Origin of the sequence: Halodurantibacterium flavum (assembly GCF_042681825.1) — a bacterium.
GTDB lineage: Bacteria > Pseudomonadota > Alphaproteobacteria > Rhodobacterales > Rhodobacteraceae > Halodurantibacterium > Halodurantibacterium flavum.
In genome coordinates this window covers 331,313-441,688 of record NZ_JBHUGH010000009.1, presented here as the reverse complement: position 1 = coordinate 441,688, position 110,376 = coordinate 331,313, and the positions used below count along the sequence as shown (strand labels likewise).

General features: G+C 66.6%; 108 protein-coding genes and 1 pseudogene (2 of these 109 only partly in view). 55 read left to right on the top strand and 54 right to left on the bottom strand.

The window, feature by feature from the left end; genetic code table 11:
- From ptsP to ACFSGJ_RS12780, 4 genes are all read right to left on the bottom strand, one after another.
- A protein-coding gene (gene ptsP, locus ACFSGJ_RS12795; protein WP_390262356.1) for a phosphoenolpyruvate--protein phosphotransferase crosses the window boundary here: on the bottom strand, positions 1-10 show its 5' end (the start). It extends 2,234 nt beyond the left edge of the window; the window shows 10 of its 2,244 coding nt (coding positions 1-10); the start codon lies at positions 8-10; its stop codon lies beyond the left edge, outside the window.
- Positions 11-22: 12 nt separating this feature from the next.
- Positions 23-1,282, bottom strand: coding sequence for an aspartate kinase (locus tag ACFSGJ_RS12790; RefSeq protein ID WP_390262353.1), 1,260 nt, complete (start codon positions 1,280-1,282; stop codon positions 23-25).
- A gap of 92 nt (positions 1,283-1,374) precedes the next feature.
- A complete protein-coding gene (locus ACFSGJ_RS12785; protein ID WP_390262350.1) occupies positions 1,375-2,028 on the bottom strand; it encodes an SDR family NAD(P)-dependent oxidoreductase in 654 nt (217 codons plus the stop codon).
- A gap of 11 nt (positions 2,029-2,039) precedes the next feature.
- The gene (locus tag ACFSGJ_RS12780; RefSeq protein WP_390262390.1) at positions 2,040-2,474 is read right to left on the bottom strand and encodes a DUF1178 family protein; all 435 of its coding nucleotides are present in this window, start codon (positions 2,472-2,474) and stop codon (positions 2,040-2,042) included.
- A gap of 96 nt (positions 2,475-2,570) precedes the next feature.
- Between ACFSGJ_RS12780 and thpR the strand changes: the two genes are divergently transcribed.
- Entirely contained in the window at positions 2,571-3,110 is a 540-nt protein-coding gene (thpR, locus tag ACFSGJ_RS12775; RefSeq protein WP_390262347.1) for an RNA 2',3'-cyclic phosphodiesterase, read from the top strand.
- Positions 3,111-3,288: 178 nt separating this feature from the next.
- On the opposite strand, the gene ACFSGJ_RS12770 is transcribed toward thpR, so the two are convergent.
- The 4 genes from ACFSGJ_RS12770 to ACFSGJ_RS12755 are packed head-to-tail and all read right to left on the bottom strand — an operon-like array spanning position 3,289 to position 5,503.
- Positions 3,289-3,609, bottom strand: a complete 321-nt coding sequence (locus ACFSGJ_RS12770; protein WP_390262344.1) for a YciI family protein — start codon at positions 3,607-3,609, stop codon at positions 3,289-3,291.
- Positions 3,609-4,448, bottom strand: coding sequence for a class III extradiol dioxygenase family protein (locus ACFSGJ_RS12765; RefSeq protein ID WP_390262341.1), 840 nt, complete (start codon positions 4,446-4,448; stop codon positions 3,609-3,611). Before ACFSGJ_RS12765 ends, ACFSGJ_RS12770 begins: the two co-directional genes overlap by 1 nt.
- Positions 4,449-4,451: 3 nt before the next feature.
- Complete coding sequence (locus ACFSGJ_RS12760; protein ID WP_390262338.1) at positions 4,452-4,802, bottom strand: extradiol ring-cleavage dioxygenase; 351 nt, start codon at positions 4,800-4,802, stop codon at positions 4,452-4,454.
- Positions 4,799-5,503 (bottom strand): alpha/beta fold hydrolase, encoded by a 705-nt coding sequence (locus ACFSGJ_RS12755; protein WP_390262335.1) that lies wholly within the window; start codon positions 5,501-5,503, stop codon positions 4,799-4,801. The genes ACFSGJ_RS12760 and ACFSGJ_RS12755 overlap by 4 nt, the downstream gene beginning before the upstream one ends.
- A gap of 258 nt (positions 5,504-5,761) precedes the next feature.
- On the opposite strand from ACFSGJ_RS12755, the gene ACFSGJ_RS12750 reads away from it, so the two are divergent.
- Positions 5,762-7,078, top strand: coding sequence for a hypothetical protein (locus ACFSGJ_RS12750; RefSeq protein ID WP_390262387.1), 1,317 nt, complete (start codon positions 5,762-5,764; stop codon positions 7,076-7,078).
- Positions 7,075-7,992 carry a COG3904 family protein gene (locus tag ACFSGJ_RS12745; RefSeq protein ID WP_390262332.1) on the top strand — a complete coding sequence of 306 codons (918 nt, stop codon included), beginning with the start codon at positions 7,075-7,077 and terminating at the stop codon, positions 7,990-7,992. The genes ACFSGJ_RS12750 and ACFSGJ_RS12745 overlap by 4 nt, the downstream gene beginning before the upstream one ends.
- Here ACFSGJ_RS12745 and ACFSGJ_RS12740 read toward each other — a convergent pair.
- Complete coding sequence (locus ACFSGJ_RS12740) at positions 7,989-8,609, bottom strand: hypothetical protein (protein WP_390262330.1); 621 nt, start codon at positions 8,607-8,609, stop codon at positions 7,989-7,991. The genes ACFSGJ_RS12745 and ACFSGJ_RS12740 overlap by 4 nt on opposite strands.
- A 40-nt stretch (positions 8,610-8,649) precedes the next feature.
- Positions 8,650-9,822 carry an OpgC family protein gene (locus ACFSGJ_RS12735; protein WP_390262327.1) on the bottom strand — a complete coding sequence of 391 codons (1,173 nt, stop codon included), beginning with the start codon at positions 9,820-9,822 and terminating at the stop codon, positions 8,650-8,652.
- A 239-nt stretch (positions 9,823-10,061) separates the two neighbouring features.
- Here ACFSGJ_RS12735 and ACFSGJ_RS12730 point away from each other — a divergent pair, with 239 nt between their 5' ends.
- On the top strand, positions 10,062-10,250 hold the full coding sequence (locus ACFSGJ_RS12730; RefSeq protein ID WP_390262325.1) for a DUF3008 family protein: 189 nt from the start codon (positions 10,062-10,064) through the stop codon (positions 10,248-10,250).
- A gap of 9 nt (positions 10,251-10,259) precedes the next feature.
- Here the strand turns inward: ACFSGJ_RS12730 and ACFSGJ_RS12725 are convergent, their stop codons facing one another.
- Entirely contained in the window at positions 10,260-11,108 is an 849-nt protein-coding gene (locus tag ACFSGJ_RS12725) for an alpha/beta fold hydrolase (RefSeq protein WP_390262323.1), read from the bottom strand.
- 89 nt (positions 11,109-11,197) lie between these two features.
- A complete protein-coding gene (locus ACFSGJ_RS12720) occupies positions 11,198-12,118 on the bottom strand; it encodes a calcium/sodium antiporter (protein WP_465262133.1) in 921 nt (306 codons plus the stop codon).
- Positions 12,119-12,557: 439 nt separating this feature from the next.
- On the opposite strand from ACFSGJ_RS12720, the gene ACFSGJ_RS12715 reads away from it, so the two are divergent.
- The 6 genes from ACFSGJ_RS12715 (at position 12,558) to ACFSGJ_RS12690 (ending at position 22,356) form a co-directional block, all read left to right on the top strand.
- Positions 12,558-14,207, top strand: a complete 1,650-nt coding sequence (locus tag ACFSGJ_RS12715; RefSeq protein WP_390262318.1) for a histidine kinase N-terminal 7TM domain-containing diguanylate cyclase — start codon at positions 12,558-12,560, stop codon at positions 14,205-14,207.
- A 386-nt stretch (positions 14,208-14,593) separates the two neighbouring features.
- A complete protein-coding gene (locus ACFSGJ_RS12710; RefSeq protein ID WP_390262316.1) occupies positions 14,594-15,274 on the top strand; it encodes a hypothetical protein in 681 nt (226 codons plus the stop codon).
- A gap of 26 nt (positions 15,275-15,300) precedes the next feature.
- Positions 15,301-17,661 carry a UDP-forming cellulose synthase catalytic subunit gene (gene bcsA / locus ACFSGJ_RS12705; RefSeq protein ID WP_390262314.1) on the top strand — a complete coding sequence of 787 codons (2,361 nt, stop codon included), beginning with the start codon at positions 15,301-15,303 and terminating at the stop codon, positions 17,659-17,661.
- Positions 17,658-19,814, top strand: a complete 2,157-nt coding sequence (locus ACFSGJ_RS12700) for a cellulose biosynthesis cyclic di-GMP-binding regulatory protein BcsB (RefSeq protein ID WP_390262311.1) — start codon at positions 17,658-17,660, stop codon at positions 19,812-19,814. The genes bcsA and ACFSGJ_RS12700 overlap by 4 nt, the downstream gene beginning before the upstream one ends.
- A complete protein-coding gene (locus ACFSGJ_RS12695) occupies positions 19,811-20,926 on the top strand; it encodes a glycosyl hydrolase family 8 (RefSeq protein WP_390262308.1) in 1,116 nt (371 codons plus the stop codon). The genes ACFSGJ_RS12700 and ACFSGJ_RS12695 overlap by 4 nt, the downstream gene beginning before the upstream one ends.
- Positions 20,911-22,356 carry a hypothetical protein gene (locus tag ACFSGJ_RS12690; RefSeq protein WP_390262306.1) on the top strand — a complete coding sequence of 482 codons (1,446 nt, stop codon included), beginning with the start codon at positions 20,911-20,913 and terminating at the stop codon, positions 22,354-22,356. The genes ACFSGJ_RS12695 and ACFSGJ_RS12690 overlap by 16 nt, the downstream gene beginning before the upstream one ends.
- Positions 22,357-22,368: 12 nt before the next feature.
- Here the strand turns inward: ACFSGJ_RS12690 and ACFSGJ_RS12685 are convergent, their stop codons facing one another.
- From ACFSGJ_RS12685 to ACFSGJ_RS12675, 3 genes are all read right to left on the bottom strand, one after another.
- Complete coding sequence (locus ACFSGJ_RS12685; RefSeq protein WP_390262303.1) at positions 22,369-23,343, bottom strand: GGDEF domain-containing protein; 975 nt, start codon at positions 23,341-23,343, stop codon at positions 22,369-22,371.
- 141 nt (positions 23,344-23,484) lie between these two features.
- Positions 23,485-24,555, bottom strand: a complete 1,071-nt coding sequence (locus tag ACFSGJ_RS12680; RefSeq protein WP_390262301.1) for a hypothetical protein — start codon at positions 24,553-24,555, stop codon at positions 23,485-23,487.
- 18 nt (positions 24,556-24,573) lie between these two features.
- Positions 24,574-25,434: a viral aspartic protease gene (locus ACFSGJ_RS12675; RefSeq protein WP_390262298.1), complete on the bottom strand. Its 861-nt coding sequence runs from the start codon at positions 25,432-25,434 to the stop codon at positions 24,574-24,576.
- 405 nt (positions 25,435-25,839) lie between these two features.
- On the opposite strand from ACFSGJ_RS12675, the gene ACFSGJ_RS12670 reads away from it, so the two are divergent.
- The gene (locus ACFSGJ_RS12670; protein ID WP_390262295.1) at positions 25,840-28,206 is read left to right on the top strand and encodes a putative bifunctional diguanylate cyclase/phosphodiesterase; all 2,367 of its coding nucleotides are present in this window, start codon (positions 25,840-25,842) and stop codon (positions 28,204-28,206) included.
- A 169-nt stretch (positions 28,207-28,375) separates the two neighbouring features.
- On the top strand, positions 28,376-29,407 hold the full coding sequence (locus tag ACFSGJ_RS12665) for a glycosyl hydrolase family 8 (protein ID WP_390262292.1): 1,032 nt from the start codon (positions 28,376-28,378) through the stop codon (positions 29,405-29,407).
- Between the two features lie 9 nt (positions 29,408-29,416).
- Here ACFSGJ_RS12665 and ACFSGJ_RS12660 read toward each other — a convergent pair whose 3' ends face one another.
- Positions 29,417-29,986 (bottom strand): hypothetical protein, encoded by a 570-nt coding sequence (locus tag ACFSGJ_RS12660; RefSeq protein WP_390262289.1) that lies wholly within the window; start codon positions 29,984-29,986, stop codon positions 29,417-29,419.
- A 231-nt stretch (positions 29,987-30,217) separates the two neighbouring features.
- Between ACFSGJ_RS12660 and ACFSGJ_RS12655 the strand changes: the two genes are divergently transcribed.
- Positions 30,218-31,663, top strand: coding sequence for a sensor domain-containing diguanylate cyclase (locus tag ACFSGJ_RS12655; RefSeq protein ID WP_390262285.1), 1,446 nt, complete (start codon positions 30,218-30,220; stop codon positions 31,661-31,663).
- 9 nt (positions 31,664-31,672) lie between these two features.
- Here the strand turns inward: ACFSGJ_RS12655 and ACFSGJ_RS12650 are convergent, their stop codons facing one another.
- The gene (locus ACFSGJ_RS12650) at positions 31,673-32,233 is read right to left on the bottom strand and encodes a TetR/AcrR family transcriptional regulator (RefSeq protein WP_390262283.1); all 561 of its coding nucleotides are present in this window, start codon (positions 32,231-32,233) and stop codon (positions 31,673-31,675) included.
- 97 nt (positions 32,234-32,330) lie between these two features.
- Between ACFSGJ_RS12650 and ACFSGJ_RS12645 the strand changes: the two genes are divergently transcribed.
- The 11 genes from ACFSGJ_RS12645 to ACFSGJ_RS12595 all read left to right on the top strand — a co-directional run bounded on the left by ACFSGJ_RS12645 (position 32,331) and on the right by ACFSGJ_RS12595 (position 44,549).
- Complete coding sequence (locus ACFSGJ_RS12645) at positions 32,331-33,449, top strand: efflux RND transporter periplasmic adaptor subunit (protein ID WP_390262281.1); 1,119 nt, start codon at positions 32,331-32,333, stop codon at positions 33,447-33,449.
- Complete coding sequence (locus tag ACFSGJ_RS12640; protein ID WP_390262278.1) at positions 33,446-36,556, top strand: efflux RND transporter permease subunit; 3,111 nt, start codon at positions 33,446-33,448, stop codon at positions 36,554-36,556. Before ACFSGJ_RS12645 ends, ACFSGJ_RS12640 begins: the two co-directional genes overlap by 4 nt.
- Positions 36,557-36,676: 120 nt before the next feature.
- Positions 36,677-37,162: a Na+/H+ antiporter subunit E gene (locus tag ACFSGJ_RS12635; protein WP_390262276.1), complete on the top strand. Its 486-nt coding sequence runs from the start codon at positions 36,677-36,679 to the stop codon at positions 37,160-37,162.
- On the top strand, positions 37,159-37,437 hold the full coding sequence (locus ACFSGJ_RS12630) for an MrpF/PhaF family protein (RefSeq protein WP_390262273.1): 279 nt from the start codon (positions 37,159-37,161) through the stop codon (positions 37,435-37,437). Before ACFSGJ_RS12635 ends, ACFSGJ_RS12630 begins: the two co-directional genes overlap by 4 nt.
- Positions 37,434-37,751, top strand: a complete 318-nt coding sequence (locus ACFSGJ_RS12625; RefSeq protein ID WP_390262270.1) for a monovalent cation/H(+) antiporter subunit G — start codon at positions 37,434-37,436, stop codon at positions 37,749-37,751. The genes ACFSGJ_RS12630 and ACFSGJ_RS12625 overlap by 4 nt, the downstream gene beginning before the upstream one ends.
- The gene (locus ACFSGJ_RS12620; RefSeq protein ID WP_390262268.1) at positions 37,748-38,680 is read left to right on the top strand and encodes a hydrogenase subunit MbhD domain-containing protein; all 933 of its coding nucleotides are present in this window, start codon (positions 37,748-37,750) and stop codon (positions 38,678-38,680) included. The genes ACFSGJ_RS12625 and ACFSGJ_RS12620 overlap by 4 nt, the downstream gene beginning before the upstream one ends.
- Positions 38,677-38,976 carry an NADH-quinone oxidoreductase subunit K gene (locus ACFSGJ_RS12615; protein ID WP_390262265.1) on the top strand — a complete coding sequence of 100 codons (300 nt, stop codon included), beginning with the start codon at positions 38,677-38,679 and terminating at the stop codon, positions 38,974-38,976. Before ACFSGJ_RS12620 ends, ACFSGJ_RS12615 begins: the two co-directional genes overlap by 4 nt.
- Positions 38,973-40,424 (top strand): complex I subunit 5 family protein, encoded by a 1,452-nt coding sequence (locus ACFSGJ_RS12610; RefSeq protein ID WP_390262262.1) that lies wholly within the window; start codon positions 38,973-38,975, stop codon positions 40,422-40,424. Before ACFSGJ_RS12615 ends, ACFSGJ_RS12610 begins: the two co-directional genes overlap by 4 nt.
- On the top strand, positions 40,421-41,884 hold the full coding sequence (locus ACFSGJ_RS12605; protein ID WP_390262260.1) for a complex I subunit 5 family protein: 1,464 nt from the start codon (positions 40,421-40,423) through the stop codon (positions 41,882-41,884). Before ACFSGJ_RS12610 ends, ACFSGJ_RS12605 begins: the two co-directional genes overlap by 4 nt.
- Positions 41,881-43,524: a complex I subunit 5 family protein gene (locus ACFSGJ_RS12600; protein ID WP_390262257.1), complete on the top strand. Its 1,644-nt coding sequence runs from the start codon at positions 41,881-41,883 to the stop codon at positions 43,522-43,524. Before ACFSGJ_RS12605 ends, ACFSGJ_RS12600 begins: the two co-directional genes overlap by 4 nt.
- A gap of 29 nt (positions 43,525-43,553) precedes the next feature.
- The gene (locus tag ACFSGJ_RS12595) at positions 43,554-44,549 is read left to right on the top strand and encodes a 1-phosphofructokinase family hexose kinase (RefSeq protein WP_390262255.1); all 996 of its coding nucleotides are present in this window, start codon (positions 43,554-43,556) and stop codon (positions 44,547-44,549) included.
- On the opposite strand, the gene ACFSGJ_RS12590 is transcribed toward ACFSGJ_RS12595, so the two are convergent.
- Positions 44,518-45,903 carry a sensor histidine kinase gene (locus ACFSGJ_RS12590; RefSeq protein WP_390262252.1) on the bottom strand — a complete coding sequence of 462 codons (1,386 nt, stop codon included), beginning with the start codon at positions 45,901-45,903 and terminating at the stop codon, positions 44,518-44,520. The genes ACFSGJ_RS12595 and ACFSGJ_RS12590 overlap by 32 nt on opposite strands.
- The gene (locus ACFSGJ_RS12585) at positions 45,893-46,564 is read right to left on the bottom strand and encodes a winged helix-turn-helix domain-containing protein (protein ID WP_390262250.1); all 672 of its coding nucleotides are present in this window, start codon (positions 46,562-46,564) and stop codon (positions 45,893-45,895) included. Before ACFSGJ_RS12585 ends, ACFSGJ_RS12590 begins: the two co-directional genes overlap by 11 nt.
- Before the next feature lie 231 nt (positions 46,565-46,795).
- Between ACFSGJ_RS12585 and ACFSGJ_RS12580 the strand changes: the two genes are divergently transcribed.
- Complete coding sequence (locus ACFSGJ_RS12580) at positions 46,796-47,980, top strand: Do family serine endopeptidase (RefSeq protein WP_390262247.1); 1,185 nt, start codon at positions 46,796-46,798, stop codon at positions 47,978-47,980.
- 68 nt (positions 47,981-48,048) lie between these two features.
- Here ACFSGJ_RS12580 and ACFSGJ_RS12575 read toward each other — a convergent pair whose 3' ends face one another.
- The 5 genes from ACFSGJ_RS12575 to ACFSGJ_RS12555 form a co-directional block, all read right to left on the bottom strand.
- Entirely contained in the window at positions 48,049-49,242 is a 1,194-nt protein-coding gene (locus tag ACFSGJ_RS12575; RefSeq protein WP_390262244.1) for a TadE/TadG family type IV pilus assembly protein, read from the bottom strand.
- Positions 49,239-50,174, bottom strand: a complete 936-nt coding sequence (locus ACFSGJ_RS12570) for a type II secretion system F family protein (protein WP_390262241.1) — start codon at positions 50,172-50,174, stop codon at positions 49,239-49,241. Before ACFSGJ_RS12570 ends, ACFSGJ_RS12575 begins: the two co-directional genes overlap by 4 nt.
- 9 nt (positions 50,175-50,183) lie before the next feature.
- Complete coding sequence (locus ACFSGJ_RS12565) at positions 50,184-51,182, bottom strand: type II secretion system F family protein (protein WP_390262239.1); 999 nt, start codon at positions 51,180-51,182, stop codon at positions 50,184-50,186.
- A gap of 1 nt (position 51,183) precedes the next feature.
- The gene (locus ACFSGJ_RS12560; RefSeq protein ID WP_390262236.1) at positions 51,184-52,581 is read right to left on the bottom strand and encodes a CpaF family protein; all 1,398 of its coding nucleotides are present in this window, start codon (positions 52,579-52,581) and stop codon (positions 51,184-51,186) included.
- A gap of 69 nt (positions 52,582-52,650) precedes the next feature.
- Positions 52,651-52,812 carry a Flp family type IVb pilin gene (locus tag ACFSGJ_RS12555; protein WP_390262234.1) on the bottom strand — a complete coding sequence of 54 codons (162 nt, stop codon included), beginning with the start codon at positions 52,810-52,812 and terminating at the stop codon, positions 52,651-52,653.
- Positions 52,813-53,052: 240 nt separating this feature from the next.
- Between ACFSGJ_RS12555 and ACFSGJ_RS12550 the strand changes: the two genes are divergently transcribed.
- Entirely contained in the window at positions 53,053-53,499 is a 447-nt protein-coding gene (locus ACFSGJ_RS12550) for a pilus assembly protein N-terminal domain-containing protein (RefSeq protein WP_390262231.1), read from the top strand.
- Positions 53,500-53,520: 21 nt separating this feature from the next.
- On the opposite strand, the gene ACFSGJ_RS12545 is transcribed toward ACFSGJ_RS12550, so the two are convergent.
- The 6 genes from ACFSGJ_RS12545 to ACFSGJ_RS12520 all read right to left on the bottom strand — a co-directional run bounded on the left by ACFSGJ_RS12545 (position 53,521) and on the right by ACFSGJ_RS12520 (position 57,427).
- Positions 53,521-53,898 carry a TadE/TadG family type IV pilus assembly protein gene (locus tag ACFSGJ_RS12545; RefSeq protein WP_390262228.1) on the bottom strand — a complete coding sequence of 126 codons (378 nt, stop codon included), beginning with the start codon at positions 53,896-53,898 and terminating at the stop codon, positions 53,521-53,523.
- Positions 53,895-54,302, bottom strand: a complete 408-nt coding sequence (locus ACFSGJ_RS12540) for a TadE/TadG family type IV pilus assembly protein (protein ID WP_390262226.1) — start codon at positions 54,300-54,302, stop codon at positions 53,895-53,897. The genes ACFSGJ_RS12545 and ACFSGJ_RS12540 overlap by 4 nt, the downstream gene beginning before the upstream one ends.
- A gap of 2 nt (positions 54,303-54,304) precedes the next feature.
- Positions 54,305-55,513, bottom strand: coding sequence for an AAA family ATPase (locus ACFSGJ_RS12535; protein WP_390262223.1), 1,209 nt, complete (start codon positions 55,511-55,513; stop codon positions 54,305-54,307).
- 2 nt (positions 55,514-55,515) lie between these two features.
- Positions 55,516-56,346, bottom strand: coding sequence for a Flp pilus assembly protein CpaB (gene cpaB / locus ACFSGJ_RS12530; RefSeq protein ID WP_390262220.1), 831 nt, complete (start codon positions 56,344-56,346; stop codon positions 55,516-55,518).
- A gap of 16 nt (positions 56,347-56,362) precedes the next feature.
- Positions 56,363-56,860, bottom strand: coding sequence for an A24 family peptidase (locus tag ACFSGJ_RS12525; protein WP_390262217.1), 498 nt, complete (start codon positions 56,858-56,860; stop codon positions 56,363-56,365).
- A gap of 81 nt (positions 56,861-56,941) precedes the next feature.
- Positions 56,942-57,427, bottom strand: coding sequence for a tetratricopeptide repeat protein (locus ACFSGJ_RS12520; protein ID WP_390262214.1), 486 nt, complete (start codon positions 57,425-57,427; stop codon positions 56,942-56,944).
- A gap of 246 nt (positions 57,428-57,673) precedes the next feature.
- Between ACFSGJ_RS12520 and ACFSGJ_RS12515 the strand changes: the two genes are divergently transcribed.
- Positions 57,674-58,999 (top strand): type II and III secretion system protein family protein, encoded by a 1,326-nt coding sequence (locus ACFSGJ_RS12515; protein ID WP_390262211.1) that lies wholly within the window; start codon positions 57,674-57,676, stop codon positions 58,997-58,999.
- Complete coding sequence (locus tag ACFSGJ_RS12510; RefSeq protein ID WP_390262208.1) at positions 58,996-59,226, top strand: hypothetical protein; 231 nt, start codon at positions 58,996-58,998, stop codon at positions 59,224-59,226. Before ACFSGJ_RS12515 ends, ACFSGJ_RS12510 begins: the two co-directional genes overlap by 4 nt.
- Before the next feature lie 3 nt (positions 59,227-59,229).
- Here ACFSGJ_RS12510 and ACFSGJ_RS12505 read toward each other — a convergent pair whose 3' ends face one another.
- Positions 59,230-59,955 carry a LuxR C-terminal-related transcriptional regulator gene (locus tag ACFSGJ_RS12505; protein ID WP_390262205.1) on the bottom strand — a complete coding sequence of 242 codons (726 nt, stop codon included), beginning with the start codon at positions 59,953-59,955 and terminating at the stop codon, positions 59,230-59,232.
- Positions 59,956-60,131: 176 nt separating this feature from the next.
- Here ACFSGJ_RS12505 and ACFSGJ_RS12500 point away from each other — a divergent pair, with 176 nt between their 5' ends.
- Together ACFSGJ_RS12500 and ACFSGJ_RS12495 are read left to right on the top strand one after the other, a co-directional pair.
- Positions 60,132-60,347 carry a hypothetical protein gene (locus ACFSGJ_RS12500; RefSeq protein WP_390262202.1) on the top strand — a complete coding sequence of 72 codons (216 nt, stop codon included), beginning with the start codon at positions 60,132-60,134 and terminating at the stop codon, positions 60,345-60,347.
- A 74-nt stretch (positions 60,348-60,421) separates the two neighbouring features.
- Entirely contained in the window at positions 60,422-60,685 is a 264-nt protein-coding gene (locus tag ACFSGJ_RS12495; RefSeq protein ID WP_390262200.1) for a hypothetical protein, read from the top strand.
- 9 nt (positions 60,686-60,694) lie between these two features.
- On the opposite strand, the gene ACFSGJ_RS12490 is transcribed toward ACFSGJ_RS12495, so the two are convergent.
- The 3 genes from ACFSGJ_RS12490 to ACFSGJ_RS12480 all read right to left on the bottom strand — a co-directional run bounded on the left by ACFSGJ_RS12490 (position 60,695) and on the right by ACFSGJ_RS12480 (position 63,591).
- The gene (locus tag ACFSGJ_RS12490) at positions 60,695-62,056 is read right to left on the bottom strand and encodes an MATE family efflux transporter (protein WP_390262197.1); all 1,362 of its coding nucleotides are present in this window, start codon (positions 62,054-62,056) and stop codon (positions 60,695-60,697) included.
- Positions 62,053-62,643 carry a TetR/AcrR family transcriptional regulator gene (locus ACFSGJ_RS12485; protein ID WP_390262194.1) on the bottom strand — a complete coding sequence of 197 codons (591 nt, stop codon included), beginning with the start codon at positions 62,641-62,643 and terminating at the stop codon, positions 62,053-62,055. Before ACFSGJ_RS12485 ends, ACFSGJ_RS12490 begins: the two co-directional genes overlap by 4 nt.
- Before the next feature lie 135 nt (positions 62,644-62,778).
- On the bottom strand, positions 62,779-63,591 hold the full coding sequence (locus ACFSGJ_RS12480; RefSeq protein ID WP_390262191.1) for a PRC-barrel domain-containing protein: 813 nt from the start codon (positions 63,589-63,591) through the stop codon (positions 62,779-62,781).
- 224 nt (positions 63,592-63,815) lie between these two features.
- On the opposite strand from ACFSGJ_RS12480, the gene ACFSGJ_RS12475 reads away from it, so the two are divergent.
- Positions 63,816-64,046, top strand: a complete 231-nt coding sequence (locus ACFSGJ_RS12475) for a hypothetical protein (RefSeq protein ID WP_390262188.1) — start codon at positions 63,816-63,818, stop codon at positions 64,044-64,046.
- Positions 64,047-64,116: 70 nt separating this feature from the next.
- Here ACFSGJ_RS12475 and ACFSGJ_RS12470 read toward each other — a convergent pair whose 3' ends face one another.
- Positions 64,117-64,623, bottom strand: a complete 507-nt coding sequence (locus ACFSGJ_RS12470; protein ID WP_390262185.1) for a ferritin-like domain-containing protein — start codon at positions 64,621-64,623, stop codon at positions 64,117-64,119.
- Between the two features lie 120 nt (positions 64,624-64,743).
- Here ACFSGJ_RS12470 and ACFSGJ_RS12465 point away from each other — a divergent pair, with 120 nt between their 5' ends.
- Positions 64,744-64,923 (top strand): hypothetical protein, encoded by a 180-nt coding sequence (locus ACFSGJ_RS12465; protein WP_390262182.1) that lies wholly within the window; start codon positions 64,744-64,746, stop codon positions 64,921-64,923.
- Here the strand turns inward: ACFSGJ_RS12465 and ACFSGJ_RS12460 are convergent.
- Positions 64,893-65,648: an IclR family transcriptional regulator domain-containing protein gene (locus tag ACFSGJ_RS12460; protein WP_390262179.1), complete on the bottom strand. Its 756-nt coding sequence runs from the start codon at positions 65,646-65,648 to the stop codon at positions 64,893-64,895. The genes ACFSGJ_RS12465 and ACFSGJ_RS12460 overlap by 31 nt on opposite strands.
- A 102-nt stretch (positions 65,649-65,750) precedes the next feature.
- On the opposite strand from ACFSGJ_RS12460, the gene ACFSGJ_RS12455 reads away from it, so the two are divergent.
- The 4 genes from ACFSGJ_RS12455 (at position 65,751) to ACFSGJ_RS12440 (ending at position 69,175) form a co-directional block, all read left to right on the top strand.
- On the top strand, positions 65,751-66,473 hold the full coding sequence (locus ACFSGJ_RS12455) for a 3-oxoacid CoA-transferase subunit A (RefSeq protein WP_390262176.1): 723 nt from the start codon (positions 65,751-65,753) through the stop codon (positions 66,471-66,473).
- Positions 66,470-67,144: a 3-oxoacid CoA-transferase subunit B gene (locus ACFSGJ_RS12450; RefSeq protein ID WP_390262173.1), complete on the top strand. Its 675-nt coding sequence runs from the start codon at positions 66,470-66,472 to the stop codon at positions 67,142-67,144. The genes ACFSGJ_RS12455 and ACFSGJ_RS12450 overlap by 4 nt, the downstream gene beginning before the upstream one ends.
- Positions 67,141-68,343: a 3-oxoadipyl-CoA thiolase gene (pcaF, locus tag ACFSGJ_RS12445; RefSeq protein WP_390262170.1), complete on the top strand. Its 1,203-nt coding sequence runs from the start codon at positions 67,141-67,143 to the stop codon at positions 68,341-68,343. Before ACFSGJ_RS12450 ends, pcaF begins: the two co-directional genes overlap by 4 nt.
- Before the next feature lie 172 nt (positions 68,344-68,515).
- Entirely contained in the window at positions 68,516-69,175 is a 660-nt protein-coding gene (locus ACFSGJ_RS12440) for an acyl-CoA synthetase family protein (protein WP_390262167.1), read from the top strand.
- On the opposite strand, the gene ACFSGJ_RS12435 is transcribed toward ACFSGJ_RS12440, so the two are convergent.
- A complete protein-coding gene (locus ACFSGJ_RS12435) occupies positions 69,163-69,471 on the bottom strand; it encodes a tryptophan synthase subunit beta (RefSeq protein ID WP_390262164.1) in 309 nt (102 codons plus the stop codon). The two genes, ACFSGJ_RS12440 and ACFSGJ_RS12435, sit on opposite strands and share 13 nt — an antisense overlap.
- A 198-nt stretch (positions 69,472-69,669) precedes the next feature.
- On the opposite strand from ACFSGJ_RS12435, the gene ACFSGJ_RS12430 reads away from it, so the two are divergent.
- From ACFSGJ_RS12430 to ACFSGJ_RS12415, 4 genes are all read left to right on the top strand, one after another.
- Positions 69,670-70,593: a diacylglycerol/lipid kinase family protein gene (locus tag ACFSGJ_RS12430; RefSeq protein WP_390262161.1), complete on the top strand. Its 924-nt coding sequence runs from the start codon at positions 69,670-69,672 to the stop codon at positions 70,591-70,593.
- 17 nt (positions 70,594-70,610) lie between these two features.
- Positions 70,611-71,399 carry a metallophosphoesterase family protein gene (locus tag ACFSGJ_RS12425; RefSeq protein WP_390262157.1) on the top strand — a complete coding sequence of 263 codons (789 nt, stop codon included), beginning with the start codon at positions 70,611-70,613 and terminating at the stop codon, positions 71,397-71,399.
- A 116-nt stretch (positions 71,400-71,515) separates the two neighbouring features.
- Complete coding sequence (locus tag ACFSGJ_RS12420) at positions 71,516-72,706, top strand: MFS transporter (protein WP_390262154.1); 1,191 nt, start codon at positions 71,516-71,518, stop codon at positions 72,704-72,706.
- Between the two features lie 147 nt (positions 72,707-72,853).
- Positions 72,854-75,025, top strand: a complete 2,172-nt coding sequence (locus ACFSGJ_RS12415) for a putative bifunctional diguanylate cyclase/phosphodiesterase (protein WP_390262152.1) — start codon at positions 72,854-72,856, stop codon at positions 75,023-75,025.
- Positions 75,026-75,029: 4 nt separating this feature from the next.
- Here the strand turns inward: ACFSGJ_RS12415 and choX are convergent, their stop codons facing one another.
- From choX to ACFSGJ_RS12390, 5 genes are all read right to left on the bottom strand, one after another.
- Positions 75,030-75,992 (bottom strand): choline ABC transporter substrate-binding protein, encoded by a 963-nt coding sequence (choX, locus tag ACFSGJ_RS12410; protein ID WP_390262149.1) that lies wholly within the window; start codon positions 75,990-75,992, stop codon positions 75,030-75,032.
- Between the two features lie 109 nt (positions 75,993-76,101).
- A complete protein-coding gene (locus tag ACFSGJ_RS12405) occupies positions 76,102-76,620 on the bottom strand; it encodes a superoxide dismutase family protein (RefSeq protein ID WP_390262146.1) in 519 nt (172 codons plus the stop codon).
- An 82-nt stretch (positions 76,621-76,702) separates the two neighbouring features.
- On the bottom strand, positions 76,703-77,119 hold the full coding sequence (locus tag ACFSGJ_RS12400; protein WP_390262143.1) for a hypothetical protein: 417 nt from the start codon (positions 77,117-77,119) through the stop codon (positions 76,703-76,705).
- 114 nt (positions 77,120-77,233) lie between these two features.
- Positions 77,234-77,617, bottom strand: a complete 384-nt coding sequence (locus tag ACFSGJ_RS12395) for a response regulator (RefSeq protein WP_390262140.1) — start codon at positions 77,615-77,617, stop codon at positions 77,234-77,236.
- Entirely contained in the window at positions 77,538-81,083 is a 3,546-nt protein-coding gene (locus ACFSGJ_RS12390; RefSeq protein WP_390262138.1) for a chemotaxis protein CheB, read from the bottom strand. Before ACFSGJ_RS12390 ends, ACFSGJ_RS12395 begins: the two co-directional genes overlap by 80 nt.
- A gap of 95 nt (positions 81,084-81,178) precedes the next feature.
- On the opposite strand from ACFSGJ_RS12390, the gene ACFSGJ_RS12385 reads away from it, so the two are divergent.
- Entirely contained in the window at positions 81,179-81,721 is a 543-nt protein-coding gene (locus ACFSGJ_RS12385) for a PAS domain-containing protein (RefSeq protein ID WP_390262135.1), read from the top strand.
- 8 nt (positions 81,722-81,729) lie between these two features.
- Here the strand turns inward: ACFSGJ_RS12385 and ACFSGJ_RS12380 are convergent, their stop codons facing one another.
- From ACFSGJ_RS12380 to ACFSGJ_RS12370, 3 genes are read right to left on the bottom strand one after another with little or no spacing between them, the layout of a single operon-like run.
- Entirely contained in the window at positions 81,730-82,779 is a 1,050-nt protein-coding gene (locus ACFSGJ_RS12380) for a histidine kinase dimerization/phosphoacceptor domain -containing protein (RefSeq protein WP_390262132.1), read from the bottom strand.
- Positions 82,776-83,213 carry a response regulator gene (locus ACFSGJ_RS12375; protein ID WP_390262130.1) on the bottom strand — a complete coding sequence of 146 codons (438 nt, stop codon included), beginning with the start codon at positions 83,211-83,213 and terminating at the stop codon, positions 82,776-82,778. The genes ACFSGJ_RS12380 and ACFSGJ_RS12375 overlap by 4 nt, the downstream gene beginning before the upstream one ends.
- The gene (locus tag ACFSGJ_RS12370; RefSeq protein ID WP_390262127.1) at positions 83,210-84,703 is read right to left on the bottom strand and encodes a sensor histidine kinase; all 1,494 of its coding nucleotides are present in this window, start codon (positions 84,701-84,703) and stop codon (positions 83,210-83,212) included. Before ACFSGJ_RS12370 ends, ACFSGJ_RS12375 begins: the two co-directional genes overlap by 4 nt.
- Before the next feature lie 257 nt (positions 84,704-84,960).
- Here ACFSGJ_RS12370 and ACFSGJ_RS12365 point away from each other — a divergent pair, with 257 nt between their 5' ends.
- Genes ACFSGJ_RS12365 through ACFSGJ_RS12355 form a run of 3 tightly spaced genes read left to right on the top strand, consistent with a single transcriptional unit; the run spans position 84,961 to position 88,963 of the window.
- A complete protein-coding gene (locus ACFSGJ_RS12365; protein ID WP_390262124.1) occupies positions 84,961-86,361 on the top strand; it encodes an NAD(P)/FAD-dependent oxidoreductase in 1,401 nt (466 codons plus the stop codon).
- On the top strand, positions 86,354-87,547 hold the full coding sequence (locus ACFSGJ_RS12360; protein WP_390262121.1) for an FAD-dependent oxidoreductase: 1,194 nt from the start codon (positions 86,354-86,356) through the stop codon (positions 87,545-87,547). Before ACFSGJ_RS12365 ends, ACFSGJ_RS12360 begins: the two co-directional genes overlap by 8 nt.
- Positions 87,548-88,963, top strand: coding sequence for an FGGY family carbohydrate kinase (locus ACFSGJ_RS12355; protein WP_390262118.1), 1,416 nt, complete (start codon positions 87,548-87,550; stop codon positions 88,961-88,963).
- A gap of 90 nt (positions 88,964-89,053) precedes the next feature.
- On the opposite strand, the pseudogene ACFSGJ_RS12350 reads toward ACFSGJ_RS12355, so the two are convergent.
- Together ACFSGJ_RS12350 and ACFSGJ_RS12345 are read right to left on the bottom strand one after the other, a co-directional pair.
- Positions 89,054-89,524: pseudogene (locus ACFSGJ_RS12350) on the bottom strand (sugar transferase); the annotation flags it as partial.
- 65 nt (positions 89,525-89,589) lie between these two features.
- Positions 89,590-90,438, bottom strand: a complete 849-nt coding sequence (locus ACFSGJ_RS12345; protein WP_390262115.1) for an NAD-dependent epimerase/dehydratase family protein — start codon at positions 90,436-90,438, stop codon at positions 89,590-89,592.
- Positions 90,439-90,547: 109 nt separating this feature from the next.
- Between ACFSGJ_RS12345 and rfbB the strand changes: the two genes are divergently transcribed.
- Genes rfbB through rfbA form a run of 3 tightly spaced genes read left to right on the top strand, consistent with a single transcriptional unit; the run spans position 90,548 to position 93,320 of the window.
- Positions 90,548-91,594 (top strand): dTDP-glucose 4,6-dehydratase, encoded by a 1,047-nt coding sequence (gene rfbB / locus ACFSGJ_RS12340; protein WP_390262113.1) that lies wholly within the window; start codon positions 90,548-90,550, stop codon positions 91,592-91,594.
- Positions 91,591-92,442, top strand: a complete 852-nt coding sequence (gene rfbD / locus ACFSGJ_RS12335) for a dTDP-4-dehydrorhamnose reductase (RefSeq protein ID WP_390262111.1) — start codon at positions 91,591-91,593, stop codon at positions 92,440-92,442. Before rfbB ends, rfbD begins: the two co-directional genes overlap by 4 nt.
- Positions 92,439-93,320, top strand: a complete 882-nt coding sequence (gene rfbA / locus ACFSGJ_RS12330; RefSeq protein WP_390262108.1) for a glucose-1-phosphate thymidylyltransferase RfbA — start codon at positions 92,439-92,441, stop codon at positions 93,318-93,320. Before rfbD ends, rfbA begins: the two co-directional genes overlap by 4 nt.
- Positions 93,321-93,324: 4 nt before the next feature.
- Here rfbA and ACFSGJ_RS12325 read toward each other — a convergent pair whose 3' ends face one another.
- Entirely contained in the window at positions 93,325-94,233 is a 909-nt protein-coding gene (locus ACFSGJ_RS12325; protein ID WP_390262105.1) for a glycosyltransferase, read from the bottom strand.
- A gap of 75 nt (positions 94,234-94,308) precedes the next feature.
- Positions 94,309-95,331: a YihY/virulence factor BrkB family protein gene (locus tag ACFSGJ_RS12320; RefSeq protein ID WP_390262102.1), complete on the bottom strand. Its 1,023-nt coding sequence runs from the start codon at positions 95,329-95,331 to the stop codon at positions 94,309-94,311.
- 225 nt (positions 95,332-95,556) lie between these two features.
- Between ACFSGJ_RS12320 and ACFSGJ_RS12315 the strand changes: the two genes are divergently transcribed.
- From ACFSGJ_RS12315 to ACFSGJ_RS12305, 3 genes are all read left to right on the top strand, one after another.
- A complete protein-coding gene (locus tag ACFSGJ_RS12315) occupies positions 95,557-96,741 on the top strand; it encodes a PQQ-dependent sugar dehydrogenase (protein WP_390262099.1) in 1,185 nt (394 codons plus the stop codon).
- Between the two features lie 102 nt (positions 96,742-96,843).
- Positions 96,844-97,236, top strand: a complete 393-nt coding sequence (locus ACFSGJ_RS12310; protein ID WP_390262097.1) for a fluoride efflux transporter FluC — start codon at positions 96,844-96,846, stop codon at positions 97,234-97,236.
- Positions 97,233-97,637, top strand: a complete 405-nt coding sequence (locus ACFSGJ_RS12305; protein ID WP_390262094.1) for a fluoride efflux transporter FluC — start codon at positions 97,233-97,235, stop codon at positions 97,635-97,637. Before ACFSGJ_RS12310 ends, ACFSGJ_RS12305 begins: the two co-directional genes overlap by 4 nt.
- Here ACFSGJ_RS12305 and ACFSGJ_RS12300 read toward each other — a convergent pair.
- Both ACFSGJ_RS12300 and betC read right to left on the bottom strand, forming a co-directional pair.
- Positions 97,608-99,239 carry a BCCT family transporter gene (locus ACFSGJ_RS12300; protein ID WP_390262092.1) on the bottom strand — a complete coding sequence of 544 codons (1,632 nt, stop codon included), beginning with the start codon at positions 99,237-99,239 and terminating at the stop codon, positions 97,608-97,610. The genes ACFSGJ_RS12305 and ACFSGJ_RS12300 overlap by 30 nt on opposite strands.
- Positions 99,240-99,337: 98 nt before the next feature.
- Entirely contained in the window at positions 99,338-100,846 is a 1,509-nt protein-coding gene (gene betC / locus ACFSGJ_RS12295; RefSeq protein ID WP_390262090.1) for a choline-sulfatase, read from the bottom strand.
- 159 nt (positions 100,847-101,005) lie between these two features.
- On the opposite strand from betC, the gene ACFSGJ_RS12290 reads away from it, so the two are divergent.
- On the top strand, positions 101,006-101,479 hold the full coding sequence (locus ACFSGJ_RS12290; protein WP_390262088.1) for an Rrf2 family transcriptional regulator: 474 nt from the start codon (positions 101,006-101,008) through the stop codon (positions 101,477-101,479).
- A gap of 7 nt (positions 101,480-101,486) precedes the next feature.
- Here the strand turns inward: ACFSGJ_RS12290 and ACFSGJ_RS12285 are convergent, their stop codons facing one another.
- From ACFSGJ_RS12285 to ACFSGJ_RS12275, 3 genes are all read right to left on the bottom strand, one after another.
- Positions 101,487-104,663, bottom strand: a complete 3,177-nt coding sequence (locus tag ACFSGJ_RS12285; RefSeq protein ID WP_390262085.1) for an EAL domain-containing protein — start codon at positions 104,661-104,663, stop codon at positions 101,487-101,489.
- Between the two features lie 302 nt (positions 104,664-104,965).
- A complete protein-coding gene (locus ACFSGJ_RS12280; RefSeq protein WP_390262083.1) occupies positions 104,966-105,325 on the bottom strand; it encodes a response regulator in 360 nt (119 codons plus the stop codon).
- 40 nt (positions 105,326-105,365) lie between these two features.
- Positions 105,366-106,790: an ATPase domain-containing protein gene (locus ACFSGJ_RS12275; RefSeq protein WP_390262080.1), complete on the bottom strand. Its 1,425-nt coding sequence runs from the start codon at positions 106,788-106,790 to the stop codon at positions 105,366-105,368.
- A 277-nt stretch (positions 106,791-107,067) separates the two neighbouring features.
- Between ACFSGJ_RS12275 and ACFSGJ_RS12270 the strand changes: the two genes are divergently transcribed.
- From ACFSGJ_RS12270 to ACFSGJ_RS12255, 4 genes are all read left to right on the top strand, one after another.
- Entirely contained in the window at positions 107,068-108,585 is a 1,518-nt protein-coding gene (locus ACFSGJ_RS12270) for a sensor histidine kinase (RefSeq protein ID WP_390262077.1), read from the top strand.
- A 145-nt stretch (positions 108,586-108,730) separates the two neighbouring features.
- The gene (locus ACFSGJ_RS12265) at positions 108,731-109,732 is read left to right on the top strand and encodes a TRAP transporter substrate-binding protein (protein ID WP_390262074.1); all 1,002 of its coding nucleotides are present in this window, start codon (positions 108,731-108,733) and stop codon (positions 109,730-109,732) included.
- 8 nt (positions 109,733-109,740) lie between these two features.
- On the top strand, positions 109,741-110,241 hold the full coding sequence (locus ACFSGJ_RS12260) for a TRAP transporter small permease (RefSeq protein ID WP_390262072.1): 501 nt from the start codon (positions 109,741-109,743) through the stop codon (positions 110,239-110,241).
- A protein-coding gene (locus ACFSGJ_RS12255) for a TRAP transporter large permease (RefSeq protein ID WP_390262069.1) crosses the window boundary here: on the top strand, positions 110,238-110,376 show its 5' portion. Its footprint extends 1,166 nt past the window's final position; only the first 139 of its 1,305 coding nucleotides appear in the window; its start codon is at positions 110,238-110,240; its stop codon lies off the right edge, out of view. Before ACFSGJ_RS12260 ends, ACFSGJ_RS12255 begins: the two co-directional genes overlap by 4 nt.

The window sequence follows — 110,376 nt, the reverse complement described above, 5'->3', positions numbered from 1 at the left end:
TTTCGGGCATTGCCCCCCGGCTTCAGCTTGCCTTGTCCAGTTCGAACGCATCATGGAGCGCCTGAACCGCAAGTTCCATATACTTCCTGTCGATCAGCACGGATATCTTGATTTCCGAGGTGGTGATCACCTTGATGTTGATCCCCTCGGAGGCGAGCGCCCGGAACATCCGCGCGGCGACGCCCGCATGGCTGCGCATCCCGATCCCCACGACCGATACCTTGGCGACATCGGTATCCACGACCAGTTCGTCATATTTGATGTCGCCGCGCGCCCGGGCATCGGCCATCGCCTTTTCGGCGCGTTTCACCTGATCCACCGGGCAGGAAAAGGTCATGTCGGTGACCCCGCCCTTGTGGTCGCGGAAATTCTCCTCGGAGATGTTCTGGACGATCATGTCCACGTTCACCCCGGCCTCCGCCAGCGGGCCGAAGATCGCGGCGGCGATACCGGGCCGGTCCTCGACGGTCACAAGGGTCATTTTCGCTTCATCGCGGGAAAAGGCGATGCCCGCCACGGCCTTCGATTCCATGATATCCTCCTCGTCGCAGACAAGCGTGCCGGATGTTTCGTCGCAATCCTCGAAGCTGGAGAGAACCCGCAGCTTGACCTTGTAGCGCATCGCCAGTTCGACCGAACGGGTCTGCAGCACCTTGGCGCCGAGGCTGGCAAGTTCCAGCATCTCCTCAAAGGCGATGCGGTCGAGCTTGCGGGCCTTCGAGGTGATGCGCGGGTCGGTGGTATAGACGCCGTCCACATCGGTATAGATGTCGCAGCGCTCGGCCCCGAAGGCGGCCGCAAAGGCCACGGCCGTGGTGTCCGACCCGCCGCGGCCCAGCGTGGTGATCCGCCCCTCGGGCGAGACGCCCTGAAAGCCCGCGACGACGGCAACCTTCATGCCTTCGGCGAATTTCTGGTCGATATTGGCGCGCGGGATGTCGAGGAACCGCGCCGCGCCGTGGGCGCTGGTGGTCAGGATCGGCACCTGCCAGCCCTGCCAGCTGCGCGCGGGGATGTCCATTTCCTGCAGCGTCAGCGCCATCAGGCCGGCGGTCACGTTCTCGCCCGAGGACACGACGGCATCGTATTCGCGCGCGTCGTAAAACGGCGAGGTCTCGTTCACCCAGCCCACGAGTTCATTGGTCTTGCCCGACATGGCCGAGACGATGACGATGACGTCATAGCCGCGTTCGACCTCGCGCCGGACCTTCAGGGCGGCATTCTTGATCCGCCCGAGATCGGCCACCGAGGTGCCGCCGAATTTCATCACGAGTACCGGCATGGGCATCCTCCGGGCAGCCAGCAGAACCGTGCGCTTCCTACGGTATGGGCGGGGCGCTTGCAAGGTGCCGCTTTTGGGGGCGGCGGGCCGTTTCAGAAGGGGACGGGCGTACCGTCATAGGCCAGAAAGCGGCCGGTCGTGTCGGGGGCAAGTTCCTCGAACCGGGCGATCAGGCCCGCCGTGGCCGTTTCCAGGTCGATCTCGGCCGCCGCGCCACCCATGTCGGTGCGCACCCAGCCGGGGTGATAGATGCCGACCGCGATCCCGTCGGGCTTCAGGTCGGTGGCAAGGTTCCGCCCGAGGTTCAGCGCCGCCGCCTTGCTGGCGCGATAGATGTAGGAGCCGCCGGGCGCCCGGGTATCGGACCCCATGGCCGAGGCGATGATGGCGATACGCCCCCGCGCCGCGCGGAGGTTCGGTAAAAGCGCCTGTACCGTCAGAAAGACGCCCGTGACGTTCACCGCAAAGGCATCGGCCCAGTCGGTGGCGGCGAACCCGTCCCCGAGCCGCTGGCCCTTGTCCGGGTAGATGCCCGCGTTGCAGACCAGAAGCGACAGGGGCTGCCCGCCAAGCGCCAGCGCCATTTCCCGATGCGCCGCCGGGTCGCGCACATCGAGCGAGAGCCAGGCGCCGTGATCGGGCGCGGGACCACGGCAGGTTCCGATGACCTCTTGCCCCTGTGCCAGATAGGCGTCGCGCAGGCCGCGCCCGATACCGCGGGCCGCCCCCGTGATGAGAATGGTCATCCTTGCGCCTTTCAGTTGAGCTTGCGTTGCGGCAGGAAGGGCAGGGGGGCGACGGGCACGCCCTCTTCCAGCAGGGCCTTGGCCTCTTCCAGCTTTGCCTCGCCATGGATGGGGCGGCTGGGGGCCTCGCCGGAGTGCATCGCCCGGGCCTCGGCGGCGAAGTTCATGCCGACGTAATCCGAGTTCGCCTCGATATGACGGCGGAGCGCGGCGAGCGCCTCCTGCCTCGGGTCCGGTGCGGGGACGGGCAAGGGTCCGGCTTCGGCCGGCGGCACCTTCTCCGAGGTGCTGACCGCCGGGGCCATCAGCGCCTTATCCACGCGGATGCTGCCGCAGGACGGGCAGGTCAGCTGCCCCTGCGAGCGCAGAGTGTCGAAGGCATTTCCTGACTGGAACCAGCTTTCGAACGCATGGTCGTTCGCGCATTTCAGGGTAAAGCGGATCATCTCTGGACCTTTGGGCTTTGTCATTCAAATATCTGTTTCGCGGCCGGGATCAAGTCCGCCTGTCCCTGCCATGTGACGCCGAGATGAGGAACCGCTGTGATACGCGCCTTTGTCGCCCTCGACCTGCCGCAGGTGCTTCGCAGCCGCCTCGCCATCCTGTCGCAGATGCTGCCCCTGCCGCGGCGCGAGCCGGAAGAGAACTATCACCTCACGCTCTGTTTCCTGGGCGAGGTGCCCGAACCCTTGCTGGAGGATGTGCATTATGCGCTGGAAGGGATGCGGGCGGGCGCCGTAGATCTGCGGCTGAGCGGGGTGGACAGCTTTGGCGATGATCGCCCGCGGCTGGTCTATGCCGGGGTCGCCCCGGATGACGCGCTGGCCGCGCTGCAAAAGAAGGTCGTGACGGCGGTCCGGCGCGCGGGCTGCGAGCTGGAGCGGCGCCGGTTCGTGCCGCATGTGACGCTGGGCCGCTTTGCCCCCGAGGCGGCGGATCTGCCGCGCCTGCGGGCGGCGATGGTGCAGATGGCGGGGTTCGGCACCGATCCGGTGCGGATCGAGGAACTGACCCTTTTCCAGTCGCATTTGGGACGGGGCGGTGCGCATTACGAACCGCTTGCTCGCTATCCGCTCCATTAGGCATCCGCTGACAGGATTGGCCCAGCGGATGCGCGGTCCCAAGGCGAAATCCGCAGATAGTGAACCGCTCCACCCGGCCCGCGCATCAGCATCTCCACAACTGCGGCGCGACGCATGTTCGCGTTCCAAGGCCCGCGCCCGAGGGGCAGCGTGTGGCAATCCCGGAGGGACTCGAAGCTTACAGCCGCGGGCTCATGGGGTTTGCGATACGGTCGGCCTGAAAGGTGTCGGGCAGGGGGGTGAGATCGATCTGGGCGACGATGCCCGCCTTGTGAAAGGGGTCGCCCTCGGCGAAGGCGCGGGCGGTGGCAAGGTCGGGGGCCTCCAGCACGCCGAAGTTTCCGACCGAGGCGCCATCGGGGCCCAGAAGCGCCGAGCCGATCAGGACCGAGACGCGCCCCTCGCCGCCCGAACCGACCCAGGCGCGATGCGCGGGCCGGTGGGTGTCGCGGGCGGCGTCTTGACCGGGGCGATGCAGACAACGCATGAGGACGAACATCAGGCGTTTTCCAGCACGACCATGCCGGCGCCGGTCATCGAGGCGGGGGCATGGTAATGTTTGTGCACGAGGTTCACGCGCGCATCCATCGCGCCGCGCATCACCAGCCACATGATGAGTTCCGCGCCTTCCGAACCGAATTGCTCCACATAGTCCTCGCGGGTCATGTTGCGGTAATGCTCGGGGTCGTTGGCGATCCCGTCGAGCCAGGCGAGATCGGCCTCGCGGTTGATGAAACCCGCGCGCGCGCCCTGAAGCTGATGCGAGAGGCCGCCGGTGCCGAGGATCACGACCCGCTCGTCGCCCGGCCAGCTTTCGATCGCCTCGCGCAGGACGCGGCCCATGTCCCAGCACCGCTGCGGGGTGGGGATCGGATACTGGATCGTGTTGACCCAGACGGGCACGACCTTGACCGGCCATGCCTCGGGGCGGCCGAAGAAAAGCTCCATCGGGACCTGAAGCCCGTGATCGACGTCGATTTCCCGACAGACGAGCGGGTCGAAATGGCGTTCCACCAGCTTGTCCACGAAATGCCACGAGAGATCCTGCGCGCCCTTGAATTCGGGGATCGCGCGGGGGCCCCAGCCTTCGTCAACGGGTTTGTAGGTTTCCGCGACGCCCACGGCAAAGGTCGGCACGCGGTCGAGGAAGAAGCTGTTGCCGTGATCGTTGAAGATCACCACCGCCACATCGGGTTTCGCCGCGCGCATCCAGTCCTTGCCCACCTCATAGCCATCGAAGAAGGGCTTCCAGTCCGCGCTGTCGCGTAACCCGCGATCAAGCGCCACGCCGATCGAGGGAACGTGGCTGGTGCCCAGCCCGCCGATGATTTGCGCCATGTGTCAGACCTTTCCCAGTCGCTGGGCGAGAAACGCCCCATGTTCCATGCCCGCCTGCGCCGCGCCGATCTGCGTGATCGGCACCGGATCGACGGCCGAGATTTTCAGGATGAAGAAGAGATTGCCGCCCAGGCGGACCATTTCATGCCAGTCACGGGCCATGACGGCGGCCTTTTCCTCGGTCGAGAGGCCGAAGCGGTCGAGATAGGCCTCTTCGTTGTCGCGGAAGGCGTCGCGATTGGCGGGTTCGCCAAGGGCCATCGCCATCTTGTTCATGCGATAGCCCCGGATCGAGGCGTCGCGGTCGAAAAGGGGCGTGTCGGGGATCGCCCCCTTGGGCGCAGGATGTGTCATGCGGGAACCTTTCGTGTGATCCAGTCCATGGCGGCGGCGACCACGGCTTCGGGCCGTTCGACGGGCGCGAAGTGGCCGGCATTGTCGATGAGGGCGAGTTCTGCATCGGGAATGCGGTCGGCCATTTCCTGATGCTGGGCGGCGGGGCTCCACCCGTCCTGCCGCCCGGTGAGCAGAAGGACAGGGCAAGGGATCGCGCCCAGATGCGGCATCGCGTCGGGCCGGTCCAGAAGGGCGCGGATCTGGCGTTCATGCTGGTCGGGGGTGGCCGCCAGCACCATCGCGCGCAGGTCCGCCACAAGGGCCGCATCATCGGTCCGGGCGGGGTCGAGCATCGGCGGCAGCCACTGGTCGGTCAGCCGGTCCATGCCGGAATGGCCAAGCTCGATCATCGCCTGACGTTTCGGCTCCTCACCCTCACGCCGGGAATTGTGGCCGGTATTGGCGAGGATGAGGCCGCGCATCCGGTCCGGGGCGATCCGGGCCATTTCCTGTGCGATCCGTCCGCCCATCGAATGGCCTGCAAGCAGAAGGTCGCCGTCGATGAGGGACAGGAGCCGTTCCGCCGCGCCGGTGATCGAGGTCATCGCCCGCAGGTCGGCATCGTGGAGCGCGACGGCATCGGGCAGGGCGCGCGCGAGCGGGCGCCAGACGCGGGCGTCCGAGACGAGGCCGGGGATGAGAACGGCGGTGAGCGGCATCGGACCTCCCTTCCGTGCATACATTGAAGCGGGCATATAGCGTTCAAATGGCGAAAACAAGGGATATTTTGCCACTGATGCATACATTGCTGCAGCGCGGGGCTGCCGCATAGTTGATTTGTGGCTTTTTCCGACCCACAGCATAGTCTTTCGCTGATGCCGGGCGGCCGGCGCGGGTGCGGGAACAGGGACGACAAGATGGCAGAAGCCTGGGACGGTGAGGGTCGCAAGGGGGACGGGGCGGAGCATTCCGCCGACATGCGCGCCAATGCGCGGGGGCTGCGCAACGCGCGCGAGCTTGAGGGGCATGTGGCCTGGCTCGACGCGATCACGGGGCCGGCGCTCGGGGTGCTCGCCGTCGCCTCGGGGATCTATACCTATCTGGGCGTCTCGTCGCTGCTGGTCGATAACGGCGGCTGGACGGTGCTGGCGGCGATGGCCTATTCGATTGCCGTTTCGGTCGCGATCTTTGTCTTCTGGTCCTATCTGCTGCGCATCCTGCCGGCGGTGCGGACGGGGGCGGCACGAGTCGGGCTGATGCTGTCGATGGGGCTCGGATCGCTGGCCATCATCGCGATGTCGTCCTGGCTGAACGCGGCGGCGCTGGCGGGGGCGGCGGCGGTCGAACAGCATCTGGCGCGCACCGTGCAGGACTATCAGTCGAGCCTGGAGCGGACCAATGCCATCGCGCTGGCGGCGCAGGGCCTGCAGCTCGATGTGGCGCGGGTGCGGCAATCGTTCGAGGATCTGTCGGAACAGGAGGCGAGCGGCGATCTGTCGGGGCTGGCCGGGCGGGGTGCGGTCTTTCGCGTGCTGCGGCAGAAATCGGCGGAACTGCTGGCGCTGGAAAACCAGATCGCGGAACAGGGGCCGCAGGTGGAGCGGGCTTTTGCGGAAGGCAACGCGATCCTGAGCCGGATGCGGGCGCTGACGGTGGAGCCGGGACCGGTCGAGGCACGCTCGGTCGAGTTTTCCGAAGAGGCGGTGCGGCTGGCGGGGCTGATCGCGCAGTTGCGGCAGTTGTCGGTCGCGCCCCTTGTGCAGCGGGCGGCGCAGGATCTGGCGGCCTCGGTCGTGCTGCCGGATCTGGACGGGCGGAGTGCGGCGGCGCGCAGCGATCAGGCGGCAACCATCGATTCCGTCATGGCCGTGCTGGGCCAGCGGGCCGCGACCCTGACCCGCGCCGCCGAAGAGGTGCTGGCGATGCAGGCCCCGGCCGAGACGGTCTATACACCGATCTCGACCGCGGATGCGGTGATCCTTTATGCTGGGAATTTCGTGCCGAGCTGGGCCGGCGCCATCGCCATCGACCTGTTGCCGGCGGTTCTGGTCCTGATCCTTGCGGTGACGCAGGGCGCGATCCGGGGGGCGCGGGGCGACAGCCGGACCGAGGACATGATGACCGTGGCCGAGATGCGCCGCGCGGTCGCCGCCTGGCGGGCGCTGGAACGCGACGAGGCCGAGGCCGCGGCGCCCCCGCGCGCCGCCAGGCCTGTCGCGCCTGAATTCCCGTCCGAGGCCGGGGGCCGGGTCGAGCCGCTGAAACCCGGAATGGGGCCGGGGATCGGGCGATGAGCGCCACGGAGACCGTGGAGGGGGCCGGAGGGATTGCGGGCTCCGGGGCTGCGGGTTCCGGTGCGGCGGAGGCTCCGCCCGCGCGGGCCGCCAAACCGCGTGCGCCGCGTCAGCGCAGGCCGATGACCGCCGCGCGGGGCATAAGGCTCATGTTGGGGGTGCAGATCGCGCTGGGGGCGGTCCTGTTGATGGGTGACGCGCTGCCGGGGCTGATGCGGGCGACGAGCCCGGCGCCCGCGCTCGACCAGCCGGTGGTGCCGGGGGACCAGACCCGCCGTTACCAGACCCCGCGCCGCCCTGGCCTGCCGTTTCAGGCGCCCGGCGCCGACCGGATGCCCACGCGCCTGCAATGGGAGGTTTCGGGCAGCCGTATGACGCTGGAAGGCGGGATCGCCCCGGGTGACGCGACCCGGCTGGCCGAGGCACTGGAGGCGATGGACCCCGCGCCCGAACTGGTCGCGCTGAACAGCCCCGGCGGGTCGGTTTTCGATGCGCTGGAAATCGGACGGCGGTTGCGTGCGATCGGAGCGGATACCGCGGTGGGCGATGGCGGGATCTGCCTGTCGGCCTGTCCCTATATGCTCGCCGGTGGGGTGGAACGGGCGGTGGACCCCGGCGCACGGGTGGGCGTGCATCAGCATTATTATGGCGAGAACACCTTTCTGCCGGTCTTCATGGCCGTCGAGGATATCCAGCGGGGGCAGGGCGAGGTGATGGCCTTTCTGGAGGAGATGGAGATCGACCTGAGGCTGATGCGCCCCTCGTTGCTGACGCCGCCGCAGGAGATCTATATTCTCATGCCCGAGGAACTGACCGATTACCGGCTGGCGACGCGGATCGGGGGTATCACGGCCGAAGGGGCGGCCGAGGGCACTCGTGAAGGTGAGGGCACTCGCGAAGGTACTGGCGGCTAGAGCCGTTCGGCCATCTCGCGCTGGAGCCTGCGGCGGACGAAGAACGACCGGATCTGATGCGTGCGCAGGTCGTTCGGGCGGACGCGCGGGGCGCCGTTGGGGGTGCTGGTGTCGGCCACGATGTCAAAGCTGCGTTCGGCGGCCACCAGCGTGGCGGTCGAGGCGGTCCAGCCGATCACGAGAACCCGAAGCTCGCGCAGGTCGGATTCCGCCAGCGGTGCGCCGGTCGCGTTGCGGGCGCGGGCGATCAGCGTGTCGAAGGCGCCGATATCATGCGATTGGGCGGCGCGCAGCGGGCCCTGATTGGTGGCAGAGGCGGGGGTGTTCAGATCCTCGCGCGGAACCTCGTTGCATTCGGTGACGGCGGCGCGGTGCTGCTGGTCGCCCGCCCCCACGGTCAGGAGGATGTCGGAGATGTAGATCGGCTCCATCCCCAGATTGGCTACGAAACAACGGGCGCCAAGGCCCCGCCCCGCGCCGATGCTGATCAGGATCTCGGTCCGGCGCTGGCGCAGATAGGTCATCAGGAAAAGCTGCAGGTAGACGACCCACACCAGAAGCGTGAGCACCGAGGCGAGCGGGCTGATCCAGCCCGCGTTATCGGCGATCCAGTTCATGGGGTCTGCTTCACGCTATTAACGTCATGCGGGTGCAGGGTCATGCGGGGCGCTGGCGGGCCAGACGGCCCTCGCGCCAGATCGCGGGCAGGGGCATCAGCATCAGGACCACAAGCGCGAGCATCGTGCGCTGTGCCACGGTCAGCGGCCCCATCTGCGCATCGAACCAGCGCGCGGCATAGACCAGCACGACATGCCATGCATAGATCTGGAGCGAGTGGCGCCCCACCATCCGCAGCGGCGCGAACATGAAGAGCGCCCGGAGCCAGCCGGCGATCTTCCGTATCCAGCCCTGCGCGGCGCGGGGGCCCGCGACCACCAGCCAAGTGAGCAGCGCGGCGACGCCCACGAAGTTCACCAGATAGACCAGACCGAAGGCCGATCGCACCTCCATCGGGCCGAAGCGGCGCGCGACCTCTTCCGGCATGAAGCCATGGGCGGTGGCGAGGCGCAGCGGCAGGAAGAAAAGCACGATCAGAAGCGCGCAGAGCGGCAGCACCGGGTCACGCGGGTCAAAGACCCGGTTCCAGTCGATCCGCCGCAGCACGGTCAGCGTGCCGAGGACGGTGCCGGTCACAAAGACGATCTGCCAGCCCATCGGGTTGAAGCTGACGCGCACCCCCTGATCGTCCGAGGCGCGCAGTGCCTCGCTGACCGCGGGGATGACCGCACGCGCGAGGCCAAGCTGCGCCGCGACCCATAAAAGAACCGAGACGGTCATCACCAGCGCCCATTTGCCGTCGATCACCAGCCGGATCACCAGGGGCGAGACGGCGAGGTAGATGATGTATTGCGGCAGGATGTCCATGAAGGTCGGCTGAAAGAACAGCGTCGCGATCGCGATCAGGCGTTCCGGTTCCATCGCGCCGGCCGTGCCGATCCAGTTGCGGAAGGCGATGACGCCGCCGGGCAGATAGTCGCGCGCAAGGATCGCGAGCGCGATCAGGCCCATGGCATAAAGGTAAAGCTCGAACACGCGCTTGTTGATGCTGGCGCGTACGGCGCTGGTGCCCTTGCGCTCCATCCGGCGGGCCTGGATGAGACCGATCAGGAAGCCCGAGAGAAAGACGAAGCCCTGCGCGTCCTCGACGAACATGAACTGGCGATGGTTAATCTCCACCAGCCACAGCCCGCCCTGAAGGACGAGATGGTTGAGGGTCATGAAGAGGAGAAAATACCCTCTCATGCCGTCCAGGATCTCCAGACGCTGCATCACGCGCTCCGTTCTTTTTGTCGGGCTTATGGTGCGGGAACGGAAAAAACGGCAATCCGGTTCCGTTGATGCTGCCGTTTGCGGCGGTTGGCCGCGCAAGGGGGCAGGCGGGCAGCCGGATTTCCGCCCATGGCCCCGTCCGGCGCGGTCACATTTGCCGGAGCCGGGCGGGGGTCTGGACCTTGCCGGGTGGGCGCGACGTTGAGGATCTGAGTTTTGGTCCGGAGAGGAGGACAATCATGCCGGCGAAATCCAAGGCACAGCAAAAGGCGGCGGGGGCGGCGCTGGCCGCCAAGCGCGGCGACGCGAAGAAGAGCGACCTGAAAGGCGCGTCAAAAAGCATGGAGAAATCCATGAGCGAAAGCGAGCTGCGCGACATGGCTTCGACCAGCCGCAAGGGCAAGCCGGAGCACAAGAGCAAGGGCTAGGGATGGCCCTCAGGGGTTGGCCTGTCGCGCGTGGTGGGCGATCCGCCCGGCGATCCGGGGAAGAAGGGGCGCGGGAAGTTCGTGCCCCGCGCCGGTCAGCACCTCGATCATGGCGCCGGGAATGTTGCCTGCAAGGGCCTGGCCGTTTTCTGAGGGAAGCACCGGGTCGTCCGAGCCATGGATCACCAGAACCGGGCAGCGGAAGTCGCGGAACCGGCCGGTCCAGTCCTTCTCGCCGCCAAGGCTCGCATGGTTGAACATGCTGGGCAGGCTGCTGGTGCGTGCGAGGATGCGGTCGATCCGATCCTCCTCGGCCGCCCTGTCGAACGGGTAGGCGCGACCGGCACAGAGTTCGCGTGTTCGGAGAAGGAAGGACCTGACCGCCGCGAGGTCGTCCCAGTCGAGCGTCGCGAGCCCGCCGAAATGGGCAAGGATGTCATCGGACATATGCGGCAGTGCCGGGCTGTCCCAGCCCAGCGGTTCCGAGGCGATGAGGGTCAGCGACAGAACCCGGGCCGGATCGGTGACCGCGAGCATCTGCGCCAGATAACCCCCCAGCGACATGCCCACGAGATGCGCCCGCGCCAACCCATGGCCATCGAGAACGGCGCGCGCGTCGGCGGCCAGATCCTCGACCGTGTAGCGCGCCGTGCCGGGGGGCAGGGTGGTCGAGCCGCCGGTGTCGCGGTGGTCGTAGCGGATGACGTGAAACCCGTGCCCGGCAAGCATCGTGCAGAAATCGTCGGGCCAGCCCAACATGGATTCCGTCGCGCCCATGATCAAAAGCATCGCCGGATCGCCGGGATGGCCGAAACTTTCCGTGGCCAGTCGCTGGCCGTTCGCCGCTACCACGCGCATCTGCGCCCCTACCGCGTTTGGGCTATGGTGCCGGACTTGCCCGTGGATGCCAAGCCTTGCTGGGCGAAAAGGTCAATCCCGGCCTCGCATCATCCCTGCGCGATCCAGATATAGGCGGCATAGGCCACCAGCATCGCGACGCCCATGCCCCGTCCGACCGAGGGCCGCAGCAGCAGGAGCGCCGTCAGCGCGCCCGACACGACGATCATCACCGGCAGGTCGAGCGTGAGGAAGCGCGGCTCGACCGGAACCGGGGCGATCACGGCCGTGAGCCCGAGGATGCCCAGCACGTTGAAGATGTTGGAGCCCACCACGTTGCCGATGGCGATTTCCGACTGGCGGCGCAGGGCGGCGATGAGCGAAGTCGCAAGTTCCGGAAGCGAGGTGCCCACGGCGACGATGGTGAGGCCGATGAACGCCTCGGACGCGCCGAGATCGCGCGCGATCGCGACCGCCCCGTCCACCAGAAACCGCGCGCCAAAAACCAGCGCCAAAAGCCCTGCACCCACCCAGAAAAGCGAGGCGGCTAGGCCGGGGGGCGGGGTATCGTCGGGGGCGGGGTCTTCGCCGGGGTGGCGATAGGCGTGGATCAGATAGGCCGCGAGACCCGCCAGCAGCAAGAGGCCCGCGGGCCGCGCGATCATGCCCATCGCGAAGACGGGGACCAGCACGATTGCCGCCGCCATCATCACGGCGGTATCGCGCCGCAGGGTCGAACCGGCGACGCGGATCGGCCAGATCAGCGCCGAAAGCCCGAGGATCAGCAGGATGTTCGCGATGTTCGAGCCGACGATATTGCCGATCGCGATGGCAGGAACGCCGCGCATCGCCGCATCGACGGACACCAGAAGCTCGGGGGTGGAGGTGCCGAAGCCCACCACGGTGAGCCCGATCAGCAGGGGCGGCAGTGCCATGCGCCGCGCGATTCCCACGGCGCCCCGCACGAGGAATTCGCCGCCTGCAAAGAGGCCGATCAGTCCGGCCAGCACGAGAATGTAGTCCAAGATCACGTCATCCGGGCCGGGGATACGACCGTCCGAGCAACTTGTGCTGTCGCGGTCGCCGCCGCAAGGGGGCAGGGGTGTGCGGGGCGAAAAGTTTCGCCGGAAAGTTCCACAGCGAAGGTTCACGGGCGCGGCTGTCCTGTTGCGGCAACGGCGTTTCCCGAGGGTCCACGCAGAGACCTCGGGCCCATAAGGAGAGGCCACCGCGCCCGGTCGCAGGCCCTCGGTTTTTCCGGCCGTTTCTGCCGAAGAATCCGGCAGACGCTCGGGCGGGCCCCGGACGATCCCGGGCGGCCGCGCAATAAAAGATCGGATTGACCGCTTCCGGGACAAAAATGGTTGAAAATTGCCGCTCGTCCCGGCAACAGCAACACGATGGCGGTATTTTCCAGCGAATGATTTTCCGGATGCGACGACGGGCGGGACGCCGACGCAGGAGTTGTGATTGATCGAGTGTTTCCTGCCAGCCCGGTTCGAGGCGCCCGCGGCCCTTGCCGCCACCATCATGCTCGGCATGGCGCTGCTGGCGCGCTGGATCGCGAACCAGCCCTTTTTCTACGGGCGCGCGGGCTTCCTGCTGACCATCGTCGCGGTGGTCTGGTGGCTGGCCACGCTGACGCTGGAGGTCGCGTCCGACACGCTCGACTGCAAGGTCTTCTGGTCCTCGGCAGCCTGGATCGCGATTGCGGTGATTCCCACAAGCTGGATGTTCTTCATCCTCGACTATGCCTTCAGCCGCAGGTCGGCCTATGGGCCGGGCCGAGTGCTGTTTCTGGTGGTGCCGCCGGTCCTTGCAACATTGGTCACCGCAACGAACCCGGTGCACCTGCTTTTCTACGGACCCGGGACGCATCTGGTCGAAACCGCGATCGGCCCCGCCGCCTATATGGATCACGGGCCGCTTTTTCATCTGGCGGCGATCTATCTCTATATCCCGCTGGTGGTCAGCGTCGGGGTCGTTCTCTACGCGGCCTTCCGGACGGTCAGCGCGTTCCGCAGCCATTTCCTGCTGCTCTTTTTCATCACCATCGGCCCGGTGATCGCGAATATCGCCTATATCGTCTTTGACGTGACGGTGATGCAGCTCGACCCGACGCCGTTCCTGTTCGCGCTGGTCCTTGTGCTGCTGACCTGGCTGATCTTTTCCAGCCGGATGTTCGACATCACCTCGGTCGCGCGGGCGGTGCTGTTCGACAAGATGCCGAACCCGGTGCTGATCCTCGACGAGAACGAGGTGGTGGTGGGCGCCAATCCGGCGGCGCTGGCGCTGCCGGGGGCGGCCTCGGGGCGGATCGGGGCACCGGTCGCGAAATGGCCGCTGATCGCCGCGGCGCTGCGTGATGCGCGCGACAGCGACCGGCCGGGCCGGCGCGGCGAGCTGCAGATCGGCGGCCGGTTCTATCAGTTGCAGCAGATGGCGATGGACCGGCCCTTGCAGACCACGGGGCAGGCCGGGCAGGTGCTGCTGCTGGTCGAGGTGACCGAGGCCCGCCGCCATACCCGCCGGCTGGAAGACACGCTGCAGGAAAACGAGCGCCGGCTGGCCGAGAACATGGCCCTGCGCGAAAGGCTGGAGCAGCTGGTGAACCGCGACCCGCTGACCGGGCTTTACAACCGCCGCGCGGTTCCGGGCTACTTCGACGCCTTCCGCGACGGGCCGGGCGGCGACGAGGGGGGCGGCTGTGTTACCGTGACGCTGGCGGTGATCGACCTTGACCATTTCAAGGCGTTCAACGACCGCCATGGCCATGCCGAGGGGGACAGGCTGCTGCGGTCCTTCGGGCAGATCCTGGCACGCGCCGTGGACAGCACCTGCCCGATCTTCCGCGTGGGCGGCGAGGAATTTCTGGTGATGTTCCCCGATTTCGCCCCCACCGTCGCCCGGGCGGCGCTGGAAAAGGCCCAGGTCAAGCTCTCGGCCGAACATCCCGGTGGCGGCCCGGACGGGCAGGGCGCCGTCACCTTCTCGGCCGGGATCGCAACCTGGCCCGAAGATGGCGAGGAATTCGAGGCGGTCTTTGCCGCCGCCGATGGCCGGCTTTATGCGGGCAAGGCGCAGGGGCGGAACCGAATCGTGCCCGCTGCGGGGGTGTGACCCCTGCCAAGCGCTGGGAATCCTGCGTAATTCGGATGCCACTGCAATGCGGAACTGTCATCCGCGCGCAACAGGTGGGCGGTCCTGTTGGAGAACCTTGTTACATAGACGTTAGAGTTCTTGACCGGAGGCGAATGCCGAAGTTAAGGACGAAATTAGGGGATTCCGCGCGTTTTTCATGCGCATCCGTCCCCCTGTGACCATCAGCCATCAAGGTTGGACCCAAAGCAATCCGAAGGACGGTGAGTCCTCCTCCGGAACCAGACGTGTTGACCAGTTTGACCGCGTGTTCCCGCAAACGGTCGTCAGAGTTGCCTGAGACGCCCCATGCTGGCAGGCTGGGGAAAAACGAGGTGAGGTGGGTTGTGAGCAAAGGACGGAACCGGATGGGAACAGCCTGGCTGCGCGGGTCCTGGGTCGTGGGCGCGATGGGCGTTCTGCTTGCGGGTTGCGGGGATTTCTCGGTCCGGCCGATGACGGTCCGGTCGCCCTTTCAGGCCATCCAGCAGACATCCGAGGAAACGCAGCAATATGTGGTCGTGCCCGAGGCGCGGTCCTGGGTGCGGGCGCCCGAGAGCCTGATCACCATCGAACGGGTGGTGGGCGCCGATGGCGAGCAGCGTATCGCGCTGGAAAACAACACCTCGCTGCGGGGCGACAACTTTCTGTGGCTGCGGGCGCGGGCGCCGGGACGGTCCACCGCTCCGCTGCGCCTGTCGGAGTTTCTGGAGCGCACGGGCGGCGCGCCCTATCCCTTCACCCAGATCCGGGACGGCGACCTGAGTTCGGGTGAGGACAGTCTTGGCCCCTATGTTTGGGCCGAGCAGCGGTCGGGCGTCAACACGATCTGCGTTCTGGGCCTGCGCCGGATCACGCAGGCCGGACGGGTGATGCCGCAGGGCACGACGGTGATCGACGTGATGATGCGCAACTGTGTCGAGGGCACGCCGGCGCAGGCGCTGGCTCCGCTGCGGGATGAACGGCTGGCCTATTTCCCGGCCACCTCGGGCAATCTGCGTGCCAGCGGCAACCGCAACCTGTCGCCGCTTGCAGCGCCGCTGCCCTGACCCCAACCGCCAGAGAGGCCCGGACCATGCCGACCAGCCAGACCAGACCCGCACCGGCGACCTATCTGATGCTGCTTTTGTGGCTGGTCATGCTGGTGCCGATCATGGTCATGGTGATGGCGCCGACCTCGACCTTCACCCAAGGGCTGCTGGGGGTGACGGCGGTGATCATCGTCGCCCTTCTCAAGCCCTTGTCCGAGCTGCGCCCGGTGCGGTTCCTGTTGATGGCGACGGCCAGCGTGATCGTGCTGCGCTACTGGTTCTGGCGGCTGACGACGACGCTGCCGCCGCCGGGGCTGACGCCGGATTTCATCTTTGCCGTCGCGCTGTTCGTGGTCGAGACCTATGCGATCATGGTTTTCTTTCTCAACGCGCTGCTGACGGCCGACCCGACCGAACGTCCCATGCCGCCGCAGGTCGCGCCCGACGATCTGCCGACGGTCGATGTGCTGGTCCCGTCTTATAACGAGCCGATCGAGATGCTGAGCGTCACGCTCTCGGCGGCGAAGAACATGATCTACCCCACGCACAAGCGCACGGTCGTGCTGTGCGACGATGGCGGCACGGACCAGCGCTGCATGTCCGACAACCCCGAACTGGCCAAGGCGGCGCAGGAACGCAGGCGCGACCTGCAGGCGCTTTGCGCGGAGCTGGGCGTGACCTATTCCACGCGCGAACGCAACGTCCATGCCAAGGCCGGCAACATGTCTGCGGCGCTGGAGCGGCTGAACGGCGATCTGGTCGTGGTCTTTGACGCCGATCACGTCCCGAGCCGGGATTTCCTGGCGCGGACGGTCGGCTATTTCGTCGATGACCCCAAGCTCTTTCTTGTGCAGACACCGCACTTCTTCATCAACAAGGACCCGATCCAGCGGAACCTCGACCTCAGCCCGCGCTGCCCGCCCGAGAACGAGATGTTCTACAGCTTCATCCACCGGGGGCTCGACCGCTGGGGGGGCGCGTTCTTTTGCGGCTCGGCGGCGGTTCTGCGGCGCGAGGCGCTGGACAGCGTCGGCGGCTTTTCCGGCGAGACGATCACCGAGGATGCGGAAACCGCGCTCGACATCCATTCGCGCGGCTGGAAGAGCCTATACATCAACCGCGCCATGATCGGCGGCCTGCAGCCCGAAACCTTTGCCTCCTTCATCCAGCAGCGGGGCCGCTGGGCCTCGGGGATGATGCAGATGCTGATGCTCAAGAACCCGCTTTTCCGGCGCGGGCTGGGGCTGACGCAGCGGCTTTGCTATCTCAACTCCATGAGCTTCTGGTTCTTCCCGCTTGTGCGGCTGACCTTTCTGCTCGCGCCGCTGATCTACCTGTTCTTCGGGATCGAGATCTTCGTTTCGACCTTCGACGAGGTCGCCGTCTATGTGTTCACCTATATGGCGATCAGCTTCATGGTGCAGAACGCCCTGTTCGCGCGCTACCGATGGCCGCTGATTTCCGAAATCTACGAGGTCGCGCAGGCGCCCTATCTCGCCACCGCGATCTTCCGCACGATCTGGAAGCCGCGGGCCGCGAAATTCGCCGTGACCGCCAAGGACGAGACGCTGGCCGAGAACTATATCTCGCCGATCTACTGGCCGCTGCTGACGCTGTTCCTGCTTACCTTTGCGGGGCTTGTCGCGCTTGGCATCCGCTGGGTGGCCTTTCCGGGCGACCGCGCGGTGCTGATGGTGGTGGGCGGATGGGCGATCTTCAACTTCCTTCTGGTGTCGCTCGCGCTGCGCTCGGTCGCGGAAAAGCAGCAGCGCCGCGCCGCGCCCCGGACGGACACCAACGTTCCCTCGACCGTCTGGCTGGATGGGGCCCCCGATGAGGTCTTCGACGGCACCGTGCTCGACGCCTCGACCAGCGGCGCGAAACTGCTGGTGGCGCGCCCGCGCCGGTTCGACAGCGCCGATCAGCAGCGCCGCTTTGCGCCGGGCGACGTCATCGTGTTCCGCCCGAAACTGCCCGAGGCGCCGCATATCGAACAGCCGGTGCGCGCGACGATCCGGTCCGCCGGGTCGAACCCCGAAGGGGCCGTGCTGGGGCTGAGCTTTCTGCCCAACCAGTCGGTCGCCGTGCAGGGGGCCGTGGCCTATCTGATCTTTGGCGACAGCGAAAACTGGGTGCGGGTGCGCCAGTTCTCGCAGCGGCGCAAGGGGATGCTGGCCGGGATGGGCTATGTCTTCTGGCTGGCGCTGCGGTCCATCCCCAAGACCTTCATGGATTTCGCCCGCGAGCCCGCACGGCGCAAGCGTGTGGCAACCGCCGGAACACGGCGGCGCGGCGCGCATCTTCTCGCCTTCGGGGCGGATTTCGTGGAAGAGGCGGCGCAAGCCCCCCGCCCCGTGCCCGCCGCGGTGGAGCAGGACGTCGGTTACATGGGAAAAGGCACATGACGCGGAAGGACCGTCTGCGGCGGACGTGCTGCGCCGTTTTCATGGCGCTGGGGCTTGCGGGGGCTTTCGCGCTGCCCGCCCCCGCGCAGGAGGGCGAGGAAGCGCCGCTGATCCAGATCGTGCCGGTGCCGCCCTCGGGCGGGGCCCTGCCCGAACCCGGGGCCGAGCCGGAACAGTATGCCCCCGCGCCGATCCAGCGGGATCTGGGCGGACGGGCGCCGCAGCCGCGGATGCCGGTCGTCATGCCGCTGCTGAGCACTGCTCCGAACGCCGCCGACCAGAACGGCATCCTGCGCGTGCAGGGAGAATATGCGAGCGAGGCGTTCCGCCTGTTCCTGCCGCCGATGACGCAGGCGGCGCAGCTGACGCTCAGCTATCGCTCCACCATCAACGTGCTGCCGGAACGGTCGCTGGTGCAGGTCTTTGTCAACGGGCGCGAGGCCGGAAGCTTTGCCCCGTCGAGCTTTGCGGGTTTTTCCCGGGTCAGCCTGCCGGGCACCGACCTGCGCCCCGGGGTGAACGATGTGCGCATCGTCTTTCGCCATCACCACCGGATATTCTGCGGCACGGATGTAAGCTTTTCGCTCTGGTCCGAGCTGGACCTGCGCCAGAGCGGCGTCCAGGTCGCCGATTTCGGCGATCTGCCGGATGCCGAGGCCTTTGTGGCGGGCATCGCGAGCCATGTGGCGCGCGGCCAGCCGCTGGAAATCCGCAGCCCCGCGCCGGGTCACGACACCCTTGCCCGTGACATCGCCGCGCGGCTCGGAAACCGGCTGGGCCTTTATCTGCCGGTGCGCGAGGTGTCGTCCTGGGCCCCGGCGACTGGGCCCGCGGCGGCGGCGCGGATCAGCATCCTGCCTGCGGGCAATGGCGGCACCGGGTTCCGGCGCGGCGGGGACGGCGCGATCGTGCTGGTGCTGGAAGAGGGCACGCCGCTGTCGGAAATCGACCGGCTGGTTCCCGACCTGCCGCCGCCGCCCCGGACCGCGCTGCTGCAGCCGGGGGTCACGACGCCGATTTCGGACCTCGGCTATGCGGATCACGGCACGACCGCGCATTACGACCGGTCGGATGTCATCTTCCGGATGCCCGACGACTGGCTGATCCTTGCCTCCCAAAAGGCCGAGCTGGGGTTCGACTACGGATTCTCGGACGGGCTGCCGGCAGGTGCGCTCCTGCTCGTCAAGGTGAACGGCGAGACGGTGCGGCTCCTGCCGCTCGATACGGGGGCCGAGGAGCGTCTGCCGCGGCTTCAGATCCGGTTCAACGCGCGGATGCTGCGCCCGGGCGTGAATGCGATCACCTTCGAGGCGATGATCCCCGGCGATCCGCCCGACCAACCCTGCCCGGTGCGTCATGGCCCGATGCTGACGATCTATGGCGATACGGACCTGACCGTGCCCGACAGCCCCGACATGGCGATGGCGGACATGGGCACGGCGCTGGCGCGGCTCGACGGGTCGCGCATCGCCACGCCCCCGGAGGCGCTGGCGCCCGAGCCCGGCCCCGCCGGCATCCTGCCGCTGGCGGGCATGATCCGCCCGCTGATCCCGGTTCAGGAGGGCGCGGAGCCGCCGCAACTGATGGTGATCGGTCCTGCGGATGCGCCGCTCATGCCGCTGGGGCTGACGGGTGTGACGGCGCAGGGGCTGGTCAACGTGATCTCTGCGCGTCCCGCCGGGACGGCCACAGGCGCGGATGAGGTCCCGCCGCTGGAACGGGCGCGCCTGTTCCTGCGCAACCTTGTCACCGACGATGCGGGCCGGGCCGAAGACTGGCTGGCCGCGCAATCGGGGGTCGCGGTACTGGTTCAGCCCGATCCCGCGCAGCCCCGGTCGCTGTGGCTGCTGGTTGCGCCCCGCACCGACCTGACCTGGCTTGCGGGCGAATTGTCGGCCGCGCGCGATCAGGCGGGCGGGCCTGCGGGCCAGATCGCCGTCCTGCGCGCTGATGGAAGCTGGTCGAACTGGCGCGACCCGGCGCAGCCGCCACGGATGCTCGAACCCTTGTCTGCCGCCAATCTGACTGTGGTTCTCGGGTCTTACGCCTCATGGGCGCCGCTCGGGTTCATGGGAATTCTGCTTGTGCTTGCCTGGCTATCCGGTCTTGTTGCGTTAACCTTTGTTCTGGCTACACGGGAGCGCCGGAGATGATCGACAGACGCAGGGCCCTTTCACTGGCGCTGGCCGCAGGGGCAAGCGCCAGCCTGGCCGGGTTCGGCGCCCGCAGGTCCGAGGCGCAGCAGGCGGGCGCACAGCAATCGGGGCTTGTGATGTCCGAACATCCCCTGCAGCAAAGCTGGCAGGCGTGGAAGGCGCGTTACATGACGCCCGAGGGCCGGGTGATCGACGACGCCCAGGACGACGCGAGCCATTCCGAAGGGCAGGGCTACGGCCTGACGCTCGCGGTGACATTCGGCGACCAGGACGCCTTTGCCCGGATCTATGAATGGACCGAAACGAACCTGACGCTGCGCCAGGACCCGCTGCTGGCCTGGCGCTGGCATCCGGATACCTATCCGCCCGTGCCCGATCGCAACAACGCAAGCGACGGCGATCTCTTTTACGCCTGGGCGCTGATGCGGGGCGGGCGGCTCTTCGGGAACCCGGCCCTCACCGCCCGCGCGAACGAGATCGCGACGACGCTTGCCAGCCATTGCATCGTCGAACATCCCGACGGGGGTGGGCGGCTCTTGTTCCTGCCGGCCGCGGCGGGGTTCGGCACGCCGGACGGGTTCATCATCAACCCCTCCTATTACATGGCGCGCGCGATGCGGGAACTGGCCTCGGCCTTCGGGATCGGGACGCTGGCCACCTGCGCGAATGACGGGCTCGCCCTGCTTGCGCAACTGGGGCAGGCGGCGCAGATGCCCGACTGGATCGAGGTGACGGCACAGGGGATGCGTCCGGCCGAGGCGTTTTCCGCCGACAGCGGCTATGAAGCGATGCGGGTGCCCTTGTTCCTGCTCTGGTCCGGAGCGCAGGAAAATGCGGCCCTGGCGACGTTCAGCCGGGCGCATGAGGCGGCGGCGGGCGACGAGGACGGCACGCCCACCCGTTTCGACCGGCTGAGCGGCGCCGTGCAGGAACGCAGCGCCCATGTGGGCTACGGCGCGCTGCCGGCGCTGGCGCGCTGTGCCGCAAGCGGGATGGCCGGGTCGTCGATGCCGCCCTTTACCGACAACCAGCCTTACTACCCCGCGACGTTGCAGCTGATGACGATGATTGCCCAAGTGGAGGTCTATCCGAGATGCGTCCCCATCTGAGCTTTGTGCCGGCGCTGGCGCTTTCGCTGGTCCTTGCCCTGCCCGCGCTGGGGCAGACGCCCGGCGATCAGGATCTGGAGGCCTTGCGCTTTTACCTTTCCCAGCAGGATCAGGCCTCGGCGCAGGCCGAGTTGCAGCGGCTGCAGGCGGCCTTTCCGAACTGGACCCCGCCCGCCGACATCAACACGCTGCGGGTGACGCAGCCCTCGGTCGAGATCGACGAGATCTATCGCCAGATCGCGCGGGGCGACGTGGCCGGGGCGCGCCGCACCATCGAGACCACGCAAGGCACCTATCCCGGCTGGTCACCGCCGGCCGAGATGACGAACCTGCTGAGACTGACCGAGGCGCAGCAGCAATTCGACCAGGCGGTGACGCAAGGGCGGGCGCAGGATGCGATTACCATCGCGCGCAACACGCCCACGCTCCTGCGCTGCGACCGGGTGAACAATGCCTGGCAGCTGGCCGAGATGCACCAGCAGTTGCAGGACACCGCGAATGCGCTTTCCACCCATCGGGGCGTTCTGAATTCCTGCACCAACTTTTCGGAAATCGTCGCCACGCTGGAAAAGGCGAGCGTGATCGCGAGCCCGGCGCAGCTTGATGAGCTTTTCGCGCTGGTGCGGCCCCGGTTCCCGGCGAATGCCACCACGCTCGACGAATTGCAGACCCGGCTGCGGGGTGGACAGCCTGCCGCGCCCGCCACTGCCCCCGCCACTGCGACGCCGGCAGCCCCTGCCGCCCAGCAACCGGCGCGCCCCGCCGCGACCCCCGCGCCGCAGGCGCAGCCGCAGCCGCAGGCCGCTCCGCCGGCACAGGCCGCCACGCCCGCCCCCTCGGCCGGGTCGCCCTTCGCCGGATTGCCCGCCCGGGGCGACGGCCGCATCGCGCAGGTGCGTGCGGCGGCAAGCGCCGGTGACTGGGCCTCCTGCCTTGCCCGGTCCGCCCGTCCGCGTTCCGCCGAGGTGCTTTATGAACGGGCCTGGTGTGCCTATAACGCCGACCGTTCGCTTGAGGCGCTGGCGGCGTTCCGGGTGGCGGAACGGGCGGGGCTGGGCGCGACCGTGACGCGCGATGCGCGGTTCGGCATGGCGCTGGCCTATCTCGCGAACAACATGACCGAAGAGGCCGCGCGCCTTGCCGCCGTCACCGACCTGACCGGGCAGCAGCGGCTGGAGGTGGAGACGATCATCCTCGACCAGCGGGGCGTGCGCGCCTATCAGCTGCGGGATTACGCGCAGGCGGTGAGCTATTTCAACGCGCTCGAACAGCTGCAGGGCCATCTGCGCCGCGATCTCGCGATGCTGCGGGGATATGCCTATCTGAACAGCGGCAACCGGATGCAGGCGCGGGCCGAGTTCGAGCGGCTGAACCAGCAGCTTTCGACCGCCGAAACCCGGCAAGCGCTGGCCGCGACGGCCGATTACTGACGGGATCTCCGCTCAGGCCGCTGCCGTCACGCAGCGGTCGCGCCCCCCGGCCTTGGCCTCGTAAAGCAGGGCATCGGCGCGCCTGATCCAGTCGTCGATATCCGCGATTCCTGGGGCAAGGGGCACGACGCCAAAGCTCGCCGTCACGCGCAGCGCCGGATAGTCTGGCAGCGTCATGGCGCCGATTGCCGCGCGCACCCGCTCGGCCACGGCAAGCGCCTCGGTCGGGGGGGCCTGACGCAAAAGAATCGCGAATTCCTCGCCGCCCATGCGGCCGATTACATCCTCGTCGCGCAGGACCGACCCCGCGGCAGCCACGGCGCCCGACAACACGGCGTCGCCTGCGGCATGGCCATGGGTGTCGTTGATCGCCTTGAACCGGTCGAGGTCGAACGCGATCAGCGCAACGGGCGCCCCTGATCCGCGGGCGCGGGTCAATTCGTCGGTCATCGCCTGCCGGAACCGCCGGCGCGTGACGGCCCCGGTCAGCGAGTCGCGGTTCGCGATCACCTGCAGTTCCAGTTGCGACACGATCAGCCGGGCGAAGTTCATGAGCACCGCCGCATCGGCGTCGCTGAAGCTGCGGGGCTTTGTGTCCACCACGCAGACGGCGCCGATATTATAGCCCGAGGGTGTGGTCAGCGGTGCGCCCATATAGGCGCGGATCACCCCCTCTGTTGTGATGGGATGGGCCTGATAGCGCAGGTCGCGGGCAAGATCCTCGATCCGCAGGACCGACGCGCCCCGGATCGTATAGTCGCACAGCGCCCGGCCGCGGGTTGTTTCGGTGTCGGGAATGCCGCGCCGCGTGAGGAACCACTGCCGGTCATGATCGATGAGGGTGATCGCCGCCTTGGGCACGCCAAAGATCGACTTGACCAGGTCGATCACGCCTTCGAATTCTGCGGCGGGCGCATGGTCGAGCACCTCATAGCGGTAAAGCGCATCAAGCCGTCCCTGTTCGTCGATGCGGATGGCAGCGGTCATTCGGTTTCTCCGTTCCCTGCGACTGACGGCTTTCGGGGCGGTATCGCGGTCAGCTTCCGGCTGCGAAAATAGGCGCAGGACGCGGGAAAGGCAAAGCGATGTGGCGCAGATATCCGAAAGAGAGCGCCGCGGCGCCGGTTTTCAGAACTCCAACGGGGCGAAATTCACCGAAAAGAGGATTTGCGAATAGCTGTAGAAATCGATGGTTGAGGCATTGCGCATCGCCCCCAGCGAGATCGACATCTGCGGCGTGACGGTCTGGGCAAGGGTGATTCCATAACTTTGGTCTTCCCGCATCTGGCCGAGGAACATGCCGCCCCGCGCGCCCTCGTGCCAGAGGCTGAGCGCGCTGCTGCGCCCCAGCATCCGCCAGCGGATCTCGCCGTTGAGCCTGTGGCGCATCGCGAAGGTTTCGCCCAGGGGCTCGCCCAGCGTCAGCGCGAGGTCGGTCGCGAACCCGTCCCAAAGGGCGGTCCAGCCGGCGGTGGCGATGGTCTGGTCGCGCTCCGACAGGAACCGCCGCCCCAGCCCGCCCCGGATTTCGTGATAGCTGCCGGGGTTCGGGCCGGGGGCCGCGAAAAGGTGGCCCAGTTCCGCCCCGACCTGCGAGGTCTCGGACCGTCCAAGCCTGCGGTCGGACCGGATCGCCTCGGCACAAAGATCGAGGAACGTCCAGCCGGTGACCTGATTGCGGCTGCAGGCTTCGACGCGCAGAAAGCTCCGCCCGATGTCAAGCTCGGGCGCCCATGCCCCGCCCGCCGAGATCTCGGCCGAGACGAAGCGTCCCTGTGCCCAGGCCATCCGCCCCGAGGCGCTGGCGGTCGCGCCCAGCGTCCAGCCCGGCTGCGCGCGCGAGGCCTCATCGGCCTCAAGCACCCAGTCGCCGAGATAGAGCCGCCAGACATGCAGCCCGCCATTCACATTGGGATCATAGCCCGCCTGCGGCTGGATGCTGAAGCGGCGGTCGACGATCTCGGGCGGCCCGCCTTCGTGGTAGAAGCCCTGCCGGACAAGGTCTGCGCGCAAAAGCTCGGTCTGGACGCGAAAGGCCGCGCCATCCTGCATCGCCCGCCCGATCGCGAAAATGCGCATCCGCTCGGACGAGGTCAGGAGGGCGGACTGACCAAGCTCGAAGCTGCGGGCCTGTGCGGGCACCCCCGTCGCCAGAGCGAAAAGCAGGGTGCAGAGGGCAAGGGCGGCACGTCCGATCATGCGAAGGGGCGGCCCGCCTCAGCGGTTGGGATGCCGGCCCCAGAAGATGCCGTCGGCCCGAAGCGGATCGCCGGCGGCCCCGCCGACCGAATAGAGGCCGGATGTCGTCAGCCCCTCGACATCCTGCCGCAGCATGTGCTGGGTCGCGTGGACGTTGCCGCGCAATTCGCCGGTAACGGCTGTAGGCGTAGCGCTCTCGCCCAGATAGGCGATCATGCTGATCTGGCCGCCAAAGACGCCGGTGCGCACGTTGAAGGGCAATTCGGCATCTATCTCTGTGCGGAGCTGGTCGACCTTGTTGTCGCCGGTTCCATAGGTGGTGTCCGTGCGGAGGTCGATCAGCGCCGTCTCATCCCGGAAATCCAGCCGCAGGTTCACAAGCTCGCCCCGGCTGCGGACAAAGCTGCCATCCGCAAGGGTGGTGTATACCTCGGTCTGACCCCGGAAAAAGAAGCGCCCGTTGGCATCGCCAAGCTGATCAACCGGTACCGGGCTGAAACGTTCCTGATCTGCGGTCAGCCTGAGCACGCGCAGAACGGTCTCTTTCTCGTCGACAATCTCTATCTCGGCAACGACCTCGAGGTTCATCGTGGTCTGGTTGACGATATTACTGGCGGCCAGAAGGTTCTTATACTGCTCTGGCCGTGTCTGATTGCTGTCGAACTGCTGGAGGACAAGCCTGTCTTCGTCGTCGGTCGCGAGCTCTCGCCGGATGCGGTTCCGGGAGTTATGGTCGTTCTTGTAGAACTGGAACCGGGTCGTTTCGATGGGTCTGCCGTCGGGCAGGGGTTCGCTGGTGCCGCCCCCCGTACCACCGCCCCCGCAGGCTGCCAAAACCAGCAACGCCGTTGCGCTGCAGATCAACCCAGATCGCGTCATTTCGGGGGGCCTCCTGCCCGGGGGTGCACATGAGGCGGAAATTGGTGGATTCGCCCCTGCCGGCGCAAGCTTTTTCTTAACCCTTTCGTGCAATTCCACGCGGCCGGGCAGCGCGGACACGCCCTGGCCGGGACGGGGCAACGGCGGCCCATGGCGGGGCGACCTCGCAACAAATAAAGGTTTGTTTCTAAATCAGGATATTGTTTCGGCAATTCTGCTGTGCGAGCATAGGTCCGTTAAACGGTTCCTGCGCCGCAGATGTGGAGGGGACTTTTTCTGGTGGCCTGCGGCGGCCGTCCAGAAAGGGGGCTTGCGGGTGTCATGTGACCTTTGGAACGAAAGGCTGCCAAGCCTGTGGGGCACCGGATTGTCCTGCACGGGCGCGGCTGTCCCGGGGGTGCGGGCATGAAGGGCGGACCTCCAACGGCAACGGAAACGGCGCGCCAGGGGGCTGACGGTCGCCTGACCCGGTTCCAGGGATTTGTGGTCAACGTGCTGCACGATATCCTTCGTGCGCCGGGCGTCGACACGGACGCGCGAATTGAAGATGCGCTTGGCCAGATCGGACTCTTTCTTGGTTGCGACCGGACATATGTCTTTCGTGTACGCGATAAGGCACTGCTGGATAATACGCATGAATGGGCGGCCCCCGACATCGAGCCGATGCGCGATCATCTGCAGGGTCTGCCGCTGGACATGATTGACCCCTGGATGCCCGAGTTCCTGCAACGGCGCGCTGTGCGGATCGATTCCGTGGCCGATCTGGACGATTCCCGTCCCGAAAAGGAAACGCTGGTCATGCAGGAGATCCAGTCGCTTCTTGTCGTGCCGATGATGCATGACGGGGCGCTGGTGGGATTCGTCGGTTTCGACCGTGTGCGGCGGCAGAAGAAGTTTTTGCAGGGCGAGGTCTATCTGCTGCAATCGGCGGCGGACGTCATCATGTTCGTGCTGCTGCGCCGGGACACCGAGGCGCAGGCCCGCGCCTCGGATCAGGCGCTGCGGGGCGAACGGGTCTTTCTGCGCAGCATCCTGGAAACGGCGGGATCGGCCATCATCGCCTTTGACGAGGGGCAAGACATCGTCTTTTCCAACCAGCAGGCGCGCAAGATCCTGGCGCAGCTGCACCGGCCCGGAGAGGGAGAGCGGGGAGAGCAGCCGGGCGACCGGCCGGGCAGCGCCGCGCAGGATTATCTGGGGCTGATCGCGCAGCAGGTGCAGGAAAGCGGCCGCGCGATCCGCGACGTGCAACATGTCGTGCATTATGCGGACGGATCGCGGCACATCCTGTCGGTCAATGCGGCGCCGGTGCCTGCGGGCGATCCGTCGAACCCCGCGCGCATCGTCTGTTCCATCACCGACCTGACACGTGAGGTGGCGATCCAGAATGCGCTGCAATCGGCACTGAGCGATGCGCACCAGCTTGCGTTTTTCGACACGCTGACCGGCCTGCCGAACCGCCGTCTGGTCATAGAGCATTTGCGCCGGCTCGCAGAGGAACATGGGCTCGCAGGCGGGCATGCAGCGCTTTTGACGATTGATATCGACCGTATGCGCGGCATCAATGAATTGCACGGCGTGCAGCAGGGCGACCGCGTGCTTATCGAGATCGCGCGCCGGCTGGGCGAGATCGCGGCCAACGCCAACCAGCTTGGCCGGATCGCAGGCAGCGAGTTCACGTTTCTCCTGCCCGGTCCGTTCGAGAATGCGGCGCAGGCGACGGCGGTCGCGGATCATTTTGCAGAAGAGATACTGGAGGCCGTCCGGACCCCGATCGACAGCTGCGACACCACCGTGTCCGCAACGGCAAGCATTGGCATCGTCGTCTTTCCGGCGGCAGAGGGTACGGAGTCGGTTCTGGATCACGCGGGGGCGGCGGCCCGCACGGCCAAGCTGGAGGGGGGCGACGGGATCGCATGGTTTCACGCCGAACTGCATCACCGGGTGGTCGCCCAGGCGCAGCTTGACGCCGATCTGCCGGGTGCGCTTGCGCGGGATGAATTTCTTCTGTTCTATGAACCGCAGATCCGGTGGTTGGGCGGGACGCGCCGGATCATCGGTTATGAGGCATTGATCCGCTGGATGCATCCGCAGCGGGGACTGCTGTCTCCGATCGAGTTCATCGGACATGCGGAACAGACCGGGATGATCTCCGAGATCGACGACTGGGTTCTGCGTGAAACATTGCGCCAGGCAAAGATCTGGAACGATCTCCGGAGCTCCGCCGATTTCGTGTTATCGATCAATGTCAGCCCGCGACGCTTTGCCGAAGAGGGCTTTGCCGAACACGTTGAAAGAACGGTGCGGCAAAGCGGCGTCAATCCGCATCAACTGCGTTTTGAGTTGACCGAACGGAGCCTGATCAAGGATGCCGAACAGGCGCGCGAGGTGATGCAGCGGCTGAGTTCCATGGGCATCGGCCTTGCGCTGGACGATTTCGGGACCGGGTTCTCTTCGCTTCGTTATCTGCATGACCTTCCGGTGACGATGCTCAAGATAGACCGGTCATTCGTGCGCAACCTGTGGGAATCGGAGCGCAACGGCACGATCATCAATTCGATCCTGTCGCTGGGACGCGACCTCCGTCTCGACGTGATGGCCGAAGGGGTGGAAACGCGGGCGCAACTCGATTGGCTGGCGGCGCAGGGTTGCAGCCTGTTCCAGGGCTATTATTTCGCCCGCCCGCGTGCCGCGGCCGAGATCGCCATCGACTTTGCCACCCATATGCAAGAGATCGGCGGCGACGGTCCGGACGAGCCCCGCCGAGGGTGAGCGGCGCCGCCGCCACGGTCCCAAGATAATTACAAAATTCGTGAATCTTTGTGAAACCCTCTTGAACCAAACCATGCCTGCGGCGTTTGGGTTTCGTGCTATGGTTCAGGATGCGTGATCCTGCGCTTCGGAACCGGAGATTGGACACTCAATGAGACGTCGGGACATAATGGCTCTCCTCGCATTGCCGTTGCTGGGCACCCCCTCCATGGCGCAAAGCGCTGTCGACCGGCAGGAAGTCTGGCAGGCTGCCTGGGAAGACTGGAAAACCGATTTTCTGCGTCCCGACGGCCGGGTGGTCGATGAATTCCAGTCCGATGCGAGCCACTCCGAAGGTCAGGGCTATGGCATGGTCCTGGCCACCGAATTTGGCGATGCTGAGAGTTTCCGGCTGATGAACGACTGGGCTCAGTCGCAGCTTGCCATTCGGCAGGACGCGCTGATGGCCTGGCGGTGGTTTCCGCGCCGGTTCGAGGCCGTGCCGGACTTGAACACGGCAAGCGATGGCGACCTGTTCCGCGCCTGGGGGCTGGTCCGCGCGGCGACCCGGTTCGGCGAGCCGCGCTATCTGGAGACCGCCCAGCGGATCGCGCAGCATCTCTTGTGGATCTGCGTGGCCGAGGATCCGCGCCGTCCCGATGACCTCGTGCTCTTGCCGGGGGCCGAGGGGTTCCGCAAACCCGATGCTGTGACGGTGAACCCGTCCTATTACATGCCGCTCGCCATGCGGGAAATCGCGCAGGCGACAGGTCTTTCGGAGTTCCGGCGTCTCGCGGCCGATGGCGAGGCGCTTCTGGCCGAGGCCGCGCAGGCGCGGATGGCGCCCGACTGGGTCGATGTCACCCGGGCCGGACTGCGTGACCCGGAACGGCTGTCCTATGCCTCGGGCTATGATGCGCTGCGCGTGCCGCTGTTCCTGATCTGGTCGGGGCGGGCGTCGCACGCGGCGGTGCACTCCGCGGCCCGCGTCTATCGCGAAAGCGGCGGCGGCACCCATGCGCCCACGGTGGTCGAACCGAACGGACATGTGCGCGAAACGAGCAGCCATGGCGGCTATCGCGCGATCCAGAGCCTCGTGACCTGCGCGGGCAATGGCGGGGGGATTCCGCGCTATGAACGGGGGCAGGGCTATTTCCCCTCGACCCTGCATCTGATGTCCTATGTCGCGTGGCGCAGCACCAGCGGCAACTGCCTGACCTGACGCACGCCGTCAGAGCGACCGCGCCACAAGGCCGATCGCGACGATACCGAGATAGCCCGCAGCCCCGCGCCGCAGCGCCGGTGGCAGGCCCCGGCCGCGCGACAGCGTGGCGCCGAGCAGCAGCCACAGAACCGCCACGCTACAGATCGCGGCCGCCAATGTGCCGAACCATGGCAGCAACGCGCCAGGGGTCCCGCGCGGCATGAGCGCGAGGCCGATCACCAGCGCCTTGGGGTTGAGCAGCGTCGTCACGAACACATCCCGAAAGGCCACCACCGCGGCTGCGCCCTGTCCCTCGCTGGCCTGCGGCAGGCGCCAGAGCTTCACCGCCAGAAACGCGACCCAGAGGCCTGCGGCGGCCGTCACCGCCGACATCGCGGCGGGGCGCGCATCGAGCCATGGCCCGGCCACAAGCGTGACGGGAACGACCACCATGAGATAGGCGCCAAGCTCGGCCGGAAGCAGGCGCAGCGCCCGCCGGAACCCGTTCGAAGCCGCCGCGACCGCCAGAAGCGTATTCGTCGGGCCGGGTGTCAGAAGAAGCCCGACAACGCTGACAAGAAAGAAGGAAAGGGACATGGCATCTCCTGTGATCGGAGCGGTGATAGGGCCTGCCGCCGCGCCGCGCCTTGCGCCAGATCAAATCCCGACCGCTTGTGCCGGTACCCCGAAGGTTGCGCTATGCGCGCGCCGAAACTGGGTTTATAGTCCCTGGACCACGGGGACGAAGGCCTCGCATGGACGGACTTACACCAAGGGCCGCCATGCCCGCGCCGCCGGCCCGGACAAGCTGCGGGCAGAGACTTTGCGATGAATGTTCAGACAACCGAGCGGCAGGAAGGCAGCACCTTCGACCTTGCGCCGGTCTCCATGTGGATCGAGGATTTCAGCGGCGTAAAGCGCAAGTTTGACGAATGGCGTGCGCAGGGCGTGACCGATATCCGCAGTTTCCTGCGCGAGGATCTGAGCCGCGTCGCCGACTGTTCCCGCCGCATCCGTATCCTGCGGGTCAATCCGCGCACGCTCGAACTTTACGGCGCGCGCGATCTCGACGATCTGGTGGCCAACCTTTCGACGGTCTTTCGCGACGACATGCTGCACAGCCATGTAAACGAACTGGCGCAGCTCTGGGACGGTCACACGTCGTTTTCCAGCATGGCGGTCAACTACACGCTGGGGGGGCGCCGGCTCGACATCCAGCTACGCGGCTCGGTGATGCCGGGATATGAGCAGAGCCTGGGCAAGATCCTTCTGACGGTCGAGGACGTGACCGAGCGCGAGGATGCGCGCCGGAGCGAGCTTGCCAGCCGTCAATATGCCGAAGGGATCTTCCGCTTCTCTCCTGTCTCGCTCTGGGTCGAGGATTTCAGCCGCATCCGCCAGATGCTGCAGGACCTGCGGTCGCGGGGCATCGTCGATCTGCGGGTCTTTACCGACGTGCACCCGGAATTCGTGCCCCAATGCATGAGCGAGATCCGCGTGGTCGATGTCAATCAGGCGACGCTCGACATGTTCTGCGCGCCGGACAAGACGACGCTGCTGGACCGGCTGGGCGATGTGTTCCGCGACAATATGGAGGCGCATTTCCGCGAACAGCTGATGGAGTTGTGGAACAACAACCTGTTCCACAGCCGCGAGGTCGTGAACTATGCGCTCGACGGCACGGAACGGCACGTGATCATGCAGTTCGCCGTCCTGCCGGGGCATGAGGATGACTGGGCGCTGGTCCAGGTTTCCCTGACCGACATCACCGCGCGCAAGAAGGCCGAGGCCTATCTGGAATATCTGGGCAAGCATGATGTGCTGACCACCCTGCACAACCGCGCCTTCTACATGGACGAGCTCAACCGGCTGGAACGCAAGCGCACCCATCCGGTCTCGGTCGTGGTGCTGGACCTGAACGGGCTCAAGCGGGTCAATGACCAGTGGGGGCATGATGCGGGCGACGCGCTCTTGCGGCGCATGGGCGAGGTCCTGAAAGAGGCGGCGCAGGCGCCCTGCAACGCCGCCCGGACCGGGGGCGACGAATTTGCGGTGGTGATGCCCCGCGCCACCGAGGCCGAGGCGATCGCGATGGTCGAGAATATCGGCCGGCTGATCGCGCTCAACAACCAGTATTATTTCAACATCCCCCTGACGGTCGCGATCGGCCATGCAACCGGCGAGGAAGGCGAGCCGATAGAGAGCATCCTGCGCCGCGCCGACATGAAGATGTATGAGGTGAAGCGGCTGCATTACAGCCTGACCGAGGACTAGGACGCCGGATCAGGCGCGCGGCGTTTCCTCGCGCACCTCTTCGGCGCAGCGGCGCAGGTGGTCGAGGATCTCGGCCGTCTCCTGCGGGCTGAGGACCTGCACGTTCATGATCTCCATGCAGCGGATGCCCTGCAGCGCGAGATAGATCATCGTCGCCTGCCGCGGATCGCGCGCGTTGGCGCGGATGCGGTCCAGAAAGGTCCGTTCATGTGTGCGGATCGGGTCCAGCAAGCCCGGATTTTCAGCAAGTGCAGCAAGAATCGCCGAAGGCGGCTTGGCCCGGCAGGCCCGATCTTCCAGGAATGTCTCGATATAGGCGGCGAGCATCCCGTCCGGCCCGCAGCACTGCGCGGGTTCGTCGAGCGCGGCGGCAAAGCGATGCATGGCAAATTCGACCACCGCCTGCATCAGGCTGTTCTTGCTGGGAAAATGATAGAGGAGGCCACCCTTGGACACACCGGCGCGCGCGGCCACTGCCTCCAGCGAGACATTGCCCGGGCCAAGCTCGCGCGACAGTTCCTCGGCGGCTTCGAGGATGCGGTCGCGGGTGTCGTTCTTCTTCTTTTTCATCGTCCGCCCGATTGACAATACCGTCCGGACGGTACAGTAAGTTCGAGTCGTTTTTCAAGCCGTTTTACGGTACTTTCCGCGCGCTCCGGAGTTTGTCATGATCAAGCGTTTCATCATTGCGATCATCCTTCTGGGATTGGTCGGCGGCGGTCTGGTCGGGTTCAATCTGTTCCGCGACAGGATGATCGCGGATTTCTTTGCGAACATGCCGGTGCAGCCCCTGACCGTTTCCACCGTCGAGGCCGAGGGTCAGACCTGGCAGCCGGCGCTGACCGCGATCGGGACGGTGAACGCGATCCAGGGCGTCGATCTGACGGTCGAGGCCGCGGGCGTGGTGCAGGAGATCCTGTTTGAGTCGAACAGCCGGGTCGAGGCCGGGCAGATGCTGCTGCGGCTCGACGACCGGGTGCAGACGGCGGATGTCGAGGCGGCGCGCACCCAGCAGGACCTCGATCGCGTGAACCTGACGCGGGCGCGCGAACTTCAGGGACGGGGCGTTGCGACCAGCTCGTCGCTCGACGCGGCCGAGGCTGCGGCGCAGGCGTCCGAGGCGCAACTGGCCCGGGCGACCGCGCTTATGGAGCAGCGCCAGCTTTCGGCGCCCTTCGGCGGGACCATCGGTCTGCCCCGGGTCGATCTGGGTCAGTATATCTCGCCCGGCACGGTCGTGGCGACGCTGCAGGATCTCGACATGATGCGGGTCGATTTCTCGCTGCCGGAACAGAACCTGCCGGTGCTGTCGCTGGGTCAGCCGCTGCATGTCCGGTTCGAGGATCAGGGCGCGGTCTTTGACGGCGAAATCACCGGGATCAACCCGCGCGTCGATCCGGCAAGCCGCATGGTCGCGCTGCGCGGCACGATCCGCAACAGCGGCGACGACGTGTCCCTGACGCCGGGCCAGTTCGTGCGCGTGCAGATCGACCTTCCGGTCGAGGAGAATATCATCGCCCTGCCGCATACGGCGGTCGTGAACAGCCTTTACGGCGACTATGCCTATGTCGTCCGCCCCCGCGAAAACGACCCCGAACAGCTTGAGGCGCGGCAGGTCTTCGTCCAGCTCGGGCGCCGTTCGGGCGACCGTGTCGAGGTGCGCGAGGGGATCTCGCCCGGCGATACGATCGTCAGCGCAGGCCAGAACCGTCTGTCGAACGGCGCGCCCGTTGTGATCGACAATACCGTCAACCCGATGGTCCGGGCGGAGGCCCTCACGGAATGAGCCCCTCGGATCTTTTCATCAAGCGCCCGGTCCTTTCGACGGTTCTGGGCTTTCTCATCATCCTTCTGGGTCTGCAGGGGATGGCGGGCCTTCAGGTGCGCCAGTACCCCGAGGTCGAAGAGACGGTGATCACCGTCACCACGATCTATCCGGGTGCCTCGGCGGAACTGATGCAGGGGTTCGTGACCTCGCCCGTGGCGGCGGCGGTCGCGACGGCGGAAAACGTCGACTATGTGACGACGGCCTCGCGCCCCTCGGCCTCGGTCGTGACGGTGAACATGCGGCTGGGCGCGGATTCCGACGCGGCCCTGACCGAGGTCATGTCCAAGGTGCAGGAGGTGCGCAGCCAGCTTCCGTCCGGCGCCGAGGATCCGAGCATCGTCAAGGGCACGGGGATGACCTTTGCTCTCATGTATCTCGCGCTGCAGAACGAGAACATGAGCGCGGAGCAGATCACCGAGTATATCGAGCGGGTGATCCGGCCGCGCATGTCCACCATTCCGGGCGTCGCCGAGATCGAGATCATCGGGGCCGCGAACTATGCGATGCGCGTCTGGATCGACCCGGTGCAGGTTGCCGGACGCGGCCTGACCGCGGCCGAGGTGATGACCGCGATCAACAGCGCCAACTTCCTCTCGGCGCCCGGCAATACCCGCAACGAATTCGTGGCCTATCCGATCACGATGCAATCCACGCTGCAGACGCCCGAAGCCTTCGGGGAAATGCCGATCTCGGGCTCGGGCAACGATGTCGTGCGCCTGCGGGATGTGGCGAGGATCGAGCTTGCGGCGGAATCCACCGATACGGTGGTGACGTTCAACGATCAGCCGGGGACCTTCATCGGCGTCTTCCCGACGCCCTCGGCCAACCCGCTCGACACGGCGGCGGCGGTCATCGCCGAGGTGCCTGCGCTGCAGGAGTCGCTGCCCGAGGGCATGACGATCACCATGGTCTACGACTCGACCGAGCAGATCTCGGCCTCGATCTCCGAGGTGTTCCGCACGATCGCCGAGGCGACGATCATCGTGACGATCATCATCTTCCTTTTCCTCGGCTCGCTGCGGTCGGTACTGATGCCGCTGCTGGCGATCCCGCTGTCGCTGGTGGGGGCACTCTTCATCCTCTTTGTCTTCGGCTATTCGATCAACCTCTTGTCGCTGCTGGCGATGGTGCTGGCGATCGGCCTCGTGGTGGATGACGCGATCATCGTGGTGGAAAACATCCAGCGCCATATCGAAGAGGGCAAGTCGCCCCGGCAGGCGGCGTTCATCTCGATGAAAGAGCTTTTCACCTCGATCATCGCGATGACCATCACGCTGATCGCGGTCTTTGCGCCGCTGATGTTCACCGGCGGCCTGACCGGCGCGCTGTTCCGCGAATTCGCGGTGACGCTGGCGGGGGCGGTGGCGATTTCGGGTCTGGTCGCGCTGACCATCTCGCCGATGATGTCGGCCCGGATCCTGAAGTCGGGCAACCATGGCCGGTTCCAGAAATTCGTCGACCGCAACTTCCTGCGGCTTGAGGGATGGTATGAGCGCAGGCTGATCGGCACGCTCGACTACCGGCCGGTGACGATGCTCATGGTCATCGTGCTGGTGGGGGTGACGGGATATCTCTTTACCAAGACATCGAGCGAGCTTGCCCCGGAGGAGGACTCCGGCGCGCTCTTTTCCCTCGTGAACGCCCCGGCGAACGCGAGCACGGATTATACCTCGACCTATGTGAACCAGATGCGCGAACTGACCCGCGACATCCCCGAGGTGAATGCGAGCTTTTCCATCGTGGGCATGGGCGGCCAGACGAACTCGGCCATTGCGCTCTGGGCGTTCGAGGACTGGGCCGACCGGAACCGGAGCCAGGCGCAGATCCAGCAGGACATCCAGGGTCGCATTTCCGCCGTGCCGGGGGTCGAGGCCTTTGTCTTCGCGCCGCCGTCGCTTCCGGGGGCGGGCGGTGGCCTGCCGATCAGCATGGTGATCCAGTCGACCGGCGATGCGTCGCAGGTCTATGAGGTCGCCGAACGGGTCCGGCTGGAGGCGCAGGCCTCGGGACGGTTCATCGTCGTGCAGAACTCGATGTCCTTTGACACGCGGCAGGTGGTTATCTCGATCGACCGGGAACGGGCGGCGGCGCTGAACCTGCCCGCGAACCAGATCGGCCAGACGCTCAGCCTGCTGGTCGGGGGCGGTGCCATCGCGCAGTTCGACCGGGATTCGAACAGCTATGACGTCATCATGCAGGTGCCGCAGGAATATCGCGACAACCCGGAACGGCTGGGCGAGTATTTCATCCGCTCGGTCACGGGGGACATGGTGCCGCTCTCGGCAGTGATCGAGGTCACGACCCGGCCCGCGCCCGTGGCGATCGAGCAGTTCAACCAGCTCAACTCGGCCACGATCTCGGCGCTGCCCTTGCCCGGCGTGTCCACCGGCGACGGGTTGCAGGTGATCGTCGATATCACCCGGCCACTGCTGCCCGACGGGTTCTTCATCGACTATTCCGGCCAGTCGCGGCTGGAGGTCACCGAAGGAAACACCATCGCCATCGCCTTCGCGCTTGCCATCGTGGTGATCTATCTGGCGCTGGCGGCCCAGTTCGAGAGCTTCCGCGACCCGTTCATCATCCTGATGTCGGTGCCGCTGTCGATCTTCGGGGTGATCGTGCCGCTGAACCTCGGGCTCGGGACGCTGAACATCTATACCCAGGTGGGTCTGATCACGCTGATCGGCCTGATCTCCAAGCACGGGATCCTGCTGGTGGAATTCGCGAACCAGCAGCGACGCCTGCAGGGGCTGAGCCGGCTGGAAGGGATCGTCAGATCCGCCCGCCTGCGTCTGCGCCCGATCCTGATGACCACGGCAGCCACCGCGCTTGGGGTCGTGCCGCTGATGACCGCCGAGGGGGCGGGCGCCGCCGCGCGGAACGCGATGGGTCTCGTGATCTTTTCCGGCATCACCATCGGGACGCTGTTCACGCTGTTCGTCGTGCCGATGTTCTATACACTCATGTCGCCGCGCGAACTGCCCCCCGAACCGGCCGGGCCAGAGCCCGAGGATGCGCACGGGGATACGCACCGGGATACGCACGGGGGCGCCGCGATCGTATGACACCGAAAGCCGGGCCTTGCCCGGCTTTCGTCTTTTCCGCGGCCACGGTTCACGACCCCGGCCCTGACCCTGCGGCAAACTGCAGCTTGATTGCGCAAATATTCGCGCGATATCCGGGGTATGAGCCCGATAACCGATTTACCGACCGTCCTTCTCGTTCTGCGGCGCGCGCTGCTGTTCGGCGCGTTCTGGTTCGTGCTGGCGGGGATTGCGCCCGACGCGGCGCTGGCGGCGGTTCCCGTCGTCGCGGCTGCGACCGCGCTCAGCCTGCGGTTCTTGCCGCCCCGGCCCTTTCCGCTGTTGCGGGCGCTGGGATATGCGCCGGGCTTCCTGTGGCGTTCGGTGGTGGGCGGGGTGGATGTCGCCTGGCGCGCCTTTCATCCCGCGCTGCCGCTCGATCCCGGCTGGTTGCGCCTGCCGGTCCGTCTTTCGCCCGGCGCACGGGTCGCCCTGGGGGCCGAGCTTTCGCTGATGCCCGGATCGCTGGTCGCGGGAAGCGCGGGCGGCGATCTCCTGGTCCACACGCTCGACCGGCGTCAGGACATCGCCGCCGCTGTCCGCCAAGAGGCCGCGCGCATCGCCACGCTGGATCAGGTGGCGAAATGACCGGCTGGTTCATGTTCTGCGCGACGGTGCTTCTGCTGTCGCTCGGCGGCGCGCTCTGGCGGATCTGGCAGGGGCCGGCGCCCGCCGACCGGATGATGGCGGCGCAGCTTGTGGGGACGGGGGGGACGGGGCTCGTGCTGCTGCTTGCCGCCGCGCAAGGCTGGGGCATGATCGACGTGGCGCTGGTGCTGGCGCTTCTGGCGGCATTCGCCGCCGTCGGTTTCGTCAAGGCAACCACCCACGACGGCGCCGGCGACCCGGAGGAAGAGGAATGAACGACATCCTAACGATCCTGCTGACGGGTCTTGGGCTGGTCTTTTTCCTCGCCGGAACGATGGGTCTGATCCGCTTTCCCGACAGTCACAGCCGGCTTCACGCGCTGACCAAGGCCGATAATCTGGGGCTGGGCCTGCTGGTTCTTGGCCTTGCCTTTCAGGCGGACGGGTGGATGACGCTGGGCAAGCTGGTCATCGTCTGGGTTCTGGCGCTGGTGGCCGCGGGCACGACCGCGCAGCTTGTCGCCCGTTCCGCGCTGGGGGCATCTGCGCGCGGGTTCGCCGGGCAGCACGCGCCGGGGCGGCCGGAATGACGGCCCTGTTCGATGGTCTCCTCTGCCTGATGATTGCGGGCGTGGCGCTGGCGGCGGTCGCGGGGCGCGGGGTGTTCCGGGCCGTCGTCGTCTTCATCGTCTACGGCGTCTTCGTGGCGATCGGCTGGCTGCGGCTTGGCGCGGTCGATGTGGCGATGGCCGAGGCGGCGATCGGCGCGGGTCTGACGGGGCTTTTGCTGCTGCGCGCCTACGCGGCCCTGCCGGTGGCGGAGGCCGGGCGGCGAGCGTCCTCGCCGATCCTGCCGGCGCTCGCGGGGCTGGGCGTGGCGGTTGCCCTTGGCCTCGCGTTTCTGGCGCTGCCGGAGGGCCGGGGCCTTGCGCCGATGGTTGCCGAACGCGCCGCCGGGGCGGGTGCGGAAAACCCGGTCACGGCCGTCCTTCTGGCGTTCCGCGCCTGGGACACGCTGCTGGAAAGCGTGGTGTTGCTGGCGGCGCTGTGCGGTGTTCTGGTCCTTTCGCGGGGCGGTGACTGGGCCGCGCCGCCCGGCCTGCGCCAGCACGCGCGGCCCGACGGGGTGTTGGCGAGCTTTGGGCGTATCCTGCCCCCCGTTGGCCTGATCGTCGGGGTCTATCTGGTCTGGGCAGGGACGAGCCGGCCGGGCGGCGCCTTTCAGGGCGGAACGGTTCTGGCCGCGGTGCTGCTGCTTGCCGCGATGGCCGGGGTGGTGCGGATGCCGGGCCTCGGGTCGCGCTGGCTGCGCGCGGGGCTGGTGATCGGGCCTGCGGTCTTTCTGGCGGCGGGGCTCCTGGGGATCGTCCTGTCGTTCGTGCTGCCGGGTGCGGGCTTTCTGGTCTGGCCGGGCGACTGGGCAAAGACGGTCATTCTGGGCATCGAGCTTGCGCTGACCCTTTCCATCGCGCTGGCGCTTGCCGCCCTTGTGGCCGGCCCGCCCGAGGAGGCAGGATGACAGCGACGATCTATGGACTCTGCGGCGCGACCCTGGTGGGGATCGGTCTTTTCGGGTTTCTATGGCAGCGGCATCTTTTGCAGCGGCTTCTGGCCTTCAACGTCCTGGGTTCGGGGATCTTCCTGTTCTTTGGCGCGGCGGGGGCGCGGGGCGCGGTTCTGCCCGACCCCGTGCCGCAGGCGCTGATCATCACCGGCATCGTCGTGGCGCTGTCGGCGACCGCGCTTGCGGTTGCCCTGATCGTCGCCCATGCCCGCGCCTCGGGGCGGGCGACCCTGCCCGAGGAGCAGGAATGAGCGCGCTCCTGCCGCTTTGGCCCGCCCTGCCACTGATGGCTGCGATGGCGGCCGTCCTCTGGCCGCGCGGGGGGCGGGGGCTGGCGCTTGCGGCATCGGGCGTGATGCTTGGTCTGACGGTCGCGGTCGGCGCGACGCTGACGCGGCCCGGTGCCATGGCGGTCGGGGGATGGGAGCCGCCCCTGGGCATCGCGCTGCGCCTCGACGGGCTGGCCTTTGCCTTCCTCGCGTTTTCGGCGGTGGTCATGGCGGCTGTCCTGTCCGCCGCGCCCTGGCGCGATCAGGGGCGGGAGGGCGCGCTTTTCTGGCCGCTCGCGCTTTTCCTCTGGGCGGCGCTGAACGCGATCTTTCTGTCGGCGGACCTTTTCAACCTCTATGTCGGGCTCGAACTGCTCAGCCTTGCGGCGGTGGCGCTGGTGGCCCTGTCGGGTGAGGCCAAGGCGATCACCGCCGCTCTGCGCTATCTGATGCAGGCGCTGATGGGCTCGCTTTTGTTCCTGCTGGGCGTGGCGCTGATCTATTCCGCGCATGGGGTCCTCGATCTGGGGCTGCTCGCGATGCGGGAACCTGCCGCCACCGATCCGCTGGCGCTGGGGCTGATGACGGCGGGGTTGCTGATCAAGACCGCGCTTTTCCCGTTTCACGGTTGGCTGCCCCCGGCCCATTCCGGTGCCCCGGCCCCGGCCTCGGCGATCCTCTCGGCGCTGGTGCCAAAGGCGTCCTTCTACATTCTGATGCGGCTCTGGTTCGACGGGTTCGGCGATCTGGCAAGCCCGGCAGCGATGGTGCTGCCCGGGCTCTTGGGGACGGCGGCGATATTCTACGGCGGGATCCTCGCCCTGCGGCAGGACCGGCTGAAGCTGGTCATCGCCTATTCGACCGTGGCGCAGCTGGGCTATCTGTTCCTTGCCTTTCCGCTGGCGGGGGGCGACGGGGCGGCGCAGCCCTGGGCCGCGGGCGCCTGGACGGGGGCGGTGTTTCATGCCGCATCCCACGCCTTTGCCAAGGCCGCGATGTTTCTTTGCGCGGGGCTTTGGCTGACCGCCTGCGGCCATGACCGGATCGAGGGGCTGCGCGGCATCGTCAAGGTCATGCCGGTCAGCGTCCTCGCCTTTGCGGTCGCGGCGGTCAGCCTGATCGGCCTGCCGCCCTCGGGGGGCTTTACGGCCAAGTATCTGATCGTCACCTCTTCCTTTGCCGCCGGCCAGCCCCTCTGGGCGCTGGGGCCGCTGGCGGGCGGGCTTCTGGCGGCGCTCTACCTCTATCGTCCGCTTGTGACGGCCTTCGCGCGCGAGGCGCCCAGCGGCCTGCGACCGGTTTCGCGCGGCGCGCAGGCGGTGCCGCTGGTGCTTGCCTTCTGCGCGGTCGTGCTGGGGATCGGGTCGGCGCTGCCTTTTGATCTGGTGCAGATCGGGCGCCCCGAGGCGGCGGTGGAGGGCCTGGAATGACCGCGCTTCTGCCGCTTCTGATCCTGATGACGTCCTTCGTTCCGGCAGCGATCACGTTCTTTCTGCGCGAGGATCAGCACACCCTGCGCAACGGGCTGAACCTTGGCGGGGCGCTGGCCAAGCTCGGGCTCATCACCTTCATGCTGGCCGAGGTGGCGCAGGGCGCGATCTATGAGACCCGGATCAGCTTTGCGCCCGGGCTTTACCTGTTGTTGCGGGCGGATGCGCTGTCGCTTCTGTTCCTCACGCTCTCGGCCTTTCTGTGGTTGCTGACGACCATCTATGCCATCGCCTATTTCGGCACCAAGGCGGAGTTGTCGCGCTTTTTCGGGTTCTTCAGCCTATGCGTCGCCGCGACGACCGGAATCGCGCTGGCGGGGACGCTGATCTCTTTCTTCATGTTCTACGAGCTTCTGACGCTCGCCACCTGGCCGCTTGTCGTTCACAAGCAGGACGAGAAATCGCTCGCGGCCGGGCGCAGCTACCTGAGCTATGCGCTGCCGGCCGGGGTGGTTCTGCTGGTGGCGATCCTCTGGCTCGAATCCGCGACGGGCCCGATCGAATTCGCGACGCCGCAGCCGCTGGGCGAACTGCCGGCATGGGAATTGCGGGCGATCTTTGTCCTTTTCATCGCGGGGCTGGGGGTCAAGGCGGCGCTGGTGCCGCTCCATGGCTGGTTGCCCGGCGCGATGGCGGCCCCGGCACCGGTCAGCGCGCTTCTCCATGCGGTGGCGGTGGTGAAGGCGGGGGCGTTTGGCATCGTGCGGGTGATCTATGACGTGTTCGGGATCTCGCTTGTCGCTGATCTGGGGATGGGGGTGCCGCTTGCGGCGCTTGCCTCGGTGACGATCCTCTGGGGGTCGTGGCGCGCGCTCCAGCAGACCGAGGTGAAAAAGCGGCTGGCCTTCTCGACCGTCAGCCAGGTGTCCTACATCATTCTGGGCGCGGCGCTGGCGGGGCAATATGCGGTGATCGGCGGGCTTGTTCATCTGGTCCATCAGGGGCTGATGAAGATCACGCTTTTCTTCTGCGCCGGCATCTACCAAGAACGCGCGGGCATCACCCGGATCGAGGGGTTGAACGGCGTGGGCGCGCGGATGCCCTGGACCTCTGCCGCCTTTTCGCTGGGCGCGATGGGGATGATCGGCCTGCCGCCGATGGCGGGCTTCGTGACCAAGCTTTACCTCGGCATCGGCGCGGTCGAGGCGGGGGCGCCCTGGGTCGTGGCGGTGCTCGGGGCGTCGACGCTGCTCAACGCGGCGTACTTCCTTCCGCTGCTCTACCGGATCTGGTTTCTGGACCCCGACCCCGACTTGTGCGTCGAGGGCGGGACCCACGCGCTGATCGTCCCGGCCGTGGTGACGGCGCTTGCGGCGCTTGGCGTGGGCGTCTTTGCCGGCGCGCCGTTCAGCCCGCTCGGCTGGGCCACCCTGATCGTCGAAAGGCAGTATCTGCCATGACCACGATACCTGCCATGACCATCGTTTCGGGTCCCCTTTTGCCGCTTGTGGCACTCGTCTGGCCGCTGCTCCTCGGGGCGGCGATCGCACTGCCACGCCTGCGGGGTCATGCGCTTTTGGTGCTGCCGCTGGCGCCGGTCCCGGCGCTCGCCGCGGCGCTGACGGGCCTGTCCGGCGTGACCGAGGTTCCGCCGCTTCTGCTGGGCACGGTGCTTCACGCGGGTCGGGACGGCGCGCTTCTCTTTGGCGTGACCGCCGCGATCTGGCTTGCCGCAGGCGTCGCCGGATCCCGCAGCCTGACCGGCTTGCGCCGCCCGGCGGTCTTTGCCGGCTTCTGGTGCCTGACCTTCGCGGGCAATCTGGGCGTGATGCTGGCGGCGGATGTGGCGACCTTTTACGTGGCCTTCGCGGCGGTCTCGCTGGCGGCCTATGTCCTTGTGGTGGCGAAAGGCACGGATCAGGCGCTGCGTGCGGGCCGCATCTACCTGACGCTCGCCGTTCTGGGCGAGGCGGCGCTGCTTCTGGGCTTCATGCTTGCCGTGGCCGAGGCGGGCAGCCTTGCCGTGGATGACGTGCGGCGGGTGCTGGCGGCGCAGCCGCTTGCGGCGGGGCTTCTGGCGCTCGGCTTCGCGGTCAAGGCGGGGGTGATGCCGCTCCATATCTGGCTGCCGCTGGCGCATCCGGCGGCGCCCGTTCCGGCCTCGGCGGTCTTGTCGGGGGCAATCGTCAAGGCGGGGCTGATCGGCGTGATCCTGTTCCTGCCCCACTATCCGGTGCTGACGGTGCTGGGGCTCGTGACGCTGATCGGGGGCGCCGTTCTGGGTCTGACGCAGACGCGGGTCAAGGCGATGCTCGCCTATTCCACGGTCAGCCAGATGGGCCTTGTGATGGCGCTGGCGGGGACGGGCGGGGCGACGGCCGCCACCTTTTACGCGGCGCATCACGGGCTGGCCAAGGCGGCGCTGTTCCTGTCGGTCGGACTTGTGGCTGCGGTCGCGTCGCGTGGGCGGCTGGTGGCGCTGGCGCTGGTGGGGGTTGCTGCGGCCTCGGTGGCGGGCGTGCCGCTGACGGGGGGTGCGGTGACCAAGGCTGCGGCCAAGGCGGCGCTTGGTCCGGCCGCTGAACTGGTCGTGACGCTTTCGGGTGTGACGACGACCCTGCTGCTGATGCGGGTTCTGACCGGCCTGCACGGGACGCGGGCGGGCAGTGGCGCGGGTCCGGTGCTGTGGCTGCCGGTGGCGGGGCTTGTGGGCGGGGCGCTGGCGCTGCCATGGGTGCTCGGGCCGGGCTGGTCGGGCCTGCCGGGCGATTATGCGCTGCACCTTTCCGCCATCTGGTCGGCGGGTTGGCCGGTGGGCGCGGGACTGCTGATCGCGGCGCTGGCCTGGCGGTTCGGTCTGGCCCTTCCGCGTCTGCCCGAGGGCGATCTTGCCCCGCTGGCCGAGCGTTGGGCGTTCCGCCTGCGGCAGGCGTTTTCGGCGATCCCGCCGCCCCCGCTGCCGGGATGGGATATCGCCCGTCCGTGGCAGGGCCTGATGCGGCTTGGGGCGCGGGCGGAACCGGTCCTGTCGCGCCTGCCGGTCAGCGGTGGTCTTCTGGTCGCGCTGGCCCTAGGTTTGGCCCTGCTCCTTTCGGGCTGACGCCCGACCCACCCTGCAGGAGATCCGCGATGCCCGGGCAGACACCGATCCTGACCATCACGCTCAACCCCGCGCTGGACGTCGATGCACGGTTCGACGGCGCCGTGCGTCCGGGGCCGAAGCTGCGGCTGGGCCGGCCCGGGTATGATCCGGGCGGGGGCGGGGTGAACGTGGCGCGCGCGATCCGCCGGCTGGGCGGCGAGGCCGTGGCGGCAGCGGCCCTTGGCGGGCCGACCGGCGCACGGATCGCCGACCTGATGCAGGCCGAGGGGCTGGTACCCGCAGCCCTGCCAGCCCCCGGCGAGACGCGCCAGAGCCTGACGGTGAACGAGGCTGCGACGGGCGATCAGTATCGCTTTGTCCTGCCCGGCCCGGACTGGCCCCCGCAGGCGGTGGACGATGTGCTTGCCGCGCTGTCGGCCGCGACCCCGCCCGGCGCCATCGTGGTGCTGAGCGGCAGCCAGCCGCCCGGCGTCCCGGACGATTTCGCCGCGACGCTGGCGGCGGTTCTGGCACCCGCGGGCGCGCGGCTGATCGTCGATACCTCGGGCGCGGCGCTGACGGCCCTTGCCAGCCCGTCCCGTTCCAGTGCCAGCCGCGATGCCGCGCCCGAGGTTCTGCGTATGGATGAAGCCGAGGCCGAGACGCTTGCCGGCCGCCCCTTGCCCGAGGTCGCCGACACGGCGGCCTTTGCCGGCGAACTGGTCGCGGCAGGGGTGGCGCGGGTCGTCGTGCTGGCGCGCGGCGCGAACGGGTCGGTGCTGGTCGGCGCAGGGCGGCGGCTGCACTGCATCCCCCCTGTCGTGCGGGTTCAGAGCAAGGTGGGCGCGGGGGACAGTTTCACCGGTGCCGTCGCCCTTTCACTGGCGCGGGCCGAAGGCTGGGCCGAGGCGCTGCGACAGGGCACGGCTGCGGCGGCCGCGGCGGTGATGACGCCTGCGACCGAGCTTTGCCGTCCCGGCGATGTCGTCCGCCTGGGCCCCGAATGTCGCCTTATCCCGCTGCCGGGGGATGCGGGAACATGACCTCGATCCGCAGGCCGGGATCGTTGTCGCCCAGCGACAGCTCGGCCCCGTGCCGGCCCGCGATAGCGGCCACAAGGCTCAGGCCCAGCCCGTGGCCGGGGGTATTCCGGCTCCGGTCAAGGCGATAGAGGCGCTGCACCACTCGCGCGCGTTCCTCGGGCGGGATACCCGGGCCGCGGTCTGCGACGCCCAGCGTGATGCCCCCGGCACTGACGCGGACCGAAAGCGTCACCTCGGTCCCGTCTGGCGTGTGGCGCAGCGCGTTGTCCAGAAGGTTCGAGACCATCCGCCCCACCAGCGCCCGGTCGCCCCTGATCCGCGCCGGCCCCGGCGGCAGATCCAGCAGCAGCCGGTGGCCTGTCTCGGCGGCGGCGGGTTCAAAGACCTCGGCCAGCGTGGCGGCGATCTGGCCAAGGTCGATCAGCGGCGCGGGATCGCCGCCGCCGGCGCCCTCGATCTCGGCGATGGTCAGTAGTCCCTGAAACATCCCCGCCGCGCGCTCGGCCTCGTTCAGGGCGGCCTCGGCAAGCGTGGCCGCGCTCCCCTCGGGGTGATCGTCGCGCAGGCGGTGCAGCAGGACGGCGATGCGCTGCACCGGGGTCTTGAGGTCATGGGCGATGTCGGTCGTCACCTGCCGCAGGCTTGCGGTCGCGGCCTCTTGCGCGCGGGCCATGCGATTCACCCGGTCGGCGATCAGGTCCAGATCCTCCAGGCCCGTGCGGCGGTCGGGCACACGGGCCGACAGATCGCCCGCGGCCAGCCGGTCGAGCGCCGTTTCAACCTCGCGCATCCGGCGGTCTGCCCGCCGCGCCAACGCATATCCTGACAGGAAGGCGGCAAGCGCGGTCGGCAGCAATCCCACGGCTGCAAGGATCAGGAAGGTGCGCCGCACCAGCACCAGCGGCGTCCTGGTCTCGGCCACGATCAGCAGCCCGCCCGCCATGGGCACGACGCGGCTCAGGTATCCGTCGCGCGACAGGGGCGGGCGCCCCGGCAGCGGCGACAGCAGCACGCCGTCATCCTGAACCTCGACCGCGGCATTGCCCACCCGCGGCCCGAGCGGCGAGATATAGGCAAAGATCCGGTCGCGCGCGTCGGTCGCCGCCGCATCCGCGGCCACCTGCGCGCCAAGCGCGAGGGGCAGGCGCGCGGCGGAAAAGCTTGCCACATGCTGGTCGAGATTGGCCTCGATGGCGCGGATGCGGTCGGCCCGGACCACGACATAGGCGCCGGCAAAGGTCACGATCCCGCAAAGCGTGAAGACCGCCGCCAGCATCAGCCCCAGCCGCAGGGGCGTGGACCGCCAGATCGAAAAGCTGCGGGTCGGCGCGGCCTGTGCGGGATCAGTCGTCAATGCGATAGCCCGCCCCGCGCACCGTCCGGATCAGCTCGGTCGCGAAGGGCTTGTCGACCTTGGCGCGCAAGCGGCTGATATGGGTTTCGACCACATTCGTCTGGGGGTCGAAATGCAGGTCCCAGACGCCTTCCAGCAGCATGGTCCGTGTCTGGACACGCCCCTTGCGCCGCAGGAGATGTTCCAGAAGGGCGAATTCACGCGGCAAGAGCTCGATCTCCTGCCCGGCGCGGGTGACGCGGCGGCGGATCAGGTCCATCGTGAGATCGCCCGCCTGCAGCACGGATTCGTCCTGCCGCAACGCCGGGCGCCGGGCCAGCGCATCGAGCCGGGCCGAAAGCTCACCCAGGGCGAAGGGCTTGACCAGATAGTCGTCGCCGCCCGCCCGCAACCCCTCGATCCGGTCATCCACGCCGCCCATCGCCGTCAGAAAGATAGCCGGCGTCACGACCCGCGCGGCCCGCAGCGCCTTGATCAGCGACAACCCGTCCAGCCCCGGCAGCATCCTGTCGACCACCAGCGCGTCGTATTCGCCCCGCGCGGCCTGTGCGAGCGCGTCCCGCCCGTCCGACAGGTGATCGACGCCATGGCCTTCGCGGCGCAGCCCGTCGATCACATAATCCGCGATGGTCGCGTCATCCTCGACCAGAAGTATCTGCATGACCTTGTCCGCCTCGACGTCCCGTCCTGCAAGACATCTGGTGGCAGGACCGTTACCTGACAATGGCCGCGCGATTACAGCCCTGTAACCCGGGCGCGCGTCCCTCGCATCCCTGTGACAAAGATTGCGCAACTGTAATCTGCCTGACAAGCGGACGCGAGGCGGCAATCGCATCTTTTCCTTCAGAGCTGGCAAGAGGCCAGCTGACCGACTGTCAGAAGGAATGACCGAATGTATGTCAAGCAACGTGGCAAAGGCAGGATCAGTGGAACGGCGGCGCTGCTTTTCAGCACGGCGCTGGCGGCGGCGATAGGGGGTGCGGTGCTGCCACCCTATAACGCCGCCCATGCGCAGACGGCGACCACGACGGAGGCGGCGCCCGAGGCAAATTCGGGCGCGCTGACCCAAGCCGATTTCAGCGATCTGGTGGCGCGCGTCTCGCCCGCCGTCGTGACGATCGAGGTCACGGCGCAGGTCACGCCCACCGCCGGACGGCAGCAGATGCCCCAGGGGTTCCCGTTCGAGGAATTCCAGCGCCGCTTCGGCTTTGCCTTCCCCGAGATGCCAGAGCCCCAGCCGCGTGAGATGCGCGGGCTCGGGACCGGGTTCATCATCGGCACGGACGGGCAGATCGTGACGAACGCCCATGTCGTCGCCGATGCAAGCGAGGTGCGGGTGACGCTGGAGGACGGCCGCCAGTTCACCGCCGAAGTGGTCGGGCGGGATGCGCCGACGGATCTCGCCGTGCTCCGGATCGACGCGGCCGATCTGCCCACGGTCAGCTTCGGTTCATCCGAGGCGCTGCGGGTAGGCCAGCCGGTCGTGGCGATCGGCAACCCGTTCGGGCTGGGCACGACGGTCACGACCGGGATCGTTTCCGCCCTGGGCCGGGATATCGGGTCGGGGCCGTTCGACGCCTTTATCCAGACGGACGCGGCAATCAACCGGGGCAATTCCGGCGGACCGCTCTTCAACGCGGCGGGTGAGGTCGTGGGCGTGAACACCGCGATCCTGTCGCCCACCGGCGGCTCGGTCGGGATCGGCTTTGCCGCGCCCTCGGACATGGTGGCGCAGGTCGTCGCCGATCTGGGCGCTGGCGGCAGCGTCAGCCGGGGCTGGCTGGGGGTCGAGATCGCGCCCGTGACCGAGGATATCGCGGCTGCGCTGGGGCTTGAGCCGGGGCAGGGCGCGATGCTGGGCCGGGTGCTGGAAAACAGCCCCGCGGCCGAGGCCGGGTTGCGGCGCGGTGACATCGTGACCTCGGTCGCGGGAACCGAGATCGGCAATCCGCGCGACCTCACCCGCGTTATCGCAGGTCAGGCGCCCGACACCGAGGTGACGCTGGGCCTCTTGCGCGCGGGCCAGCCGACGGAAGTCACCGTGACCCTTGGCGACCGGGCGGCGCAGGACGCGTGATTGATCGCGGGCGCTGCCCCCGGTGGCCCGATCCCTGCGGGGGTCGGGCCGTCGCCTTGCGCGGCGCTTCATTCCACCAGCGCGACGTTGCTTGAGGTGTAGTCGCGTTGCTGCGACGGGTTCCCCCGGCAGTTCATCGCGGAATTGCCGGTAAAGGTGATCCGGTGCGCCACGATCGAGGTGCAATTGGCGGCCGAGTTGCCGGAATAGCTGACGGCGGATTGCGGAAAGTAGATCGTGCCGCCAAAGACCGTGCCCGGCGTCCCGCGCAGGTCGTTCGTGCTGCTCGCGGGCTGCGCGCCGGAAAAGAGGATACCGGCCAGCGGCCCGCCGGTGGGCGCGGTGAACTGCATGTTCGCATTGCCCTGAATGCTGATATAGCCCGATCCGTTCAGCACGAAGGACACGTTGGAGGCACTGAGCTCGCTGTTCGACCGCGTGCTCAGCCGTCCGGTGATCAGGTAGATGCTGTTGGAATGGAGATTGCTTTCCTCCAGCACGAGATCGCCGAAACAGCGCACGGTCAGGCCGTTCCATTGCCCGCCACAATGGGCCTGGGTCGGGTATTGCAGGCCCTGGTAGGGGTCGGACGGCATGTTCACGATCTGGCGGACGGTCGTGCAGCCGGTGTCGAGAAGCCGGAGGTTCTGCGCGCCCTCGACCCCGCCCCGGGTATAGGCGCAGCCCTCGCGGATGGTGATCTGCGCGCCGAAGCTCAGCGAGTTCGTGGCGTTCGAGGCGACCATCAGGTCGCACCCTTCCAGATTGACCTGCGCGCTGCCGGCCACGTTGACGGCCCGGCTCGCATCGGGTGACAGGGCGAGGACGCAGGCGCTGGCCCCGTCGCCCTGCACCCGCGCCAGCGCCCGTGCGCGCACGACCATGGCGCCGTCCACAAAGAACCCTGAAAAGAGGCGGGGCATGACCCGTTCCAGCTCGACCTCGACCGACAGGCTGTCCCCGCGGGCCGATGGCGTCACGGTGGTGGTGGTGCCCGCACCGGAATGACCGCCTGCGACGGCCGTCGCCGTCGCTACCGCACGGATCGCCGTGGCGTCCGGCCCCTTGCGTCGCTCGACGGCCCCGGCATGGGCCGCAACATCGGCAAGGTGTTGCAGCTTGCGCTGGCTCATGTACCAGAGGCCCGTTTCCATCCCCAGACCCAGCGCCGCGAGGATCAGCGGAAAGAGGATCGCGGCGATGATCGCAACCGCCCCGCCTTCATGTCGGCCAAACCGCCGGGCTGTGGACACGGCGGTCATGGCAGCTTGGCGACCTGGATGATCGCCGGGGTGATGATGACTGCGAAAAGGACGGGCAGGAAGAACAGGATCATCGGCACGGTGAGCTTGGGCGGCAGGGCGGCGGCGCGCTTTTCGGCCTCGTTCATCCGCATGTCGCGGTTTTCCTGCGCCAGGACCCGCAGCGACTGACCGATGGAGGTGCCGTATTTCTCGGCCTGGATCAGGCTGGTCATGGTGGCCTTTACCCCCTCCAGTCCCGTCCGGGTGCCGAGGTTCTCATAGGCCTGGCGCCGGTTCTCCAGATAGGCAAGCTCGGCATTGGTCAGGGCGAGTTCCTCGGCCAGTTCGGGCGACTGGGCGCCGATTTCCTGCGCCACCTTGCGAAAGGCGCCCTCGATGCTCATCCCGCTTTCGACACAGATGAGCATCAGATCCAGCGCCTCGGGCCAGCCGCGCCGGATCGTGGTCTGACGCTTGCTGATCCGGTTGCGCAGAAAGATGTCGGGCGCGTAATAGCCCAGGGCCCCGAAGCCCCCGGCCATCGCCAGCCGCAGGATCGGGGGCAGGTCGAACGGGGCCACGGCAAAGAGATAGATCGCCGCCAGCAGGAACAGAACCGGGGGCGACAGCAGCCGCGCCGCGACGAAGGTCAGGACCGGGCCCTGCCCGCGATAGCCCGCCATGCGCAGTTTTTGCACAAGATCGCTGCTCTCGGCCTGCCGCGTCAGGTTGAAGCGGTCGACGATCAGCTTGAAGAGCCGCCGCGGCTCGGACTTGAGCGAGATTTCCTTGCGCGCCTTCCGTGCGGGCCGGACCGGGGCGGCCCGCCCCTCGATGGCGCGGATGCGTGCCTCAAGCCGGCTGCCGGCAAGCTGGGGCCAGAAGACGGCCAGCACCAGCGCCGCCACCGCGAGGCCTGCAAGGATCGACTGTAGCGGCAGCATTTCCATCGCACATCCTCAGAAGTCGAAGTTGATCATCTTGCGCATCACGAGCACCCCCATGAGCATCCAGAGCCCGCTCGCCACCAGAACCGCGTTCCCGGTGAAGGTCGTCGCCAGGAGCGAGATGTAATCCGGGCTGGTCAGCCACACGACAAAGGCCACGACGACCGGCAGTGCCCCGATGATCCCGCCCGATGCCTTCGCCTCGGCGCTCATCGCCTTGATCTTCTCCTGCATCTTGCGCCTTTCCCGCAGGACGCGCGCCAGATTGCCCAAGGCCTCGGACAGGCTGCCGCCGGTGCGGTACTGGATGGTGATGACGATGGCGAAGAACCGCGCTTCGGTCAGCGGCAGCCGGTCGGCCAGGCGCTGAACGGCGTCGGGCATCGGCATTCCCAGCATCTGCTCCTCGACCACGGTCCGGAACTCGGACCGGATCGGTTCGGGGGCTTCGGCGGCGATGATCTTCATGCAATCCGCAAGCGGCAGCCCCGCGCGGATGCCGCGCACGATCACGTCGATCGCCCCGGGAAAGCCTGCGGTGAACTTACGGAAACGGCTGTTGCGGCGGCGGTTCACATAGATGACGGGCAGGCGCCAGCCGCCCAGCATACCGCCCGGCAGCGCCACCACGCCCGGCAGGCCCGAAAGATAGAGCAGAAGCGCGGAAACGACCCCCGCCCCCAGCGACACGATCAGGTAGGTCTGCCGTGTCCAGTCCAGATCTGCCTGCTGCAACCGCTGGCCCAGCGTCAGGCGGCCGTTCTGCCGCGCGTGATCGCTGCGTTTTTCCTCAAGCTGCCGCAAGGATTTCTCGACCGCCAGCTGGCGGCGGCGGGCGTCCTCATCCTGTGGGCTGGCCGCGATCTCGGCACCCGATGCAGCGATACGATCGACCCGCCGCCGCAGCGCGTGTGCCTGCCGCAGCCGCGGATAAAGGATCGCCGTCATCGCGAAGCCGCCCGCCAGTGCGGCGGCCAGGGCGGTCAGAAGGGGCAGAAGGACCGCCGACATCTCAGTCCGGGGACGGCGCTTCGGAGGCCGCCAATGCCTCGGCCAGCCTGCGATCTTCGCCGTAATAGGCGGCCCGCTGCCAGAAGCCGGGGCGGCCGATGCCGGTGGACCGGTGCCGCCCGATGATGCGCCCGTCCGCGTCCTCGCCCAGGATGTCGTAGACAAAGAGATCCTGCGTGGTGATCACGTCCTCCTCCATGCCCAGGACCTCGGTGATATGGGTGATGCGGCGCGAACCGTCGCGCAGCCGCGCGGCCTGGATGATGACATCGACCGAACCGACGATAAGCTCTCGCACCGTCCGGGCGGGAAGGGTGAAGCCCCCCATGGCGATCATCGACTCGATCCGTTTCAGACATTCGCGCGGCGAGTTCGAGTGGATCGTGCCCATCGACCCGTCATGGCCGGTGTTCATCGCCTGCAGAAGGTCGAAAACCTCGGGCCCGCGCACCTCGCCCACGATGATGCGTTCGGGCCGCATCCGCAGGCAGTTCTTGACCAGTTCGCGCATGGTGATCTCACCCTCGCCCTCGAGGTTCGCGGGCCGCGTCTCCAGCCGCACGACGTGGCGCTGCTGCAGCTGCAGTTCGGCCGAATCCTCGCAGGTGATGATCCGCTCGCCATCGTCGATATAGCGGGTGAGCGTGTTGAGAAGCGTGGTCTTGCCCGAGCCCGTCCCGCCCGAGATGATGACGTTGCAGCGCACGCGCCCGATGATCTTGAGGATCTCCGCCCCCTCGGGGGTGATCGCCCCGAACCCCACAAGCTGGTCTAGCGTCAGCTTGTCCTTCTTGAACTTGCGGATGGTCAGGCTGGGGCCATCAATGGCAAGCGGCGGTGCGATGACGTTGACGCGCGATCCGTCGGGCAGGCGGGCGTCGCAGATCGGGCTGGATTCATCGACGCGGCGCCCGACCTGGCTCACGATGCGCTGGCAGACATTCAGAAGCTGCGTGTTGTCGCGGAACCGGATATCGGTTTCCTGTATCCGGCCGTTGACCTCGATGAAGATGCGGCTGCTGCCATTGACCATGATATCGGCGATATCGTCGCGGGCCAGCAGGGGTTCCAGCGGGCCGTAGCCCATGATGTCGTTGCAGATCTCGACGAAAAGCTCTTCCTGTTCGGCGACCGAGACCTGAATCTTGCGGCTGCTGATGATCTCGGACAACACGTCGCGCAGTTCCTCGCGCACCTTGTCCGGCTCCATCTGCGCGAGGTTCGCGACGTCGATCACATCGACCAATGCGCCGAAAAGCTGGGATTTGAGGGTGTAGAAACTCTCGGGGCGTTCCGACGGCTCGGCCGGGCGCGGGATTGTTGCGTGCGTGCCCGCCGAGGCTTGCGCCGGTGCCCTGACGGGTTCTGCTTGGCCGGCGGCGATCTTCTTGCCGAACATGGCGCGCTCCGCAAACTGTTAGAGGACTCACGGGGCACGATGGCCCCGTGAGGCGCGCGATCTTCGCGGTTAGCGCTCTGAGATAGCCGTACCGATTCCGGTGAACACTTCGCCCAGATTGATCGTCTGAAGACCGGCAATGATCGCGACCGAGAGAAGCGCCGCGATAAGGCCATACTCGATCGCGGTTGCGCCGGATTCGTCTTTTGCAAAGCGGGAGAGGAGTTTCATGGTCTGGCTTCCTTGTGCTGGCTGGAGAAGATCTGCCGCCTTGTTCCTGCGGCTTCTGGAACAAACGATGCGCCTGAGTCTTGATTTTCACAATTCGCCCAAATGGGTTAACCAGTTTTTCACATCTTCCCGCGCGGCCTAGTCCGTTTGGCATGGGTCCCGTCACCATGGACTAGACCATGTAGATAAAGAGATCGTGGCCCGCGCCGTGTTATACTGCCCCGAATACCGGAGATTGCCATGAAACACGCCCTTGCCGCCTTGTTCTGCGTCGTTGCGATACCAGCCCTCGCGCAGGGGGCCGGGCGGGGAATGGAGGTCGGTCTCGACATGGCGCAGGTCATGCGGGTCGAGGACCCGCTGGGAACCATTGTCATCGGCAATGCCGGATTGCTGGACGCCACGATCCTTGACGACCAGACGCTGATCCTGACGGGGCGGGCGCCGGGGGTCACGAACCTCATCCTGCTGTCGCCCGAGGGGGAGGTGCTGTCGGAACGGATGGTACGGGTCAGCGGGGGCGGGGCGGGCCTGACCACCGTGCACCGGGGCCGCAGCCGCGAAACCTATGCCTGTGGTGCGCGCTGCACGCCGGTTTTCTCGGTGGGGGATGAGGCGGGCTTTGCCAGTACCGTCGCGGGCCAGATCGGAACGGGCCAGCAGATCGGCGCCGCGCCGCCCCGCTGAACCTGGGGTCTTAACCCTGGGTCATGGTGCCGTCAGCTTGCGTTCGATGCGCAGCGAAATCGGCGTCTTGTTCAGACCCGGCACGATCAGGTCCAGCGGATAGCTGACCACGAGCGTCTGGCTGCCGCTGGCGGTCACCACCGAGACCTGAAGATCCTCGCTGCCGCCGAAACTGAACCCCTGGCGCACGGCCTCTTCGGCGGCGCTGCTGCCTTGCTGCATCAGCAGGATGCGCACCCCTTGATCGGCCGCATAGGCAAGCTCGTTGCGCAGGTTGAGCGCGCGGCCAAGTTCCACGATCCCCACGATCAGCGCCACCAGCGGGACGCAGACCAGCGCGAATTCCACCCCGGCCGCCCCGGATCCGCACCGCAGAATGCGCCGCAACAGCGTCATCATCGCACGCGCACCTCCAGCACCGAGGAAAGTGGCAGGCTGAAACCGGTCATCAGGCTGTCATAGGTCGAACTCACCTCCAGCCGGTAGGCATTGTGAAGCGCGCCGGGCGCGCAGCTGGTCGTGCAGGTGCCCGTGGAGCAGGGGCAGCGCAGCGTGACGGCAAAGCTGCGCCCCGGCGCGTCTTCGTTCATGCTGGCCAGCGCCGTCAGAACCGGACCCGTCCCGGGATCGGCCATGGCAAGCTGTGCCCCCGCGCGCAGCAACTGGTCGATCGCCATTTTCTCGCCCACCGCCATGCCGAGATCCACCATGACCAGCATGAGGCCCATCAGCACCGGCGCCACCAGCGCGAACTCGATGGCCGAAGCGCCGGAGGTGCAGGAGAGAAAGCGCCGCGTGCCCATGGTCAGCCCACGGGCAGCAGCCGCGCCACAAGCCGTCCCAGACCCTGGCGCGGCGCAGGCTGGCTGCGCATCTGCGCGCCGCAGAGGCTGGTCGCCAGCGGCAAAAGCGCCTCGCGCAGGCGGCGGTCGGCGATCTTGCAGGTTTCGCCCGGCAGGCTGCGCGGATTGAACCCGAGCCTTGCGGAAAGCGGTTTGCCGAGCGCCTCGGCAAAGCGGGCAGGGGCAATCTGTTCCTGTTGCGGCAGGCCGATCTGGTTCAGCACGATATGCGGCGGCTCGTCATCGGGCCGCAGCGCCGCAAGCTGCGCCAGCAGCAGCCGGGCATTGCGCAGCGAGGTGAGGTCCGGCGTGGCCACCAGCAGCACCGCATCCGCCAGCCCGACGGCGGATCGCGTCAGCCCGTCCCAGCCGCGCGGAAGGTCCAGCAGCGTCATGGGAAAGTAGCGCCGGCAGGTCGCGGCGAACGCCGGCATGAGCGAGGCGAGCGTCGCCGTCCCGATCTCCAGGTCCGGGTGACCGGAGAGCACCGCAAGGCGCGGATGCGGCCGTGCCGCAAGCCGGTCAAAGAGCGCCTGATCCAGCCGCTCGGCGTTCTTCATCGCCTCGACGGTCGCGTTCTGCTGCCCCTCGACCCCGAGCGCGAGGCCGAGGCTCCCGCCCGCCGTATCGAGATCGGCGAGCAGGGTTTCCAGCGTCAGATCCTCGGCGATCAGGCCCGCAAGGGTTTGCGTGACGCTCGATGCGCCCGCGCCGCCGCGTACCCCCAGACAGGCGACGATCCGTCCCTGGCGGCCCGCGCCGTCGGTCGGCAAGGCCCGCCCGCAGGCCAGTGCGAGGTCGGGCACCGTGACGGGCAGGGCCAGGTAATCGCTGACACCGTGGGCCACAAAGGCGCGAAACACGCCGACCTCATTGGCGGCGCCCAGAACGATCACCCGTGTATGGGGCAGGCAATGTTCGGCCAGACGCTCAAGGTCCGCAAGAAAACCCTCATCCGCCTGCGGGGCCTCAAGGATCAGCAGGTCGGGCGAGCGGGCAGCCGCACAAGACCGGATCGCGGCCTCGATCCCGCCGGGGTGCACCTCGATCGTCGTGCTGGCAAACCGGCGGTCCACCCGCGCGCGGTCCAGAAACGCACCCGTTTCGGGGGTCGCCCAATAGGCGGTGATATCGGCGCGGGGAAGATGGATCGTCTCGATGGGCCTGCCCATGGTCACGTGCCTCCGCCTGCGATCCTGCTCGTGAGGTATTCGCTCTGGCCCGAGCGGATCAGAAGGATCTGACGGTCCTTCGGTGGGGCTGCGACCGGTTCCGGCTGTGTTTCGTCCTGCGGTTCGTCGGGTTCGACCTGTGCCAGTCCGCTGTCGCTTGCCGCCCTGAGCGCGAGCGAGAGCGCCCCCGAAAGCTCTGCCGCAGCGATGATTTCCGCCTGCTGCGGCGTCAGTTCAAGCGTCGCGGTCTTGCCGAGCGCCGTGGGCGACTGGGAACCGTCCTCGGGGACGGCCTGATCGATGGCAAGGACGCGGACATTGCGCAGGATCGTGCGGCTGACCGCGCCGCCCGACGATCCGTCGGGGCCGGCGCGCGAGACCGAATGGATCACGTCCACATGGTCGTCCGGCAGGATGAAGCCGCCCGCCGTGTTTTCGGCCGAGATCCGCACCGCGACGGCCCGCCGCCCCGATGGCAGGATCGCGGCGAGAAAGCCGCTGCCGGGACCGGCGAGCTTGTCCATCCGGATCGGCTCGCCCGCGACGAAAGAGGATCGCGCCACATGACCCTGCAATGCGGCCGATGCGTCGGGCGCGCTGTCGCGGGTCATCACGCCGGTGGGCAGCGCCTCGACCGGCCAGCTTTGCCAGCGGGTCAGGGACGCGTCCAGCGGCTGCCCCGGGCCGATCTGCGCGGCGGCCACCAGCACCTCGGCCTGCGGCGGCGGTTCGGGCACAAGTGCCTCGGCCATCGCCACGGGTTCCCGCTGGCTCAGCCAGAAGGCGGCAAGGCCGCAGATCAGCGCGGCACAGAGGATAAGCGAACGATGCATCCGGCCCTCCCTGTCATCAGATCAACCAGCCAGCGGCCCAGGCTCCCTGCGGGAAGTGCCAGAGCGCGGCGGGCACCAGCGCCGCCCCATAGGGCAACTGGTTGCTTTGCCACAGCCAGCGCGGCAGAAAGCCCGCCCCGGCCACGGACATGGGGCGCAGGCAGATGACACCGAATGCCAGCACCCCCCCGAGAACCGCAGTCGTTACCAGAAACGGCAGCAGCGCCGCCGGCCCGAGCCAGAGCGCGATCGCTGCGGCGAGCTTGGCATCCCCGCCGCCGAACCATCCCCGCGCGAACCCCACGATCCCCGCCACAAGGACGGCACCTGCCGCAGCCATGGCCGCGGCCACGTCACCCCAACTGCCCAGATGCCATGGCAAGAGGACAAGATAGCCGGCCACAAGGCCTAGAACGATCCGGTTGGGAATCCGCAGCCGCCACAGATCCGATGCGGCGGCAAGCCCCGTCAGGGTTGCGAACACGACAAAGGACAGGGTGGCTGGGTCCGGCATGGCGCACCTCAAAGGTTTGGTAACCAATTCTGCCCGAAGGAGCCGCGCGCAGCCATTCGTCCGGACGGTCTAGTCCATCCGTCAGAAGCTGCGCATCAGCTCGATATTGTTCTGGATGGTCAGGTTCCCTGGCTGAAGCTCTGCCGCGCGCTGAAAGTTCTGCGCGGCCCGCCGCGTGTCGCCACGCAGCAGATAGGAATAGCCCACATTGTTGAAATACTCGGCCCGTGTTCCCACCACGACCGCCGCCTGCCGATAGGCCTGATCGGCCAGATCAAAGCGCCGCAACCGGTCGTAAGAGGCCGCAAGCCCCAGCCATGCCGCGCCATCGCCGGGCGCCCGCGTGACGGCCTGTTCGTAATAGCGCGCGGCCTCGCCCCATTCGCCGGCCAGAAACCGCTGCCGGGCCACAGGCAGGGCCTGTTCCGGCGCGACCGGCGGAACCGACGCGGGCAGCCTGCCCTGCGCAAGCGGCGCGGAACCGGAAAGACCGCCGGCGCATCCGCTCAGGACCAGTATCAACAGCGCCCCCGCCGAAGCCCGGCGGAACGGATTGCGGATGGTCATGAAAACTCCTCCCTCGTCGGGACCATATCGCCCGGTCCTGTGGGTTCTGTCGAGCCTCCCCCCTCCGAAAGATTGTCGATGCCCCCTTATGGTGGCTTGTCCGTCGTGGCGGCAGGGCCTAGCGTCGGGATCGTAGTTTCACAGTTTCGGGTCAGCGCGGTGCCGCATTTCGCCAGGTCGCATCCTTTCTTTCGGCTCGCCATGGCGGGTCTCCTGTTCCTTGCGCTATGTGCATGGCTTCCGGCGATGGCCAGTGCGCAATCGCGGCATGTGAACTTTACCGACGGGCGCGCCGCGGGCGAGATTGCGGTGCCCTTCGGGCAATCCGTCACGGTGACCACGTCCGAGGTGATCGAGCGGGTGGTGGTCGGCAACCCGGTGGTCGCGGATGCGGTGCCGCTGAGCGACAGTTCTCTGGCGGTTACGGGATATGAGATCGGGCGCACGACGCTGACCCTCTTTGCGCCCGGCGGCGGGCGGATCGGCGTCCTGACGGTCGAGGTAAGCCCGGACGTCGGCGATCTGTCCGCGACGCTGCGACAGGCGATCCCGGGATCGCAGATCAGCGTCAGCAGCGTGAACGGGCGTCTGCAACTGAACGGAACGGTGCCGGATGCGGTGGCGCTCTCGACCGCGCTGGATCTCGCGCGGCAGTACAGCCCTGATCCGGTGGTCAACGCGCTTCGGGTGACGGGTGGGCAGCAGGTCCTGCTGGAGGTGCGTTTCGTCGAGGCGACGCGGAACACGGGCCGCGAACTGGGGGTCAGCTGGTTCGGGCAGGGCAGCCGCAGCGCGTTTCGTACCGGCTACGGAACGGGCGTGGGCAGTGCGCTGCCATCGAACAACCAACCCTTCGGCTCGGTTCTGACGCGCATCCTGGACGGAGGCGTCAGCGCGGACTTGCTGATCCAGACGCTGGAGGCAAACGGCCTCGCCCGCCGCCTGGCGGAACCGAACCTCGTCGCCCTGTCGGGAGAACAGGCCAGTTTCCTCGCCGGCGGGGAAATCCCCGTGCCGGTGGCGGAATCGGACGGGCAGGTCACGGTCAGCTACAAGGAATACGGTGTCCGGCTCAATTTCGTGCCGACGGTTCTGGCTGACGGGATGATCAACCTGCGGCTGGAGCCGGAGGTGAGCCAGATCGACACGACCACCACCATCCGCACCGGCACGATCACCATTCCCGCCTTCAGCACACGGCGTGTCAGCACCGTGGTCGAGCTGAGGGACGGTCAGAGCTTTGCGATTGCGGGACTCTTGCAGAACACCAACAACAGCACGCAGGCGCAGGTGCCGTTCCTGGGGCAGGTGCCGGTGCTTGGCGCGCTCTTCCGGTCTTCGTCCTACCAGCGGCAGGAAACCGACCTCGTGGTGATCGTGACGCCCCGCCTTGCCCAGCCCGCGGGCGGGAATACCCGTCTTTCGACCCCGTTGGACAACAGCCGCGCGGCCACGGATATGGAGTTCTTTCTGCTCGGCCAGACCGAGGTGTCGCAGGACCGGTTGCGCGCCTATGCCGAGGGGCAGGGGATCATCGGGCCGTTCGGGCATATCCTGGACATCGCGCCATGAGGACGGCGATCGCTGCGATCCTGCTGTTGGCTGGATGTGCGCCCTATACCGGCGACAGGATCAGCCCCGGTGCGGGCGTGGCGATCCAGCGTAATATCGCGGTGCAGACGGGCGCCTGCAGGCCGGGTGCCCCCTGTCCGCGGCCTGCGGCGGACGGGGCGCGGCTGGAAACGGTCATCGACCGCTATCGCAACCCCGCTTCGCCCGCCTCACCCGGCACGCCCTGACCCTCAGGACCCGATCGCGGCAAGATCGGGTTCCGGGCGCAGCATCAGCAGGTCATGCCCTGCCACCGCGGCCGCCGCACGGTTCCGGACCTTGAGGTTGCGGAACAGCGCCGCCAGGTGGATCTTTACCGTGCCTTCGCCCAGTTCGAGCGTGCGGGCGATTTCCTTGTTCGATTGTCCCTGAACCAGAAGCTCCAGCACATCCCATTGACGCGGCGTCAGGATGGTTGGCTGCGGAATGTCGATCCTGGGCTCGCGGCGTCGGTCCGCGCCTTCGGGCGGCAGCGCCGCCGCGTGAATCGCGACCGACGAGGGCACGAAGATCAGCCCTTCAAGCACAAGGCGCAGCGCATTCGTGAGCTGTTCCACGCTGTAGGATTTCGGCAGGAAACCGTGCACGCCCGCCTGCAACGCGTCGATCACGTCCTGTCGCCGCCGGGACGAGGAAATGACCGCCACCCGCAGCTGCGGCACCATCTCGCGCACGGCCCCAAGGCTTGAGGGGCTGCGCATCCCGGGCATCGCAAGGTCAAGAACGGCGAACTGGGGTGGGTCGTCGGCCCCCAGAACCTCGATCGCCTCATCGAGCGAGCCGACCTCGATCACTTCGGCCGCATTCAGCCGCTCGATAAGGATCGTGCGCATCGCGAACCGAAAGAGATGATCGTCATGTGCCAGAAGGACTCGCAGCGGGCCTGAAATCGGGTGGGCGTCCGGAAAGTCGATCATCTTGTTCTCCTGCTTCACAGGACACCTTAAGTCTTGGGATTGCATATAAAAAGACACCCAAAAGGGTGCCTTGGCTCCCTTTTTGGACACAGTTGTGATGCGTTGGGCTGGAACGTCGCGACCTGCATGACGTTGGGGTTGCAAGCATCGGCACAGATCATCGAAAGGAGGAACCGATGGCAAAGGCGAACAGCAAGCATCACGGGATCGGCACGCATGGCAAGGGCGACGGCACCGGCGCCCTGTCCGAGGCCGATATCAGCAAGATCCCCGCCAATTCGGTCCTGTCCAACCGGGACAAGGCGCAGCATACGCCGGATCGCGGCCTCGACGGGCGAAATGTCCAGACCGAGCAGTATCACGACCACACCGCCAACCGCCGCGAAAGCTGAGACGGCAAGGCCGAGGCCCGGTTCTTCCGGGCGTCGGCCCCCGTAAAGTCGGCCCCCGCAAAAAGGAATGATGCATGACCCAATCCCGACGCACCCGCGACCATGAGGTGATCCGTTCCTGGGCGGAGGAGCGTGACGGCCACCCCGCGAAGGTCGAGACCGAGGGCGATGGCGGTATCCTCCGGATCGACTTCAACGAACCCGAGGACCGCCTGACCGCCATCACCTGGGAAGAATTCTTTGCGATCTTCGACGAGAACGATCTGGAGTTTCTTTATCAGGATGAAACGGCGGATGGTGGCACCAGCCGGTTCAACAAGTTCGTCGCGGCCTCCTGAGATCGCGTTCTAGATCAGGGCGTGGATGGTTTTTCGGCGCCAGACGAGCCCGAAATAGGCGCCCTGCAGGACCATCATCGCGGCGAAGGAGGCGACATAGCCCCACCAGATCCCGGGCAGCCCGATCTGACCCGAAAGGAGCACGGCCACCGGGATCTCCACCCCCAGAATGGCGAAAAGCCCGATCACCATCGGCATCAGCACGGTGCCTGAGGCGCGCATGATCCCGGAAAAGATCGTGCCCGCCCCGAACATCAGCGCCGCCCAGGCCACGATATGCAGCAACTCCTGGCTCAGGTCCACAATGGCCGGGTCGGTCAGGAAAAGCCCGATGATCTGGCGGGACCCTGCATAGACGATCAGCACCAGCCCGCCCGTCAGGATCAGGTTCATCGCCATCGCGGTGCGCAGCACCTCGCCCAGCCGGTCAGGCCGCCCGCGCCCGATCATCTGCGCGCCAAAGACCGAAGCGGCGATCGAGATCGAAAGGGCGGGGAACTGAACATAGCTGATGATCTGGCTGACCGCGCCATAGGCCGCCGTCGCCTGAACCCCGTAGGCATTGACCAGCCCCACGATCACCAGCCCCGCCAGCGAGCCCGCCACCACCTGAACGCCGGTTGGCAGTCCGATCCGCAGGATCAGCGCGAGCAAGGCCGGGTCGGGGCGCATCGCCCGCAAAAGCGCGCGGTCCGGCGCCATCACATGCCCTTTGGCCGACAAATAGCCGCCAAGCGCGACCAGTGCCGCCAGAAAGGCAAGCCCCGCAGCCAGTGCTGCCGCCGGCGCGCCCAGAGGCGGCAGTCCGATCCAGCCCTGGATGAGGGCGGGGGTCAGGGCGGCGCCAAGGATCGTCGCGAAAATCTGCGCCATGAGGGGCCGCACCGTGTCACCTGTCCCGCGCAGAAGCGATGCCGCGACGAGAAAGAGAAAGGTGAAGGGCATGACCAGGAAGCTCATCCTCGCATAGGCCACGGCCTGCCCGAAAATCTCGGCCGGTGTGCCCAGCAGCGTCAGGATCTGCGCCGCGAAATGCCAGCCCATGCCCGCGATCAGGATGCCGCCTGCCAGCGCCACGGTGATCGAGGTTCCGGCAACGGCCTTGATCTTGTCCACAGCGCCCGCGCCTTGCGCCTGTCCCACCAGCACGGTCGCGCCCGCCGAAAGCCCGATCAGGAAGGCGATGAACAGGAACGCCACCGGAAAGAAGACCGACGCCGCCGCCAGCGCCTCGAACCCCAGCATCCGGCCCAGAAAGATGTTGTTGATCGTCATCGACAGCGACTGAAGGATGTTCGTGGCCATCATCGGCAGAAGAAAGACGAGGAACGGCCGCCAGAGAGGACGGGCCGCAGAGGACGCGGCGCTCATGCCCGGCCCCCGGACCGTGTGAGGATCTGCCCGAGGTCCGGCAGCCGCCCGAAGACCGCGTCGATCTGCGCCTCAAGCGTCTCGTCGCCAGAGAGCCATCCCTCCAGCGCGACCCGCGCCGCGTCGAGCATCAGGAGCGCAAGGAGCCGTGACAGGACTGGATCGTCCGGCAACCGCCGTCCGATCACCTCTTGCAGGGTTTCGCGCAGGCCGAAAAGTGCACTTTGATGCAGCGCCATGATGCGCGGATGTTCGCGGGTCAGTTCGATCATCGCGCGCAGCGTCTCGATCCGGCCTTCCCATGTCAGGCGCAGGTGGGTCTTGAAAAGCTGCGCCAGATCGTCCGAGAGATCCGCGTCCGAGGCCGTGAAGGCCGCGATGGCCTCGGGCGAGATTTCGCGCGGCGGGCCGAGGACGGCGGCCTCTTTATAAGGATAATAGTTGAAGAAGGTGCGGGGGCTAATCCCGGCAGCCTGGGCGATGGCCTCGGTCGTGATCTGCTCGAACCCGTGTTCGCGGGCCAGCGCGAGGGTGGCCGCCTGAATCTCCAGGGCCGTCTGGCGGCGGCGGCGTTCACGAAGGGACATCGGTATTCCTTGGCAAGATTTGCAGTTTGTGCAAGTTTTGCATATGGAACCTCGGGCCGCCCCGTCAAGCGACAAAGGCCCGCGCAAGGCGGGCCTTCGTTTGCTGCATGACAGCGCAACGTCAGTTGGGGGAGGTCAGTTGGGCGAGGTGTCTTCGCCGAATTCGCCGGTGCCGCCTTCGGCCTCGGGCATGTATTCCGGCAGGGCCTCCAGTTCTTCCTGCGTCATCGGCAGGTAGACGCGGATGTCGTTCTGGCCGCTGCGGAAGATCTGAAGCTCTTCATAGGGCACGGTCACGGATCGGGCGCCAAAGCCCAGGAAGCCGCCCACATCGGCGATCACCGCCACGACCGCCCCTTCCGCATCCAGCACCAGATCGCTGACCGTCGAGATGTTCTGATCGTCAGATCCGTAGATGTTCTGGCCGGTCAGCGTCTCGGCGGTGAGGGTGCGCGGATCGGAAAAGGGCTCATACCCGTCGGGGGGCGAGACCATCTGCGCGCCGGCCAGCGCGCCGTCTCCGGCACCCGTCTGCGGCTGGGCCGCTGTACCTTCTGCGACGCCTCCGCCGGGCGTCGGGGTTTCGCCGGTCGTTGCCGTCGCGTCACCGCCCGTCGGATCGACGATGCTGGTCGACCCTGCGGTTCCGCCGGTCGGGTCGCCCGGTGCGGGGTCGGGCGAGGACATGCCGGGGGATGCCACACTCGGGTCCGCGCCTTCGCCGGTCACGGCCGAGGGTTGATCGGGCGGCGGCAGAACGGGGGCGGTGGAGCCCGGCGGGTTTGCGGGCGTGGTGCCGGTGGCATCGCCTTGCGTCACGCCTTCCTCGGTCGGGGAAACGATGTCGGTCTCGGTGTCGGTTGGGGCCTGCACCTGCTGGGCGAGGCCCGGAAATGCGGCCACCGAGGCGAGGAGCACCGAAGAAATGAGGGTGTTCTTCATTTTCATGGCAAGATCCTTCCACGTGGTTGCGATGGGGTTTGTTGGAGTGACAACGCCGTTCAACCGCGTTTTGTTTCGGAAGGATGGCTGCCGCCGGGCGATGCCACAATGCGGAAGGCGGGCCGGGGCATAGCCATTCGGGAACCGGCACTGCCCCGAGCGGGTTTTCCTACCGTAGCGCAGGCCGGCAGATGCCCGCCAGGTCGCGCATCAGGAAAAGGAGTTTTCCCATGAACGGCACATTTGATGGCAAGCCCGCGGGCGGCCCTTCGCCGCAACGGCATGAGGCGATGGAAAAGGACCTCGGCAAGCTCGAGAGAGAGCTGGAAGAGGAAGTGGAGCACCCCGAGGGAGAGTTCGAGCATCCGACCTTTCCGGAAGGCGAGGAAGCCAAGGAAGAAGACGAAAAGCGCCGCGGTGGCAAGGGTCTGGATCGCGATCCGGTCTACGGGAACGGCTGATCGCCGCCGATCCTTGACTCCGTGCCTCAGAACAAGGAACCCCGGTAAAAACCGGGGTTCCTTTTTTGTCTCAGCGTTTGGCGTCCAGATCAGCCTCGGACCGGGCCAGATAGCTGCGCGTGATCTCGTCGAGATGGTCGAACAGCCACTGGGCCATGGCCTCTTCCTGCTTCAGGATGCCCTTGAGAACTTCGGCGGCGTGGGTGTCGCCCAGCTGTTCGGCAGTGGTGACGAGGATGCGATAGCTTGCGATTTCCATATGCTCGAACGCATAGCTGAAGAGCGCACCCTTGACGACCTCATCGCTGGCAAAGACGCCGCTCATATCCTGAAAGCTCGCCGTCACCTTGCTGGTGAAGTCCTTGAGCCCTGAGGCGCTCGTGTCATACCGTTCCAGTAGCGACGAAATCGCCTCGGCCTGACCTTTGGTTTCCTCGATATGCTGCTCGATGCGCTGGCGCAGCGCAGGGTAGTTCTCGATCCGGCCGGCCTGCCCCTTGAGCATGGTCAGCGCCTGTTCCTCGGCGGCATGGGCGTCACGCAGCCAGTCGACAAAGTTCTCGCGGATCTCGTTCATCATAATCTCCTTCCGACAAGGCAGGCCGGACCTCCCGGCGCATGCGTTGTCCATCGCTGCCCGAACAGCGGGAAGGCCAGGATGTTCCCGTGACGGAGCGTCAGGGAGCTTGTCGCCGAGATGGGGGGCCGAACGCGCAAGCAAGGTATCCTCGCACGTATCAACACACTGGTCATCCGCCAGAAGCGCGATGAGGGCGGGCAGGTCGTGCTGCCGCGCGTGGCACGGCTCGGGGCTGCGTCTTCCGGCAAGGATCCTTCAGGCAAGGATCAGACCAGCGTCGCCCGCAATTCCTGCTGAACATCGCGAAGGGCCGGCAGGTAGCGCCGCGCAAGGTCCGACACATCCGCCTGCGTCGCCGGCAGCCCGAGGTTCAGCGCCGCCACCACATGCCCGTGCGTATCCGTCAGCGGCACCGCGATGGACCGAAGGCCAAGCTCTACCTCCTGGTCGATCAGCGCATAGCCCTGTTCGCGCACAAGCGCGAGGCGGGCCATGATCGCGGCGGGGTCCGTCTCGGTCAGGGGCGTGCGGGCTGCCAGCGGGCGAAGGGCAAGGCGGGTGCGCGCCTCGGTCTCGGGCAGGGCGGCCAGCAGCACGCGGCCCATCGAGGTGCAGAAGGCCGGCAGGCGGCTGCCCGGCATCAGCGAGATCGACATCACCTTGCGCTGCGCCGCCCGCGCCACATAGACGATTTCGTCGCCGTCGAGGATCGAGACGGATGTGCTCTCGCCCAGCATCTGCGACAGGCGGTCCAGCGCGGGCTGTACCAGGGCGGGCAGGGGCATCGACGCGAGGCAGGCCATCCCGAGCCGCAGCACGCGCGGCGTCAGCGCAAAGAACTTGCCGTCATAGCTCGCATATCCAAGCTCGGTGAGCGTCAGGAGACAGCGCCGCGCCGTCGCCCGGTCAAGCCCCGCGGCCTGCGCCGCCTCGGCAATGGTCAGGCGCGGGCGGTCGGCCTCGAACGCCTCGATCACCCGCAGGCCCTTGGCAAGGCCGCCCATGTGGTTCTTGTCTGTCATTCCTACCTTGTGCGATATGCGAACAAAAGTCGTATATCGCACATATGGGGTTGAGGTCCACCCCTGCCTCCCCTAGCTTCGGCTCGGAAAAGGGAGATCACGATGGACAAGACAGTCCCCAGCCTTGCGGAGGCGGTCGCGGATATCGCGGACGGCGCCTCGGTCATGATCGGCGGTTTCGGAGGTTCGGGCGCGCCGATCGAGCTTATCCACGCCTTGATAGACCGGTTCAGGGCCACGGGTTCACCCGGCAACCTGACGGTCATCAACAACAATGCCGGCAACGGCCGGATCGGGATCGCCGCGATGATCGACGCCGGCATGGTGCGCAAGATGGTCTGCTCCTTCCCGCGGTCGTCGGACCCGCGCGCCTTTACCGAGAAGTACCTGGCCGGAGAGATCGAGCTGGAGCTGGTGCCACAGGGCACCCTTGCCGAGCGTATCCGCGCGGGCGGGGCGGGCATCCCGGCTTTCTACACGCCCACCGCCTATGGCACCGAACTGGCCGAGGGCAAGCCCGCCGCCGAGTTCGACGGCCGCACCTATGTTCAGGAACGCTGGCTGCGCGCCGATGTGGCGTTGGTCAAGGCGCATCTGGGCGACCGGATGGGCAACCTGACCTTCAGCAAGGCCGGGCGGAACTTCAACCCGCTGATGTGCATGGCGGCGGCCTGCGCCATCGTGCAGGTGTCGCGGGTGGTCGAACCGGGCGCGATCGACCCCGAACATGTTGTCACCCCCGGTATTTTTGTCGACCGTGTGGTCGAAGTGCCGGACCCGCAGCAGGAAGAACTCCTTATCCGTGCCGGAGCGACCCATCCATGACCGACAAACTCAGCAATGCACAGATCGCCTGGCGCGCGGCGCAGGACATCGCGGACGGTGCCTATGTCAATCTCGGGATCGGCTTTCCGGAGATGGTGGCGCGGTATCAGCCCCCCGGACGCGCGGCGATCTTTCACACCGAAAACGGCGTCCTGAATTTCGGCGACGCCCCGCCCGAGGGCGAGGAGGACTGGGACCTCATCAATGCCGGCAAGAAGGCAATCACGCTCAAGCCCGGGGCCGCATTCTTTCACCACGCCGACAGCTTTGCGATGGTGCGGGGCGGGCATCTGGACGTGGCGATCCTGGGGGCCTATCAGGTCGCGCAGAACGGCGACTTGGCCAACTGGCGCGTGGGCTCCAAGGGCGTGCCTGCGGTAGGCGGGGCGATGGACCTTGTCCATGGGGCAAAACAGGTCTGTGTCATCACCGAGCATGTGACCAAGGCCGGAGAACCCAAGCTGGTAGAAAGCTGCAGCTTCCCGCTGACCGGCGTCGGCTGCGTGACCCGCGTCTATACCAGCCATGCGGTGGTCGATATCGAGGACGGGCGTTTCCTGTTGCGGGAAAAACTGCCGGGTCTCAGTCTTGAGGCGCTGCAATCCATCACCGGGGCCACACTTCATACCGACGGCCCCGTAGGCGACCTGATCGTGCCGGAGCTGACATGACCGACGTTTACATCTGCGACTATATCCGCACCCCGATCGGCCGGTTCGGCGGCGCGCTGTCCTCGGTCCGGGCCGATGATCTGGGGGCCATTCCGCTGCGTGCGCTGATGGAGCGCAACGCGGGCGTTGACTGGGCCGCCGTCGATGACGTGATTTTCGGCTGCGCCAATCAGGCGGGCGAGGATAACCGCAATGTCGCGCGGATGTCCCTGTTGCTTGCCGGGCTGCCAGAGACGGTGACGGGCACGACGATCAACCGGCTGTGCGGATCGGGGATGGATGCGGTGATCATGGCCGCGCGTGCCATCCGCGCGGGTGAGGCCGACCTGATGATCGCCGGCGGCGTCGAGAGCATGAGCCGCGCGCCTTTCATGATGCCCAAGGCCGAAACCGCCTTTTCCCGCAATGCCGAGATCTATGACACGACCATCGGCTGGCGCTTCGTCAACCCGCTGATGAAGGCGCAATACGGCGTCGATTCCATGCCCGAGACGGGCGAGAACGTGGCCGAGGATTTCGCGATCAGCCGCGAAGATCAGGACGCCTTTGCGCTCCGCAGCCAGAACCGCGCGGCGGCGGCACAGGAAAACGGACGTCTGGCGCGCGAGATCGTCCCCGTGACGATCCCGCAGCGCAAGGGCGATCCGCGCGTGGTGGACCGGGACGAGCACCCCCGCGCCACCACGGCGGAGGCCCTGGCCAAGCTGCCGACGCCCTTCCGCAAGGGTGGGACGGTGACGGCGGGCAATGCCTCGGGCGTCAATGACGGCGCGGCGGCGCTGATCCTCGCGTCTGCCGAAGGCGCGCGGCGGCACGGGCTGCGGCCCGTCGCGCGGGTTCTGGGCGGGGCGACGGCGGGCGTCGCCCCCCGGATCATGGGGTTCGGGCCTGCCCCGGCCAGCCAGAAGCTGATGGCGCGCCTTGGGTTGACGGCGGGCGATTTCGCGGTGATCGAGCTGAACGAGGCCTTTGCCAGCCAGGGTCTGGCGACGCTGCGCGCGCTTGGCATCGCGGATGACGATCCGCGGGTGAACCCGAATGGCGGCGCGATCGCGCTTGGCCATCCGCTGGGGATGTCCGGTGCGCGCATCACCGGCACCGCCGCGCTGGAAATTGCGGGCCAGCCGGGGCAGCGCGCGCTCGCCACCATGTGCATCGGCGTGGGGCAGGGCATCTCCATCGCGCTGGAGGCCGTCTGACACTGTCGCCGTCCGACACTGTCATTGTGTCCCAAACGTCACGCCGGTCGCAAATTCCGGCGTGACTCTTTTCTGCGGCGAACAAGCTGTGCCTTCTGGCGTTCTTAACGGGAACTAAACCCGAGGTTGCCATTTCTGGCGCCGCACAAGCCTGGCAGGAAGGATCATCATCATGAAACACTTAGCAAGATCAGCCGCCTTCTCGGTGGCCAGTGTGGTTGCGTCCGGCGCGGCAGTCGCGCAGATGCCGGGCGATGTGACGCTTGGCGGGGGTGTCAGCACCCTGGGCGCCACGCTGGAGGTTTCCAGCCGCCTGACCGATCAGTTCGGTATCCGCGTGCCCGTCGGCTATGGCAGCTATTCCCGGACCGAGACCGTGGACGGAACGCCGCTTGACGGTGATCTCCGGCTGGGGGGCGTGGGGCTTCTGGCCGACTACTTTCCGATGGCGAACGGGTTCCGCATTTCGGGCGGCGTGTTCTACAACAACTACCGGATGGAAGGCGATGCGCGGGGCACCGTGACCGTGCAGGGCCGCGTCTATACCGGTGAGGTGAACGCCGAGGTCAATCCGCGTTCGGACTTCAGCCCGATGCTGGTGATCGGCTATGACAGCAACCCCTATAACGCCGGCTGGGGCTTTTCGGGCGATCTGGGCGCGATCTTCGGGCGTGGCTTTGATGTTTCGGTCACCGGGGAACAGGACGGCGGACCGCTGCTGCAGGACCAGTTCGAGGAAGACCTGGCCGATCTGGAACGCAGCATCCGTGACGACGTTTCCGGCTGGCGCACGATCCCTTATGTCAAGCTGGCGGTCACCTACCGCTTCTGAACGCCGTGCCCGTCACTGCGCCGCAGCCTGCGGCGCAGCCAGATCATCCCGCGTGAGGCGGGCGGTTGCAGAACGGGCACGTCCACCGCCAGCAACAGGACGCCGAGCGGGAGCATCCAGAGTCCAAAGATCGGCAGGACGGCGAGAAACCCGCCGATGATGAAAAAGATCGCGAGCGGTATGCGCCAAAGGCGCTGTTTCCTGCCCATCATCGGGTTGATGCGCTGCCCCATCCGTGGATAGCGGCGCATCATCGCATCTACCTGTCGCTGAAACCGCCGCTGGTCTCGGGTCATATCCGGCTCCGTCTGTCTGGCGGTTGACGACAGATAGAGAGGCGCCGCCGCATCTTCAAGAAGCCCGCCCCTGTCAGCGCGGAAATGTGAGCCGCCGGGCCGCCGCATGGAACCGGGTCGCGGGCTCGGGCCTTGATGCAGGGGCTGCCCGATATCGTCCCGCAGGGTGCGGGGCAGGGGGCCGACAGGCGGGACAAAATGGCTGAACTTGCGCGACGGATCTCTATCCTCGTGAACCCCGGCTCGGGAAAACGACGCGGCGCGGAAAAGCTGCGCGAGGTGACCGGGGCCGCCTCGGCCCATCCGGAGGTGACGGTCCGGAAGCTGGAACGCCACCGCCCGCTCGCCGATCAGGCGCAAAGCGCGGTGGCCGAAGGATATGACATCGTGGCGGCGGCCGGGGGCGACGGCACGATCTGCGGCATTGCGGCCGCCCTTGCCAAAAGCGGTCAGGTGATGGGGGTGCTTCCCTTGGGCACCTTCAACTATTTCGCCCGCTCGCTCGACATCCCGCAGGAACTCGGCCCGGCGCTCGATCTTCTGCGGACGGGTGAGGCGCGGCCGATCAATGTGGGCAGCGTGAATGATCGGCTTTTCCTGAACAACGCGAGCCTCGGGGCCTATCCCTCGATCCTCAAGTCACGCGAAGAGATCTACAGCCGCTGGGGCAGAAGCCGCGTCGCGGCCTATTGGTCGGTTCTGGTCGCGCTCTGCCGGCGCAGCCACTCGATCCGGCTGCGGCTGGTCGCGGACGGTCAGGAACATCGGTTCCGCACGCCGCTCGTCTTCATCATGCTCAACGCCTATCAGCTGCGCCAGCACGAGCTTGACGGCGAGGATATCATTCGCCGCGGCAAGTTCGCGGTCTTCGTGGCCCCGGATCTCACGCGGTTCGGCATGATCCGCACGGCGATCGGGCTGGCCACCGGCCGGCTGGAAAAGGCGCGCGATTTCACCCTGATCGAGGCGCGGGAGCTTCTGATCGACACCGGCCGCCCCCGCGATCTGGTCGCCCGCGACGGTGAGCGGGAAACGATGCGCGGCCCCTTCCGCTTTACCTTGCTGAGCGATGCGCTGCGGGTCATCGCGCCGGCTGTCGGACAGACGGCCGATCCGGCCTGATGGCAAGAATAGTGCATATGTCCGACCTCCACTTCGGTCGGGAGCGGCAGGAACTGCATACGCCGCTGATCGAGGCGGTGAACGCGCTGGCGCCCGATCTGACGGTGATTTCCGGTGACCTGACGCAACGCGCCCGCCCGGAACAGTTCGAGGCGGCCGCCGCCTTCATCGCACAGTTGCGCGCCCCGGTGCTGAGTGTTCCGGGCAACCACGACATCCCGCTCTACAATCTCGCGATGCGGGCGGTCCGACCCTTCCGGCGCTATCTGAAATCGCTCGGCCCGCTCGAAAGCACATGGTCCGCACCGGGGCTGACGGTTGCCGCGATCAACAGCGCCGATCCGATGCGCTGGCAGCGCGGACGCATCCGCCGTGGTTCGCTCCGACGGGCCTGCGCGGCCTTCCGGAACTCCGCCCCCGGTGATCTGCGCGTTCTGGTCCTGCATCACCCATTGCAGCAGGAAGAGGAAAGCGGCAAGGCCTCGACCATCGGGGCGGATGCGGCGCTGCGACGGCTGGGCGATTGCGGGCTCGACCTGGTGCTGTCGGGGCATCTGCATCGCTGGTCGGTGGCGCCCTGGACACGGCTGGACGGTGGCGGCGGGGGCGCGGGCAGCGCTGTGCAGGTGCAGGCAGGCACCGGCCTTTCCGACCGGCTGCGCGGCGAGGAGAACGACTTCAACCTCATCACCCGCGACGGCGACCGGCTGAGCGTGACGCGCTACATCGCCGGGCCCGATGACAGTTTCACGCCGCTGCCAATCCTGCACCTGCGGCGCGGGGACGATGGCTGGATGCGCGAATGACGGACTGGCCCGGCTGACAGCCATTTTTTCCCTTGCGGCGACAGGATACAGACAGCATCCATTCCGACCGGGGGAGAGAGCTCGACTCGGGCGGCACAGCGGACAGGACGGACAGGATGACATCGGCCAGCCAACCCCAATCCGGAACCGGGATAATCCTGCTCGCGCTCGCCATGGGCGGGTTCTCGATCGGCACGACCGAGTTCGCGGCCATGAGCCTCGTGCCCTATTATTCCGCCGATCTGGGGATCAGCGAGGCCGAGGCGAGCCACGCGATCAGCGCCTATGCGCTGGGGGTCGTGGTGGGCGCGCCGCTGATCTCGGCCTTCGGGGCGCGCATGTCGCGCAAGCGGCTCCTGATCCTGTTGATGCTGGCTTTTGGGCTGGCGAATGTGCTTGCGGCCCTCGCCCCGGAATATCGCAGCATGGTGCTCTTCCGCTTTTTCTCGGGCGTGCCGCACGGGGCCTACTTCGGGGTGGCCTCGCTGCTGGCTGCGTCGCTCGTGCCGCAGAACCGCCGGACATGGGCGGTGTCGCGGGTGATGATGGGTCTTACGGTCGCGACCGTGGTGGGCGTGCCGGCGGCAAGCCTGATGGGACAGCATCTTGGCTGGCGCTGGGGGTTCGGGGTGGTCGGGCTGCTCGCGATGATCACGGTCACGCTCTTGATGCGCCACGCGCCCGATGACCGGGGCGATCCGACCGCAAGCCCGCTATCCGAGCTTTCGGCGCTGGGGCGGCGTCAGGTCTGGCTGACGCTCCTGACCGGGGCGGTCGGCTTCGGCGGTCTTTTCGCCGTCTATACCTATGTCGCCTCGACCCTGCTAAGCGTCACGCAGGCCCCTGAATGGACCGTGCCGGTCGTCCTGATGATCTTCGGTCTGGGGATGCTCACGGGGACGGTCGTGGTGGGCCGGATCGCGGACCGTGGGCTGATGCGGACGGCGGCGGGCATCATCGTGACATCCTTCGTGATGCTGATGATCTATCCGATGGCATCGGGCAGTGTCTGGACCCTTGCGCCCACGGTCTTCATGATCGGGGCAAGCGGGTCTCTGGGCCTTGTGCTGCAGACGCGCCTGATGGATGTGGCGGGCCGGGCGCAGACGCTGGCCGCCGCGCTCAACCATTCCGCCTTCAACGCGGCGAACGCGCTGGGGCCGTGGCTCGCATCGCTGGCGATCTCGGCGGGATACGGGTTCGAAAGTTCGGGCTATGTCGGCGCGGCGCTGGCGGTTTGCGGGCTTTTGATGCTGGGCATCTCGGTCTGGGACCAGCGCCGGTCCGAGGCGCTGTCTCCCTGCTGACCGGCGCCCTCTTACGCGCACGGGATGCGCATAAGTATGTAACCGTCTTTCCGTGTTTTCATGTGCTTGCGTCCACCCTAATCTCGCCGCGCGGGGGAAGGCATGGCGGCGGCACGCAAAAAAGGCACGTTTTCAAGGCAGGTGGTGATGACCGTCATCACCATTTTTCTTGTTGGCTTGGTCACCGTTTTCATCCTCGGCTGGACGGCGATCAATCGGATCGATGCCGCCGCGGTCGAGCGGGAGACGCGGGTGGCCGAGCGCAGCTTTGCCGCCCAGGCCTGGAACCTGGAATACGAACAGCGTAGCGTGACCTTCTGGGACGACGCCGTACTGCGACTGCGCGAAGGCGACATGGCCTGGACGGCGGTGAATATTGGCGTCTGGATGCAGAACTACTTCGGGCATGATGAGACCTATGTTCTCGGCCCGCGGGGCACCTCCGTCTATGCCTCGCGCGGTGGTGAGACGATCCCAGCGGATCGTTTCGACGAGATCGCCGAAGAGGTCATTCCCGTCTTCCGCACCCTGCGCGGCAGGATGGCCGAGGCGTCGATGGGAATGGAGGATTCGAACGCCGCGATCGGCGACATTTCCGAAACCGCCGTGCTTCCGGGGCGGGGGCTGGGCTATATCGCAAGCGTGATGCCGGTTTTGTCGGATTCGGGTAATGTGCCACAGACGCCCGGGACCGAATTCATTCATGTCGTGATCCGGCACCTGGATCAGTCGTTGGCCGACAAGGTGGCCGAGACGTTCGAACTGCGCGATCCGAGGTTCGAGCCCGCGGGCACGCCAGGATCGCGGGACAGGCTCTCGATCCCGATCCTGGGGCCTTCGGGGGATGTCGTTGCGCAATATTCGTGGACGATCCTGCGGCCGGGACGCCAGATCCTGATCGAGGTGCTTCCTGCCCTGGTGGTGGCGACGCTGGCGGGGTTTCTGCTGCTCTTCAACGTGGTGCGCCATCTCCTGCGGACGTCCCATCAGCTGGAACTGCGCGAGGCACAGGCCCGGTTCCTGTCGTTGCATGATGCGCTGACAGGCCTCCCGAACCGGATCTATTTCGACCAGCGCCTGACCGAGGCATTGGACGCGTTGCGAAAGGGCGGTCCGCCCGTGACCTTGCTGAGCCTCGATCTCGACCGCTTCAAGACCGTGAACGATGCTATGGGCCATCCGGCGGGGGACGAATTGCTCAAGCAGGTCAGCCGGCGGCTTACCGGTCTGTTGCGGCGGGACGACATGGTCGCGCGGATCGGCGGGGACGAGTTTTCAGTGCTCGTCATCGGGCGGCTGCCGCCACAGGAGCTTGAGGATCTCTGCCGTCGGATCATCGGTTCCGTCTCTGAACCCTATGCGCTTGCAGTCGGCCCCGCGCATATCGGCGTCAGTATCGGTGCGGTGCGGTGCGACACATCCGATCTTGGCAAGGACGAACTGTTGCGGCGCGTCGATGCGGCGCTTTATCAGGCAAAGCACAGCGGACGCGGGGGATACCGGATCTTTACCGAAGAGAGCGAAGAAATAGAAAAACGGTGCCAGGAGATGGAGGTCGATATCCGCACCGCGCTGCTGCAGGGAAAGGATCTGCGTCTGGTATATCAGCCGCGCGTTGACTCGGAAAACCGTCTCGTGGCTGCAAAGGCTCTGGCCCGCTGGGATCATCCGGTTCACGGCCAGCTCTCGCCCGACATCTTTGTCAATATCGCCGAGGAACGCGGCATCATTTCCGAACTGGGGCGCTTTCTGATGCAGAAAGGGATGCGCTTTGCCGCGGATGTGGGGTTGCCGCAGCTCGCCTTCAGCATTTCTTCGCGTCAGTTTGCGCAAGAAGGTTTTGCTGACGTGGTGCTGACGACAGCACGCGAGGCGGGCCTGCCGACGTCGCGCGTCGCATTGGAACTGACCGAAGACGCGTTGGTCCGGACCGGGGCGGTTGCCGACAACCTGGACGCCCTGCGCGCGGCCGATGTCACATTGATCCTGCGTGTGACCCCCGACTCCGATCCGGCTGTCATGGAAAAGGCAACGGGCGTGAATGCGATCCGGCTTGACCGGATGCTGATCGCGCGGCTCGGTATGGACGGGGCTAACGACGCGCTGGTCAAGGCATTCTGCACGAGCGCCCGGGCCGCCGGTCTCTCGATCATCGCAGAAGGGGTCGAGAGCAAGGGACAACGACACCGCCTGGCCCAGCTCGGATGTCACCTATTTCAAGGCTTTCTGCTTGCGCGCCCGCTGGAAGCTGCGCAGCTTGCACGCCTTATGACAGAGATGGCGAGCCCCGCAGCACCGCGCCCCGACCATTGCGGCTGATCCGTCAGAGCCCCAGCGCGCCCTGAACCGCCGGCAGACCAGGTTCCCCTGAAAGGGTGGTCACGCCGTCCAGCCACGTTTCGAGAACAGCGGGATTCTCGCTTATCCAGTCGCGGGCAGCATCCTGCGGATCGGCGCCTTCATCCAGGATCGCCCCCATCAGGGCGTTCTCCATCTCCAGCTCAAAGACGAGGTTTCCGAAGAAGGTCGCCGCATTGGGACATTCATCAGACCAGCCCGTCCGTGCCAGCGTAAAGACCTCGGCGCCGCCATAGTCCGGCCCGAAATAATCGTCGCCGCCCGAGAGATAGGTAATGTCGATGGCCGTGTTCATCGGATGCGGCGCCCAGGCGAGAAAGACCGCCGGCCGGCCCGCCCTGTCGTTGCGCTGCACCTGGGCAAGCATCGCCTGCTCACCGGATTCCATCAAGGTCCAGTCCGACAGATCGAAATCGCCCGACTCGATCATGTTGCGGATGTTCTCGTTGGCGGGCGCGCCGGGCTCGATCCCGTAGATGGTGCGGTTGAACGCATCTGCATGGTCCGAGAGATCCGCGAAATCGGCCACGCCCAGTTCTGCCCCCGCAGGGTTCACGGCAAGCGTGAAAACCGCGCCTTCCAGATTGCGCGCCAGAACCTCCACCGCATTCGCTGCGTTCAGGTCGTCGATGAAATGCTGCTGCGCGGGCATCCAGTTTCCAAGAAACACGTCGATGTCACCGTTGCGGATGGCCTCGTAGCCGATCGGGACGGAAAGGTTGCGGATTTCCGGCGTGTAACCCAGCCCCTCCAGCAGGACCGCCGCCACCGCATTGGTCGCCGTGATATCCGTCCAGCCGGGATCGGAAAGGCGGATTGTGGAACAAGTCTCCGGATCGGCAGCAACTGCGGGCAGGGGCAGCAGCACGGAAAGACAAAGGGCAGAGGCGGAAAGACGGCGGCCGGAAAGGGCGCGGGCAAAGGTCATGTAGCGGTCCTGTTCATTGGGTCGATCCTCAAACGACGATCAGACTAGCGCGCGCGGGCACCGCTTCAAGGAAATGCGCCCCGGGCGTGAGGTGCCGGGGCGCATTTGATCATTCGATCACCGCGCAGGCGATCCGGTCGCCCGCATCGCCCGTGGGCTGGCTTTCATAGTCGTCCGGGTCGGCATGGATCATCAGCGCGCGGCCCATCACCGATGTCTCGCCCTCGGCAAGGGTGATATAGCTGTTGAAGACCTCAGCGCGCAGCATTCCGTCGCCATCGACATATTGGTTCGGCATGTCGCCCGCATGGGGGCCACCTTCGGCGAAATAGCCATGCGCGCTGTCGTCGGGGTTGAAGTGGCCACCGGCAGACTCATGGTCGGTTTCGGGGTCACATTCGCCCGTCTCATGCACATGGAAGGCGACCCAGGCTGACGGCGGGAGGCCGCCGACATCCAGCGTCACCAGAACGCCGCCCTCGGCCGCCTCGCTCAGCGTGGCGGTGCCAAGTTCCGTCCCGTCGGGGCTGAGGAAGGTTGCGCTGGCCTCCTGCGCGATGGCAGGTGCGGCGACGAGCAAGGCTGCAAGGGATGCGCCTGCGCAGGACAGGCTGAAGCGGCGTGACATGGGATATCTCCTTCGGTCAGGCTATGGAGATGCTGAACCCTGAACAACGCTCGATGTTCCTGCCGTGCCTCTTGTCGGCGGGTCAGCCTATCAGCTTATGCGCCCCCTGCGCGCCGCGATGGGGCGCTCGCGGGATCTGCAGGGCTTCGTTCGGCATCTCGGCCAGCATGTTCCGCAGCGAGATCCGCTGTTCGTCGATCAGGCGGAATTCCGGCGCGTCGCTATGGGTGGCGGCAAGCGCGCGCTCGTAAAGCTTCAGGATATTCCGCTCCCCTTCGATCAGGGCCACCTCCGATTTCTGGCAAGGGCGGGAATGCAGCGAAAATTCGGATTTGGCGCCATACCGCAGCGCGGCCCGAAGCGTGGCCGCAGCGCGACGGCGTGCGGCGAGCATCCCCGGCACCGGCAGGGTAGCACCGCGACGGCGATGGGCCTCCATCGAAAAGACACTCTGATCGAGCGCCTGCAACAGGGCTTCTATGGGAGAGTCATGTATCATTGGCCTGGGCTGCTCGGTGTTCTGCTTTTCGACAAAACCCCGGCGGGGTGGAGTTGTTCCCCAGATCACGCCGATTTATCGGCGCCCGTTGCCCCCGGCCCGTCGCCCGGCCTGTCACCCGGCGTGACGGGAAGCCCAGGCCTGACGCAACGCCTCGTCCAGTTGCGTGGGCGTGATCGGTTTTTCGATCACCGCCACATCGGGATGAACGGGCAGGTTCGACCGGGAATATCCCGTCGCCATCACCACCGGAACACCATCGGCAAGCAGCTTTTCCGAAAGCTCGAACGACGTCCGCCCATGGCTGAGGTTCACGTCGAGTAGGGCGATATCGGGTTTTGCGCGGGCGACCGCCTCGGCGGCGGCCTCAAGCGTATAGACCTGTTCCACCTGCTCGAAGCCCAGGTCAAAGAGGGTGTCAACCGTCTCCAGGGCGATAATCGCTTCGTCCTCCAGATAGAGGAGGCGAAGGTTGGAGGGGGTCCACCTCTGTGTCATAATCCACTTCCGTTGCTGCATTCCAAGGCAGATCCAAAACGGCCTCAAGCCCCTCCGGTTCCCACTCCATCCGCATGGTGCCGCCCATCGTACCGGTGATGAGCGACCGGATAAGCTGCGTACCAAACCCTTCGCGTTCGGGCGGGGCTATGCGGGGGCCGTCCTTTTCGCGCCAGCGCAGGATCAGCCGTTCGCCATCGCCTTCGTCCAGGCGCGACCACTGCACCTGAACGCGCCCGGTCGAGTTCGAGAAGGCCCCATACTTCGCCGCATTGGTGGCAAGTTCATGGATCGCCATGCCGACCGCCAGCGTTCCCCGCGCATTGAGCCGCAGGTCGGGCCCCCGAAGGATCACCCGCTCATCGCCATAGATCTGCAAAAGCTCGGGCGTCAGGACGTCGCGAATGGCGGTCGAGGCCCAGTTTTCCGCCGTGAGCAGATTATGCGTATGCGCAAGCGCCCTGATCCGCTGATCCAGCGTTTCAAGGATCACCTTGGGATCGCCCGTTTCCCGCCGGGCCCGGTTCACCAGCGCGATCACATTCGACAGCATGTTCTTCACGCGGTGCTGCAGTTCGCGCATGATCCGACGCAGATCGGCCTGCATGTCCACATGGCTGGTCACGTCGCGCACGTTCATGCCGACCGCGCTGACCTTGCCGCCCTGACGCAGCGGGTACCAGTCCACCTCCCATATCCGGGGGCTGTCGGGATGGGCGCGGGTGTTGCCCCGCACAACCTGCCGCAGGATCGGCTCGCCAGTGCGGAGCACCTTTTCCACCGGGCGGATGGCGGCCTCGCCCAGTTCGGGCACGATGTCCGAGATATGGCGGCCGATATGTTCCTCGACGGTAAAGCCGTGGATTTCCGCGAGATGCGGATTGACCCGGATATAGCAAAGGTCCGACCCGATCAGGGCCATCGCGGTCGGGCTGACGGTGTAAAGCTCCTCGATCTCTTCAAGCCGGGCGCGGGCCTCGGCGGTGGCGCGTTCCAGATCCTGGGCATAGCGCGCGACCGTTGTGACGTCGAAGACCGAAAAGACGACCCCGCCCGCGCCCACGCCGTCCGCCCGATACGGGGCAAAGCGGACCGAGACCTCGGCCTTGCCGTCAAGCGTCGAAAGCTCCCGTTCCTCCGAGATGCCCGTCGAGGCGACGCGGCGGCAGGCCTCCATCACCGCGGCCATGTCGAGACGCGCCCCGATATCCTCGAGCGCGCGACCCCGGTCCTGTTCGACAAAGCGGAAATAGGCGACCGCCTCGGGGGTGAAGTTGCGCAGCCGGAACTGGTCGTCCAGAAAAACCGTCGCGATCTGCGTGCTTTCGGTAAAGTTCGCGAGATCGGCATTCGCCTCGTTCAGTTCCCGGACCTTGTTCTGAAGCTCTTCGTTGGTCGTCGAAAGCTCTTCGTTTGCCGATTGAAGCTCTTCGTTCATCGACATCATTTCTTCGTTGGAGCTTTTCAGCTCCTCGTTCGAGGTCTCCAGCTCTTCGATCGTGGTGCGGATGGTCTGGCGGGCATCCTCCAGCTCGTCCTCAAGCTGGCCCACATAGGCCTCGTCGATGACGATCCGCGCCTCGGCATCGTCGTCCCGCGGCGTGTCCGAGGTCAGCGGCCGGAAGGTCACGAGCCGTTCGCCCTCGCCTATATCCTCGGCGGACAGCAGGAGCCGGGGCGGCATGTCGGGGCCAAGATCGGCCACCTCGATCTGCCGATGGCTGCCCTTGCCCAGCGTCAACCCGGTCAATAGCCGCCTTACCGCCGGCTCCAGCGCGGGCAGGATCAGCTTGCGCAGGCCGAGCGATACTGGCCCGCTGGGCACCTTGACGAAACGTTCGGCGCCGGGGCCGACCATCTGGACCTCATCGCCCGAGCCGACGATCAGAAAGGCCGGGGCGTGCCGCGCCAGCAGCGCATTCGCTACATTAACCGGCATCGCAAGGCGGGGTGCCTCGGTCTCCGGCGCATCCTCGGGCATCGCCAGGAGCGACGGACGATAGGCGCGCGGCAGGTCGAGCGGGCGGGCCGGCGCGCTGTTCCGGCGATAGACCCGCTGCCCCGCCGCGATCTCGCGAAAGCTGTCATCCTCGGCGCGGGGCGTCTCGCTCGGGCCCATGATCAGGTAGCCGCCGGGGCGCAGCGCATAGTGAAAGATGCGGGTCGCCAGTTCCTGAAGGTTCTGGCTGAAATAGATCATCAGGTTGCGGCAGCTCAGCAGGTCGAGCTTGGAAAAGGGCGGATCCTTGATCAGGCTCTGGCTGGAAAAGCGCACCATGTCGCGCAAGGGGCCTGCAACGTCATAGCCGTGGCGCGTGGGCGTGAAATACCGTTCGAGCAGGTTATGGGGCACCTCGGTGATGATCGAGTTCGGATAGGACCCGCGCCGCGCGATATCGAGCGCTTCGTCGTCGATATCGGTGCCGAAGATCGCGACGCGGGGGCGGATGTCGGTCCGCTCCATCGCCTCGGCGATCAGGATGGCGATGGAATAGGCCTCCTGACCCGTGGCGCAACCGGGGACCCAGACGCGCAGTTCGTCATCCATCCCCTTGCCGGCAAGGATTTCCGGGATCAGCCGGGTGCGCAGCGTTTCGAACACCTCGGGATCGCGGAAAAAGCAGGTGACGTTTATCAGAAGGTCGCGGTAAAGGCGCTCGGCCTCGCGCTTGTTCTGCACCAGTTCGCGCAGATAGTCCGAGGGTTCGTCCAACCCCAGCACGGACATGCGCAACGACACCCGGCGCAGGATCGTCGCATGCTTGTAGCCGGAAAAGTCGTGGCCGGTGCGGTAGCGGACGTTCTTGACGACCTTTTCCAGAAACTCGGCGTCGCTTTCGATGGCGGGGGCGATGCCGCGCCGACGGTCGTGGAAATCCCGCAGGACCGGCATCATGTCGCCCACCGGCAGCACCATGTCCACCGCCTCGGTCGCGATGGCGCTGCGGGGCATTCCGTCGTAACGCGCCTCGCGCGGTTCCTGCGCAAAGACGAGGCCACCGGCCTCCTTGATCGCGCGCACCCCCTGGCTGCCGTCGCTGCCGGTGCCCGAGAGCACCACGACCGCGGCCTGTTGTCCATGGGCGCGGGCAAGGCTTTCGAAGAACTTGTCGATGGGTCTGCGCATTCCGCGGGGGTCGGTGAACTCGACCAGACGCAGGGTACGGTCCTCGATTTCCAGCTGGAAGGCGGGCGGGATCAGGTAGATATGCCCGGCCTGCACCTGCATCCCGTCCTCGATCGAAACGACCGGGGCGCGGGTCCGTTTGGAGAGGATTTCGGGCAGAAGGCTCACATGCTCGGGGTCGAGATGCTGCACCAGGATCAGCGCGAATTCATCCGAGGGTCGTAGCGTCGCCAGCAACGCCTGAAACGCCTCCAACCCACCGGCCGAGGCGCCTACACCGAAGATGACAAGGTCTGAAGGCCCTGCCTCTGCTCCGTCTGGCCGGGCCTCTTCGGTCATTTTGCCGCATCCCGGTATGGTAAGTCGAACCGCATCGCGATAGAGCTACAGGATTGGCCCCCAAGGTCAATGGCATTTGCGGAAGGAGGTTGATCATGTCCGTCATGCCCGACCGGATGGAGGTCATTCGCGGCGTTTTCGAACGCTCACCCGTGGCGCTTACGCTCGCTGATCTGGATCGCGAGGATGCGCCGCTTCTGCTGGCGAACGACCGCTTTGCGCGGCTCACCGGCTATGGCGCAAGCGAGATGATCGGCAAGAACTGCCGCTTCCTGCAGCGCCCCGGCGAAAACGAGCAGGCCTGTGCCGATGTGCGCGGGGCGATGGAGAGCTTCAGAGAGGTTCAGGTCGTCTTTCGCAACTATCGCAAGAACGGAGAGCAATTCGACAACCTGCTGTTCCTGCATCCGATCGACGGGCCAAACGGCGCGCGCTACATGCTCGGCTCTCAGTTCGAGCTGGTGCCGCAACGTCCCGGGGCGATGCAGGGCGCGGCAACCCATCACGTCGCGGGGCTGAGCGACGATCTCGCGCGGCTGACGCGGCTGTCCGAGCAGCTTCACGCCGAACGCCGGCGCCATATGGCCGCGGCCGCGGCAAGCCTTGTGGCCACCTGGATGCGCAACCGCCGGATCTGAGGCCTTCGTTAACGCAGCGGGATGCGCGCCTCGGCGCATGTCCCGCGCGGCACACGGCGATAGTCGAGGCTCGTTTCAAGGCTCGCAGCCATGGAATTGATGATGCTGGTGCCCAGCCCGGTGCCTTGCGCGGGTGCGCCCGGGTCGAACCCGGCGCCGTCGTCGGACACGCGCAAAAGCGCCGTCTGCGGATCTTCCCGGCGCAGGCTGACCCGGATCTCGCCCGCCGCGCCGCCGGGATAGGCGTATTTCATCGCATTGGTCACAAGTTCCGCGACGATCATCCCGATCGAAACCGCCCGGTCCGCCGAAAGGGTGATCGCATCCGCCTCGAGCCGCAGGGTGACGTCGCGCCCCTCGTCCCGCAGGGTGGCGTCCAGATCGTCGATCAACGTGCCGAGATACTTGTCCATGTCCACATTGCGCACGTCCTCGGACGTGTAGAGCGCACGGTGCATCCGGGCGATGGCGGTGATGCGGGCATGGGTTTCGGTCAGCTCGGCCTTGGCCTCTTCGCTGCGGCTCCGGGTGGCCTGAAGACGCAAGAGCCCCGAAACCATTGCAAGGCTGTTCGCGACGCGGTGGTTCACCTCGGCCAGCAGCGCCTCGGCCCGTTCCTTGGCGCGGCGCATTTCAGCATCGGCCAGTTCCTTTTCGGTCCGCAACTGTTCGTTCGTGATGGCCTGATCGATTGCCGCGACCAGAAGCGACAGGAATTCCTCGCCGGCGGTCTTGGTGACGTAATCGGCCGCCCCCGCCTTCATCGCGTCGATGGCGACCTGCGCCTCGCTCGACCCGGTGACATAGACGACGGGCACGCGGATATCCGCAGCCCGCAACTGACGCAGCACATCCTGTCCGGTGCCGCTGCGCAGATAGTGGTCGAGCACGATGACCTTGAACGGCTCCTCCCGCACGATGCGCAGGATATGGTCCGGATCTTCCGCATGGACGACCTCGATCCCCTTGCGCCCGAACACCTTTTGCACAAGGCGGACGAGCGCTGCGTCATCGTCGACATAGAGAATTCGGGTCATCATCCCGGGACAGACGTTCACGGAACCTGCATCACGGCAAAGAAGAGGCCGAGTTGCCGGATCGCGTTGGCAAAGCTGTCATAGTCCACCGGTTTGGTGATGTAGACGTTGGCGCCCAGGTCATAGCAGCGCTGGATCTCCGCCTCGTCATCGGTGGTCGTCAGGATCACGACGGGCAGGCGGCGGGTGTTGGGATTCGTCTTGACCTTTTCCAGAATGTCGATGCCCGACATGTCCGGAAGGTTCAGGTCGAGCAGGATCAGCAGATAACGATCCGCCGAGACGATGCCGCTGCGGTCCGTCCCGAGAATATGGTCCAGCGCCTCGGTGCCATTGGTGAACGGCACGATCTCGTTGTTGACGCCCGCGCGGCGCACGTTCTTTTCGATGAGGCGCGCATGGCCCTCATCGTCCTCGATCATGATGATCGTGACTTCCTTGCCAAGGGCTTTCATCGTTGCATCGTCCTCATGATTTGCGACAGATCCAGCGGCAGCCGCAGAATGAATGTTGCCCCCGCGCCCAGCGTGGAGGTGACGGTGATTTCCCCGCCAAGGTTGCGGGCGAGTGAGCGCACATGCGCAAGCCCGATCCCCTCGCCGGCCTTGTCCTGCTGTCCCGACCGGCGGAACAGCTCGAAGATCCGCTCATGGTCCTCTGCCGCGATCCCGCGGCCGTTATCTTCCACCTCCAGCCGGATCATGCGCGGCCCGTCGCGGCGGGCCTTGATGCGCAGCCGGATCGCGCGGTCAGGGTGGCTATACTTGATGGCGTTGTCAAAGAGATTGCCGAGGATCTGTTCCAGCGACAAGCGGTCGCTGATGACCGGCGGCACATCCATGTCGATCACCACCTCGCCCTCCATCTCGGAGATCTGGTGCTGCACCGTGTCCGATGTTTGCTCCACAAGCTCGCGCAGGTCGATCCGTTCGGGGCGCAGTTGACGGCGACCGTCGCGGGAGATCTTGAGGATCGCGTTGATCAGCGCATCCATCTTGCGGGTCGAGGACCGGATGAACTCGATCGCCTCGGGCAGGTCTTCCGAGGCGGCGGCGCGCGCCTCAAGGATTTCCTGTTCCGAGAGCGGGCTGTTGTCGGCCAGCACATAGGCCTGCAACGCGCGCAGCGATGTCTCCAGCTCGCTCGTGAAACCCATCACGTTCACCAAGGGTGCGCGCAGGTCATGGGTCACGATATAGGCGAAACGCTGGATTTCCTGATTGGCGCGCATCAGGTCCTCGGTCCGCTCGTTCACCTTGCCTTCAAGGCTCGCGTTCAGCGTCTCCACTTCGTGGTGGGCCGCGCGGAGCGCGTTGATGTGACGCAGGATCACCATGATCGCGCCGCCGACCACGATCAGCATGGCAAGCGCGCTGAGGCCGGAGAAGATCCGCAGCTGGCTGCTGATCGCAAGGTGGCGCTGCACTTCGTCCTGGATCAGGATGTCGGACTGGTCGATGATCGCGTCGAGATCCGCGCGGATCTCGTTCATCGCGTCGAGCCCGGTTTCCGCCGCGACAAGCTCCTGTGCCGCCGTCAGGTCGTCGGCGTCGACAAGCGCGAGTGTCTGGGCCATCTCGCCGAGCTTGACAGTCACGGCATCGCGCAGATCCGGCAGGATCGATTCGCGCGGGCTGCCGGCCACTGCCTCGGCGAGCGTGTCCAGCGCGTCCCCCACCTGCTGGATCGACTGGGTATAGGGTTCAAGAAAGGCCGGTTCCTGCGTGAGCAGATAGCCGCGCTGCCCCGTCTCGGCCTCTTGCAGGGTGCGCAGTAGATCGACCGCGCTGCGCCGCACCTGCCGTTCGTCCATCACGCTTATGAAAAGTTCGTTCGAGCGGTCGGCGAGCCAGATGGTAGAGCCGACCAGCGCGATCAGGATGCTCGCCCCCACAAGAAGCATGAGCAGCGAAGTTCGGATGAAGGAGGTGCTGCTGACCGGCACGGCGCGGGGGTCCCTCTTGACGCTTCTGGCGGGCGTTTCACGAACCTCCCGCAATGGCCGGACGGAAGGGGCGTTCCACTTCTAATGCTTTTCGGCGCCTCTGCAACGCATAATTTTGCGGGATTTGCCGCGACGGGGCGTCACCACCCCAATTTCGCCCGAGCGGGCATACTGCTTGACCGAAAGCGGTTGATCTGACAGCGTTTACGCAGGCGATCCGGGCGGTTTGACCGTACGGGCGATCAGGGGCGGCAGCGGTGGCGGATGCGGATGTAGCGGTAGTCGGGGCGGGGATCGTGGGCTGTGCGGTGGCGCGCCGCTTTGCACTGGAAGGGGCGCGGGTCGTCCTGATCGAGCGCGGCGCGGATATCCTTTCGGGGGCGAGCAAGGCGAACAGCGCGATCCTTCATACCGGGTTCGACGCGCCGCCTGACAGCCTCGAACTCGCCTGCATGCGCGAGGGGCGGGGCGAGTATCTCGCGATCCGCGACCGGTTCAACCTGCCGCTGCTGGAAACGGGCGCCATCGTGACCGCCTGGACCGAGGCGCAGGAGGGCCAGCTTGACGCCATTGCCGCCAAGGCCGCCACCAACGGGGTTCCCGTCGAACGCCTCGGGAAGGCCGACCTGCGCCGCCTTGAACCGGGGCTGGGCGAGGCGGCACGCGCGGGCCTGCGCGTTGCCGGGGAAGACGTGATCGACCCGTGGAGCCCGGCACTTGCCTATGTCTTGCAGGCGATGACCCATGGCGCGCGCGTCCTGCGCGGCGAAGAGGTGCGGGCGGGACACTTTGACGGTGCGCTCTGGCACCTGACGACCAGCCGACGGGTGCTGCGGGCGAGGACCGTCATCAACTGCGCGGGGCTCTATGGCGACCGGCTGGAACAGATCCTGCTGGGCCATGGCAGTTTCGAGATCCGGCCGCGCAAGGGGCAGTTCGTGGTCTTTGACAAGGCTGCGGCCGCCCTGTTGCGCCACATCATCCTGCCGGTGCCGACCGCGCGGACCAAGGGGGTCGTGATCTGCCGCACCGCCTTTGGCAATGTGCTTGTGGGCCCCACGGCCGAGGAACAGGAAGACCGCGATCACCCCGCGACCGATGCGGCCACCCTGCGCGCCCTGCTGGCCGAGGCTGCGCGGATGGTCCCGGCACTGGCACAGGTTCCGGTCACCGCGACCTATGCGGGCCTGCGTCCCGCGACCGAGGAAAGCGCCTATCGCATCCGCCATGAACCGCTGCGCAACTGGATCACGCTGGGCGGCATCCGCTCGACCGGACTTACGGCGGCGCTGGGACTCGCGGCCCATGCCTTTCGTCTCTACAGCGGCGACGGCCCCGCGCATGACCCTGTGGCGGATCCGGTCTGGCCCCGGATGCCGATGCTGGCCGAGGATGGCGCGCGGGACTGGCAGCGCCCCGGCTATGAAGAGATCGTCTGCCATTGCGAGATGGTCACGCGGCGGGAAATCGAGGCGGCGCTCGCCTCGGCCCTGCCGCCGGGCAATCTGGGGGGCTTACGGCGGCGGACACGGGCGGCGATGGGCCGGTGCCAGGGGTTCAACTGTCTCGGGCGGATCGCCGCGCTTACGGCGGGGCGTCTTGATCCGCCGCTGGCCTGCGGGACGGGTGGCGAGGCGGGGCGGGGCGGCGATGGCTGACATCCTCATCATCGGGGCAGGGCCGGCGGGTCTTGCGGCGGCGGCGGTCACGGCTGCGGCGGGCCACCGCGTGACCGTGCTTGAACGCGAGGACGAGCCCGGCGGCATCCCCCGCTTTTGCGGCCACTCCCCCTTCGGGATGCGGGAATTCGGGCGTCTGATGGGCGGGCGCACCTATGCGCGGCGTCTTTCCAATGCGGCCCGGTCGGCGGGCGCGTCGATCCTCATGCGCCACTCGGCGCTTGGCCTTGGTCCGGATGGTGGGCTCGAGGTCGCCACCCCCGATGGTCCGTGCCGCTTCGGTTTCGACCGGATGATCCTTGCCACGGGAACCCGCGAGGCAACGGCGGCGGCGCGCCTGCTGCCGGGCGCGCGTCCCTATGGTGTGATGAACACCGGCGCGCTGCAAAGGCTGGCGGATGCGGGCCTTGTGCCATTTTGCCGACCCGTGATCCTTGGCAGCGAACTGGTCGCCCTTTCGGCGATCCTGACCTGCCGGGCCTTAGGCATCCGCCCTGTCGCGCTGGTGGAAGAGGATACGCGCCTGCGCGTGCGACCTCCGTTCAGCGCCTTTCCCCGGCTGATCGGCCTGCTGGTCCTGCGGGGCGCGACGGTGGACAACATTCGTGGCCTGCGTCAGGTCGAGGGCGTGGAGCTACGCCTTGCCGACGGCGGTACGCGGTCGATCGACTGTGACGGGGTGATCGTCTCGGGGCGTTTCACGCCGGAAAGCGCGCTGGCGCGGATGCTCGGCCTTGCCCTCGATCCGCTGACCGGCGGGCCGCAGGTCGATGGCGAGGGCCGCAGTTCGGACCCTCGGATATTCGCGGCCGGAAACATGCTCCGCCCGGTTGAGACCGCCGGCTGGTGCTGGCAGGAAGGCCGCGCGACCGCCCAAAGCGTGCTGGCGGATCTGATGGCGCAGAGCCGCCCGCCGGACATCCCCGTCCGGGCCGGCGAGAACATCCGCTGGGTCATGCCGCAACGCATTTCACCGGGGCAGGGCGGCACGCTCCAGCTCCGGGCCGGGGGGCATGGGCGCGGGGTGCTGGAGCTTTGGCAGGGCGACACGCTTTTGCATCGCAAAAGGCTGCGCCACGGGCCGGAAACGCGCATCCTCGTTCCGCTCGCGGGGATTGGGGTTCAGGACCGGGACCCGCTCCGGATCAGTCTGAAGAGGCCGTGAATGCGCATCGTTGCACTGGATCAGGGAACGACCTCGACCCGCGCGCTGCTGCGCAGCGAGCGTGGCGCGGAGGTGGTCCATTCCCTGCGTCACCGCCAGATCCACCCCGCCGCCGGGCGGGTCGAACATGACCCTGACGAGCTTCTCTCCGCGCTGCGCGACTGCCTTGAGGCCACGGGTCCGGCCGATGCGATTGCCATCGCGAACCAGGGCGAGAGCTGCCTTGCCTGGGACGCGGTGACCGGACGGCCCCTGTCCCCCATCATCGTCTGGCAGGACCGCCGGACCGAGGATATCTGCCGCAGGCTGGAGGCTGAGGGCGCGGCCCCGCTTGTCGCGTCCCGGGCGGGGCTTCCGCTCGATCCATATTTCTCCGCCTCGAAACTCGGCTGGCTGCTGCAGAACATCCCCGACGTCGCCGATGCACGCCGGACCGGGCGGTTGCGACTGGGCACGACGGATGCGTTCTTCCTGCAAGCCCTGACCGGCGCGTGTTCGACCGATGTGACGACCGCCTCGCGCAGTTCGCTCATGTCGCTTGGCGCGGGCGAGTGGGACCCGGAGCTTTGCGATCTGTTCGGCGTCCCCGTCGAGTGTCTGCCCCCGATCCGCCCGACCGTCAGCCCCTTCGGGTCCGTCGACGGCGTGCCGGTGCTGGCAAGCGTGACGGACCAGCAGGCCGCGCTTTACGGGCATGGCTGCCGCATCGCGGGCGATACCAAGATGACCTTCGGCACCGGGGCCTTCGCGCTGACGCTTACCGGGGGTCAACCGCTGTCGGGGCAGGGGCTGTTGCCGACGGTCGCCTGGCAGATCGGCGATGGGCCGATGCAATACGCGCTCGATGGCGGTGTCTATGACGCGGGCAGCGCGGTGGAATGGGCGATGCGCAGCGGCTGGCTGCGCGACCTGTCCGAACTCGACCGTTTCGACGCAGCCCCCGCGGTGTCGCGCGGGATCGTGTTCATTCCGGCCTTTTCAGGGCTCGCCTGTCCCTGGTGGGATCGCAGCGCCGCGCCCCTTCTGATCGGCGCCGATGCCGGCTCTGGCCCCCGCGATCTGGTGCAGGCCCTGCTGGAAGGGGTCGCCTTCCTCTCGGCCCGGGTGGTCGGCGCGTTGCAGGATGTCGGTGGTCACGGCGGGGATCGGGCGCTCTCGATCGATGGCGGGCTGAGCCGGTCGCCCGGCTTCGTGCAGTTCCTCGCCGATCTGATCGGCCGGCCCGTCATTGCCCGGGGCTTTGCCGATCTGACCGCGCTGGGGGCGGCGGATATGGCGGCGCTCGGCCTCGGGCAGGATCTGCCGCCCTATCAGGCCGAGGACCGCACCTATACCCCGCGCGACTGCCCAAGGGCCGAATGGATGGCGCGGTTCGAGGCGGCGCTGGACCGCGCGCGGGGCTGGCGCGCGCCGTGATCTTCCCGATTTCGAGCATGGGCGCCTTGGCAGCACCCGCAGCACCGTCAGCGCCATGATCCACGCATCAACCCGCAAACCGCGATGCCGCTGGTGGATCAGGTCCAGACGCGCCTTGCGGGGGATGCAGGCGCGCAGATAGATCGCATGGGTTTCGTCGGGCGAGCGGCTGCGCGCCAGCAACCGTTCCTCATGCCGGTGAAAGATGACCGAGGCGAGACCCGTCACCCCCGGCGGCACCCGAAGCACCCTTTCATAGACGTCCGGGCAAAGCTCCACATATTGCCGCAGGGGCGGGCGCGGTCCGACGAACCGCATGTCGCCGCGCAGGATGTTCCAAAGCTGTGGAAGCTCATCCAGCCGGTAGCGCCTGAGGATTGCGCCGCTGCGGGTGATCCGCCCGCCCTTGTCGCCCCCCGACACGCCGCTGTCGCCGCCGACATTGGTCATCGTGCGGAACTTGCACAGGCGAAACCCGCGATCCGGCGCGCGCATCCGTTCCGAAAGGTAGAGCACCGGGCGACCATCGCGCAGCAGGATGACAAGCGCCGTCGCCGCCATCACCGGCGCAAGCAGCAGACCCAGCGCGAGTGCGAGGGTGATGTCCGTCGCCCGCCCCACCCGCGTCATGTCCGGCCCCGCAGGTGCATCCATTGGGCGATCATGTCCTGCGCGGTCTTTTCCGGCTCTGAAAAGGAGTGGATCGCCTCCAGCCGCGCGGTGCAAAGCGGCAGGTCGGCCAGCGCCCCCGGCGGGGCGGGTCGGTCCTTTCGCGGGACAGTGATGCCATGGTTGTCGAGCGCATCCAGAAGCGCATCCATCCCGACCCCGCCCCCCGGCGCGGCGATGTTCAGAACCTGCGGTAGCTCCGGCGCCTTTGCCGCAAGGGTCAGGATCACCTCGGCCAGCGTGCCCGGCCCGATATAGGCGCGGCGCGGTGCCCGCGGGAAACGGTCGAGCATCAGCGGCGCGGCAGGCGTCGCCCGCAGCGCGTTCCGCATCAACAGATCCGTTCCCGCGACGTTCCCGATCCGCAGGAAGGTGACGCCGATCCCGTCGATATCTGCCACAGCGCGCTCCATCTCCAGCTTGGCGCGGGCGTAGTCCGAGTGTGGCGCGGGCGGGTCGTCTTCCCGGGCGGGGGCGGTCACGGGGCCATAAATCGCGGCGGAAGAGGCGACGAGCGCATGGGCCATGCGCGCATCCCGCGCCGCTCTGACTGCCGCGAGGGCGAGGCGGCGGTGATCCTCCCACGGGCCGGACCCGGGCTGACCGCTGGGCGTCGGCCCTGCCAGATGCAGCAGAACGCCGCCCCCTGCGGTCGCCGGAAAGCCCATTCCGGGCCGCCAGAGCATCCATCCCGGCGGCACCGGTTCGTGCCGCGTCTGGCGCAGCAGCGTAACCCGGCCAGTCAGCGCCGCGCATAAAAGACGGCCTACACGGCCCGTCGCCCCGGTGACAAGAAGTGGCGGCACCCGATCCCCCGCATGTTAACAGGGGGTATTTTATACATCTTCAGGTTGATTGCGAGCCGCGCGGCGGGCAGTCTGGCACAAAACCAGAACGGTGTGTGGAATGTGCAGCATGAGGATCATCGTCACCGGCGGCGCCGGGTTCATCGGCTCGGCCGTGGTGCGGCGCGCCCTGGCGGAGGGGCACCGGGTGGTGAACGTCGATGCGCTCACCTATGCGGGCTGTCTCGCCAACCTCGCCTCGGTGCAGCGGCATCCGGATTACATCTTCGAACACGCCGATATCCGCGACGGGGCGGCGATGACCCGCATCCTTCACAACCATGCACCGGATGCGGTTCTTCACCTCGCCGCCGAAAGCCATGTGGACCGGTCCATCGACGGCCCGCTCGATTTCGTGCAGACGAATGTGCTGGGCACGGCAACGCTGCTCGACGCCGTCCGGACGTGGTGGGACGGGCGCGGACGGCCCGCTGATTTCCGCTTTCATCATGTCTCGACGGATGAGGTCTTTGGCAGTCTCGGCTCGACAGGATTTTTCACCGAAGACAGTCCCTACGCCCCGAACAGCCCCTATGCCTCGTCCAAGGCCGCGTCGGATCACCTCGTGCGTTCCTGGGGCGAGACCTATGGGCTGCCCGTTCTCATCACCAATTGCTCGAACAATTACGGGCCCTTCCACTTTCCGGAAAAGCTCATCCCGGTCGTGATCCTGAACGCGCTCGCCGGTCGCCCGATCCCGGTTTACGGCACCGGCGAAAATGTGCGCGACTGGCTGCATGTCGAGGATCACGCCGACGCGCTGCTGACGGTGCTGCAAGGGGCGCGGCCCGGCTCGACCTACCTGATTGGCGGGGGGAACGAGGTGAGCAACATCGATCTGGTGCGGCGGATCTGCGGGCTTCTGGACCAGATCGTTCCCTGCGATGCGCCCCGGGCGCGGTTGATCCGCTTTGTGGCGGACCGCCCGGGACATGACCATCGTTATGCGATTGACCCTTCGCGCCTGCGCAGGGATCTTGGCTGGCAGGCCCGCATCCCGTTGCAAGAGGGGCTTGAACGGACACTGCGCTGGTACATGGAGAATGAGACCTGGTGGCGCCCGCTGCAGGGCCGGGACGGCGTCGGGCAGCGGCTCGGGATCGGGACGGCGGCATGAAGGTCCTGCTGACGGGCGGCGCCGGGCAGGTGGGGCAGGAGGTCCTGCGCCGCGTGCCGCAGGGCTGGGTCGTCTCGGCCCCCGGGCGCGCGGATTTGGATCTGGAGGATGCGGGGGCGGCTGCCGCAGCGGTCGCCGGGCATGACGCGGTGCTCAACCTCGCGGCCTTCACTGCGGTTGACGCGGCCGAGGCGGAAGAGGCGCGGGCCTTCCGCGTCAATGCAGCAGCGCCCACCGCGATGGCCGGGGCCGCTGCTGCCTCGGGCGCGGTGTTCATTCACCTTTCCACCGATTATGTCTTTGGTGGCCCCGGCCCGCACCGGCCCGACAGCCCGACGGCGCCGCTCTCGGCCTACGGGCGCAGCAAGCTTGCGGGAGAGGCCGGTATCCGCGGCGCAGGGGGGCGTTATGCGATCCTGCGCACCTCGTGGATTTTCTCGGCCCATCGCAGCAACTTCGTCCGCACGATGCTCCGCCTCGGGCAAAGCCAAGCGCAGATCGAGGTCGTCGATGACCAATGGGGGGCGCCCACACCCGCCGTCGCGGTCGCGGAAACCGTTCTGCGCCTCGCAGGGGCGCTGTCGAACGGCAGCCTTCGGTCCGGCATCTGGCATTACGCGGGCGCACCCGACACGACCTGGGCGGGGTTCGCCCGAGAAATCTGCGCGCAGTCGCGTTCCGCCGCCCGGATCATCCCGATCGGGTCAGAGGATTGGCCGGCGCCCGCGCGCCGGCCGCGCGACTCCCGCCTTGCCTGCGCCGATCTCTGCGCCGCGCTCAACATCCCGCGCCCCGATTGGCGGGAAGGTCTGAAAGATGTTCTCAAAGAACTTGAGGTTCCTGCATGAATACTATGAAACGCAAGGGAATTATCCTCGCCGGTGGAACGGGGTCGCGGCTTTATCCGGTCACGCTCAGCATCTCGAAGCAGTTGCTGCCGGTATATGACAAACCGATGATCTACTATCCCCTCTCGGTCCTCATGCTGGCGGGGATACGGGAAATCGCCATCATCACGACGCCGCAGGACGCCGCGCAGTTTCAGCGCCTTCTGGGAGATGGGGGCCAGTTCGGCCTGACCCTGACATGGATCACGCAGGACGCACCCGAAGGTCTGGCGCAGGCCTATATCCTGTCCGAACGGTTTCTGGACGGTGCGCCCTCGGCCATGGTTCTGGGGGACAATATCTTTTTTGGACACGGCCTTACGGACCTTCTTGCATCTGCGGACAGCCGTAACGATGGGGCGACGATCTTCGGCTATCGCGTGCCTGATCCGGAACGGTATGGGGTCGTGGCCTTCGGCGAAGATCACCGCCCGCGCGCGATTGTGGAAAAACCTGCCGATCCACCATCCTCCTGCGCGGTCACGGGGCTCTATTTCATGGACGGCACGGCCTCGGCCCGGGCGCGGCAGGTCCGGCCCTCGGTGCGCGGTGAGCTGGAGATCACGGACCTTCTCGGGCTTTATCTCGACGAAGGCCTGCTTTCGGTCGAGCGGATGGGGCGGGGTTATTCCTGGTTCGACACGGGCACCCATGCCAGTCTGCTCGACGCGGGAAATTTCGTCCGGATGCTGGAAAACCGGCAGGATACGCAGGTCGGCTGCCCCGAGGAAATCGCGTTCAACAACGGATGGATCGACCGGGACAGCATTCGCGATCTCGCGATGCGCTATCAGAAGAACGATTACGGACGCTATCTCTCTGCCCTTGCCTGCGGCTGAAGGGTCAAAGCCGGCCCGCCGCTGCGGCAGCCCAGAGTGCAGCGGTCCCCGTCCATGTCTGCCGATAGATCCCCGCACGCCGAAGCCCCTGCAGCCGGGGCCCAAGCGGCAATAGCCGGGCGAAGGCAAACTGGACGAGCCGCGCGCGCGCCTCATCCGTCAGAAGATAATCGACGGCGCCCAAGGCCGCGATATTCGCGTCGTTCCAGCGGCGGAAGTCGCCTTCCGCGAGTTTTTGCATCCGCGCCAGTGACGCCGCGAGCGTGTCGTTCCGGCCCATCTGGCTGGCGCCGTGCTGACGATAGAAAAGCCCGGGCCGGTCATCGCGAATGACGATTCCGCCCGCACCGGTGACAAGCTGATAGACCCACCAGTCATGCGCGGGCACGCCCATCGCCATGGGCGCGGCCTGCTGCGCCAGGCTGATCGCCGCGCGATTGAGGACGATCGTGTTCCCGGCTGCCACATTCTGGACGAGGGCGTTGGCAAACCCGAACGGGCGCCGCCAGCGGGGCGAGGGCGCAAGCGGCTTCAAGAACGCATCGCAAACCATTGTTCGTGAACAGTAAAGCGCAGGGCGCCGATCGTTGAGCCGGCCAAACGCCTCGCGCGCCCGCAACAGTTTGTGCGGAAGCCATATATCGTCCTGATCGGAAAATGACGCAAATTCATATCGTTCCGGGACATTCCGAAGAAGCGTGAGGAAGTTCGCGGCAAATCCCGCCTGCGGTCCCTTACTCACCTCGGCCCCGAAGGCGCGCGCAAGCTCGGGCCCTTCATCGACCGATCCGTCATCGGATACGAACAGGTCCCAGCCTGTGTCGCTCTGGCCGCGGATGCTGTCGAGTTGCTGCGGCAGGTAGCGCGCACCGTTGCAGAGCGCCATCAGAATCGCGATCCGTCCCTGCGCCACGGCCGTCCCCTCACTGCGGTCCGCCGATGCTAGGGTCGGGCATCGCGGCTGTCCACTCGCCCTGGGGTTGATCGGTCAGCTTTGCGGCATTGAGGACACGGAACGGTGGCCCTCACGCTCCGCCTCGGCATTGAGTTCCGCGCCGAGGATCACGATCGTGGCCGAAACCCAGATCCAGACCATGAAGGCAATGACCGCGCCGAGCGATCCGTAGGTTTCGTTGTAGCTGTCGAAATTCGACACATACCACGAAAACCCGAGCGAGGTGCAGAGCCAGAGGATCGTGGCCATCGCAGCGCCAGGGAGAACCCAGCGCCAGGGCGGGGCCGGGCGGTCAGGGCCATATCGGTAGATGACCATGATGACCGCGATTCCGATCAGGAACAGCGCAGGCCAGCGGGCAAGGGCAAAGACCGCGCCCCCGGCATTTCCAGGGTCGAGCAGGGCGATCAACGCCGGCACCACAAGGATGGCAAGGATCAGCAGGATGACAAAGAAGATTGCGCCGAGTGTAAAGACCAACGAGGTGGCCGTAAGCCGGAGGAAAGACCGGGACTCGCGGGTGTTATAGGCGATGTTCATCGCCTCGAAGATGGCCTTCATGCCGTTATTCGCGCTCCAGAGGGCGACGCCCAGACCCGCGGCAAAGCCGAAGCCGAGCTGCCCGCGCGGCTGCGCCACGATCCGCTCCATCTGACCGGAGAGGAGGTCGAGCACCTCCGGCGGCAGGAGGCCCCGCATCGCCTCGACCTGCGCGACCACCCTGCCGGGATCGGCCAGAAGACCATAGATCGAGACGAGCGCCGTGAGCGCGGGAAAAAGCGCGAGCAGGACGTAGAACGTCACCCCGGCCGCAACCAGCATCACGTTATCCGCCGAAAGCTGGCCATAGGTGCGCATCACCACCGCCTTCCACCCGCGCAGCGGGATCTGGCGCGGGGCGCGCAGGGGCGGGACGCCGGGGATCTCGGCACCCTGACCCGGATGCGGGACCGGGGTTCCAGACATCCCCCTGTCGGAGGTGCGACCCGAGCCGAGCGCAAATGCCACGCCCGCGCCAACCGCCGCAAGCGCCGCGCCGACGGTACGCACCTTCATCGCGCTGTCCTCATTGTGATGTCCTCTGGCCTTGGCCCATCGCTCGTCCCCTTTTTCGTCCTGCGGCTTCTGTTCAGAACTGGCGGGCTGCATTGCGGTTCCGCAAACTGTGACGCCAAAAGGCCGATGCCCTTTGTCGCGGGCCGTCGAATTTCGGGAACATTCGCCGCCGGGGTCGATTGGGCGGGCTCACCCGGCACACCAATTCCGACCAAGGAGATTACGATGATCGCTTTCACACGCACCGCTGCATTGGCCTCGCCCCTTGCCCTGCTCATGGGGACTGGGGCGCTTGCCGACTACGGCCCGATCGAGGTCGGGGGCTATACGCTCGACGTCGAAACGGTGGCCGAGGGGCTGGAACATCCCTGGGGGATGGCCTTCATCGGGGATGACCGCTTTCTGGTGAGCGAGCGCAACCCCGGCACGATCCGGCTCGGCGGGGTGGATGGCACGCTCTCCGACCCGGTCTGGGAGGCCGAGGATCTTTTCCGCCCGGATGGAGAGACGGAACGCAGCCAGGCCGGCCTTTTCGACATCGCCCTTCATCCGGAATTCGATGAGAACGGCTGGGTCTATATCAGCTATTCCCGCGAGACGGATCGGGGCGCCGCGCTGGTCGTGGTGCGCGGCACCGTCACCGGCGAGGGCAGCGAGGCGACGCTGGAGGATGTCGAGGACATCTTTGTGATGAAGGAAGAGGATCAGGACGCGAGCGCGCTGCATTTCGGCGGCCGGCTGGCCTTCGATCCGACCGACAATTCGCTTTTCCTCAGCATCGGAGAGCGGCGCAATATCTCGCGGGCGCAGGATTCGGCGGATCAGGCAGGCTCGATCCTGCGTATGACGGATGAGGGCGAGCCGCATCCCGACAATGTGGAATTCAACGAGAATGCCGAGGAAGGCGCGCCCGACCCTTACCTTTTCTCCATCGGGAACCGGAACGTGCAGGCGCTGGCCGTGCATCCGGTCACGGCCGAGCTTTGGGCCAGCGATCACGGACCTCTTGGCGGGGATGAGATCAACCTGATCGTCGCGGGCAACAACTATGGCTGGCCTTTCACCACGGCAGGCAGCGACTATTCTGGCGCGCCCCTGGGCGTGGGCGAGGCGATGGAGGGCATGACCCCCGCCGTTCATCATTTCCAGGAAACCGTCGCGCCCTCGGGCCTGACCTTCATCCCGGAAGAAAGCAGCTTTGGCGACTGGGCGGGTGACATGCTGATCGGCGGTCTTGTCACCGAAGGAATCATGCGTGTGCGTCTGGACGAAGGGCAGGTGGTCGAGGAAGAGGCGATCGAGATCGGGCGCCGCATCCGCGACGTGCAGGTTGGCCCCGATGGCGCGATCTGGGTCCTGACGGAACATGAGGATGGCGAGGTGCTGCGCCTGACCCCGCAAGAGGGCTGATCCAGCAGAGGGGCTGCCTTTCGGCAGGCGGCCCCTTGCGCGCAAAGCGGGCCGTTGTCTCTGCCCCCGTTTCCGCCATGATGCGCCCGCGAAAGGGGCATCATGGCGGAACTTCTGTTGGTCTATCTTCTGATTGCCGCGGGCGGGGCCATTGGGGGCGTCGCCCGGCTCATGATCTCCGAGGCGGTCGGCCGGCGCTGGGGCGGGGGCTTTCCGCTTGGCACGATGGTCGTCAATGTGACCGGCGCCGCGCTGATTGGCCTGCTGACGGGCGTGGTGCAGGCGGCGATGCCGCATCTCTGGACGGTGCTGGCCGTGGGGGTGCTGGGCAGTTTCACGACCGTTTCGTCCTTCTCGTTGCAGACGCTGATGCTGATGCGCGAAGGCCGCGTGGGGGCGGCGGCGGTCAATATCGCGGGATCGCTGGCGCTTTGCCTGATCGCAGTCGCCCTGGGTTATGGCTGCGGGCGGCTGGTCGCGGGGGGCGTCGCATGATCCCCCGGCACGTCGTCTGGGTGGCCGCAGGGGCGGCGGCCGGATCGGTGCTGCGGGCGGCGCTGTCGCTTGTCGTGCTGACGGCGGTGGGACCGGGCTTTCCTTGGGGGACGCTTGTGGTCAATGTGCTGGGCTCATTCGCCATCGGCCTTTATGCGGCGCTGGCGGGCCCGGGCGGGCGCTGGCCCCACCGGGCCGGGCTGCAGCAGGCGGTCATGGCCGGGCTTTGCGGCGGACTGACGACCTTTTCGATTTTCAGCCTTGAGACCTTCCTCATGCTGACGGACGGGCGCACGGGGCTCGCCCTTCTAAACATTGCGCTTTCCCTCACGCTTTGGCTGGCAGCCGTCTTGCTGGGGATGCGCGCCGGCCTATGGCTGAACCGGCGCGTTGTCGTCTGACCGCAGCCCGGCGGTCGCAAGCGGATCGTCATCGCCGGTCATCTGGCGGGCCTCTTCCAGCGATGCGCCGACGGGGGTCTGGTTGTTTTCCTCGTAAAGCTGGGCAAGCTGCTGCTGCCGGTCGAGGTTCAGGCTGCGGAAAAGCATCGCGAGCATCGCATAAAGGACAAGAATGAACGGCAGGGCGGCAAGGATCGCTGCGGCTTGCAAGGCCTCCAACCCGCCGGTGGCGATCAGCGTCAGGCAGATCGCCGCGATCAAGATCCCCCAGATCAGCCGTTTCGCCAGCGGCGCCTCGGCGCTGCCCCGGTCGGTCAGCTGTGCCACCACATAGGAGGCCGAGTCCGCCGAAGTGATGAGGAAGATGAAGATCAGCGTGACGCCGAGGATCGAAAGGAGGCCTGAGAATGGCAGGAACTCGAAGAAGCGGAAGAGCGAGAACGTCACGTTCTCGGCCACAGCCGCAGCGAGTGCCCCGTCCTGCGCCGCGTCGAGTTCCAGCGCCGCCCCGCCAAAGACGGCCATCCAGACGCAGGCGAGCAGTGGTGGCACGATCAGCACGCCGAGGATGAATTCGCGGATCGTCCGGCCGTAGGAAATGCGCGCGATGAAGGTGCCCACAAAGGGCGACCATGCGATTACCCAGGCCCAGTAAAAGATTGTCCAGCTTCCGGCCCATGTGCTGTCGCTATAGGGGTCGGTCTGGAGGCTCATGAATATGAAGTGCTGGAGGTAGTCGCCAAAGCCCTGCACCATGATGTCGAGGATCGCGACGGTCGGGCCGAAGATCAGCACGAAGGCCATCAGCCCCAGTGCGATTGTCAGGTTGATGGTGGAAAGCAGGCGAATGCCCTTTTCGAGCCCCGTGGCCGTCGAGATCATGTAGGCGATCACCATGACCCCCAGAATGGTCGCCTGTGCGGCAAATCCCTCGGCGATGCCATAGCGGAAGGCGAGGCCGCCATTCACCTGCAGGACGCCCAGCCCCAGCGAGGTCGCGATCCCGATCACGGTCGCCACCACCGCAAAGACATCGAGCCCCCCGGCAATCTGGCGACGGAACCGCAGCCGTGAGAGCGCAGGTTCCAGCACGACCGAGACGAGCCCCGGCTGGCCCTTGCGGAACTGAAAGAACCCGATGATGAGGCCGACGATGGAAAACGCGGCCCATTGGCTGATGCCCCAGTTGAAGAAACTGTACTGGATGGCAAGTTCCGCGGCTTGGGCGCTGCCGGGTTCGGCCATGCCATGGGGCGGGTCGTTCAGGTGGCTCATGGGTTCGGCGACGCCGTAGAACACAAGCCCGATGCCGAAGCCCGCGGCAAGCAGCATCGCCACCCATGCGTAATAGGAAAATTCCGGCTGGCTGTCCGGGGGCCCCAGCCGCGTGTCGCCATGGCGTGAAAAACCGAGATAAACGAGTGCGCAGACGAAGCCGAACATCGACAGAAGGAAGAACCAGCCGAAAACCCGCGTGGCCCAGTCAAGCCCCGCCTGCGCGGCGGCGCCGAAGGTTTCCGGGATCAGGGCGCCCACGATCACAAGGAGCAGGACGAGCGCGACCGAGATCAGAAAGACGGGCTGGCGGTAACTGTCTGACATTCCTTGTCCCCCCGGATGTTGGTGGGGGACAACCTGCTGCCGGGCAGGGGGTTCCGCCTCGCTGCGGTTCTGGCGAGGCTGGGCGCCAGGGGCCTGCCCTATTCCCCGCGGGGAAAACGCTTGGACTCCTCCAGTATGTTCAGGTCCATGTGGTTGCGCATGTAGCGTTCGCTCGCCTTTTGCAGCGGCTGGTAATCCCAGGGGAAATAAGCCCCGTTGCGCAGCGCTTCATAGACCACCCAGCGCCGCGCCTGGTTTTCGCGTACCGCCGCGTCAAAGCGCGCCAGATCCCAACGCGCGTCCATCGCAGCCCCCAGCCGCGCCAGCGTTTCCGCATGGGCGGGATGGTCCGCAAGGTTCGTCCGTTCGGCGGGATCGGTTTCCAGATCGAACAGCATGTCGGGATCGAGCGCACAGCGCACGAGCTTCCACCGCCCGTCGCGCAGACAGACCAGCGGCGCGTTCGACCCCTCGGCCGCGTATTCCATCGCGACCGGCGTCGCCCTGTCGCCGCCCGAAGCGAGCGGCAAGAGGCTCTCGCCATCAGTCCAGGGCAGGATCGCCTCCATCGAGACGCCCGCGATGTCGCAAAGCGTCGGCAAGAGGTCGATGGTCGAGACGGGGCGGTCGATGCGCGCGGGCGCAAGGTCCGGCGCCGCGATCATCAGGGGTACGCGGGCCGAGCCCTCGAAGAAGTTCATCTTGAACCAGAGTCCGCGCTCGCCCAGCATGTCGCCGTGATCCGACAGAAAGACCACGATCGCCTCTTGCCGCGAGGCGTCGAGCGCGGCGAGGATCTCGCCGATCTTGTCGTCCACATAGCTGATATTGGCGAAATACCCCCGCCGCGCGCGGCGGATGTGGTCCTCGGTGATGTCGAGCGCGCGCCAGTCGCAGGCATCCATCAGCCGTCTGGAATGGGGATCCTGTTCGTCATAGGGGATCGCCTCGCCGGGGGGCAGCAGATGGGCGCAGTCCTCGTAAAGGTCCCAATAGCGGCGCCGGGCGACGTAGGGGTCGTGGGGGTGGGTAAAGCTGACCGTCAGGCACCAGGGCCGCGTTTCCGCCCCCCGCGACAGGTCATAGATCTTTTGCACCGCCTGATGGGCCACGTCATCGTCATATTCGAGCTGGTTCGTGATCTCGGCCACGCCCGCCCCGGTGACGGAGCCGAGGTTGTGATACCACCAGTCGATCCGTTCGCCCGGCTTGCGGTAATCCGGCGTCCAGCCGAAATCTGCGGGATAGATGTCGGTGGTCAGACGGTCCTCAAGCCCGTGCAGCTGGTCGGGGCCGACGAAATGCATCTTGCCCGAAAGGCAGGTGTAATAGCCTGCGCGCCGCAGGTGATGCGCATAGGTCGGAATGTCGGACGCGAATTCCGCCGCGTTGTCATAGACGCGTGTGCGCGACGGCAGTTGCCCGGACATGAAGCTGGCACGGGCGGGCGCGCAGAGCGGCGAGGCCGTATAGCTGTTGGCAAAGCGGACCGACCGTTCCGCCAGCCGTTTCAGGTTCGGCGCATGAAGCCAGTCCGCCGGCCCGTCCGGGAACAGCGTCCCGTTCAGCTGATCGACCATCAGGATCAGGATATTCGGCTGGGACATGGGACCTCTCCGCTGGTTTGGGGCAGGATGCCGGGGTAAACCTGCCTCGGCTGGTCTGCAAGCGACCTTCGGCGGCGCGGGGCGTCGCGGTGTTGACGGCGGGTGAGTATGCCCCTTGGTTTGTGTTGATCCACCCTGACCGCCCCTATATGAAGGGCCATGATCACGCAAAAGATGAAATACGCGCTGAAAGCCCTGATGGTCCTCGCCGATGAAAAGGCGACCGGCCGCCATGCGCTGCGGATCGAGGAAATCGCCCTGCGGTCGGGCGCGCCAAAGCGGTTTCTGGAACATATCCTGCTCGACATCCGGAATGCGGGGCTGATCGCCTCGATCCGGGGGCGGAACGGCGGATATGCCCTGATCAAGGAACCGGCAACGATTTCCCTCAGCGAGCTCTTGCGGATGATCGACGGGCCCATCGCGCCCTTGCCCTGCCTTTCGCGCAAGGCCTATCAGCGGTGCGAGGATTGCGCGGATGAGGAAACATGCCGTATCCGCCGCGTCTTTGCCGAGGTGTTCTGGTCCTATCTTCTGCTGATCGATTCGCTGACGCTGGCCGACCTTTTGGGGTCGCCCGGCACGGCCGGAATGGTGATGGGCGACGGTATCCTGCCCGCCGCCAGCGCCTGACCGCCCTTTACAGTATCCCGAGCGCGGCAAGCGTCCTTCGCACCTGATCCGCCGGGATCGGCTGCGAGAAAAAGAACCCCTGCGCCTCATCGAACCCTTCGGCCGTCACGGTGGCGAGTTGCAGTTCGGTTTCCACCCCCTCGACCGTGGTGACGATGCCCAGGCTGCGGCCCAGCCCCGCGACGGCGCGGATGACAGCCATGGATTCCCGCCCCTCGGGCAGTTCGCTGACAAAGCTGCGGTCGACCTTGATCTTGTCAAAGGGGAACTGTCGCAGATAGCTGAGCGAGGAATAGCCGGTCCCGAAATCGTCCATCGTGATGCGCACGCCCATGTCGCGCAGATCGCGCAGGGTGCGGATATTCGCGCCGTTATCGTCCAGAAGGACGCTTTCCGTTATCTCAAGCTGCAGGCGCGCGGGGACAAGGCCGCTGTGATCCAGCGCCTCGCGCACGATCTGTGCCAGCCCGCCGCTGCGGAATTGCAGGACCGAGAGGTTGACCGCGACGCCGATCGGTTCGGGCCATCCGGCGGCCTCGGCGCAGGCGGTGCGCAGGACCCAGGCGCCGATCGGCTTGATGAGGCCGCTTTCCTCGGCGACGGGGATGAAGTCAGCCGGGGAGACCATGCCGAATTCCGGATGGCGCCAGCGCAGCAGCGCCTCGAAGCTGCTGATGGTGCCCGCGCGCAGGTTCACGAGCGGCTGGTAATGCAATGCCAGCTCATCCGTGCCGAAGGCGCGGCGCAGCGCGGTGCGCAGTTCCTGCCGCGCGCGCAACTCACCCTCCATCCCCGGAGTGAACCGGCACCATGTGCCCCGCCCCGAGAGCTTGGCGCGATAAAGGGCGATATCCGCGCCCTTGATAAGTTCGTCCGCGGAATGGGCGACATCGGCGGCAAAGGCGATCCCGACGCTCGCCCCTACCGCGACCTCGAGCCCGCCCAGATCGAACGGGTCCGACAGCACCTCGACGATGCGCTGCGCCAGCGCCACCGTCGCCTCTTGCGAGGTGGTTCGCGGAAGCACGATGCTGAATTCGTCCCCGCCGAGCCGCGCGACCGTATCGCCCGACCGGACGCAGCTGCGCAGGCGCATCGCCACCTTGCGCAGCAGGCTGTCCCCCACCGGATGGCCATAAGCGTCGTTGACCGACTTGAATCCGTCCAGATCGACCGACAGCACCGCGGGCTGCGCCCCGGTCTGCAGGGCCCGGTCGAGCTTTTCCCTGAACTGCACCCGGTTCGGCAGATCGGTCAGCGCGTCATGGCGCGACATGTGCATGATCTGACGCTGGGCCTGCACGCTGTTCTGTTCGGCGCGCCGCCGTTCGGTGATGTCGCGGAACAGGATCGTCAGCCCGTCCCCGGTGGGCGAGACCCGCACCGCAAGCCAGATCGCGAGCGCGTCGAGCCGGGCCTCGAAGCTCTGGGCGATCCGCGTCGTCATCACCTCACGGAAGCGGCGGTCGAAGGCGCCGCCAAAGCCACGGGGGAAAAGCTCGGCAAGGCTGTTGCCGATCTGGATGTCCTTGCGCAGCAGGCTGCGGGCATTCTGGTTGTAATAGGTCAGGCGCCAGTTGCGATCGACCACCAGCACGCCTTCGATCATGCTTTCGAGGACAAGCGAAAGCCGCCCCGCCGCCTCTTCGGCACGGGCGCGCGCGGCGGTGATCTCGGTCACGTCGCGCCAGATCGAGATGAAGCGTCCCGGGGCGTCCTTGCCATGCCGGACGGGCGCCAGGATCAGCTCCATCGGGATATGCGTGCCATCGGCCGAGGGCAGCGCAATATCGAGGCGCGACGTGCGCCCGCGCCGCACCTCGGCCGCGTGCGACCGGATCCTTGCCCAGTTTGCGGGGCCGACCCGCTCCGCCGCCGTCGCGCCAGGGACCGAGGCGGCATCGCCCAGCATCCCTTGCGCGGCCCGGTTCGACAGGATCAGCCGTCCGTCGAAATCCGTGAGGCGCAGGCCGTCGGGCAGGCTGTCAAAGAGGCTGGTGATCAGCGACTGCGTTTCGCGGGCGATCTCTTCGGCTTCGTGTTTCTCGGTGATTTCCAGCGCGCTGCCGACATATCCCAGAAACGCGCCATCCTCGCCAAAGCGCGGCACGCTGTGGTCGATGACCCAGGCGTGGCTGCCGTCGGCACGGCGCAGGCGGTATTCGGCGCGCAGGGGCGCATGTGCGGCCAAGGCGGCCGCGAATTCATCCTCGACCGCCTGGCGGTCGTCGGGGTGAACGAAATCCAGCCAGCCATGGCCGAGACATTCTTGTTCGGTCGTGCCGGTCAGCGTCAGCCAGCCGCGGCTGAAGAAGGTGCTGCGTCCCTCGGTATCGGTGGTCCAGATCATCGCAGGGGCGTTGTTGGCCATGGCCCGGAACCGCGTCTCGCTTTCGCGGAGCCGGTCGAGCGCGTTGCGCCGGTCCGTGATGTCCTCGGTCACTCCATACCAGCGCAGGACGATCCCGGCCTCGTCCCGCCTCGGGTTGGCGCGGGTGCGGAACCAGCGTGGCTTGCCCTCGGCCGTGATGATCCGATGTTCCACATCAAGGGGCGTGCCTTGCCGGATCGCCTGCTGCCACCGGGTGACGACCATGTCACGGTCGCGGCGGTCGATGGCGGCCAGCCAGGCCCCGCCCGTGCCCCGGACCGCCGGAAGCCCCGTCAGATGCTGCCAGCCCGGAGAGGTGATTTCCACATTCCCTGCAGCATCCGCCGTCCAGAGGATATGGGGCTGCAGTTCCAGCAGGGCACGGTGATGTTCCTCGCTGGCGCGCAGCTTGTGTTCCGCGGCCCGCAGGTCGGTCATGTCGGTGATTTCGGCCACCAGAAGCTGCTGGCAACCGTCCCCGAGGCTGAGCCGCCATTTGTAGACCTCGAACCGCCGGACCGACCCGTCCGGCATGGTCAGGTCCTCTTCGTTCAGGTTTGGCACGCCGCTTTGCAGCACCGCGCGGTCGATGCGGCTGAAGGCGTCGACCTCCGTGGCAAGGCTGATGTCATATGCGGTGCGCCGGCGCAGATCTTCAAGCGGGCGGCCCAGAAACGCGCAACCGGCCTCGTTGGCCCAGACATAGCGAAGCTGGTCGTCCCGCACGATCACTGGCCGCGAGATGCCGTCCAGCACCGAGGCAAGGAGCCTGTCGTGCGAAACTGCGCCGCCGCCGCGTGACGGGCCATTCATTGCCCGGCCCCACGGTGCGTCTTTTTCACCAAGCTGCTAGGTCTGTGTCGCACCCGTCCGGATTCCGCGTCGAATACTGCTGTCTAACATGTCCGGCTGTTAAACGAGTTTTGTCGCCCGCTGGTCGAACTGCAAGAGCGGCGCTACCATTCCCGGGAGAATTCCGCAACTGGGTTGCAGCCCTGTTCCGACAGGGGCAGAAAATCCTGGGTATCGTCGTCGCATCGTGGCGCGGCTGCACCGCCGCTTGCGAACACCGCACAAATGATCGCGGGGTCACGATGATCCTGCGGCGGCTGGCGTCAGGGCGCGACCATCTCTGCCACCACCTGCTTGAGATGCAGGTGGTTATAGGGCTTGTCCAGCACCCGGTCGAAGAGATCCTCACGTTCCCGCGCAAGCGCGCCCTGGGCCCCCGAAACGAGCAGGATCGGAAGCGTCTCGAACAGCGGATCGTCCCGCAGATGCGTCGCGAGTTCCAGCCCCGTCATCACCGGCATCATGAAGTCGGTGATAAGGAGCGCGGGCTGGTGACTTCGGACGAGTTCAAGCGCGCGGGCGCCATTCTGTGCCGTATGAACCTCGTAGCCTTCATCCTCAAGAAGGTCGGCGAGCATCTGGGCCAGCAAGAATTCGTCATCGGCGACGATTATCACTGCCATTGCAACAAGCTCCTCACCTTCCTCGGCTTTCGCCACGCGTTCAGTCGGACGCCGTCTCGATCCGGTTCGGGTCGGGGGTCGCAGCCATGGTGTTCCCTATAGTTAGCCCGCTGGACGACAGAACCAGCCCGAATGTCGCGGGAGTGAAGTCGCTGTCGCGCATCTTCTGGATCGCGATGGTGCGCACCAGCGTATGATCGATCGGCAGCCGCTGCAGGATGATCAGGTTGTCGTGCAGCGCCGAAAGATGTGCGGCGGGGGCCGTCATGCCGCTGCCGACCATCTCGACCGTTTCCCATGTGGCAAGCGTTGTCACGCCGAGATTGCGCAGTTCATTTGTCAGCGCCGCGAGAAACTCGGTCAACCGGGTCGGGTGAATGGCGGCGCGCTCAAAGCCGGTCAGCCCGTCGATGAACAACCGCCGGATGCCGCGCTTTCTGACTTCGGACAGCAGTTGCCAGCCCAGCTTGTCCAAAAGGTTTTCCGTCAGCGGATTCCAGAGCAGCGTCATATCTTCGTTTTCCGGCAGTGGCAGCCCCAGCGCCTTTGCCTTCGCGCGCAGCCGTGCGGGAGTTTCGAGAAATCCGAAATGAAGGGCGGGTTCGTCTGCGCTTGCCGCGCTCAGGAACTGGAGACCCAGGGTGGTCTTGCCGCTGCCGGACGGACCAAGGAGCAGGGTGATGGAACCGGCAGGAAACCCGCCGCCCGCAATTTCATCCAGATCCGAACACCCCGACCTGATCCGGGCTGAAGGCGGAACCGCATCGGGGAAGCTTCGCGCGGCCGTCGCCTCGTATCTTGGGTATATCGTCAAGCCCGTCGTGCCTATCTCGAATTGATGCAACCCGCCTATGGCGGCACTTCCGCGTGACTTGCGAACCTGCAGCCGTCGGATGCTGCGCACGCCGGCAAGATCCTCGCTGAGTTCAATAACTCCATCCACCATCGTGTGTTCCGGAGAAGCATCCTGAACCCGGGTGCTGGTGAGGAAGAGCACGGTGCATTGGGCAAAGGCGGCCTGTCCCTGCACCTCGGCGACGAAGGTTTTCACGTCGAGATCGGAATCCGCCCGGTCCCGCGCGTTCAGTAATCCGTCAAACACCAGGAGGCGCGCGCCGTGGCGCTTGATCTCGGAGCGGAGCAGATGGACCACCGCGTCAAGTCCGCTTTCCCGCAGGGTCTGGAAGACCGAGAGATAGATGATCTCGTTCCCGATCCGCTGCGGGTCAAAGAAGTCGAGCGTGCCGAGCGCCTGGAAAAGCCGGTCATGGCTTTCCGACAGAAGGGTGACGTAAAGCACCCGACCGCCCTGCGCCGCCCGGTGAAACGCGATCTGGTTCGACAGGATCGTCTTGCCCGCGCCCGGGCTGCCCTGAACGATATATGCCGCCCCTTCCAGAAGCCCGCCGCCCAGAACCGTGTCCAGCCCCTGAACGCCGCTTTCAATCCGCGTGAGATTTTTCACCTTTCAGCCCCTCAGCTTGGGTCTCGCCCGCGGTGGTGAACCGCCGCCACGACCATACCTATCGGGAAAGCGAACACAATGCCAATCCCACGCGGCACGGGGCCGCCCGTTGCTCTAACCCCATGCAGGGGGCGGCGGTCAAGCCTGACGGGCCTTCAGGGCGTTATACGATGTTGCTGGCAGAGAGCTATGGAACCTGTCATCCTGATCCCGACTTGAAGCTGCGTGACATCGATCCGCGCCCCGCCCCGGCGCGGCGCCCTTCAGGAGAGTACTCTTGCGAGACGAAAGTGGAGCCGACCAGACCGTTTTGGCCTTGCTTGCGGGCGGCGGTGAAACCGGAGCCATCGTGCGGAGCCATGACTGGTCGCGCACGCCGCTTGGCCCGATCTCCGGATGGTCGCCCACGCTTTTGTCGATCGTCGGAACCATCCTGCGGTCCCCGGTCGCGATGGTGGTGATGTGGGGCAGGGAAGGCGTCATGATCTATAATGAGGGCTATGCCCGTTTCGCGGGCGACCGTCATCCCGAACATCTGGGCATGACCGCTGCGGATTCCTGGCCCGAGGCGCGCGCCTTCAACGAACATGTCATGGCGACGGTGATGCAGGGCGAGACGCTGTCCTATCACGATCAGGAATTCGCGCTGAACCGCAAGGGCCAGCCCGAACAGCTGTGGATCGACCTCTTTTATTCGCCGATCCCTGGCCCTGACGGCGAACCGCAGGGTGTTCTGGCCGTGGTGCAGGAAACGACGGAAAAGGTCCTTGCCAAGCGGCGGGTCGAGGGCGAACAGGCCCGCCTTGAGCATATGTTCCAGGAGGCGCCGGGCTTCATGGCGCTGCTGGAAGGCCCGGATCATGTCTTCCGTCTGGCCAACCGCGCCTATCTGGATCTCGTCGGGCGCGACGAGGTCGTGGGGCAGCGCGTCGCCGAGGCCCTGCCCGAGATCGAGGCGCAGGGCTTCGTCGACCTGCTGGACCGCGTGCGCGACACCGGCGAGCCCCATGCCGGCGCCGCAACCCGTGTGACGTTCGAGAGCGGTGTGACCGATCGCAACGAGGAACGGTTCGTGGATTTCATCTTTCAGCCGATCCGCGACGATCAGGGGCAGACGAACTGGATCTTCGTCGAAGGCTATGACGTGACATCCCGCGTGCGGACCGAGCAGAAACTTCAGGTGATGATGCACGAACTCAACCATCGGCTGAAAAACACGATCGCCGTGGTGCAGGCGGTGGCGGCGCAGACCCTGCGCACCGCACCCTCGCTGGCGGAGGCGCGCGAGATGCTGGACGCCCGGATCGTCGCGCTGGCCCGCGCGCACGAGGTTCTGCGCGGGCAGGACTGGAAGGGGGGCGATCTGCGCATGGTCGCCCGGATCGCGACCGAGGGGCATGATGTGGCCGGCGACCGGGTGAGGATCGAGGGGGCCTCGCTTGAACTTTCGCCGCAGGCCGCGATGTCGTTTTCGCTCGCGTTTCATGAGCTCGCGACCAATTCCGCCAAATACGGGGCGCTTGGCGTGGCGGGGGGCAAGGTTCGTCTGACCTGGCTGGTCGCGGATGACCGGCTGCGGCTGGAATGGTGCGAGACCGGCGGGCCGGAGGTCCGGGTGCCGGAGCGCAAGGGCTTTGGATCATACCTCATCCAGCGGGTGTTGGCGGCAGAACTTCAGGCTGATGTGACGCTAGACTACCGGCCCGAGGGGCTGGTCGCCCGGATTGACGTGCCGCTTGCGCGGCTTTCGACGCATGATCTGCCGCCGGTCGAGCAGGCGCTGCAAAACGCCTGACGGAGAGATCAGTAATCAAAGCTTATGAATGCTGCGCGCGTTCGAATTGGACTGCGCCCTTTTCCCCGCCTAACGTGGGCGCTGGCGAAAACCGTCGCGGGCCTTTGCCTGCCGATGACCGCCATTCACTTCGGGGGGAGAAACAATGTACGAATTCAACCGTGGGCGCCTTTTGGGCGCCGTCGCCGCTGCGGGCCTGGGGGTGGCACTTGCGCAGGCCGCTTCGGCGGAAACGCTGCGGCTGGCGCATTTCGTGTCGCCGACCCATGTCGTCACCGGGTCGGTGGTCGAACCGCTGGCGCAGGGCGTGTCCGAGGCGACGGGGGGCGAGCTGACCATCCAGGTCTTTCCGGGCGGCGAACTGGGTGCAGGCCCGGCAGAGCAGTATGTCCGTGCCCTGCAAGGCGTGGCCGACATCACCTGGGGGCTTCAGGGCTATACCTCGTCGCAGTTCAGCCGCACGATGATCGCGGAAATGCCGGGCGCGGTGCCCGAGGGCATGACCGCCTATGACTTCCTCTGGAACGGTTATGAGGATCATCTGGCGCAGGAGTTTCCGGGCACCCGGCCGCTGGCGATCTGGGGGTCGGAACCGAACATCTTCATCATGCGCGACCGCGAGGTGCGCAGCCCCGCCGATGTCGCGGGCCTGAAGATCCGCGTTTCCGGCGCGATTTCCGGCGCGCTGGTCGAGGCGATGGGCGCCACGCCAGTGCAGATGCCCGCGGGTGAGGCCTATAACGCGCTGCAGACCGGGCTGATCGACGGTATCGTGACGGGCGCCAGCGCGGTCGCGGACTTCAAGCTGAACGAGGTTGCGAATACCTACAGCATCGGCGCGCCCCTTGGCCTCATCACCTTTTACCTCGTGATGAACGAGGCGCGGTATCAGGGCCTGTCCGAGGAATTCCGCGCGGCCATCGACGCCAACAGCGGCCGCAGCCTGTCGCAAAGCGGCGAAGAAGGCTGGAACGCCCGCGCCGACGACACCATCGAGATGCTGCGGGCAGACGGCTCCAAGACGGTGATCGACCTCACGGACGAGGAAATCGCGGCTTTTGCCGAGGTGCTCGAACCGCTGACCGCGCAGCTTGTCGCCGCCATCCCCGGCGGCGAAGAAGCGCTGGCCGCCATGCGGGGCGAGTGAGACCGGCCATGCTGTCGAAGATGGACTATGCGGTCGGTCTCCTGATCCGGCTTTGCGCCGCGGTGGGCACGATCGGGCTGTTCTTCGTCGTCTGTGTCATCCTGCGCGACGTGGTCGGGCGGAACATGATGCAGCCGCTGGCGGGGGCGCAGGATATCGCGCAGATGGGCATGGTCCTGATCGTCTTTGGCGGCATGGCACTTTGCGACCGGCGGGGCGGGCATGTATCGGTCGATGTGTTCGAGCGGATGTTTCCCCGCTGGCTCAACCGCTGGTCGGATATTCTCAGCGCGCTTCTGGGCGCGCTGATCTTCGCGGGGATCGCATGGACGGTCTATGAATCGTCCAAGCTTTCGCAATTGCTGAACCTGTCCACCAACGTGATCCGTCTGCCCAAGGCCGAGTTCCAGTGGGCGCTGACCTTCTTTGCCGCCGTCACCTCGCTCGGGATGCTGATGCGGGCGGCGTTGATCCTTGCGGGCGCGCCGCGGGCGGAGGACGACCAATGACCCCTATGATGACCGGCCTCACCGGCATGGCGATCCTGATCGTCCTTCTGGTGCTGCGCGTGCCTGTGGCCTTTGCGATGTTCGCCGTGGGTTTCGTGGGGATCTGGGTGCTCAGCGGGCTGCCTGTCGCCATGA

Coding starts and splice junctions, on each gene's coding strand:
- ACFSGJ_RS12265 (WP_390262074.1), top strand. CDS start 108,731: ATGTACGAATTCAACCGTGGGCGCCTTTTGGGCGCCGTCGCCGCTGCG.
- ACFSGJ_RS12260 (WP_390262072.1), top strand. CDS start 109,741: ATGCTGTCGAAGATGGACTATGCGGTCGGTCTCCTGATCCGGCTTTGC.
- ACFSGJ_RS12595 (WP_390262255.1), top strand. CDS start 43,554: ATGCCCGGGCAGACACCGATCCTGACCATCACGCTCAACCCCGCGCTG.
- ACFSGJ_RS12665 (WP_390262292.1), top strand. CDS start 28,376: ATGGCTCTCCTCGCATTGCCGTTGCTGGGCACCCCCTCCATGGCGCAA.
- ACFSGJ_RS12730 (WP_390262325.1), top strand. CDS start 10,062: ATGCCGGCGAAATCCAAGGCACAGCAAAAGGCGGCGGGGGCGGCGCTG.
- ACFSGJ_RS12710 (WP_390262316.1), top strand. CDS start 14,594: ATGGGAACAGCCTGGCTGCGCGGGTCCTGGGTCGTGGGCGCGATGGGC.
- ACFSGJ_RS12360 (WP_390262121.1), top strand. CDS start 86,354: ATGGCTGACATCCTCATCATCGGGGCAGGGCCGGCGGGTCTTGCGGCG.
- ACFSGJ_RS12545 (WP_390262228.1), bottom strand. CDS start 53,898: ATGATGACGCTGTTGCGGCGCATTCTGCGGTGCGGATCCGGGGCGGCC.
- ACFSGJ_RS12510 (WP_390262208.1), top strand. CDS start 58,996: ATGAGGACGGCGATCGCTGCGATCCTGCTGTTGGCTGGATGTGCGCCC.
- ACFSGJ_RS12585 (WP_390262250.1), bottom strand. CDS start 46,564: ATGCAGATACTTCTGGTCGAGGATGACGCGACCATCGCGGATTATGTG.
- ACFSGJ_RS12440 (WP_390262167.1), top strand. CDS start 68,516: ATGAAACACTTAGCAAGATCAGCCGCCTTCTCGGTGGCCAGTGTGGTT.
- ACFSGJ_RS12755 (WP_390262335.1), bottom strand. CDS start 5,503: ATGCCGCTCACCGCCGTTCTCATCCCCGGCCTCGTCTCGGACGCCCGC.
- ACFSGJ_RS12405 (WP_390262146.1), bottom strand. CDS start 76,620: ATGTCACGCCGCTTCAGCCTGTCCTGCGCAGGCGCATCCCTTGCAGCC.
- ACFSGJ_RS12635 (WP_390262276.1), top strand. CDS start 36,677: ATGAGCCCGATAACCGATTTACCGACCGTCCTTCTCGTTCTGCGGCGC.
- ACFSGJ_RS12695 (WP_390262308.1), top strand. CDS start 19,811: ATGATCGACAGACGCAGGGCCCTTTCACTGGCGCTGGCCGCAGGGGCA.
- ACFSGJ_RS12680 (WP_390262301.1), bottom strand. CDS start 24,555: ATGATCGGACGTGCCGCCCTTGCCCTCTGCACCCTGCTTTTCGCTCTG.
- pcaF (WP_390262170.1), top strand. CDS start 67,141: ATGACCGACGTTTACATCTGCGACTATATCCGCACCCCGATCGGCCGG.
- ACFSGJ_RS12625 (WP_390262270.1), top strand. CDS start 37,434: ATGAACGACATCCTAACGATCCTGCTGACGGGTCTTGGGCTGGTCTTT.
- ACFSGJ_RS12605 (WP_390262260.1), top strand. CDS start 40,421: ATGACCGCGCTTCTGCCGCTTCTGATCCTGATGACGTCCTTCGTTCCG.
- ACFSGJ_RS12315 (WP_390262099.1), top strand. CDS start 95,557: ATGATCGCTTTCACACGCACCGCTGCATTGGCCTCGCCCCTTGCCCTG.
- ACFSGJ_RS12435 (WP_390262164.1), bottom strand. CDS start 69,471: ATGACCCGAGACCAGCGGCGGTTTCAGCGACAGGTAGATGCGATGATG.
- ACFSGJ_RS12765 (WP_390262341.1), bottom strand. CDS start 4,448: ATGGCGCAAATCATCGGCGGGCTGGGCACCAGCCACGTTCCCTCGATC.
- ACFSGJ_RS12475 (WP_390262188.1), top strand. CDS start 63,816: ATGAACGGCACATTTGATGGCAAGCCCGCGGGCGGCCCTTCGCCGCAA.
- cpaB (WP_390262220.1), bottom strand. CDS start 56,346: ATGCATCGTTCGCTTATCCTCTGTGCCGCGCTGATCTGCGGCCTTGCC.
- ACFSGJ_RS12490 (WP_390262197.1), bottom strand. CDS start 62,056: ATGAGCGCCGCGTCCTCTGCGGCCCGTCCTCTCTGGCGGCCGTTCCTC.
- ACFSGJ_RS12355 (WP_390262118.1), top strand. CDS start 87,548: ATGCGCATCGTTGCACTGGATCAGGGAACGACCTCGACCCGCGCGCTG.
- ACFSGJ_RS12420 (WP_390262154.1), top strand. CDS start 71,516: ATGACATCGGCCAGCCAACCCCAATCCGGAACCGGGATAATCCTGCTC.
- betC (WP_390262090.1), bottom strand. CDS start 100,846: ATGTCCCAGCCGAATATCCTGATCCTGATGGTCGATCAGCTGAACGGG.
- ACFSGJ_RS12415 (WP_390262152.1), top strand. CDS start 72,854: ATGACCGTCATCACCATTTTTCTTGTTGGCTTGGTCACCGTTTTCATC.
- ACFSGJ_RS12470 (WP_390262185.1), bottom strand. CDS start 64,623: ATGAACGAGATCCGCGAGAACTTTGTCGACTGGCTGCGTGACGCCCAT.
- ACFSGJ_RS12785 (WP_390262350.1), bottom strand. CDS start 2,028: ATGACCATTCTCATCACGGGGGCGGCCCGCGGTATCGGGCGCGGCCTG.
- ACFSGJ_RS12400 (WP_390262143.1), bottom strand. CDS start 77,119: ATGATACATGACTCTCCCATAGAAGCCCTGTTGCAGGCGCTCGATCAG.
- ACFSGJ_RS12385 (WP_390262135.1), top strand. CDS start 81,179: ATGTCCGTCATGCCCGACCGGATGGAGGTCATTCGCGGCGTTTTCGAA.
- ACFSGJ_RS12515 (WP_390262211.1), top strand. CDS start 57,674: ATGGCCAGTGCGCAATCGCGGCATGTGAACTTTACCGACGGGCGCGCC.
- ACFSGJ_RS12310 (WP_390262097.1), top strand. CDS start 96,844: ATGGCGGAACTTCTGTTGGTCTATCTTCTGATTGCCGCGGGCGGGGCC.
- rfbD (WP_390262111.1), top strand. CDS start 91,591: ATGAAGGTCCTGCTGACGGGCGGCGCCGGGCAGGTGGGGCAGGAGGTC.
- ACFSGJ_RS12650 (WP_390262283.1), bottom strand. CDS start 32,233: ATGAAAAAGAAGAAGAACGACACCCGCGACCGCATCCTCGAAGCCGCC.
- ACFSGJ_RS12685 (WP_390262303.1), bottom strand. CDS start 23,343: ATGACCGCTGCCATCCGCATCGACGAACAGGGACGGCTTGATGCGCTT.
- ACFSGJ_RS12320 (WP_390262102.1), bottom strand. CDS start 95,331: ATGAAGGTGCGTACCGTCGGCGCGGCGCTTGCGGCGGTTGGCGCGGGC.
- bcsA (WP_390262314.1), top strand. CDS start 15,301: ATGCCGACCAGCCAGACCAGACCCGCACCGGCGACCTATCTGATGCTG.
- ACFSGJ_RS12610 (WP_390262262.1), top strand. CDS start 38,973: ATGAGCGCGCTCCTGCCGCTTTGGCCCGCCCTGCCACTGATGGCTGCG.
- ACFSGJ_RS12770 (WP_390262344.1), bottom strand. CDS start 3,609: ATGTTCGTCCTCATGCGTTGTCTGCATCGCCCCGGTCAAGACGCCGCC.
- ACFSGJ_RS12780 (WP_390262390.1), bottom strand. CDS start 2,474: ATGATCCGCTTTACCCTGAAATGCGCGAACGACCATGCGTTCGAAAGC.
- ACFSGJ_RS12280 (WP_390262083.1), bottom strand. CDS start 105,325: ATGGCAGTGATAATCGTCGCCGATGACGAATTCTTGCTGGCCCAGATG.
- ACFSGJ_RS12655 (WP_390262285.1), top strand. CDS start 30,218: ATGAATGTTCAGACAACCGAGCGGCAGGAAGGCAGCACCTTCGACCTT.
- ACFSGJ_RS12550 (WP_390262231.1), top strand. CDS start 53,053: ATGAAACACGCCCTTGCCGCCTTGTTCTGCGTCGTTGCGATACCAGCC.
- ACFSGJ_RS12630 (WP_390262273.1), top strand. CDS start 37,159: ATGACCGGCTGGTTCATGTTCTGCGCGACGGTGCTTCTGCTGTCGCTC.
- ACFSGJ_RS12570 (WP_390262241.1), bottom strand. CDS start 50,174: ATGGAAATGCTGCCGCTACAGTCGATCCTTGCAGGCCTCGCGGTGGCG.
- ACFSGJ_RS12600 (WP_390262257.1), top strand. CDS start 41,881: ATGACCACGATACCTGCCATGACCATCGTTTCGGGTCCCCTTTTGCCG.
- rfbB (WP_390262113.1), top strand. CDS start 90,548: ATGAGGATCATCGTCACCGGCGGCGCCGGGTTCATCGGCTCGGCCGTG.
- ACFSGJ_RS12620 (WP_390262268.1), top strand. CDS start 37,748: ATGACGGCCCTGTTCGATGGTCTCCTCTGCCTGATGATTGCGGGCGTG.
- ACFSGJ_RS12425 (WP_390262157.1), top strand. CDS start 70,611: ATGTCCGACCTCCACTTCGGTCGGGAGCGGCAGGAACTGCATACGCCG.
- ACFSGJ_RS12375 (WP_390262130.1), bottom strand. CDS start 83,213: ATGAAAGCCCTTGGCAAGGAAGTCACGATCATCATGATCGAGGACGAT.
- ACFSGJ_RS12300 (WP_390262092.1), bottom strand. CDS start 99,239: ATGTCAGACAGTTACCGCCAGCCCGTCTTTCTGATCTCGGTCGCGCTC.
- ACFSGJ_RS12565 (WP_390262239.1), bottom strand. CDS start 51,182: ATGTCGGCGGTCCTTCTGCCCCTTCTGACCGCCCTGGCCGCCGCACTG.
- ACFSGJ_RS12465 (WP_390262182.1), top strand. CDS start 64,744: ATGGGGGGCCGAACGCGCAAGCAAGGTATCCTCGCACGTATCAACACA.
- ACFSGJ_RS12670 (WP_390262295.1), top strand. CDS start 25,840: ATGAAGGGCGGACCTCCAACGGCAACGGAAACGGCGCGCCAGGGGGCT.
- ACFSGJ_RS12690 (WP_390262306.1), top strand. CDS start 20,911: ATGCGTCCCCATCTGAGCTTTGTGCCGGCGCTGGCGCTTTCGCTGGTC.
- ACFSGJ_RS12480 (WP_390262191.1), bottom strand. CDS start 63,591: ATGAAAATGAAGAACACCCTCATTTCTTCGGTGCTCCTCGCCTCGGTG.
- ACFSGJ_RS12455 (WP_390262176.1), top strand. CDS start 65,751: ATGGACAAGACAGTCCCCAGCCTTGCGGAGGCGGTCGCGGATATCGCG.
- ACFSGJ_RS12505 (WP_390262205.1), bottom strand. CDS start 59,955: ATGATCGACTTTCCGGACGCCCACCCGATTTCAGGCCCGCTGCGAGTC.
- ACFSGJ_RS12525 (WP_390262217.1), bottom strand. CDS start 56,860: ATGCCGGACCCAGCCACCCTGTCCTTTGTCGTGTTCGCAACCCTGACG.
- ACFSGJ_RS12290 (WP_390262088.1), top strand. CDS start 101,006: ATGATCACGCAAAAGATGAAATACGCGCTGAAAGCCCTGATGGTCCTC.
- ACFSGJ_RS12790 (WP_390262353.1), bottom strand. CDS start 1,282: ATGCCGGTACTCGTGATGAAATTCGGCGGCACCTCGGTGGCCGATCTC.
- ACFSGJ_RS12430 (WP_390262161.1), top strand. CDS start 69,670: ATGGCTGAACTTGCGCGACGGATCTCTATCCTCGTGAACCCCGGCTCG.
- ACFSGJ_RS12745 (WP_390262332.1), top strand. CDS start 7,075: ATGAGCGCCACGGAGACCGTGGAGGGGGCCGGAGGGATTGCGGGCTCC.
- ACFSGJ_RS12660 (WP_390262289.1), bottom strand. CDS start 29,986: ATGTCCCTTTCCTTCTTTCTTGTCAGCGTTGTCGGGCTTCTTCTGACA.
- ACFSGJ_RS12535 (WP_390262223.1), bottom strand. CDS start 55,513: ATGGGCAGGCCCATCGAGACGATCCATCTTCCCCGCGCCGATATCACC.
- ACFSGJ_RS12395 (WP_390262140.1), bottom strand. CDS start 77,617: ATGACACAGAGGTGGACCCCCTCCAACCTTCGCCTCCTCTATCTGGAG.
- ACFSGJ_RS12305 (WP_390262094.1), top strand. CDS start 97,233: ATGATCCCCCGGCACGTCGTCTGGGTGGCCGCAGGGGCGGCGGCCGGA.
- ACFSGJ_RS12540 (WP_390262226.1), bottom strand. CDS start 54,302: ATGGGCACGCGGCGCTTTCTCTCCTGCACCTCCGGCGCTTCGGCCATC.
- ACFSGJ_RS12520 (WP_390262214.1), bottom strand. CDS start 57,427: ATGACCATCCGCAATCCGTTCCGCCGGGCTTCGGCGGGGGCGCTGTTG.
- ACFSGJ_RS12615 (WP_390262265.1), top strand. CDS start 38,677: ATGACAGCGACGATCTATGGACTCTGCGGCGCGACCCTGGTGGGGATC.
- ACFSGJ_RS12580 (WP_390262247.1), top strand. CDS start 46,796: ATGTATGTCAAGCAACGTGGCAAAGGCAGGATCAGTGGAACGGCGGCG.
- ACFSGJ_RS12555 (WP_390262234.1), bottom strand. CDS start 52,812: ATGAAACTCCTCTCCCGCTTTGCAAAAGACGAATCCGGCGCAACCGCG.
- ACFSGJ_RS12390 (WP_390262138.1), bottom strand. CDS start 81,083: ATGACCGAAGAGGCCCGGCCAGACGGAGCAGAGGCAGGGCCTTCAGAC.
- ACFSGJ_RS12575 (WP_390262244.1), bottom strand. CDS start 49,242: ATGACCGCCGTGTCCACAGCCCGGCGGTTTGGCCGACATGAAGGCGGG.
- ACFSGJ_RS12760 (WP_390262338.1), bottom strand. CDS start 4,802: ATGACACATCCTGCGCCCAAGGGGGCGATCCCCGACACGCCCCTTTTC.
- rfbA (WP_390262108.1), top strand. CDS start 92,439: ATGAATACTATGAAACGCAAGGGAATTATCCTCGCCGGTGGAACGGGG.
- ACFSGJ_RS12460 (WP_390262179.1), bottom strand. CDS start 65,648: ATGACAGACAAGAACCACATGGGCGGCCTTGCCAAGGGCCTGCGGGTG.
- ACFSGJ_RS12495 (WP_390262200.1), top strand. CDS start 60,422: ATGACCCAATCCCGACGCACCCGCGACCATGAGGTGATCCGTTCCTGG.
- ACFSGJ_RS12500 (WP_390262202.1), top strand. CDS start 60,132: ATGGCAAAGGCGAACAGCAAGCATCACGGGATCGGCACGCATGGCAAG.
- ACFSGJ_RS12750 (WP_390262387.1), top strand. CDS start 5,762: ATGCGCGCCAATGCGCGGGGGCTGCGCAACGCGCGCGAGCTTGAGGGG.
- ACFSGJ_RS12675 (WP_390262298.1), bottom strand. CDS start 25,434: ATGACGCGATCTGGGTTGATCTGCAGCGCAACGGCGTTGCTGGTTTTG.
- ACFSGJ_RS12645 (WP_390262281.1), top strand. CDS start 32,331: ATGATCAAGCGTTTCATCATTGCGATCATCCTTCTGGGATTGGTCGGC.
- ACFSGJ_RS12725 (WP_390262323.1), bottom strand. CDS start 11,108: ATGCGCGTGGTAGCGGCGAACGGCCAGCGACTGGCCACGGAAAGTTTC.
- ACFSGJ_RS12640 (WP_390262278.1), top strand. CDS start 33,446: ATGAGCCCCTCGGATCTTTTCATCAAGCGCCCGGTCCTTTCGACGGTT.
- ACFSGJ_RS12450 (WP_390262173.1), top strand. CDS start 66,470: ATGACCGACAAACTCAGCAATGCACAGATCGCCTGGCGCGCGGCGCAG.
- ACFSGJ_RS12485 (WP_390262194.1), bottom strand. CDS start 62,643: ATGTCCCTTCGTGAACGCCGCCGCCGCCAGACGGCCCTGGAGATTCAG.
- choX (WP_390262149.1), bottom strand. CDS start 75,992: ATGACCTTTGCCCGCGCCCTTTCCGGCCGCCGTCTTTCCGCCTCTGCC.
- ACFSGJ_RS12560 (WP_390262236.1), bottom strand. CDS start 52,581: ATGTTCGGCAAGAAGATCGCCGCCGGCCAAGCAGAACCCGTCAGGGCA.
- ACFSGJ_RS12735 (WP_390262327.1), bottom strand. CDS start 9,822: ATGCAGCGTCTGGAGATCCTGGACGGCATGAGAGGGTATTTTCTCCTC.
- ACFSGJ_RS12740 (WP_390262330.1), bottom strand. CDS start 8,609: ATGAACTGGATCGCCGATAACGCGGGCTGGATCAGCCCGCTCGCCTCG.
- ACFSGJ_RS12700 (WP_390262311.1), top strand. CDS start 17,658: ATGACGCGGAAGGACCGTCTGCGGCGGACGTGCTGCGCCGTTTTCATG.
- ACFSGJ_RS12285 (WP_390262085.1), bottom strand. CDS start 104,663: ATGAATGGCCCGTCACGCGGCGGCGGCGCAGTTTCGCACGACAGGCTC.